The sequence below is a fragment of the Streptomyces sp. WAC 01529 genome (genome assembly GCF_003945545.1).
Taxonomy (GTDB): domain Bacteria; phylum Actinomycetota; class Actinomycetes; order Streptomycetales; family Streptomycetaceae; genus Streptomyces; species Streptomyces anatolicus.
Window position 1 is genome coordinate 1495003 of the sequence record NZ_CP029617.1, and the last position, 112759, is coordinate 1607761.

Below are 112759 nucleotides of genomic sequence, written 5' to 3' on the forward strand. Positions count from 1 at the left end.
CGGGGACCTCAGAAGCGGGCCAGGCATGCATGCCCTGAGCCTAACCGGACGGGGCGTCCGCATACGAGTGGGGATCATCAAATGCGCGTGCGGATCATCGCGGATCATCGAATGACGACAAAAAGGCGCCTGGGACCTGGCTCTACACGGGCGGCCAGGGGATCGCGGGCCACTCGCCGGACGGCTCCGGATGGCGCCCGGATTCCAGCAGGGACCCCACCCGCGCGCGCAGCGCCTCGATCTCCGCGGCCGTGAGGAGCGCCGCGAGCCGCTCGGCGAGGGCGGCGCCCTCCTTGAGCGCGTCCCGCAGGCCCCGGAGGACCTCGACGGCCTCCCCGGTCAGCGGCTCCCCCGCCCACCCCCACAGCAGCGTCCGCAGCTTGTCCTCGGCGTTGAAGGTGACGCCGTGGTCGATGCCGTAGAGGCGGCCGTCGGCGGCCAGCAGATGGCCGCCCTTGCGGTCGCCGTTGTTGATCACCGCGTCGAGCACGGCGAGCCGCCGCAGCCGGGCGTCGTCCGCGTGGACGAGCAGCGCGGTGCGCTCCTCGTCGACCTGGGCCCGGCCGACCGCCTTCCAGCCGTCATCGGGCTCGTCGGCGTCGACCAGGGCGAGCAGCGCCTCGTCCCCGGAGGGCTCGATCCACAGCTGGCACATGCCCTGGCCGTAGGGCCCGTCCCGCAGCACGGTGGGCGGTACGAGGTCCCAGCCCGTGGCCCGCGACACCTCGTACGCGGCGACCTCGCGCTGTGCGAGCGTGCCGTCGGGGAAGTCCCACAGGGGCCGCTCCCCGGCGACCGGTTTGTAGACGCAGGCGGCTTCCTCGCCCTCGTACGCGACCGTGCAGTAGAGCACGGCGTTCGAGGCCTCACGGATCTGCCCGCGCACGGTGAGTTCCCCGTGGGTGAGGAGCGTGACGGGGTCGGCGCTCACGCTCCCCGCCGGTATCCGTTCTGGCGCGGGCATACGTGTCCTTCCGGGTCGAGCGGGAGGCTGCACAGCGGGCACGGCGGGCGGCCCGCGTTCACGACGTCGAGGGCGCGCTTGGCGAAGGCGCGGGCCTGGGCCCCGGTGAGCCGCACGCGCAGCATCGGCGGGCCGTTCTCCTCGTCCTGGAGGAGCTTCTCCTCGGCTTCGGCGAGGTCGTCGTCGGAGTCGGCGTCCAGCTCGACGAGGGCCTGCGCCTCGACGATCATCCGCTCCTCCTCGCCGTCCCAGGCGAGCGCCATCGTGCCGACGCGGAACTCCTCCTCCACCGGGGAGTCGAGCGGCGCGCTGTCGGTGATCTCGGCGGGCGCCACGGCCGGTACGGCGGCGTTGCCCCCGCTGCGGCGGACGACCTCGTCGAGCAGTTCCTCCATGCGTTCGGCGAGGGCGGCCACCTGGGTCTTCTCCAGGGCGACGCTGGTCACCCGGACGCCGGCCGAGGCCTGCAGGAAGAACGTACGCCGTCCGGGCAGCCCGACCGTTCCCGCGACGAAACGCTCCGGGGGGTCATAGAGGAACACCTGACGGGACACGTCCTGTCTCCATTGGATCGACTGCGAGGGGGCTGTTTCCACTACCGGGGCCTGCTTCAGCCCGCTTCACCCTACTGCGGGGGACGATCACGGTGCGCCCGCACCGCCCCCCACGGTGGCGTCGCCGCCCGGCGGTTCCTCCCGGGGGGCGAGCGAGGCGAAGTCGCCGGTGTCCCCGAGACGCACGAGGAAGGGGCGCAGCCGGGTGTAGCGGATGGCGGTGACGGAGCAGGGCTCCACGGAGATGCGCTGGAACAGGTCGAGGTGCAGCCCGAGGGCCTCCGCGACGAGGGACTTGATGATGTCGCCGTGCGAGCACATCAGGTACACGGCGTCCTCGCCGTGCTCGCGCTCCACGCGCGCGTTCCACTCGCGCACCGCTTCGGCGGCCCGCGTCTGCATGGCCCGCATGGACTCGCCGCCGGGGAACGCGGCGGCGGACGGATGCTGCTGTACGACCTGCATCAGCGGCTCGTCGGCCAGCTCGGCGAGCTTGCGGCCCGACCAGTCGCCGTAGTCGCACTCCCCGATCCGGTCCTCGGTGTGCGCGTGGAGCCCGGGGCGGGCGGCGAGCAGCGGCGCGACGGTCTCGCGGCAGCGCTGGAGGGGGCTGGTGACGACCTCGGCGAGGGGCACGGCGGCCAGCCGGGCGGGCAGCGCGGCGGCCTGCGCGGCACCACGCTCGTCGAGGGCCACGCCGGGGGTCCACCCGGCGAGCAGACCCGCGGTATTGGCGGTGGAGCGTCCGTGCCGGACGAGGAGCAGCGTGGGCATGCGGTCCAGCCTAAGCGCCGAGGAAGTGATACCTCTGGGGTGACCGGGAACAATGCGCAGTGTGATTGTCGACTGTGCCATTTACCGCGAGGGGCACCGCAGCGAGGGCCCCCTCGACTTCTCCGATGCCCTCGACGAGGCGCGGACCTCCGACGAGGCGTTCGTCTGGATCGGTCTGCATGAGCCGACGGAGGCGGAGTTCGACAAGGTCAGCGAGGAGTTCGGTCTGCATCCGCTGGCCGTGGAGGACGCCCTCAAGGCTCATCAGCGGCCCAAGCTGGAGGTCTACGACGACTCGCTCTTCGTGGTCCTCAAGCCGGTCGTGTACGAGCCGGACAGCGACGCCGTCTCCTCCGGCGAGGTCATGATCTTCATGGGCGACTCGTTCGTGGTGACCGTCCGCCACGGCGAGGGCGCCCCGCTCGGCGTCGTACGCCACCGTCTGGAAGCCGATCCGGACGTGCTCAAACACGGTCCGACGGCGGTCCTGTACTCGATCGCCGACGCCTCCGTGGACCACTATCTGGAGGTCGCCGACGAGTTGCAGGCCGACCTGGAGGTCCTGGAGACGGAGGTCTTCTCCCCGGACGGCGGCGGCTCGCGCCACACGGCGTCCCGGATCTACAACTTCAAGCGGCAGATCCTCGAATTCCGCCGGGCCACCGGCCCCCTGTCGCTGCCGCTGGCACGCCTCTCCGGAGCGGGCCCCTTCGGGCCGGCCGTGCCCTTCGTGGACGAGACGGCGCAGCCCTTCTTCCGGGACGTCAACGACCACCTGACGCGCGTCAACGAATCGGTGGAGGGCCTGGACCGCCTGGTCTCGGACATCCTGTCCGCGCATCTGGCGCAGATGAGCGTGCGGCAGAACGACGACATGCGGAAGATCTCGGCCTGGGCGGCGATGGCGGCGGTCCCCACGATGATCGCGGGGGTCTACGGCATGAACTTCGACCACATGCCGGAGCTGCACTGGACTTGGACCTACCCGGCCGTGATCGTCCTGATGGCCGTCCTCGAAGTGGTCCTGTACCGCATGTTCAAACACCGGGGCTGGATGTAGCCCACGCCCGGACAGGCCCTAGGCGAATTCGGGCGCCGGGGCCGCGGGTCCGCCCAGGGCGTCGCGCCGCTCGGGCAGTCTCAGGGAGACCATGCGCCGCCAGCCGCCCATGCGTTCGTACGCGTACACCGCGTGGATGCCCGCGGCGAGCACCCTGCGCTTGGCGTGGGGCCAGGCCAGGATGTGCCCCATGCGCTCCATCACGGCGAGGCTCACGTCGCGGTGGATACGGATCTCGGCGAGCGCGCACTCGCGCAGGGTGCGCTGGATGGTGTCGCCGTGCCCGGCGGCGGCGAGGCGCAGCAACTCCTCGTGGCAGTACGCCAGGTGGTTGTCCTCGTCGTTCGAGATCATCCGCACCGCGCGGCCGATGTCCGGGTGGTCGGCGAAGTGCTTGAGCAGCAGCCGCATCTGCTCGGCGGCGCGCTGCTCGGTGACCCTGCTGTGCGCGAGGTACGTGACGATGTCCCGCACGGTCAGCGGCAGGTCGGACTTGAGCTGTTCGTGCGCGAGGCCGATGCCGTGCTTCTCCAGGAGCATCGTGTAGTCGGTCTCGTGCGGCACCTCGACGGGCCGCAGGCCGCGCTTCTTCATGAGCGCGTGGAAGATCCGGCCGTGCTTGTCCTCGTCCGCGCCATGCCGGGCGATCTTGGGCACGAGCGCGTGCTCGTCGTCCGGGACGAGCACGGCGATGCGGCCGTTCTCCCAGCCGCCCTGGGCCTCACCGCTGGCGGCGATGGAGCAGAAGAGCCGGAACGACTCGTCGTTGGCGAGGATCTCCTCGAAGACACCTCTGGCCGACAGCATCACTGGCACCTCCATGCCCCGGTACGTCCCTGTGCGCAAACGTTCGCGAAGAACGAGTCAAGTGCGAGGTTCGTCCCGGAGCAACAGATGTACCGGCCGCCTCCGCCGAACGAACGACGGCGACTGCGGCCATCAGGCCGTAACCGAGGGGCCGCGTGAGGCGTTGTGCCCCGTGACGGCCGTGGCGGGGAAGACCCCCCGAGCCCCCACCACGGCCGCGGAAACCTCCCTCTCGCGTTACGCGAGACCGGCGCGCTCCAGCGCCTCGGTGCCGGCCCGCAGCGCGGCGATCCGCTCCTCCAGCGTGAAGCCGGCGGGCGACAGCGTGAGCGTGGTGACACCGGCCGCCGCGTACGCCTGCATCCGGTCGGCGATCCGCTCCACGGAGCCGAGCAGCGCCGTCGAGTCGATCAGCTGCCGCGGGATGGCGGCTGCCGCGCCCTCCTTGTCGCCCGCCAGGTACTTGTCCTGGATCTCGGCGGCCTCCTTCTCGTACCCCATGCGCCGCGCGAGCTGGTTGTAGAAGTTCTGCTTGGGGCTGCCCATGCCGCCGACGTACAGCGCGGTGTAGGGCCGGAACATGTCCGCGAGGGTGTCGAGCCGGCTGTCCTCGCCGAGCGCGATCGGCAGCGTCGGGACGACGTCGAAGCCGTCCATGGTCTTGCCGGCCTTCTCGCGCCCGGCGCGCAGGTGGCGCAGCGCGGTCTCCTCCAGGTGCTCGGCGGCCGGGAAAATCAGCAGGGCGCCGTCGGCGATCTCGCCGGTCTGCTCCAGGTTCTTCGGGCCGATCGCGGCGATGTACAGCGGGATGTGCTCGCGCTGGGGGTGGACGGTCAGCTTGAGGGGCTTGCCGGGGCCGCCGGGCAGCGGCAGCGTCCAGTGCTCGCCCTCGTGGGTGAGGCGTTCGCGGGCCATCGCCTTGCGGACGATGTCGACGTACTCGCGCGTGCGGGCCAGCGGCTTGTCGAACTTCACGCCGTACCAGCCCTCGGAGACCTGCGGGCCCGAGACACCGAGACCGAGGCGGAACCGGCCGCCGGAGAGCGAGTCGAGGGTGGCGGCCGTCATCGCGGTCATCGCGGGCTGCCGGGCCGGGATCTGGAAGATCGCGGATCCGATGTCGATGCGTTCGGTCTGCGCGGCCACCCAGGAGAGCACCGTCGCGGCGTCCGAGCCGTAAGCCTCCGCCGCCCAGCAGACCGCGTAACCGAGCTTGTCCGCCTCCTTGGCGACCGCGAGGTTGTCCGCGTCCATCCCGGCGCCCCAGTAGCCGAGGTTGATCCCGAGCTGCATGGCCGATCCCCTAACCGCTGTACTCATGAGTAACGTCCCTGTGCGGGGACTGTAGCGCGCGCCCACCCGATCCGTCAGGGGCCGCTCGGTTCCCCTCACGAGTGGCCGGGTTCTCCACAGTCGCCGGTTTGTCCACAGGCCCGCCCGCCGCCGGGGCCCGGCCAGTAATCTCAGCGCCCATGGAGCAGAGGCATCTCGGCCGGACCGGCCTGCGTGTGTCCCGGATCGGACTCGGCACCCTCACCTGGGGCCACACGGAGGAGAGCGACGCCGCCGATCTGTTGAAGGTGTTCTGGGAGGCGGGCGGCACCCTCGTCGACACCGCCGATGTGTACGGCGACGGGGAGAGCGAGTATCTGCTCGGGCGCCTGGTCGAGCGGCTCGTGCCCCGGCGCGATCTGATCATCGCCACCAAGGCGGGCAGCGTGCCCGACCCCGTGCGGCGCTTCGACGGCTCGCGGGGCCATCTGCTCTCCGCCCTCGACGCCTCCCTCGCCCGCCTCGGCACGGACTACGTGGACCTGTGGCAGGTGCACGCCTTCGATCCGGCCACGCCCCTGGACGAGACCTTGCAGGCCCTCGACATCGCGGTCAGCAGCGGCCGCGCCCGCTATGCCGGGGTCTCCAACTTCTGCGGCTGGCAGCTTGCCAAGGCCGCGACCTGGCAGCTGGCCATGCCTGGCACGCGCACCCGCATCGCCAGTACGCAGATGGAGTACTCCCTGCTCCAGCGCGGCGTCGAGCGCGAGGTGCTGCCCGCCGCCGTCGACCTGGGCATCGGCCTGCTGCCCTCCTCCCCGCTGGGCCGGGGAGTGCTCACCGGCAAGTACCGCCACGCCACTCCCGCCGACTCGCGCGGCGGCTCCGACCACATGGCGCCCTTCGTCGCGCCCTACCTGGACGATGCGGCGGGCCACATCGTCGAGGCCCTCGCGACGGCCGCCGACGGGCTCGCGGCGACCCCGCTCCAGGTCGCCCTCGCGTGGGTGCGGGACCGCCCGGGAGTGACGGCCCCGATCGTCGGCGCGCGCAACGCGCAGCAGCTCACGGCCGCGTTGTCAGTGGAGACCCTTAGTCTTCCTGACGAGATCTGCCAGGCGCTCGACGATGTGTCGGCGCCCGTGCACCGCTATCCCGATCACGACTGGAGCACGCTGTGAGTACGGAACCCGCCGCCGCGGAGGAGCCCGAGGCCGAGGTCGAGACCGACGCCGAGGTCGGGGCCGAGCGGGACTCCGGGGCCGAACCGGAGGGCGAGACCGCCACCGCGGAGCCCACCGAGACCGCCGAGGTTACTGAGACCGCCGAGGGTACGGCCGAGAGCCCCGCCGAGGGTAAGGCCGAGCTGTCCGAGGCCGAGGCGGAGATCGCCGCGCAGCGGGAGTTGCGGGAGCGCATCGAGCAGCGCAAGGCCTCGAAGGAGGGGCCGATCGAGGCCGGGACGAAGCTCAGCGGCACGGCTGCCGATCTGCTGGCCGCCGTGCGCGCCGTGGAGAGCGGCGAGAAGCCCGTCGCCAGCGCCTTCCGGGAGCCGGAGCCCGCGCGCCGCAGGCCCGCGCCGTCGCCCGCCCAGGAGCCCGTGCGCCCGCGGCAGCCGAGGGTGGCGGAGCCCGCGCGGGAGGCCGTCGAGGCGGTCGCCGCCGTGCTCGCCGAGGGAGGCGCCCCTGCCGCGCTCGCCGCGCCGACGGTGGCCGCGCTCGGCGAGGGCGCCGATGAGCAGTTGCGTGCGGACCCCTGGCAGTTGCTGCGGGTCGCCGGGGTCCGCCCGGAGCAGGCCGACGGGTTCGCCAGGGCGCTGCTCGGCTCCGCGTGCGGGCCCGACGACGAGCGCAGGGGCAGGGCGATCACCGTCTGGCTCCTCGAACAGGCGGCCCTCGCGGGGCATACGGCGCTGGACGTGCCGGCGCTGACCGCGGCGCTGGGGCAGCGCGCGGTGCCGGATCCGGACGCCGCGGTCCAGAGCGCCCTGGCCGAGGGCGACGCCCTGGTCTTCCAGGACGCCCTCGAAGGGGCCGAGGTGCCGGTCCAGCGCTCGGACGACGCGAGCGCGCGGGACGGGGAGGAAGGCGAGGAGGGCGGTGAGGGCGCTGACGGCGAGCAGGAGCGCCCGGTCCGCGTCCTGATCGGTCTCGAGCGGTACGCCATGGCGGAGGAGAGCCTCGCCGACGGTCTCGCCCGGGTCATCAACTCGCTGCCCAAGGAAGGCGGCCCGGGCCCCGAGGCCGCCGAGTGGGAGGCCGCGGCGGCGCGGGCGTCCGGCTCCACCGCCGAGCTGATCCGCGCCGCCGCCGGGCACGGCCTCGTGCTGCACTCCGGGGGCGAGGCGGCGCGCGCCGAGCCCGCCGCGCTGGTGACGGCGGCCGCGGCGCTCGGCCTGCGGGTGTGCGCCGCCGCCCACAGCACCGACGGGCGGCGCCGCCTGGCGCAGGCGACCGGTCTGGACGAGGCGGCCGTGACGGTGGCGGGGCTGCTCTCCGGGGAGCAGGGCCCGGGGCGTGACGCCGACGGCGCCCTCGCGCTCGACCTCCTGGTGGTCCTGGACGCCCCGCAGCTGGACGTGGAGACCGCCGCGATGCTGGTGGAGTCCCTGCCGGACGGCGCCCGTCTGGTCCTCAGCGGCGACCCGGGCGTGCTGTGGTCGGCGGGCCCCGGGCGGGTCTTCGCGGACCTCGTGGCCGCCCGCTGCTGCCCGCAGATCGTCTCCCGCACCCCGGACCCGGGCCCCCTCGGGGAGCTGACGTCCGGCATCGGCATCGGCGAGCTGAACCAGGTCGAGGCGCCGGGCAAGGAGGTCGTGCTCGTCCCGGTGCGCGACGCCGCCGAGGCGATCCACCGCACCGTGCAGCTCGTCGCCGACTCGGTGCCGCGGGCGATCGGCGTGCCCGCGGAGCAGACGCAGGTCATCACGCCCGGGCACGGCGGCGCCGCGGGCACCCGTGCACTCAACGCCGCGCTGAAGGAACGGCTGAATCCGGGCCCCGGCCGGTTCGGCGGCTTCGACCCCGGCGACCGGGTCGCCCACGTCCCGGCGGCGGGCCGCACGACGCTCGGCCGTGTGGTGCGGGCCGACGCGGAGGGGCTGCACCTGGCGTGCGGCGGCGCCCCCGTCCTCGTACGCAAGGAGCGGGTGGAACAGGAGGTGCGGCACGCCTGGGCGCTCACGGCGCACCAGGCGACGGGGCTGCGCTGGCCCGCGGTGGTCGTGGTGCTGCCCGGCGACGCGGCACAGTCGCTGACCAGGCCATGGGTCTACACGGCGTTCAGCCGCGGCGAGCGGCACCTGTCGGTCGTACAGGGCGTCGAGCAGGCCCTGCCGCGGGCGGTGGCGGAACGCCCGTGGAAGGACCGCACGACCCGCCTCCGGCCCCTGCTGCGCCCACAGGTGCCGTCGACGACGTGAGCGGGGCCGGCGCCCTCGGGCGGGCGCCCTGTGCGGAACCCGTCCCGTGGCCGGACGGGCTGAGCAGGGCCTGCCCGACAGGCGGACGGCCTTCGCGGGGCTCGCGCCCTGGGGCGGGCGGCCTGAACGGGACCCGTCCCGTGGCCGGACGGCCTGAGCGGGGCCTGCCCGTCAGGCGGACGACCTGAGCGGGACCCATCCCGTGGCCGGACGGCCTGAGCAGGGCCTCCCGTCGGGCGGACGACCTGAGCGGGGCCCGCGCCCTGGGGCGGGCGGCCTGAGCGGGATCCGTCCCTTGGCCGGACAGCCTGAGCAGGGCCTGCCGTCAGGCGGACGGCTTGAGCGGGACTCGCGCCCTGGCCGGACGGCCTGCGCAGGGCCCACCTCCTCGGCCGGACGACCTGGGCGGCGCCCGCGCCCTCGGCCGGACGGCCTGAGCGGGATCCTTCCCCTGGCCGGACGGCCTGAGCGGGCCCCCGCAGACGGACGACCCGAGCGGGGCCCGCGCCCTCGGCCGGACGACCCGAGCGGGACCCGCCCCCTGGCCGGACGGCCTTGGTGGGGCCCACCCCTCCGCCACGAAAGCAGGCGCGCCGCCCCGGTGAGGGCGGCGCGCCTGGAAGTGGGCTTGGGCGGTGGCCGTCAGCGGCCGGCGCCTCGGAGGCCCGGGCCCGTGCCGCCGACCTCGCCGGCTCCGCCTGCCCCGTCCGTGTCATCGGTCACGTCGGTCACGTCGATCTCCTCGATCTCGTCGAGGGGCACCGGCACGTCCGGGTCGATGTCGGGGTCCGCGTCGAGGCCGTCAAGCCCTTCGTCGTCCAGTTCGTCGTCGAAGACCGCGCTGACGTCGAAGCGGCACACCACGCGGTGCGGGTCGGCCTGGTCGAAGGGGGCGTCGAGCCACTCCCCCGGCTCCGCGGGGGTGTCCGCCGCGGTGACCCAGAGCGTGGAGTCGCCTTCCTCCAGACCGAACTCCTTGTGCCGTGAGGCGATTTCGTCCGGTTCGAACTCACCGAAGAGGACACCGAGCGCGCCATGCACCGTATCGGCCGGACCGGCACCGCCCTGCCCGCCCGTGTCGATGTCGGCGACCCGCTGGGCCTGGGCGAGGAGCCGCTGCGGCTCCGCCACGGCGTAGTCGCGGCGGATCAGCACGCTCAGGGCGTTGGCCTCGTCCGGGCCCTGGTACGGCGGCAGCGCGTCCTCGGTGCCGGGGATCTCGAAGGGGGTGACCTCGTCGTAGCGGTCGTAGAGGAGTTCGTCGTACTCCTCGGCGGCCGCGGCGAGTTCGTTGAACGCCTCGTACACGGCCGGATCGTCCTCGCCCGACCTGCGTTCGACCGCGGCCAGGTGGCGGTCGAGCGCGGTCTTGACCGCCTCGGCGGCGGCACGTACCTCGGCAGCGGTGGGCTGCGCAGCATCAGACATAGTGCAGACGCTATCCGTACCGGGCCCATGCCCGCACAATAGATGCGATGCCGGAATACGAATTTGTCGACGTGTACGTACCGCGCGGGGTCACCCGCAAGGAAGCCACACGTCTGCTGACGGACCACGCTGAGTACGGACACTGGGAGTTGGACCGCCTGAGTCTGCACCCCGACGGCAGCCGCAGAGTGCGGCTGAGGCGGCGGATCATCCGCCAGGTGCGGGCCACCTGGTGAGCCCGGAGAGGCCCGGCTGAGCCGCCGGGCCCGGACCGACGGAGAGAAGAACGGAGCGGGCCCCGAGACCACGGGGCCCGCTCCGTTCCGCCGCTGTCGGACACGGGGGGCTCAGGCGGACGCCCGCGCCCTCCGGTAGAGCACGGCGCCCGCGAGCAGGACGCCCGCGCCGGCCGGCAGCGCGATGCCGATGGGCAGCGAGCTGCCGGTCTCCGCGAGCTGCGGGGTCCCCTTGGGCTGGGTGACGGTCTGCGTGCCCGGATGGTTCGGCTTCGCGTGGTCGCCCGGCTCGTGCGGCTTGCCCGGCTTACCCGGCTTACCGGGGTTCTCCGGCTTACCGGGGTGTTCCGGCTTACCCGGCTTGCCCGGCTCCTCCGGCTTCCCCGGGTGCTCCGGGTCCGTCGGGGGCTTCTCGTGGCCCGGCGGAGTCGTCTTGCCGGATTCGTTGGCGCAGTTGTTGCCGGTGGCCGGGTTGGCGAGGCCGACGACGGTGACGCTGTTGCCACAGACGTTGACCGGGACGTCCACCGGGAGCTGGACGTTGTTGCCGGAGCCCACGCCGGGAGAGCCGCTGGTGTGGCCCTCGGCCTTGGCCCCGCCGCCGGGCTTGTGCGGACCGCCGCCGCCCTTGCCGGACGCGTTGACGCAGTTGTTGCCCGCCGCGGGGTTGAGGAGCCCGACGACGTTGACGGTGTTGCCGCACACGTTGACGGGGATGTCGACGGGAGCCTGGACGGAGTTGCCCGACAGCACGCCGGGCGAGTTCGAACTGCCTCCCTGGGCGGTCGAGTCCGCGTGTGCGTAGCCGCCGGTCGCGGCGAATACGCCGGTCGCGGCCGCCACGGTGATCAGGCCTTTGCGCGTGACCTGTCGCATAGCTGTTCCCTGCCTTTTACCTTCCGAAGTACGTACGGACGTGCTCGCCCGGACGTGGAATGCCCGTCGGCCCCGGAGCGCATGGCGTGCGCTCCGGGGCCGACGGACTCAGACCCTCAAGGGGTGAGGCACAACGTCACTTGTTGATGCAGGTGTTGCCGAAGGCGGGGTTCAGCAGCCCGATCACGTTGACCGTGTTGCCGCAGGCGTTCACCGGAATGTGCACGGGCACCTGGATAACGTTGCCCGACGCGACACCGGGAGAGTTCACGGCGGCACCCTGGGCACCGGCGTCGGCAGTGGCGATGCCCGCGCCGGCGAGCACCAGACCACCAGTGGCAGCCGCAGCAGCGACGACCTTCTTGATCATTATTCCTCCTAGTTGGCAATGCAGTCCCAGCCGCGGACTGCACCACCTGTAACGAGGAGGGGGGTGGAGGGCTACGACCCGAGGGCTCCTTTCACTCTTCTCAGGCACATACGTACGCGCTGACGATTATTGGAGAGTCGTTTTTTTCGGCACGCGAAGCGGGCGTTTTCCGCTCCGATCGCGGCCGATTGCCGTCAGGAAGCGTCGATGAAACGGTCGAGGACGCGGACCCCGAACTTGAGACCGTCCACCGGCACCCGCTCGTCGACGCCGTGGAACATGCCCGCGAAGTCCAGCTCCGGCGGCAGCTTCAGCGGTGCGAAGCCGAAGCCGCGGATGCCGAGGTCGTCGAAGGACTTGGCGTCCGTGCCGGCGGAGAGCATGTACGGAACGGCGCGGGCGATCGGGTCCTCGGCCCGCAGGGCGGTCTGCATGGCGTCGACGAGCGCGCCGTCGAAGGTCGTCTCCAGCGCCTTGTCGGCGTGCACGTCCTCGCGCTTGACGTTCGGGCCGAGGATGCGGTCCAGGTCGGCGAGGAACTCCTCCTCGTAACCCGGCAGGTAGCGGCCGTCGACGTGCGCGGTGGCCTGGCCGGGGATCACGTTCACCTTGTACCCGGCGCCGAGCTGCGTGGGGTTGGCGGTGTTCTGGAGGGAGGCGCCGATGAGCTTGGCGATGCCGCCGAGCTTGGCGAGCGTCTCGTCCATGTTCTCCGGGTCCAGCTCGGTGCCGAGCGCGTCGCCCAGCTCGTCGAGGAAGTGCCGGAGCGTCTTGGTGACCCGCACCGGGAACTTGTGCCGCCCGAGGCGTCCGACGGCCTCGCTCAGCTCGGTGATCGCGTTGTCCCTGTGGATCATCGATCCGTGGCCGGCGGTGCCGTCCACGGTCAGCTTCATCCAGTGCATGCCCTTCTGGGCCGTCTCGACGAGGTAGAGGCGCAGGTTCTCGTTGACGGTGAAGGAGAAGCCGCCGACCTCGCTGATCGCCTCCGTGCACCCCTCGAAGAGGTCGGGGTGGTTGTCGACGAGGTACCGCGCGCCGTACGTGCCGCCCGCCTCCTCGTCGGCGAGGAAGGCGAGGACGATGTCGCGCGGGGGCTTGCGGCCGCTGCGCATCCGCTCCCGGACGACCGCGAGGGTCATCGCGTCCATGTCCTTCATGTCGACGGCGCCCCGGCCCCAGACGCACCCGTCCGCGATCTCCCCGGAGAACGGGTGGTGCGTCCAGTCCATGGCGTTGGCCGGTACGACATCGGTGTGGCCGTGGATGAGCAGCGCGGGCCTCGACGGGTCCTCGCCCTCGATCCGCGCCACGGTGGAGGCCCTGCCGGGATGGGACTCGAAGATCTTCGGCTCCAGACCGACCTCGGCGAGCTTCTCGGCGACGTACTCGGCGGCCTTGCGCTCTCCCGGGCCCGAGTGGTCGCCGTAGTTGCTCGTATCGATCTGGATCAGTTCGCGGCAGAGGTCGACGACCTCGTCCTCACCGGTGACGGCCTTGCCCGTGCTGGACCCGCTCACGCTGGGCTCCTCCCGCATTCGCTGCTGGTGGTCCCCCTCATCCTCCCTCTCCCGGGCTCCGCGCCCAAGGCCGGGCGGGTGTCGTCATCCGCAGTTCACAGGCGTGCCGGGGGGTGATCGAGTGCCCCGGGAAGCCTGGTAATGTTCTCTGTGTCGCCGCGGGGAACACCCCGCGAGGACAGACACCTGGTCCGGGTGGCGGAATGGCAGACGCGCTAGCTTGAGGTGCTAGTGCCCTTTAACGGGCGTGGGGGTTCAAGTCCCCCCTCGGACACCAGCAAGACCCCAGTTCATCTGGGGTCTTTTGCTTTTCTCGGGGGCGGGGCAGCCAATTAGCTTCCCTCGGCTTCCTTGGCCGCTCGCCGGAACTCAGCCGCTACGTGAGACAGCGGCGGCCGGTCATGGGGCTCATAGCTCAGCATGGCGTCGATCACCGACCCGAACGGGGCAGGCAGATCGAACGGACGGCGCTTGTTGTCCACCACGGCCTGACGCTGCACCGGTCGTTCCGCGTCGTCCGGGTAGACCATCGCTCTCTTGCCCGTGGCAGCGATGAGCAGCGACGCCCCGAGGGCGTACACGTCGGCACTGGGAGACGGGACGGCCGTACCGGTGGCTAGCACGTTTCGGGAAATCTCCGGTGCCTCGTAGTGGACCAGACACCCTGGATAGGGGAAGTCGTACGCACCTTTCACTTGGCCGCCCCGGGCGAAGGCCAGATCGATCAGCCGTACGCCGTCCTCCTCACCGGTCACGATCAGATGGGCGGGCTGGATGTCACCATGACACCAACCGTCGCTGTGGAGCCGGCCCACGGCTTCCGCGCATTCCGCGGCCGTCAGATAGTCGATGGGGGCGGACGCGTCGCTCCTGTGCCCGGACCACAGGGGCCACAGGCCATCGCCGTCGCACCAGGGCTGAACGCTCCATGTGCCTCGTTCCCATGTGCCGTAAGCGACATGCGGTCGTCCCAGCGCGTGCAGCACGGACGCTTCACGCGCAGGCGCCAGAGCGGTGTACCCCCGTTCCTCATCAATGGGGGCTCCGACCTTTACGGCGACGCGTCCATGTCCCCTCGACTCCGCTTCCCACACCGTCGATCCACGCCGCTCAGCAACCACCCGCGAAGCCACGGGCTGAACAACGCCGAGCACCTCGCTCGGCATCGTCGTCTCAGTCACGTTGGTCGTCCTCTCCGAAACGCGAAGGACCGGTCCCTGGGGCAGGGACCGGTCCACTTGCTGGTGCCGGATCCCTACGCGGTGACGTAGGGCCTCCCGTCGTCACTGTCGCACTGGGACACGCCACCTTCCACGACGGCCCAGAACTTGTCCTGCACGACGTACCCGGCATCACGGATCGCCGCCTTGGTCTCCGCCAATGAGGCTGCCGGACGTCCGCCACGCTCCGGGTGTGGGTTGTGGTGCAGGAAGCGGCCCGCGATGCGGTCGAAGAGGTCGTGCGACTCCCGCGTGTGAAGCAGGATCGCGTGTACGCCACGGTCCACCGCTTCGGACGGCATGAGCGGGTCGCCCGCGTGAACGGCCACCGCGCCGTAGTAGGCCAACGCCTGATCGAGGATGCCGGGGGCGTGCTTCGGGTCCGCCTTGAACTGCGGGTCGTTCACCATGAACAGGACGATGCGTGCGAAGGTCTCTCCGTCGACCAGGGATGCCCCGGTCCTGTACTCCACTGCTGTGGCCATGCTGGAACCTCCGTCTAGGGAAGAACGGTCGGTGGTCTCCGGGTGCGGCTCGTGCTTCGACGTCACGTTGTGATGATTGCCGAGCACCACAGGTCATCGCGACGTCGAACAAAGCGTCGGAGCGATGTCCGTTGGGGCGTCAATTAGGTGTCATTCCATCGGTGTTGGGGCTAGCGTGGTCTTATGACAGCCACGGTGTTGGCCCCGAACGACACGCTGCGAGCGGTACGGCTCTCCATGCGCATGAGCCAGGAAGAGTTCGCCAAAGCCCTGCGCAAAGCGGGTGATGATCTCGGAGAGCCCAACGACGCCAGCAAGCGACTCGTGCAGCGCTGGGAAGGGGGCCAGAGCAAGTCCCCCCGCGCGGCGTACGTTCGCGCTCTGGAGCATGTCACGAAGCGCCGTATCGAAGACCTCGGGTTCACACTGTCTGTCATGGCACGAGTGCACGACGATGGAGCAGGGGGCCACGACATGGACCCGGCACCCGAAGGTGTGGCAGCCGCATCCGGCGACCTGGATACGGCGACGGAACCCGCAGGGCAGTACAGCGGCGTATGGCTCTCCCGCTACGAGTACTACTCGTCCGGCCGAGACAGCACGCACGAGGGCAAGCACTACGTAGTGATCGTTCAGACGGGAACCCGGCTGACAGCCCGGAGCCTGCCGGGAGCGAGCAGTAACCCGGACAGCCCCATCTCCATCGACCTCACCCTTGACCAATCCGTGGTGACTGGTACGTGGACGGAACAGACGGCCTCGGATGGCTACTACCAAGGGGCTCGCTATCACGGAGCGATTCAGATGTTGGTGGAGCCGACCGGGCGCCGCATGGCCGGGAAATGGATTGGGTTCGGGAAGGACTTCGATGTGAACACCGGCCCCTGGGAGCTGCGGCTCATGGACCCGTCCACCGGTAAGGCCACGCTGGAGCGGTACAACCGCCCTCCTGAGTAGGGTTGGGCACGTGACCAGCGCAGGACCAAAGACAAGGCCCCAGTTCGATGAACTGGGGCCTTCTTCGTGGTCAGGAGCCGTCGCCGTCCCGCGTGGTCAGTTCCCTGAGGGCGATGTTCAGGCGCAGGACGTTCACCCGCGGCTCCCCCATGAAGCCGAGGCTCCGTCCGTCGGTGTTCTCGTCGACCAGCTTCTGGACCCGGGCCACGCTCACGTGGTTCCTCTCCGCCACGCGGTGCACCTGGAGGTCCGCGTAGGCCGGGGAGATGTGGGGGTCCAGGCCCGAGCCCGAGGAGGTGACCGCGTCGGCGGGGACGTCGGAGGGGGTGAGGCGGTGGGTCGCGGTGGAGTTGTCCTTGATGATCGCCGCCTTGGCGTCCCTCACCTGCTTGATGAGGTCCTTGTTGGCGCCCGACAGGTTCGTCGCGCCGGACAGGAGCAGCTTGTACTGGGTGTTGACGCTGTTCTCGCCCAGGCCGTTGGAGGGGCGCGGCTGGAACCACCTCAGGTCGGGGGTGGGGGTGGTCTGGCCCTTCTCGAGGGGGAGGTCGTAGCGCTGGGCGATGAGTTCGGAGCCTACGACCTTGCCGTCGGACGTGATCTCGGAGCCGTTCGCCTTGGCGTGGAAGAGGGTCTGGGCCACGCCGGTGACCGTGAGCGGGTAGAGGACGCCGCAGATGACGGTGAGGACCAGCAGGGCGCGCAGGCCCGCGCCGAGCAGGCGGGCGGTGTTTCCTACGGAGTTGTTCATGGTCGCGTCAGCCGATTCCGGGGATGAGGGAGAGGAGTACGTCGATGACCTTGATGCCGATGAACGGGGCGACGAGTCCGCCGAGGCCGTAGACGCCGAGGTTGCGCCGGAGCATCCGGTCGGCGCTCATCGGGCGGTAGCGCACGCCCTTCAGGGCCAGCGGCACGAGCGCGACGATGATCAGGGCGTTGAAGATCACCGCCGAGAGGATCGCGGACTCGGGTGACGACAGGGCCATGATGTTGAGCTTGTCCAGCGACGGGTACGCCACCGCGAACATCGCCGGGATGATCGCGAAGTACTTCGCGACGTCGTTGGCGATCGAGAAAGTCGTCAGCGCGCCCCGCGTGATGAGGAGTTGCTTGCCGATCTCGACGATCTCGATGAGCTTGGTCGGGTTCGAGTCGAGGTCGACCATGTTGCCGGCCTCCTTGGCGGCCGACGTACCCGTGTTCATCGCCACGCCCACATCCGCCTGGGCGAGCGCGGGCGCGTCGTTCGTGCCGTCGCCCGTCATCGCCACCAGCTTGCCGCCGGCCTGCTCGCGCTTGATCAGTGCCATCTTGTCCTCGGGCGTGGCCTCGGCGAGGAAGTCGTCCACGCCCGCCTCGTCCGCGATCGCCTTGGCGGTCAGCGGGTTGTCGCCGGTGATCATGACGGTCTTGATGCCCATGCGGCGCAGTTCGTCGAAGCGTTCGCGCATGCCCTCCTTGACGACGTCCTTGAGGTGGATCACCCCGAGGACCCGGGCGCCGTCAGCGTCCTCCAGAGCCACAAGCAGCGGCGTGCCACCAGCCTGGGAAATGGCGTCGGTGAGTTCCCGGGCATCCTTCGCGACCTCTCCCCCGCGCTCCTCGACCCAGGCGATGACCGAACCGGTCGCGCCCTTGCGGACCTTGCGGCCGTCCACGTCCACGCCCGACATGCGGGTCTGTGCCGTGAACTCCACCCACTCGGCGCCGGTCAGCTCGCCCTGGTGGCGCTCGCGCAGGCCGTACCTCTCCTTGGCGAGCACGACGATGGAGCGGCCCTCGGGTGTCTCGTCGGCCAGCGAGGAGAGCTGGGCGGCGTCGGCGACCTCGGCCTCGGTGGTGCCGCGTACCGGGACGAACTCGGCGGCCTGGCGGTTGCCGAGCGTGATCGTGCCGGTCTTGTCCAGGAGCAGGGTGGAGACGTCGCCGGCTGCCTCGACGGCCCGGCCCGACATGGCGAGGACGTTGCGCTGGACCAGGCGGTCCATGCCCGCGATGCCGATCGCGGAGAGCAGCGCGCCGATGGTGGTCGGGATGAGGCAGACGAGCAGCGCCGCCAGGACGATCAGCGAGGTCTGGTCGTCGGCCCCGGCGTAGATCGCGAAGGGCTTCAGGGTCACCACCGCGAGCAGGAAGACGAGGGTGAGGGAGGCCAGGAGGATGTTCAGGGCGATCTCGTTGGGCGTCTTCTGGCGGGCCGCGCCCTCGACGAGGTTGATCATGCGGTCGATGAACGTCTCGCCGGGCTTCGTCGTGATCTTGATGACGATGCGGTCGGAGAGGACCTTCGTGCCGCCCGTGACGGCCGAGCGGTCGCCGCCGGACTCGCGGATGACGGGGGCCGACTCGCCGGTGATGGCGGACTCGTCGACGGAGGCGACGCCCTCGACCACGTCACCGTCGCCGGGGATGATGTCGCCCGCCTCGCAGACCACGAGGTCGCCGACGCGCAGCTCGGTGCCGGGGACGTTCTCCTCGGCGCCGCCGGTCAGGCGGCGTGCGACGGTGTCCGTCTTGGCCTTGCGCAGGGTGTCGGCCTGCGCCTTGCCGCGGCCCTCGGCGACGGCCTCCGCGAGGTTGGCGAAGAGGGTGGTCAGCCAGAGCCAGACGGTGATCGCCCAGCCGAACCAGTCCCCCGGGTCCTTGACGGCGAGCACGGTGGTGACCACCGAGCCGATCAGGACCACGAACATGACCGGCGACTTGACCATGACGCGCGGATCCAGCTTGCGGAAGGCGTCGGGCAGGGACTTCAGCAGCTGGGCGGGGTCGAAGAGGCCCGCGCCGACCTTGCCCTCGTCGCCCTGCCGGTGGCCGCCGGGCAGGTCCTGGTGGGGTGCGCGGGTCGCGGTGGCGGTCCTTCCCGCGCCCGGTCGGTCCGCGTCCGGTCGGTCCATCTCTTGCCTCTTGGTGTGTGTGCTCATGACGCCAGCCCCTCGGCGAGCGGTCCCAGCGCGAGCGCGGGGAAGTAGGTCAGACCGGTGATGATCATGATGGTGCCGGCCAGCAACCCGGTGAAGAGCGGCTTTTCGGTGCGCAGGGTGCCCGCGGTCTTCGGGACCGGCGTCTGCTCGGCCAGCGAACCGGCGAGCGCGAGGACGAAGACCATCGGCAGGAAGCGGCCGAGCAGCATGGCGAGGCCGATCGTGGTGTTGAACCAGTCCGTGTCCGCGCTCAGGCCGCCGAAGGCCGAGCCGTTGTTGTTGGCCCCGGACGTGTAGGCGTACAGGATCTCGGAGAAGCCGTGCGCCCCGGAGTTGAGCATCGAGTCCTTGGGCGTGGACAGTGCCATCGACACGGCGGTGAAGCCGAGGACGAGCGCCGGGGTGACGAGGATGTAGCAGGCCGCCAGCTTGATCTCGCGGGTGCCGATCTTCTTGCCCAGGTACTCCGGTGTGCGGCCGACCATCAGGCCCGCGATGAACACCGCGATGATCGCCATGACGAGCATGCCGTAGAGGCCGGAGCCCACGCCGCCGGGTGCTATCTCGCCGAGCTGCATGCCGAGCATCTGGATGCCGCCGCCGAAGCCGGTGTAGGAGGAGTGGAAGGAGTTGACGGCGCCGGTGGAGGTGAGGGTGGTGGCCACCGCGAAGATCGACGAGCCGCCGATCCCGAACCGGGTCTCCTTGCCCTCCATCGCCCCGCCGGCCAGGTCGAACGCCGGGCCGCCGTGGTGGAACTCGGTCCACATCATCAGCGCGGTGAAGCCGAGCCAGATCGTCGCCATCGTGGCGAGGATCGCGTAGCCCTGCCGGATCGAGCCGACCATCCTGCCGAAGGTGCGGGTCAGCGCGAAGGGGATGACGAGGATCAGGAAGATCTCGAAGAGGTTCGAGAAGGGGGTCGGGTTCTCGAAGGGGTGGGCCGAGTTGGCGTTGAAGTAGCCGCCGCCGTTGGTGCCGAGGAGTTTGATGACCTCCTGCGTGGCGATCGCACCGCCGTTCCACTGCTGGGTGCCGCCCAGGAACTGGCCGACCTCGTGGATGCCGGAGAAGTTCTGGAGCACGCCGCAGGCGACCAGGACGAGCGCGCCGAGCACGGAGATCGGCAGCAGGACGCGGACGACGCCGCGCACCAGGTCGGCCCAGAAGTTGCCCAGCTCACCGGTGCGGGACGGGGCGAAGCCGCGTACGAGGGCCACCGCCACGGCGATCCCCACCGCCGCCGAGACGAAGTTCTGCACGGCGAGCCCGGCGGTCTGCACGACGTGGCCCATGGCCTGTTCGCCGGAGTACGACTGCCAGTTGGTGTTCGCCACGAACGAGGCCGCGGTGTTGAAGGCCTGGTCCGGGTCGATGGACTTGAAGCCGAGCGAGCCGGGCAGTGCGCCCTGGAGCCGCTGGAGCAGGTAGAGGAAGAGGACGCCGGCCGCGGAGAAGGCGAGGAGGCCGCGCAGGTACGCGGTCCAGCGCATCTCCGAGTCGGGGTCGGCGCCGATGGCCTTGTAGATCCACTTTTCGGCGCGCAGGTGTTTCTTCGAGCTGTAGACGCGGGCCATGTAGTCACCGAGAGGGCGGTACGCCAGGGCGAGGGCCGCGATCAGGGCGAGCAGTTGGAGCACGCCGGCAAGGACGGGGCTCATATCCGTACTCAGAACCTCTCCGGAAAGACGAGGGCGAGGACGAGATAGCCCAGGAGGGCGACGGCCACGATCAGGCCGACGACGTTCTCGGCGGTCACAGCTTCGTCACCCCCTTGGCGACAAGTGCCACCAGCGCGAAGACCGCGATCGTGGTGGCGACGAAGGCCAGGTCGGCCATCGTGAGCTCCTGAGGAAGTGGATGGATGAACTACTTGGTCGGACCGTTCGAGGAAACCCCTGTTCAGGGCGGTTTCGGTCGCCGTTGACGCCGTCCATACGGCGTCAACGGGCGTCTTGACGGGTCTCTTACGAACGCCACGCGAGGGTGAGGGCAAGGCGAGCTACGCGATGCGGAAGGGCAGGCGGCAGATGGCCGCGCCGGTGTCCTTGCGCACCGCGTGGGCCACCACCGCGCCGCGCTGGTTGCGCAGGACGCGCTGCCAGGCGCGGGCCGGCTCGGCCTCGGGGATCAGGACGGTGACGCGGGTGTGGGGCTCGGCGGCCTCGATGGCGCGTACGTAGGCGGCGATGGGGCGGCCCAGGGTGCGCCGGCCGGAGGGCAGGCGGATCAGGTCCACGCCCGGGTCCCACAGCGCCCAGTCCCGCTCCAGGGCCTCGGCCTGGGCGCGGTCCTCCGGGTCGGCGTGGCAGACGGTCACCGCGCGCACCTCGTCGCCCAGCGAGACGGCGGCGGTCAGTGCCTCGCTGGTGAGGCGGGAGAGGGAGGAGACGGGGACGACGACCAGGGAGCGCGCGCGGTGCGGGCACTCGGGGACGCGGCCGAGGCCCAGGCTCTCGCCGATGTCGGCGTAGGCGCGGTGGATCTTCTCGAAGGCGGCGACGAGCAGCGGCAGGGCGACGACGATCAGCCAGGCGCCGTCGTGGAACTTGGTGGCGGTGACGACGACCGCGCAGACGCCGGTGAGGAGCGCGCCCATGCCGTTGAGCACGGCCTTGCCGCGCCACCCGGGACCGCGCTCGCGGCGCCAGTGCACGACCATGCCGGTCTGGGCGAGGGTGAAGCCGACGAAGACGCCGATCGCGAAGAGCGGGACGAGGGCGTTGGTGTCGCCCCCGGAGAGGACGAGGAGGGCGGCGGAGACCCCGGCGAGAGTGAGGACGCCGTGCCGGTGGACCTGGCGGTCGGCCTTGAGGGCGAAGACGTGCGGCAGGAAGTTGTCGCGGGCGAGGAGTTTCAGGAGTACGGGAAGACCGCCGAAGGACGTGTTCGCGGAGAGGGCGAGCAGGGTCATCGTCGCGAACTGGACGACGTAGAAGGCGGCGTTGTGGCCGAGTGAGGCGTCCGCGAGCTGGGCGAGGACGGTGACGCCCGCCACCGGCTGGAGGTGGAAGCGGGAGATCAGCACCGCAAGGCCGATCAGCATGACGCCGAGCACGGCCCCGAGCGCGATCTCCGCGTGCTGGGCGCGCTTGGCGCGCGGGGTGCGGAAGGACGGCACGGCGTTGGCGATGGCTTCGACGCCGGTGAGCGCGGAGCAGCCGGAGGCGAAGGCCTTGAGGAGGAGCAGGGCGCCGACGGTGGTGGCGTTGTCGGCGACGACGGAGGCGTGGCCCTGCGCGGCCTCGGTGCTGACGGGCGCCGAGCGGAAGAGGCCGACGGCGATGAGGGTGAGTATCGCGAGGACGAAGACCGCGGTGGGCGCGAGGAAGATTTTCGCGGAGTCGGCGATGCCGCGCAGATTGACCGCGGTCAGCAGGGCGAGGACGGCGAGGCAGATCCAGAGCCGGTCGCCGTAGAGGGCGGGGAAGGCCGAGGTGAGGGCGGCGACGCCCGCGGTGACGGCGACGGCGACGTTCAGGACGTAGTCCAGTACCAGGGAGGCGGCGGCCACCAGGCTCGCCCGGCGGCCGAGGTGGGTCTTGGCCACGGCGTAGGAGCCGCCGCCGTCGGGGAAGGCAGCGATCACCTGGCGGTAGGAGGCGACGAGGACCGCGAGCAGGGCGGCGATGGCGAGGGCCACCGGCAGGGTGAAGCCGAGGCCGTGGCCTCCGGCGGCGGCGAGCACCAGGACGATGGCCTCGGGGCCGTAGGCGACGGAGGCCATCGCGTCCAGGGAGAGCGCGGCGAGCCCGGTGAGCGCCGTGAGCCGGTGGCGCTCGCCGGTGTCCGGCGGGTCCTCGTCGCGAGGGGCGACTGGCGGCCGGCCGCCGCTAGGGGCGCTCGGCTCATGGTGGCCAGGGGTGGCCGTCGACTCGCTGGTCAGGGCGGACATGCGTACTCCTTCTGGAGCCCGGACAGGTCCGCTCAGGTTCTGTCCGGATCCAGCCGGTGAAGCGCTTCCCTTGCGGGATCTTCGCGCGTGAGGGCCCGGTCTTCACGCGCTCTTGACGGCTAGGGGGAGGCGCGCGCCGCGTCGGCGTCAGGCCGTCAGCTCGGCCAGGCGCGTCAGGGCGTCGTGCGCCGCCTTCCGTTCCTCGTCGGTGAGCCGGAGCTGCGCGGCGCGGGTCAGGAGGCGGTCGGCCAGGGCGTCGTCGCCGAGGCGCTGGGCGATGTCGCCGCGCAGGATGAGCAAGCGCAGCTCCTGTTCGGGGGTGGGCTTCTCGTCCGTCAGGCCGAGGACCCGGTCGATGATCTTGGCGGCGCCGGGCAGGTCCTCCTTGGAGTCGGCGAACAGGTCGGCCATGTGCAGCGCCCGCGCGAAGGTCCCCTTGGGGGCGGGGCGGTGCGTCTGGTCCTCGCTGATCGGCTGCCCGACGCGAATGCCGTTGCCGCCGGGGTCGGTCATCAGGAACTGCCGCATGCCGTACGACATGTCCTTGAGCGGCCCGATGCGGGGCAGGCCGCGGCTGGGGATCTTTCCGTACGCGGCCTTGAGACCGGCGCGGAAGGCGGTGTGCAGTCGCTCGACGTCGTCGGTGACGACGTAGCAGCCGGAGTAGGACTCTTTGGGGTCGTACTCCTTCATGCCGAAGAACTGCAGCTCGATGGCGCCGCGTTCGACGACCGCGTACGGATAGGGGCTCTTCTGGAAGAAGGTCGTCTCGAAGCCCAGCGCGGTGTAGAAGTCGACGACGGGCTGGACCGTCCGGCACGGGAGGAGCGGGATCGTTTTCTCGGCCATCCCGGCAGCCTAGTCAAATTTGAGTAGGAGGATGGACCGGTGACTGTTATTCGGACAGGGCGTGGCCCGTCGTCGCGTCCACGTGGTCGGGGATCTCGTCGTGGCGGTCGCCGACGGTCGGGGTGCCGGTGGGCTCGAAGAGCAGGAGCCGGGCGCCCGTCGGGGCGGACGGCTTGTGTTCGATGCCGCGCGGGACCGTGAAGACCGAGCCCTGCGGGAGGGTGACCCTGCGCTCGCCCGCGGGCTCGCGCAGGTCGATGTGGAGTTCGCCGCCGAGGACGAGGAAGAACTCGTCGGTGTGGTCGTGGACGTGCCAGAGGTGTTCGCCCTGGACCTTGGTCAGGCGTACGTCGTAGTCGTTGACGGAGGTGGCGATGCGGGGGCTCCACAGGGCGTCGAAGGAGGCGAAGGCCTGGTCGAGGGCGATGGGTTCGCCCGGGGTGAAGATGCCGCCCGGGGCCTTGGGGGTGGACGGCTGGGCGAGGGTGGACGGCTGGGCGGCGGGGTGCGTTTCGGTGCTCATGCAGTGATCCTCCGCCGTGACGGGCGGCCCCCGCGAGTGCTAGAAATCGCATATGGCGCAAGAATCCTCTCAGGCGGCGGACCTCCGGCCGGGGTCGCCGGGGTCGGCCGCGGGCCGGCTCCACCGCGTCGTCGTCATCGTCGACGAGAACTCCAACCCCTTCGAACTCGGCTGCGCGACCGAGGTGTTCGGCCTGCGCAGGCCGGAACTGGGGCGCGAGCTGTACGAGTTCGCGCTCTGCTCCCCCGAGCCCGCCACCCTGATGCGGGACGGGTTCTTCACGCTCACCGGAGTCGCCGGGCTCGACGCGGCCGACGGGGCGGACACGGTGATCGTGCCCAACAGGCCCGACACCGACGTGCCCCGGCGGCCCGCCGTCCTGGACGCCGTCCGGCGGGCGCACGCGCGCGGCGCCCGTCTCGTGGGGTTCTGCAGCGGGGCCTTCACGCTCGCCGAGGCGGGGGGGCTCGACGGGCGCAGGGCGACCGCGCACTGGCAGTGGGCCGACACCTTCCGGGAGCGGTTTCCGGCCGTACGGCTCGAATCGGACGTGCTCTTCGTGGACGACGGCGACATCCTCACCGCGGCGGGCAGCTCGGCCGCGCTGGATCTCGGGCTGCACCTGGTGCGCCGCGATCACGGAGCGGAGATCGCCAACTCCGTGAGCAGGCGGCTCGTCTTCGCCGCCCATCGGGACGGCGGTCAGCGGCAGTTCGTGGAGCGCCCGGTGCCCGACGTGCCGGACGTCTCGCTGGCGCCCCTCCTGGCGTGGGCGCAGGAGCGCCTCGGCGAATCGTCGACGCCGGGGCCGGGCGGTACCGGTCCGGGCGGTACGGGACCGGGCGGGCCGGGACCAAGCGGCACCGGCCCGCTCACCGTGGCGGCGCTCGCCGCCCGCGCCGGGGTCAGCCCGGCGACCCTGCACCGCCGCTTCCGCGCCCAGCTCGGCACCACCCCGCTGGCCTGGCTCACCGGTGAGCGCGTGGCCCTGGCCTGCCGGCTCATCGAGCGCGGCGAGGAACGCCTCGACGTGGTCGCCCGGCGCAGCGGCCTCGGCACCGCCGCCAATCTCCGGGCCAGGCTGCGCCGGGAGACGGGGCTCAGTCCGTCCGACTACCGGCGCAGGTTCGGTCCCGGCGGGGAGCCACCGGCGGCTGGCCGGATCCCGGCTGCCACCGCGGCCCGCACCCCGTGAAGACTGGCCTCTCCCACGCACCGGGCGCCGGCGCCCCCCGCGCGCCCTCGCCACCGAGCAGAGGCGGAACGCCATGCCGAACGGAGCGCAGTCCCTGATCAACGGCCTCGTGGACGGCGGCGTCCGCGCGTGCTTCGCCAATCCCGGCACCTCCGAGCTGCACTTCGTGGCCGCGCTGGAGGAGGCCCCCGAACTGCGCCCGGTGCTCTGCCTCTTCGAGGGCGTGGCGACGGGCGCCGCCGACGGGTACGGGCGGATGGCCGGGCGCCCCGCGTGCACCCTGCTGCACCTGGGTCCCGGCCTCGCGGGCGGCCTGCCCAATCTGCACAACGCGCGCCGGGCCGGGACACCCCTGCTCAACGTCGTCGGCGACCACGCCCTCGGCCACAAGCGGCTGGACGCGCCCCTGGAGTCCGACATCGGGGCGCTCGCGGGCACGGTGTCGGCCTGGACGCGGCGCACGTATCACGCCACCGAACTCGCCGACGACGTCGCGCAGGCCCTCGCCGCGGCGACCGGGCCGCCCGGCGCGATCGCGACACTGATCGTGCCGGCCGACGTGTCCTGGTCCGACGCGGGGTCCGGGGCAGGGCCCGACGCAGGGCCCGGGGCGAGGTCCGAGGCAGCCGCACCCCCCGCGTCCCCCGCACCCGCCGCCCCGCGGCGCGGTCTCGTGTCGGTGGACGCGGTGACGGGCGCCGCCGACGCCCTGCGCTCGGGCGGCGGCGTCGCCCTGCTGATCGGCGGGGCGGCCGCGCGCGGGGCCGGGCTCGTGGCCGCGGGGCGGGTGGCGGCGGCCACGGGCGCGAAGCTGCTGTGCGAGACGTTCCCGGCCCGCCTGGAGCGCGGCGCGGGACGGCCCGTCGTGGAGCGGCTCGCCTACCTCGCGTCCGGCGCGCGGCGGCAACTGGCGGGCGTACGACACCTGGTGCTCGCCGGGGCCTCCTCGCCGGTCGCCTTCTTCGCCCACCCCGGGCAGGGCGGCGCGCTGGTCCCCGAGGGGTGCGCGGTGCATACGCTCGCGGCGGGCGCGGAGGACGTGACGGCGGCGCTCGAAGGGTTCGCCGAGGTGGTGGGGCCCGGCGCCTGCCCCGTACGGGAAGAGGCGGGGAGACCCGCGCCGCCCTCCGGGGAGCTGACCGCCGAGTCGGCCGCGGCCGTGCTCGGGGCGCTGCTCCCGGAGGGTGCCATCGTGGTGGACGAGGCCAACACCTCGGGCATCTGGCTGCCGGGGGCCACGGCCGGGTCGCCGCCGCACGACTGGCTGACGCTGACCGGCGGTTCGATGGGGCAGGGTCTTCCGCTCGCGGTGGGCGCGGCGGTGGCGTGTCCTGACCGGCCGGTGCTCGCGCTGGTGGGTGACGGTGCCGCGATGTACACGCCGCAGGCGCTGTGGACGCAGGCCAGGGAGGGCCTGGACGTCACGACGGTCGTCTTCGACAACCGCTCGTACGCGATTCTGGGCCTGGAGCTGGGTGCGGCGGGCGGGGCCGGGGCCCGTCGGCTCCTCGATCTTTCCGCCCCCGCCCTGGACTTCGTCTCACTGGCACGCGGCATGGGCGTCCCCGCGGAACGGGCCACCACTGCGCAGGAGTTCGCGGCGTCGCTGAAGCGGGGTCTGGCGGAGCCGGGGCCTTGGCTCATCGACTGTGTCGTGCCTCCGCTCGGCTGAGAGCCCTCGGTGGACGCGCGCTGTAGCGGCGCCCCGGGTGGGCGCGCGTCCTGGCCGCGCGCCCGAGGGGCTGCCTCACGGACTCACCCGGTCCTGTACGTGCCGCCACGGCGCGAACGCGCTCGCGCCGCGCGGCAGCAGGCCCGCGAGATCGGGGCAGTGGCGCAGCAGGACGGACTTCATGCCGCCCTTCTGGACCCAGTCGATGCCGAGCGGGGTGTAGATCTCGGGGCGGAAGTCGACGGTGAGGAAGCGGTCGCTCTGGAGGCGCCGGGTGGCCATCAGGACGAAGACGCGGAAGGCGGTGTCGCTGAAGCCGAAGCCGTGCGGCGGGTTCTCGGCGAACAGGCCCACGACGGTGTCGATCTCGTCGACCGAGCGGTAGACGTCCTTGAGGCGGGCGACGGTCTCGGGGTCCTGCGAGAGGTCTTCGAAGCGGCGGAGGCGCTGCTTGTGCAGGCCCTCGCGGAAGTCGTTGTAGCGGGGCACGCCGCGCCTGCGGGTGCGGACCAGGTCGACGACGGAGAGGTCGATGATCTCGCCGTCGCGCTCGAACTGCTGGAGCGCGCGCGGGAAGTTGTGGAGCGTGATCGCGCCGGGGTGGGCGATGCCGAAGGAGTAGAGCGTGTCGGCGAGGCCCGTCTTGCGGAGGGCGGCCTCGGCGGCGACGCCTTGGATGTCGCGGAAGCCGAGTGTCTCCAGGCGCTGTCCGAAGTGGTGCTCGCGCAGCTCGAAGTCGTCGGGGATCAGCGGGTGCATGCGGTAGACGGTGACGAACTCCTCCGTCAGGGAGTACGGCGCCGTGTGGTGGTCGGGCAGGGTGTGGGGGATGCCCGTCAGCGAGTGGGATTCCAGCAGCCACAGTCCGAGCTTCTGGAGCCAACTGCCGGGCGGGCCGTCCCAGTTGGTGTGCAAGCCGAGGTCGATGGCCTCGGTGGCGAGGACCGCCGGTGTCCACTCCACGGTGTGGATCTTGGCGATGAGGGCGGAGACGACGAGGCGGGCCGTGTGGTAGACGCTCTCCTGGCTCATCGAGGGGTAGGCGTGCCGCAGCGCGTCGCAGACCGCGTTGTGCTCGCGGGCGAAGAGGGTGTGCATGGCGCTGAGGCCCATCCACCAGCTCTCGGCGAAGCCGGTCAGCGGGACGCCGCCCGGGCCGAGCGGCAAGTGGCCTTCGTCCAGGCGGAGTTTGGCGCCGCCGTCCGGCTCGCGCAGGTACTTGGCGGTCTGCTCGTTCTCGCCGTACACCTCGGAGCCGTCCCACCAGTGGGAGGCGGCGTTGGCGAAGAGGATCGGCGGCCGCTCGCCGGGGAGTTCGATGCCTTCGTTCTCGGCGAAGCGCATCACGCGCTCCGGGGGCCCGCCGGGGGTGTTCTGCCAGGTGCCGCCGGGCGGCAGCGGCACCTCGACGCACTTGCCGCCCGGCTTGTGGCGGCGGTGGTTGACCCAGTCGTGGACCTGGAACTGGATCCAGGCGGCGGCGAGGACGTTCAGCGAGGTCGCGGGCAGGAACGTGTCGCGGTGGAGGAGTTGGCGGCTGACCGTGACCGGGTTCGGTACGTCGAAGAGGTCGGGCCGGTAGACCGGTTCGAGGTTGCGTCCGAAGGGCGTACCGACGGCCCCCATGGCGGGGCGGGAGAGGTCGTTGTACGACCCGTCGTACGAACGGGCGGTGCGCAGCCGCTCGTCGGGCGGGGCGGGCACGGGCATGGTTTTGGGCGGCGCCTCGTGCGTGTCGGTGTCGATGAGGTTGAGGCGGCGCAGCGCCTTGCGCAGGAAGACGAGGTTGAGCAGGCTCGCCGCCAACGGCAGCCTGTGCCAGGGCACATAGCGGTTCAGGAGCCGGAACGCGGCCTCGGCCGGGACGCCGAGCACCCTGTTGCGCAGCGGTTCCGCGGTGACGAAGCGCAGTCCGTGGCGGTGGGCCGCGCTCGCTTCGTACGCGGCCTTGCGGGCCCGGTTGAGATTGCCGAGGGGGCGGAACTCCTCGGTGGTGAACCACGGGTTGAAGCCGATGGTCTCGACGCGCCTGCCCGCGGCGCGCGCGCCGGCGGTGTCGAGGTCCTGGCTCGGCACGGTGAGCGTGGCGACGGGCAGCGCGGGCGCGACGGACTCCCGCCACTCGACGGAGCCGTCCTCGACGGGGGTGCGCCGCTCGTCGACGTACCGCTGGACGCACAGGTCGAAGGCGATGTCCTGGCGGGCGAGGCGGGTCTCCAGATCGCGGCGCAGGTACTGCGGGTCGTGGCGTCCCCGGGTGGCCTTGGCGGTGGGGCCGTGGCCGTGGGGGCGCAGCAGATAGCGGACCGGCCCGGCCTCGCACCAGAGGATGGCGCTGCGGCTCCAGTACGTCTCGGCCGCGAGGCTGGTGACCTCGCGGCGGGCGGCGGACCGGACGTTGCGGCGCATCCGGGCGGCCGTGGACGGTCCGACGGCGAGCGGGAGCTTGACGAAGAGCGCGACGGCCTTCCGTACGCGGGTCGTGGCGCCCGCCATCGCCTTGGCGAAGGCCACGAACTCGCGGGCGTCACGGGCGTGGGAGACCGGGTGGTTGGTGGCGAGCAGATCGTGGCTCTCCTCGGCGGAGACGGCCACGCGTACGGCGATGCCCCGCAGGTCGGGGGCCCCGTCGGCCTGTCGTATGCCGCTCGCGTGGGAGAACCGCACGGTCGCCGGATAGGAGGCGCCGGGCTGTGCGAAGCCGCCGCGTAACGCGTCGGGAAGGTCGTCGTGGAAGCGGAGCCGGGCGTTCTCCACGCCGAGGGCGGCCTTGGCGTGCAGGGCGCGTTCGAGGTCGGCGGCGCGGCTCGCCCGGCGGTTCTTCTCCTGGACCCGCATCAGCCCGGCGGCCAGGCGTTCGCAGATCCGGCGTTCCGCTTCGGGGCTGCCGCCCATATAGCGCTCGTAACTCTGCTGCGGCTGCTGGTGCTGTCCGGTGTCGGCCATCGGGCGCCTCTTCCATCGCACGGCGTACGGGACTGCGTGAGGGACAGGGAGCAGGCAGACGCTACTGGCGGCACCGGTCGGCCGCAGCGAGGGTTCCCGCCTATGTGCGCGGCCGCCCCTGGGGCTCGAACAGGCGGTCGGGGCTGGGCGTTTGGGCCCGTCGTGGCCTTCCGGCGCGGGTCGGCGGGCGGCCGCGGCCCGCCCGAACACACCCCGTGTGAACCTCCGCTTCCCAGCAGTCCCACGCGCACGGGCGCGCGGGTGGCCGGGTCCCGACGGGCGTACGCACACGGGGTGCGCGCCGGGTGTCGGGGCGCGGGCGGGGGTTCAAAGGCAGGCTCGGCAGGCTCTCAGTCGATGAACGTGCCGTCGACGTAGACCCACGCCCCGTCCAGCCGTTCGAAGCGGCTCCGCTCGTGCAGCGACTCGGGGCGGCCCCCGTCGGTGTACCGGGCCCGGAAGGTCACCGTGCCCGTGGTGTGGAAGGCGGTGCCCTCGGTGGTCTCCTCGATCTCCAGGCCCACCCAGCGCAGCGCCGGGTCGAACTCCACGCGGGGCGGCCGGGTCCCGGGGTGCCAGGTGCGCAGCAGATACGGCTCGTCCCGCACCGCGAAGGCGCTGTAGCGCGAGCGCATCAGCTCCTCGGGGGTGGTGGCGGTCGCCTCGCCCCTGTGCAGTCGGCCGCAGCACTTCTCGTACGGCTCGGGGTGGCCGCAGGGGCAGGTCGTGGGGCGTGGTGCGGGGCGTGGCGTGGCGCGTCGGGACATGGCGTCCATTGTCGCCGACCCCGCCGGGCGCCCGGTGTCAGGGCGCCAGGATGTCCAGCTCCTCCAGGGCGCCCAGGGCGATCTGCCGCGTCAGCGCCTCCGCGCGGGCCGCGTCGCCCTCCCGGACGGCCTCGGCGACCTGGACGTGCAGGGAGACGGCGGGCGGGTCGGGGTCCTCGAACATCACCTGGTGGGCGGTGCGCCCGGTCAGGACCTCGGCGACGACATCGCCGAGCCGGGCGAACATCTCGTTGCCGGAGGCGTTGAGGATGGCCCGGTGGAAGGCGACGTCGTACTTCAGATAGCCCTCCAGCTGGTGGCCGCGCGAGTGGGCGACCATGCCGAGCGCGCACTCGGTCAGCTCCGCGCACTGGGCGGCCGTGGCGTGCCGGGCGGCGAGGCCCGCGGCGACCGGCTCGACCGCGGAGCGCAGCACGGTGAGGGAGCGCAGCTGGCGCGCCCGGTCGGCGCCGGCGAGACGCCACCGGATGACCTGCGGGTCGTAGACGTTCCACTCCTCGGTGGGCAGTACGGTCACGCCCACCCGGCGCCGGGAGGAGACGAGGTGCATGGACTCCAGGACCCGGACCGCTTCCCGCATCACCGAGCGGGACACCTCGAAGCGCTTGGCCAGCTCGTCCGTGCGCAGAACGCTGCCCGGCGGGTACTCGCCCGCCGTGATGGCGGGCCCGAGGCTTTCCAGTACGCGGGAGTGGAGCCCTCGGGTCTGTGCGGTCATGACGGAAGCCTACGAGGAGAGGGCCGTGAACAATAAGTCAGACTTTTATGTCACAGGGTCTTGAATTCGTCATACCTAATGGGTTTCAGTGACGTGAACGAAAACCGGCCACCACCCGGCCGACCGATGTCGGTGGTGCCGGTGATGTCGAGAATGTCGATGAAGACAGCGAGGCACGCAGCGATGAACACCCCCCACGTCGTCGTGATCATGGGTGTGGCAGGGACCGGCAAGACCACGATCGGGCCCCTGCTCGCGGACCGGCTCGGCGTCCCGTACGCCGAGGGCGACGACTTCCACCCGCCGGAGAACGTCCGGAAGATGTCCTCCGGCACGCCGCTCACCGACGACGACCGCTGGCCCTGGCTCGATGCCATCGGGGCCTGGGCGCACGGGCGTGCGGGGCGCGGCGGGGTGGTCAGCAGTTCGGCGCTCAAGCGTGCCTACCGGGACCGGCTGCGTTCGGTGGCCCCCGAGGTCGTCTTCGTCCACCTCACCGGCGACCGGAAGCTCATCGAGGACCGGATGAGGCAGCGCAAGGGGCACTTCATGCCTACGGCGCTGTTGGATTCGCAGTTCGCCACGCTTCAGCCTCTTGGGGTGGATGAGGCGGGCGTTTGTGTTGATGTTGCCGGGTCTCCCGAGGAGATCGCTGCCAGGGCTGTGGATGCCCTGGGGCGGCTCGGCTGAGCTTTCTCTGCGGACCGCATGTGGCTGGTCGCGCCCACGCGGCGGAGCCGCATATGTCACTGCCCCGCGCCCCTTTGGGGCGCGTCTCGCACCCTCGTACAAGGAAACCCACCGTGACTCATCTCAGCGTCGAGATGCTGGCAGCGGGGTCCGTCGAACCGATCACCTCGGCGGGCCATGCCCAGCTGGGGATCGCCGTCCTCGCGGGCATCGCCGTCATCGTCCTGCTCATCACCAAGTTCAAGCTGCACGCCTTTCTCGCGCTGACCATCGGGTCGCTCGCGCTCGGCGCCTTCTCGGGCGCCCCGCTCGACAAGGCCATCGCCAGCTTCACGACCGGCCTCGGCTCGACCGTCGCGGGCGTGGGCGTGCTCATCGCGCTCGGCGCGATCCTCGGGAAGCTGCTCGCCGACTCCGGTGGCGCCGACCAGATCGTCGACACGATCCTCGCCAAGGCGGGCGGGCGCGCGATGCCGTGGGCGATGGTCCTCATCGCCTCCGTGATCGGTCTGCCGCTCTTCTTCGAGGTCGGCATCGTGCTGCTGATCCCGGTGGTCCTGATGGTCGCCAAGCGCGGCAACTACTCGCTGATGCGCATCGGCATCCCGGCCCTGGCCGGTCTCTCCGTGATGCACGGGCTCATCCCGCCGCACCCCGGCCCGCTCGTCGCCATCGACGCGGTGAAGGCCAACCTCGGTGTCACGCTGGCCCTCGGCGTACTCGTCGCCATCCCGACGGTGATCATCGCGGGGCCGCTCTTCTCGAAGGTCGCGGCGCGCTGGGTGGACGTACCGGCCCCCGAGAAGATGATTCCGCAGCGCCCCTCGGAGGAGCTGGAGAAGCGTCCCGGCTTCGGCGCCACGGTGGCGACCGTGCTGCTGCCCGTCGTGCTGATGCTGGCCAAGGCGCTGGTGGACATCGTGGTCGACGACCCCGAGGCCACCGTGCAGCGGGTCTTCGACGTCATCGGGTCGCCGCTGGTGGCGCTGCTCGCCGCGGTGATCGTGGGCATGTTCACGCTGGGCCGGGCGGCCGGCTTCACCAAGGACCGCCTCTCCGTGACCGTCGAGAAGTCGCTCGCCCCGATCGCGGGCGTGCTGATGATCGTGGGCGCGGGCGGCGGCTTCAAGCAGACGCTCATCGATGTCGGCGTGGGCCAGATGATCCTGGACTTCTCCAAGGACTGGTCGATCCCGGCGTTGCTGCTGGCCTGGCTGATCGCGGTGGCCATCCGGCTCGCGACGGGCTCGGCGACGGTCGCGACGATCTCGGCGGCGGGGCTCGTGGCGCCGCTGGCGGCGGACATGTCGACCTCGCACACCGCGCTGCTCGTGTTGGCCATCGGTGCGGGCTCGCTGTTCTTCTCGCATGTCAATGATGCGGGGTTCTGGCTGGTCAAGGAGTACTTCGGACTGGACGTCGGGCAGACGATCAAGACGTGGTCCGTTATGGAGACGATCATCTCCGTGGTGGCGGGGGCGCTTGTTCTGCTGCTGTCCTTGGTTATCTAGCGCGCCGTCTCGCGGGGCTCCGCCCCGGACCCCGCTCCTCAAACGCCGGAGGGGCTGAATTTCAGCCCGTCCGGCGTTTGAGGACGAACTCGGCGAAGCCGGTGATCAGACCGAGCTGAAAATGACGTTACGCCCCCGGCGATGCTGACGCCTTCTCCAGTTGGAACGCCTCGTTGCCGAGGCCGATACGCGCGTGCGCCTCGGGGTTCCTCGCGCGCAGGATCGCCCCGTGGACCACTCCGATGACCGCCGCCAGGAAGATGATTCCGGGCAGCGCCCAGCTCAGCGCCGAGTCGGGGCCCGCGCCGACCAGGACGTCGAAGTCCTTCACGGTGTAGCCCGCGATGACGAGGAGCCCCACCGCGGCGAGCGCGGACGCGGTGATCCGCCAGGCCTGGGCGCGCGCCGCGCCGCGGCGGGCGAAGAAGACGATGACGGCGATGGACGCGGTGGCCATCAGCAGGATCACGCCGAGCGCGCCGATGTTGCCGCCCCAGGTGAACAGGTGCAGCACGGGAGCGGTCGGGTCGCCCGCCTTTCCGTCGTCGGCGGCGGCGAAGCCCACGACGACCACGACCGAGACGACGGTCTGGAGCAGCGAGCCGGTGCCGGGCGCGCCGGTCGAGGTGTTGGTGCGGCCGAACGCGGCGGGCAGCAGCCTCTCGCGGCCCATCGCGAAGGCGTACCGCGCGACCACGTTGTGGAAGCTGAGGATCGCCGCGAACATGCCGGTCACGAAGAGGACGTGGAGTACGTCGGTGAACGTGCCGCCGAGCCGGGACTCGGTGAGGCCGAAGAGCAGGCCCGCGCTCTGCTCCCGCGCGGCGGGGACGATTGCCGAGGGCCCCGCCGCGACCGTCAGCGCCCAGGAGCTGAGCGCGAAGAAGACGGCGACGAAGCCGACGGCGAAGAACATCACGCGGGCCACGACGACCTGCGGACGGCTGGTCTCCTCGGCGTAGACGGGGGCCTGCTCGAAGCCGGTGAAGGCCGCGATGCAGAAGCACAGGGAGGTGGCGACGCCCGCGCCGGAGAGCGTGTCGAGGTGGAACGCCTCCAGGGACAGGCCCTCCTTCGCCGGGTCGGCGATGGCCGCGATGTCGAAGATGACGACGAGCGCCACCTCGATGAGGAGCAGCACGCCGAGGACGCGCGCGTTCAGGTCGATCTTCAGCCAGGCGAGGACGGCGACGAGGGCGACGGTGGCCAGCGCCGGGATCCACCAGGCGACCTCGACGTCGGCGTACGTGCGGAGCAGCCCGGACACCTCGAAGCCGAGCAGGCCGTACAGGCCCGCCTGGAGGGCGCTGTAGGCGACGAGCGCGACCACCGAGGCGCCGGCGCCCGCGGTGCCGCCGAGGCCGCGGGATATGTACGCGTAGAACGCCCCGGCGTTGTGCACGTGCCGGCTCATCTCCGCGTACCCGAGGCTGAAGAGCGCGAGGACGACGCCGAGGATGAGGAAGAGCAGGGGCTGGCCGACGATGCCCATCACGCCGTAGGTGGTGGGCATGACACCGGCGACGACCATCAGCGGGCCGGTCGCCGCGAGCACGGAGAGCAGCAGGCCCGCCGTCCCGAGCCGGCCCGCGCGCAGCGCGCGTTCCTGCCCCTTGTACGTGCTGATCCCGCTGTCACCCGTCGGTTCGCTGAGGGATCTGGTGCCGCTCGTGCTCGAACTGCCCGTCGCCATGGCGCGGTTGTCCTTTCGGGGGTAACGGATCTCAAGGGATAGGGGTACGCGGGGCGGGTCCTCGCATGCTCAGGCCGAGCCGAGCGCGGTGGCGCGCGCGGCGGTGAACGCCCGGTAAGGGTCCCGGTCCGGGTACGACCAGGGGGCCGGGGTGGCGTGGCGGCCGATGCGGTGGAAGAGCACGGCGGCCTCCGCCGCCCTGCCCTCGCAGCACTTGGCGTGGGCGAGGAAGTTGAGGTCGACGTGGCAGCGCGGGTGGGACGGCCCGTCGGGCGTCTCCCACTCCAGCCACCAGTCGAAGGCGGCCTTCATGACACCGCGGGCCCTGCGCCCGGTCCAGTGCCCGGAGGCCATCGGGTCGGGCGGCTCCATGCCCGCGGTGGCGAGGACGCGGTAGCGCTCGGCGTGCGCGACGACGGGCAGCACCGCCAACGGCGAGTCGGCGGGGGCCTGTTCGGCCGCCCAGGCGGCGAAGTCGTACACCTCGTGCAGGGGGTCCTGGCCCGCGCCGGGGCGGCGCTCGGCGAGCCTCGCGACCATCAGGTGGTGGGCGTGGTGGTGCTCGGGGTGGCGGTGGCGGACCTCGTCGAAGAGGCGTACGACGTCCTCCTCGCGGCCCAGCGACCGTTCAAGCAGGAGCAGGGCGAGCCAGGGCGTCGGGTCGGCGGGGACGCGGGTGGCCGCCTCGCGGCACAGGGCGCGCACCGTGTCCGAACGCTCCTTGCCGCGCAGCGCCTTGTGGACGGCGGTGAAGGCGAGCAGCACCTCGGCGTCGTAGCTCTCGGGCTCCACGAGCCGCCAGTCGCGGGCCCACGCGGCGGCGGTGGGCTCCTGTCCGAGGACGTCGAAGCGGTGCCCCCTGCGGTCCCAGTCGTCGCCGGTGGCGGCGAGCAGCGCGCGGACCTCGATCCAGCGCCCCTGCGCCAACGCGGCCCGGGCTGCGACGAGTTCGGCGTCGTCGAGCGCGGGGTCGAAAGCGTGCGCCGCGGCCCTCTTGCGGGAACGGCCCAGTGGGGGTGGGGGTGGTGACACCGCGGGACTTCCTCCCCGGCGCGGCTTGCGTACGGATGATCACGCACAGCAAACCGGTAGGCACCAGTCCACGTCAAGGGCAGCCTAACCTTCTCCCTTCACCAACTCGTTTCAAGATCTGCTGACTTCGCCCTTCACCTGGGAGAACCCCGCTTGGCAAAGAGCTGCTCAACTCGCCGTGCGGCCGCTCAACCCGCCGTGCGGCCCCTCAACTCACCTCGCGGGCCGCCGCCCGGCCCGCGGCCCGCCCGGAGAAGAGGCAGCCGCCGAGGAAGGTGCCTTCGAGCGAGCGGTAGCCGTGCACTCCCCCGCCGCCGAAACCGGCGGCCTCCCCGGCCGCGTACACACCGGCGAGAGGTTCGCCGCCCTCGGTCAGGACGCGCGAGGAGAGGTCGGTCTCCAGGCCGCCGAGTGTCTTGCGGGTGAGGATGTTGAGGCGCACGGCGATCAGCGGGCCCGCCTTGGGGTCGAGGACGCGGTGCGGGGCGGCGGCCCTGATGAGACGGTCGCCGACGAACTTGCGGGCGCCGCGGATGGCGGTGACCTGGAGGTCCTTGGTGAAGGGGTTGGTGATCTCGCGGTCGCGCGCCACGAGGGTGCGGCGCAGCGCGGCCTCGTCGATCAGGGGCTCCTTGGTGAGCGCGTTCATGCCGCGCACCAGCGCGCCGAGGTCCCTCTCCACCACGAAGTCGACGCCGTGGTCCATGAACGCCTTGACCGGGCCCGGCACTTCGGAGCGCGCCCGGTCGATGACGCCGCGCACCGACTTGCCGGTCAGGTCGGGGTTCTGCTCGGAGCCGCTGAGCGTGAACTCCTTGCCGATGATGCGCTGGTTGAGCACGAACCAGGTGTGGTCGTAGCCGGTGCCCATGATGTGGTGCAGCGTGCCGAGGGTGTCGAAGCCGGGGAAGAGCGGCACGGGCAGGCGTTCGCCGCGCGCGTCCAGCCACAGGGACGAGGGGCCCGGCAAGATACGGATGCCGTGCCGCTCCCAGATGGGGTTCCAGTTCTGGATGCCCTCGGTGTAGTGCCACATGCGGTCGCGGTTGATGAGACGCGCCCCGGCACTCTCGGCGATGCCGAGCATCTTGCCGTCCACATGCGCGGGCACCCCGGAGATCATCTTCTCGGGCGGGGTGCCGAGCCGCTCCGGCCAGTTGGCGCGGACCAGGTCGTGGTTGCCGCCGATGCCGCCCGAGGTCACGATCACGGCCTGGGCCCGGAACTCGAAGGTCCCCGCCACCTCGCGGCTGCTGGCCTTGCCGCGCTCGACGCCGGAGGGTTCGAGGACCTCGCCGCTGACGGTGTCGACGGCGCCCGCGCTGCGCGTGAGCCCGGTGACGCGGTGGCGGAACCTGAGCTGGACGAGGCCGCGCGCGACCCCGGCCCGCACCCGGCGCACGAACGGCGCGAGCAGCCCCGGGCCCGTCCCCCAGGTGATGTGGAAGCGCGGCACCGAGTTGCCGTGGCCCTGCGCGTCGTAGCCGCCGCGCTCCGCCCAGCCGACGACCGGGAAGAAGCGCACGCCCTGCCCGTGCAGCCAGGACCGCTTCTCACCGGCCGCGAAGTCGACGTACGCCTCTGCCCACTTGCGCGGCCAGTGGTCCTCGGGGCGGTCGAACGCGGCGGTGCCCATCCAGTCCTGGAGGGCCAGCGCGTGGGAGTCCTTGATGCGCAGGCGCCGTTGCTCGGGCGAGTCCACGAAGAAGAGGCCGCCGAAGGACCAGTGCGCCTGACCGCCGATGGACTGCTCGGGCTCCTGGTCGACGAGGATGACCCGGCGGCCCGCGTCGACGAGTTCCGCGGTCGCCGCGAGTCCGGCGAGCCCCGCCCCGATCACGATCACATCTGCGTCGTACGCCATAGGGTCGTCCTCCTCGACAGGGGCCCGTGAAGTTACCGGTGGGTCAGATCCTGGGCAGCGGAATGCCCCACGTCAACCGGTGGAGGGGCGGAGATTGCCCCGGGAGCACCCACCCCGCGCCCGCCCAGCACCCACCCTGGCAGGACGCGCGGGAGGCCGTGCGGTTGGATGGCCGGCATGACGGCACACACCCGCCCCCTGCCCGACCCCCGCGAAGAGATCCTGACCATCGTCGACGAGCACGACGAGGTGATCGGCGAGGCCCCGCGCGGTGAGGCGTACGCGCGCGGTCTGCGCCACCGCTGTGTGTTCATCCAGGCGCGGGACGCCGAGGGCCGCGTCTTCGTGCACCGCCGCACCGCGACCAAGCTGGTCTTCCCCTCGCTGTACGACATGTTCGTCGGCGGTGTGGTCGGGGCGGGCGAGGCCTGCGACGACGCGGCGTTGCGCGAGGCGTGCGAGGAGCTGGGGGTCGACGAGCTCCCCCGTCCGACCCCGCTGTTCAAGTTCCTCTACGACGACGGCGCGGGGCGCACCTGGTGGGCGTACCTCTACGAAGTCCGCTGCGAGCTGCCGGTGAACCCGCAGGTCGAGGAGGTCGCCTGGCACACCTTCCTCACCGACGAGGAGCTGGAGCGGCGGCTCGACGAGTGGGAGTGGGTGCCGGACGGGCTCGACGCCTACCACCGCCTGAAGGCCTTCCGCACCAGCTGATCGGCACGGCTTATGGTGCGGCCGTGAGCAATTTCGTACAGAGCCTGAGGCTGTGGTTCGCGCCCGAACGCATCCGCGAGGAGGGCGACACCCCCGACTACCGCTTCTCGCTCGCCAACGAACGCACCTTCCTGGCCTGGCTGCGCACCGCGCTCGCGCTGATCGGCGGCGGCTTCGCCGTGGACCAGTTCCTGCCGGACCTGCGCTGGGGCTGGCGGATCGGGCTCGCGCTCGCGCTGCTCGCCGCGGGTGTGCTGTGCTCGCTGCGGGCGGTCAACCACTGGGTGCGCTGCGAGCGGGCCATGCGGCGCGGCGAGGACCTGCCGGTGGGCCGCTTCCCGACGGTGCTGAGCCTGGTGGTCGCCGTGGTGGCGCTCGCCATGGTGGTGGTCGTGCTCTTCGGGTGGGAGGGGTGACGGACCGGGCGGCGGAGCAGCTCCGCGACCCCGGACTCCAGCCGGAGCGGACACGGCTCGCGTGGCGGCGTACGACGCTGTCCTGCACGGTCGCCGCCCTCCTCGCCGCCCGCGCGGTGCTGCACGAGGGGGCCACCGCGTCCGGCGTGCTGGTCTGCGCCCTGTGTCTGCTGCTCTGGCTCGGCTTCCTGGTGGTCGCGCACCGCAGGATGGCCGCGCTGACCGCCCGCAGGCCCCGGACGCTCACCGTGCGGGGCGCGTGGACGGCGGCCGTGTGCACGCTGGCGCTGGCCGTGTGCGCGGCGGCGATGGTGGTCTGAGGGGTGCGGCGAGGGCGAGGGCGCCGGGTCAGTCCGGCCAGTCCACCGTGACGACGACCTTGCCGCGCGTACGCCCCTCCGCGCTCTTCCGGTGCGCGTCGGCGGCCCGCTCCAGCGGGAACGTCTCCTCGACGTGGATCGTCACCACGTCCTGCTCCACCAGCTCGGTCAGCCGCCCCAGATCGGCGGCGTCGGGCCGTACGAAGCAGTAGTGGCCGCCCATGCCGGTCACCCCGCTGTCCGCGATGGACGCCAGCCGGCCGCCCTGCGCGAGGAGTTCGACGGACGCCTTGAGCGCGTCGCCGCCGACGGTGTCGAAGGCCGCGTCGACGCCCTCGGGGGCGAGGCCGCGGACCCGGTCGACGAGGCCCTCCCCATACGTCACCGGCTCGGCGCCCAGCTCCCGCAGGAAGTCGTGGTTGCGCTCGCTGGCCGTGCCGATGACGCGGGCGCCCGCGTGCCGGGCGAGCTGCACGGCGAGGGAGCCCACCCCGCCGGCCGCCGCGTGCACGAGGACCACGTCGCCGTCCTTGACCTCCAGCGCCTTGGTGAGCACCTGGTAGGCGGTGAGCCCGGCGAGGGGCAGGCCCGCGGCCTCCTCGAAGGTGAGGTTGCGCGGCTTGCGGGTGAGGGTGCGCACCGGCGCGGCGACGTACTCGGCGAAGGTGCCGCGCGAGAGGAAGTCCTCGCGTACGTATCCGATGACCTCGTCGCCGACGGAGAACTCCGTGACGGAGGGGCCCGGCTGGACCACCACTCCGGCGACGTCCCAGCCCGGGATCACCGGGAAGACCGCGTCGAGGGCGCCGTCGAGATAGCCCTCGCGGCACTTCCAGTCGACGGGGTTGACGGCGGCGGCCCGCACCTTCACCAGGACGGAGTCGGGGCCGACCTTGGGGTCGCGCACCTCGCCGTATTCGAGGACCTCGGGTCCGCCGTAGCGGCGGTAGCTGATCGCCTTCACACCGACCAGGCTCACATAGCGGAATAAATGGGGCATCGGGGGCTAGCCTGAGAGGGTCAACGCATTCCCGGACGTCACAGAAGGTGCGCGCCATGACCACGCTCCACCACGAACACCCGGTGCACGACCACATCCATGGGCCGGCCTGCGGGCATCCCGAGGTGCCGCACGGTGACCATGTCGACTACGCGCACGACGGGCACATGCACCGGCGCCACTCGGACCACTACGACGAGTGCGAGCCGGCCGGCCACGTGGCCCATCAGGATCATGAGCATCGGCACGGGGACGGGTGCGGGCACGAGTCCGTTCTCCACGGTGATCATGTGGACTATGTGCATGATGGGCACCGGCACGCCGCCCACGACGGGCACTGGGACGATCACTGAGCGATCCGCCTTGCATGGGGGGTAGCTGCGGGCCGCATGGGGCTGAGCGCGCAGTTCCCCGCGCCCCTTACGGGGCGCTCTTCGGGGTGCTTTGCGGTCTGGACTACATACCGACTGGTCGGCATCATGGTGGACGTCACCACCCATGCCGATCAGGAGCGATAGATGAGCGCAGAGCAGCCGCCGGGTCTCGACCTCGACCAGTTGCGCGGCCACCTCGACCGCGAGCGGCCAGGCCTGGTCGGCGGGCCGCTCGCCGCCCGGCTGATCGAGGGCGGCCGGTCCAACCTCACGTACGCCGTGACGGACGGCACCACGCGCTGGGTCGTCCGGCGGCCCCCGCTGGGCCACGTGCTGGCCACCGCGCACGACATGAAGCGCGAGCACCGGGTGATCGAGGCCCTGTACCCCACGGACGTACCCGTGCCCGCGCCCGTGCTGCTCTGCGAGGACGACACGGTCATCGGGGCGCCCTTCTACGTCATGGAGTTCGTGGACGGCACCCCGTACCGCACCGCCGAGGAGCTGACCCCGCTCGGGCCGGAGCGGACCCGCGCCGCCGTGCTCGGCCTCGTCGACACGCTCGTCGACCTGCACGCCGTGGACCCCGAGGCGGTCGGGCTCGGTGACTTCGGGCGGCCCGACGGCTTCCTCGACCGGCAGCTGCGCCGCTGGGGCAAGCAGCTGGACGCCTCCCGCAACCGCGCCCTCGCCGGCGTCGACGAACTGCACGCGGCGCTCGGGCGCTCGCTGCCCTCCTCCCCGGCGCCGACCGTCATCCACGGCGACTACCGCCTGGACAACGTCCTCATCGGCGAGGACGACCGGATCAGGGCCATCCTCGACTGGGAGATGTCCACGCTCGGAGATCCCCTCACCGACCTCGGGCTGCTCGTCATGTACAGCGCCAAGCTGGAGGTGCCGGACTCCCCCGTCAGTACGACGGCGGGCGCGCCGGGCCACCCGGACCCGGCCGAGCTGATCGAGCGGTACGCCACGCGCTCCGGGCGCGATGTGTCGGCCGTCTCCTGGTACACCGCCTTCGCGTGGTTCAAGCTCGCCGTGATCCTGGAGGGCATCCACTACCGGTACACGCTCGGCCAGACCGTCGGCGCGGGCTTCGACCGGATCGGCGAACTGGTGCCCGTGTTCATCGAGCACGGCCTGACCACTCTTCAGGAAGGCTGACCCGACCATGGATTTCGCATTCGACGCACGCACCGAGGAACTGCGGGCCAAGCTCCTCGCCTTCATGGACGAGCACGTCTATCCGGCGGAGCCCGTCGCCGAGGAACAGCGCGCCGCGCTGGCCTCGCCGTGGGACACCCCCGCCGTGGTCGGGGAGTTGAAGGCCGAGGCCCGCCGCCAGGGCCTGTGGAACCTCTTCCTGCCCGACCCCGCGTACGGTGCCGGGCTGACGAACCTCCAGTACGCGCCGCTCGCCGAGATCACCGGCCGCTCCCCGCACCTGGCGCCCACCGCGCTGAACTGCGCCGCCCCGGACACCGGCAACATGGAGGTCCTCGCCCAGTTCGGCAGCGAGGAGCAGCGCAAGCGCTGGCTCCAGCCGCTGCTCGCCGGGGAGATCCGTTCCGCGTTCGCGATGACCGAGCCGGAGGTGGCCTCCTCCGACGCCACGAACATCACCACGCTGATAGAGCGCTCCCCGGACGGCTCCGAGTACGTCGTCACCGGGCGCAAGTGGTACATCTCCGGGGCGATGAACCCCGACTGCGAGATCTTCATCGTGATGGGCAAGACGGACCCGGAGGGCTCCGACATCCGCCGCCAGCAGTCGATGGTCCTTGTGCCTCGCGACACCCCGGGTGTCGAGGTGAGGCGCGCGATGCGGGTGTACGGCTACGAGGACCACTCCCACGGCGGGCACGCCGAGGTCGTCTTCCACGGTGCGCGCGTCCCGGCCGCGAACCTCGTCGGCGAGGAGGGCGGCGGCTTCGCCATCGCGCAGGCGCGGCTCGGGCCCGGCCGTATCCACCACTGCATGCGGCTGATCGGGATGGCCGAGCGGGCCATCGAGCTGATGTGCCGGCGCGCGGTGGCGCGTACGGCGTTCGGGAAGCCGCTGGCCCAGCAGGGCGTCGTCCAGGAGTGGATCGCGGACGCGCGGGTCGCGGTCGAGCAGGTGCGGCTGCTCGTCCTGAAGACGGCCTGGCTGATGGACACCGTCGGCAACCGGGGTGCCCATACCGAGATCCAGGCCATCAAGATCGCGACGCCGCGTACGGTCGTCGACATCCTCGACCGGGCCGTGCAGTTGCACGGGGCGGGCGGGGTCAGTCAGGACTTTCCGCTGGCGGAGCTTTGGGCGGCAGCGAGGACGCTGCGCTTGGCTGACGGACCGGATGAGGTGCACCAGCGCTCGCTGGCGCGGCGGGAGCTCAAGCGGTATCTGTGACCCGGGGCCGTGGGCGCCGCTGATCACCGGCTTCGCCGAGTTCGTCCTCAAACGCCGGACAGGCTGAATCTCACGGCCGCAGCGCCCGCAGGAGCAAGTCCGCCAAGTGGTCCGCCACCTGTTGGGGGGTCAGGGGGCCCTCGGGGCTGTACCACGTGGACAGGTGGTGGACCGAGCCGAAGTGGTAGTCCACCACCAGGTCCGCCGGGGTCGCCGTGGAGAAGACGCCGGAGTCCTGGCCCTCCTCGATCAGGGCCCGGAAGCGCTCGTGGTAGCGGCGGCGTTCGGCGCGCACCTGCTTGTTCTTCTCGGGGCTCAGGTGGTGCATGGAGCGGAAGAAGATCGAGGCGTCGTCGAGGTTGTCGATGGTGGTGACCACGACGTCCGCGGCGGCGTCCCGGACCCGCTGCTCGACCGGGGCGTCCGCGTCCGCGATGGCGTCCAGACGCTCCTGCTGGACGCGGAGCATCCGGGCGTACACCTCGTGCAGGAGGTCGTCCTTGGAGCCGAAGTAGTGGTAGAGCGCGCCCTTGGTGACGCCGGCCGCCTCCACGATCTCCTGCACCGACGTGCGGTCGTAGCCGTGGTCGGCGAAGAGCCGGGTGGCGGCGGCCAGCAGCCGCTGCGGGACGGGCGTGCCGTCACCGTCCGTCGTCCTGGCCACTTCCGCCACCTGCCTTTCGTGTCACTGACTGTCCTGTGAACGGGAACGCAACTCCCGCCGGAGGATCTTCCCACTTGTCGTCTTCGGCAGCTCCGTCAGGATCTCGACCTCACGCGGGTATTTGTACGCGGCGAGCCGCTCCTTGCAGTACGCGGTCAGTTCGGCGGCGCCCGTGTCGCCGCCGGGACGCAGGCTGACGTACGCCTTGACGCTCTCCCCGCGGTAGCTGTCGGGCACGCCGACGACGGCCGCCTCGCGCACGGCCGGGTGGGAGTAGAGGACGTCCTCGACCTCGCGCGGCCAGACCTTGAAGCCGGACGCGTTGATCATGTCCTTCTTGCGGTCGACGACGTAGAGCCAGCCGGCCGGATCCATGAAGCCGATGTCCCCGGTGCGCAGTTCACCGCCGGGGAAGGCCTCGGCGGTGGCGTCGGGGCGGTTCCAGTAGCCGGGGACCACCTGCGGCCCGGCGACGACGATCTCGCCGTGCTCACCGAACGGGACCTCCTGGCCGCGTTCGTCCAGGATGCGTACGACCGTCTCGGGTCCCGGGACACCGACGGCGAGGGTGCCGGAGACGGGGTCGACCGGGGCCTCCTGGCCCGGCGGCACGGAGGCGCAGGGGGCGGTGCATTCGGTGAGGCCGTACCCGTTGTGGAGGTAGGGGCCGAAGGCGGCGCGGAACTTCACGACGAGCGCCGGGGGCAGCGGCGCGCCGCCCGAGGAGATCAGCCGGAAGGAGTCGAAGTGGGCGCGGGTCACCGAGGGGTGGGCGGCGAGCGCCATGAACGCCGTGGAGGGGCCGACCGTGTACGCGGGGCGGTGTTCGGCGAAGGCGTCGAGGACCACGCCGGCCTCGAAGCGGTAGGCGAGCGCGAGGGTGCCCGCGTTGGCGAGGCACGCCGCGATCTGGGCGACCATGCCGGTGATGTGGAAGAGCGGCGCCATCGCGAAGTAGCAGGCGCCTTCGGGGATTCCGGCGCCGGTGCGCTGGCGTTCCGCGTTGTAGGTGATGTTGCCGTGGGTGTTCATGGCGCCCTTGGGGGTGCCGCTCGTGCCGGACGTGTAGCTGATGAGGGCGACGTCGGTGGGGCCGAGTCCGCGGTCGGCCGGGGCGGGGAGGCCTTGGCGTGCGACCGCCACCAGGTCGTCGGCGTCGGCGGGGACCGGCAGGCGTGCGAAGTCCAGGACCCGGGGGTCGTTCCTGCTCTGGAGGTCGAGCTGGCAGGCGGTGAGCACGATCCGCACCGGCGAGCCCGCCGCCGTGTCGCGCAGATACGTCTCCCAGGAGCGGTCCGCGCAGATCAGCGCCGTCACATCGGCGTCCGCGAGGACGTGGCGGACCTCCGCGGACTTGTACATGGGGTTGACGGGCACCACCGTCGCGCCCGCCTTCCAGGCGCCGAGGAGCGCGATCACGAAGTGCGGGGTGTTCTGGAGGAGGATCGCGACGCGCTCGCCCCGTGCGAGGCCGCGCGCGGCGAGGTGTCCGGCGACGGAGTCGCTGAGGGCGTCGGTCTCGCGGTAGCTGAGGCGGCCGTCGAAGTAGGCGAGGGCGGGGTGTTCGGGGGCCCTGGCGACGGCGGCGCGGAAGGAGTGGACCAGGGTGGGGGCGGGGTTCACGGGGCCGCGCTGGGCTTCGTTGAGGCGGGCGAGCCAGGGCTTGGCGGCGTAGACCGAGCCGTTCGCGTCCGCTGAGGATTCGGTCACCGCTGCGCCTCCTCCCACTTCTGCTGGAGGTGGTTCATGCCGGTCAGCCACTTGTCGGGGGTGGCGGCGCGGGCCTGGTAGTAGGCGGCGACCTCGGGGTGCGGAAGGATCAGGAAGCGGTCCTCGGCCATGCCCGCGAAGAGCGCGGCGGCGACGGCCTCCGGTTCGATCGCGGTGGGGGCGAGCACGAGGTCGCCCGCGGTCCCGGTGGCGGCGAGCATGTCGGTGCGCACGCCCTGCGGGCAGATCGCGTGGACCTTCAGGCCGCGGTGGCGGTAGGTGAGCGAGAGCCATTCGGCGAAGGCGTACGCCCCGTGCTTGGAAACGCTGTAGGGGGCGGCGCCGATCATGGTGAGCAGGCCGGCCGCGGAGACGGTGGAGACGAAGCGGCCGCCGCCGCGCTCCAGCCAGCCGGGCAGCAGGGCCTGCGCCGCGCGCACGTGCGCCATGACGTTGACGTCCCAGGCCGCGGCCCAGACCTCCTCGGGCGCGGCCTCGGTGCCGCCGGAGCCGAGCCCGGCGTTGGCGCAGTACACGTCGACCGTGCCGCCGAGCGCCTCGGTGGCCCGCGGCACGATCCCCGAGGCGTCTCCGGGGACCGCGATGCCGCCCACCTCGTCGGCGACGGCCGCGGCCTTGGCGCCGTCCAGGTCGTTGACGACGACGCGGGCCCCCTCGGCGGCGAAGCGGCGGGCGAGCGCGGCTCCGATCCCGCCCCCGGCACCGGTGACGACGACTCCCTTGTCCCGCAGGCTCTCCACGACCGGTCTCCTTCGACATCGGGCTCGACCACGGCTCTCGCGGCCCGTCCGTCCCGGCAGACTAACCAGTCGGTATGTCGTGGCGGAAGGGGGCGAGTGGCGCCGCCGCTCAGCTCCGGCAGCTCGCGTGCAGGATCCGTGCCAGCTCGCGGGGCTGGGAGAACATCGGCCAGTGCCCGGTGTCCATCTCCACCAGGCGCCAGCGGTCGCTCTTCAGCAGTTCGGCCGCGTCGTCCATCGGCTCGGCGCCGTCGAGCAGGCACTTGACGTATGTCGCGGGCAGCTCGCCGGGCGAGCGCTCCAGCACGGCGGGCCCGGTCAGCGTGGCGCCCGGGTGCGCTGTCGCGCCGCTCGCGAACCGGGCGACCTGCTCGCTCCCGAGGTCCTGCCCGTCGAGGTCGGTCCAGGCCGGGGGTGCCCAGAAGCCGTCGTTCTCGGCGAGCGTCTCCTCGAACACCGCCTGGCCCTGCCACCACGAGGAGGCGAACGACTCCCCGTCGACCGGGACGTTGGCGTCGACGAACACGACGCGGGCGAGCCGGTCGCCGATCCGCTCGGCGGCCTGGCCGACCGGGATGCCCGCGTAGCTGTGCCCGACCAGGACGACATCGCGCGGGCCGAGCCGCTCGACCTCGTCGACGATGTCCCGCACATGGGTCTGCTGATCGGCCGGTATCGCCTGTTTGTCGGCGAGGCCGGAGAGTGTCAGCGGATGGGCGCCGTGCCCGGCCGCCCGCAGCTCCCGTGCCACGTCGTCCCAGGCCCACGCGCCGAGCCAGGCACCCGCCACCAGTACGAAATCGCTCATGGCGCGAACGTACACGCCCCGCGCGGGGTGGGGCAGGCCCCACCCGGGACCTGGGTGCCTGCCGGATGGCGGCGGTGGCCCGGCGTACGGAATCGTGATCTTCGGTCGGCCCAAGTGGGCCGGGTCAAGCGGATCGAGGAGACACGACATGCCCCGCACGGCACCGCGAAGGGTCCCGCTCCTGCTGGTCACGGCGGCGGGCACGGCGGCCCTCCTGGCACCCGCGGCCGCGCAGGCGGCGCCCCGGCCCGCCGGCCCGGTCGCGGCGATCGAGCGCGCCGCCCACCCCTTGCGCTCGACCGGCCCCGGCGGCGGCACGGAGGATCTGCGGCCCCTGGGCAGGATGGTGGGCGACGCCTCTGTGGTGGGTCTGGGCGAGGCCACACACGGTTCCCACGAGTTCTTCACGATGAAGGAGCGCGTGTTCCGCTACCTCGTGGAGGAGAAGGGCTTCACCTCCTTCTCGCAGGAGGTCAGCTGGACGACCGGCCTGCGTTTCGACGCGTATGTGCGGGGCGGCGGTGGCGATGTCCGAAAGCTTGTCCACCGCGAGCTGGCGAAGACGCCCTGGGACACCGAGGAGTACGTCCACCTGCTGCGCTGGATGCGCGCGTACAACGCCGGGCACCCGCACCGCCAGGTGCGCTTCATGGGCAACGACCTCAACTACCCCGAACTCGGCCGCGAAGTGTTCGACGGGGTGGAGGAGTACGTCCGCGCGCACGAGCCCGATCTGCTGCCAGAGATCACCAGCCGCTACGCGCCGATGCGGCGCCTCGCGGACGGAGACACCTACATGGGGCGGCCCCTCAAGGAGCGCCGGGAGCTGGCGGAGAAGGCACGCGAAGCCCTTGACCTGCTGGAGAAGCGCCGACCCGGCTCCGCCGACCGGAAGTTCACCTGGGCGCTCCAGCACGCCCGGTCCCTGTCGCAGACCGCCGCCATCTACGCCTTCCCCCTGGACACGCCCGAGGGCCAGAAGGACGCCATGCTGTACCGCGACCGCCTCATGGCGGCGAACACCGCGTGGTGGCAGCGGCACACCGGCGACAAGGTGCTCCTCTCGGCCCACAACGCCCATGTCGCGTACGAGAGTCATGACCCGCGCTACCCGAAGATGCAGGGCGCCTTCCTGCGGGACAGGCTCGGCGAGCGGTACGTGAGCCTCGGGTTCACCTTCGACCAGGGGTCGTTCCTGGCCCAGGGCCCCGACAACGGCGCGTGGAAGTCCTTCACGGTGGGCCCCGCGACGCGCGGCATGAACGAGCACACCCTCGACAAGGTGCGCCACGACGACTACTTCGTGGACATGCGCTCCCTGCCGAAGCCGACGCGCGCCTGGCTGAGCGAGGCACGGGTGACCCGCAGCATCGGCTCCGGCTGGCCGGACGGACCGTACAAGATCCGCCTCGCGCCCTCGCACGACATCCTCATCCATCTGCACCGCGTCACCGCGGCTCACCGCCAGCCTCAATGAGCGGGATGAGCCGGGGCGCCGGGGCGCTCCCCGAGACGGGCGAGCGCGGGGGATGGCCAGGCGGCCCGCGCGGCAGGACCATACGGGCGTGGAGCCCTACTGGGAACTGACCTTCGACGCCGACGGCGACGTCGACACCGCGCAGCGCGCGGCGCTGCTGTCCGGCACGGAGCGCGAGAGCGTCACCGACCTGCTGGTCTTCGCGCACGGCTGGAACAACGACAAGAAGGACGCCCGCAAGCTGTACCGGCGCTTCTTCGCCCCCTTCGCGCACCTGGCCGCGCCCGAGGCACGCCTCGGCTACGTCGGCGTGCTGTGGCCCGCCATCCGCTTCCCCGACGAGCCGATCCCCGACTTCGACCCCTCGGCCGCCACCGTCGCGGCCACCGCCGCCGCGCCCGTGCTCGACGCGGCCACCCGGCAGGCGCTGGACCGCGCCTTCCCCGACCACGGCGCGACGCTCGACCGAATCGCCGAACTGCTCGCGGAGCGCTCCGATGTCCCCTCCCGGGTCTACGAGTTCGGGCGGCACGTCCGTGAGCTGGTCTCCCTGCGCGAGACGAGCCCTGCCCGCAACCTCGGCGAGGACCTGGGCGCGGGCGAGCCCGCCATGCTCACCGACGACGCGGTCCAGGTCTGCGAGGTGCTGGCCGCCGCGGCCCGCGCGGAGACCGGGCGGCCCGAGCTGCTCGGGGACCTGCGCAAGCGGGTGTGGGACGGCGCGCACGAGCTGCTGCGGCAGGGCACCTACTTCGCGATGAAGCGCCGGGCGGGCGCCGTCGGCCAGCTGGGCCTCGGCCCCGCGATCGGCCTGCTCAGCGCCGACGTGCCCGGCGTCAGGGTGCATCTGATCGGGCACAGCTTCGGCGCCAGGCTCGTGTCGTACGCGCTGCGCGGCATGCCCGCGGACGTGCGCGCGGTGAAGTCGGTGACGCTGCTCCAAGGGGCCTTCTCGCACTACGCGTTCGCCGAGCGGCTGCCGCACGACCGCTCGCGCGGCGGCGCCCTGCGCGGTGTGCAGCGCCGCGTCGACGGCCCCCTCGTGTGCTGCTACTCGCGCCACGACGACGCCCTGGGGCGGCTCTACCCCCTGGCGTCGAAGCTGACCGGCGACTCCACCAGCTTCCTGCACCTGTGGGAGCGGTGGGGCGCCATCGGGTACGGCGGCATCCGGGCCGTGGACGGCACGACACGCATCAGGCTCGGCGAGGCCATGCCCGCCGAGGGGTGCGTCAGCGTGGACGCGGCGTCGGTGGTGCGGCGCGGCGGCCCGCCCGCCGGCGCGCACAGCGATGTGTGCCATGAGGAGCTGGCACGTGCCGTGTTCGCCGCCGGGCGGATCCCTCTCGCCTGAGGGCGCCCCGGCCTACTGGCGGTGCCGGGGGAACTCGACGACCTGCTGGTAGGTGGGGCGGTTCTGCCACTGGACCGGCTTGTGCGTGATGCCGCCGAGCGCCCGGTGGACGATCGCGTCCGCGCACCACTGGTCGCCCGCCTTGCACGCGTCGTCGCCGGGGTAGACCTCGGTGGCGGGCTTGGCGACGGCCTGCGCGAGGGTGGTGAGCAGGGCGTCGCGGCAGGCGTCGAGCTTGCCGTCACCGCAGTAGGTGTGGGCCAGTTCGCCCTTCACCGGCTGCCCGAGGACCTTGCGCAGATCCTTGTCGGCATAGCCCCACCAGCCGTACTGGAAGGCCGATCCGGCGTGCGCCCCGGTGGGGCCGTGGCCCGCGGAGGGCGCCTCGTCGGTGCTCAGCTGCGCGGTCAGCGCGTCGTACAGCTCCTTGCCCATGCCCGGCTTGAACTCGGCCTCGATGAGCAGCGGCCACCAGGCGTCCATGACGCGTACGGCGTCCGGGTGGGCGTACGCCTTGAAGCCCGCGGACGTCTGGTTGCGCTGGGCGCCCGCCTTGCGCCACGCCTCCAACTGCTGCACGGCCTCGGCGAGTCGCGGGTCGGTGACGGCCTTGCTCCGCACCACCTTCAGCAGCTCGGGCAGCACCTGCTCGCCGCGCAGGTCGGTGACGGCCGCCTCGGCCATGGCCCGGGTCAGCGAGGCGCGGGTGACACCGCCCTCCTCCGTGAGCTTCCTGACCCGCCCGTCGAGCAGGTCGCCGCGGTGCACGGCGCTGACGCCGAAGCCCGCCGCGCTGAAGTCCTTGGCCTGTTTGTTGTTCCAGGAGATGTAGTAGTCCTGGTTGACGGACTGGGGGTGCTCGGCGGGCGGGGTCTGTGCCGAGGTGTTGTCCTCCGGGTCGAAGTCCCGCCATTCGTAGGCCTGTTCCGCCTTGACCGGCAGCGCGGGGTCGACGCTCTCGGCGCGCTCGGGGTTGGCGCCGCTGTTGTAGTACGCGATGTCGCGCGAGTCGGCGTAGAACCAGTTGAAGGCGTAGCTGATGTGCTGCGCCGCCTTCTTGAAGGTCGCCGCGTCCGTGACGTACGAGGGGTCGTTCAGCATCTGGAAGCCGATGATCGAGTCGGCCTCGTGGCGGTAGGTGGAGCGCAGCGAGACGTAGGCGACGGGCTTGGCGTCGACGGTCGCGCGGTGGGTGACGATGCCGTACTTGGTGCGCAGGACCTGCATGCGGTAGGAACCGGCGGCCGTGGAGTCGGCGAGGGTCGGCTTCCAGGCGTTCTTGCGCTCCAGCTTCTCCATGGGCGTGCACGTGCCCCGGTACAGATAGCCGGTGGACTGCTTGGTGGGCGTGCCGCCGCCCGGCTCGCACAGCTCGACGGCGTACGTGTCCGTGATGTCCTGCCCGGCGGAGGTCGCCGACCAGGCGTAGTCCTGGCCGCGCCCCAGCTGGACGTACATCCCCACACCCGCGAAGGAGACACCGCGCGCGCTGATGCCGGGCCCCTGGAGCTCCTGCTGCATGAGGAGCTGGGGCGCGAAGTACCCGGTCTGGGGGCCGAAGACGGCGACGGGGTTCCCGCTCGCGGTGTGCTTGCCGGAGACGAGCAGGGCGTTCGACATGCCCTTCTTGTGGCCGCCCGGCCTGAAGAGGTCCGAGGGCAGGACGCCCTTGTCGTACATGCCCTGGAGCGGCTTGAGCTTCTTGGGGGCCCGCACCGGGTCCTTGGCGCCGCTCTTCGCGCCGCCCTCCCGGTCGTACACCAGTTGCTCGCGCTCGACCGAGCCCGGGTCGGGCATGGCCGTGCCGCGCGCCTTCTCGGGCTTGCCCGCGTACGGGAAGCTCGTGCCGTCGTGGACGGTCTGCACGGCCTCGGGGTCGTTGCGGGCGCGGAAGGACTCCCAGACCTCCGTGCCCTTCTCCACGCCGTACTTCTCCTGGGCCTTCAGGAGGGAGAGGGCGGACTCGACCTCTCCGCCGCCGCCGTTGCCGAAGAGCCCGCCGACGACCGAGGCGAGCGCGATCATGTCGGTGACCTTGAAGGGCTCTATCTCGCCGATGTTGGTGATCGCGTCGATCTTGCCGGTGAGGACGTACTCGCCGGGGAAGTAGCGGCCGTTCTTCGCCTTCACGCGGTAGGCGTTGAGCCCGTCGACGTAGGCCTGCGCGTCCTCCATCGCCCGCTCGCCGCGCTCGCCCCGCGTCGCCTTGATGTACTCGACCTGCTTCTCCAGGTCCTTCTCCGTGTACGGGGCCTGCGGCCAGAACTGCTGCTCAAGGCCCTGATTGGCGAGTGCCCCGCCCGCGAACGAGGTCAGTTGGCCACGGCCGATGTGCCGGAAGAGGTCGATGAGCCAGAGCCGGTCCTGCCCGGCCGCGAAGCCCGCGCCGAACTCGGTTCCGTAGCGCGTGGTGCCTTTGATGTGCGGGATGCCGTACTTCTTGTCGCGCGTGATCGTCACGTCGTCGCGCGGCTTGGTGACCGAGGCGATCTGGCCGTCGCGCACCCCGAAGGAGGCGTCGTCGAAGAAGTCTGTGAGACGGTCGTCGGTAAGTGAGGGGTAGCCGGACGACAGTGCGTCGTAGGGGCCCAACTGGTCGTTCGCGTGGGCGGGTTGGGTGCCGAGGAGGCGGTGTGCGAGGATCTCGGCGAGTGTCGCGTTGCCGTTGGCGCCGGGTGGCAGGATGTCCGCGCACTGCCCCTCGCAGTAGTCGGCGCTCTCCTCGGCGGCGGGCTCGCGCGGCGCCGCCCCCGCCCCCGGCAGGGGCGCCACCAGGCAGGCGCCGAGCGCGAGCGCCACTCCCGCCGTGAGCGTTCCGAGTCTGACGATGCGTCGTCGCATGGCTGCTCCTCCGGGTTCTGCGGAAGGCCGATGCGGCGGAGGTTACTGGCGAGTTGATGAACTCGAAAGATGAACAACCTTCGCCTTTTCGGAATCACCACAACGCGCCCCCTTCCCGGGCGCATCAGACCAGCTCGGGCGGGCAGGCGAAGAACGGTCGCCTCGAAAGGGAGCCGATTCGCGTGTCGATACGTCTACTCGGCGACGTCGTTTCGACTTCGACTCGACTGCGACGCCGGCAGATACGGAACACGGGGTACCAGTTCGGAAGTACGTGTGACGGAGGTGCAGGGCGATGGCCGGATTCCGGAGTCTCGCGAGACAGGTGCGTGATCCGCAGAGCGATCTGGCGCTGCGGCGCTACTCGCTGCGCAAGTGCCTGGAGAGGTTCGCCCCCTATGGGCACCGGGCGACCTGGGACCATCTGTGTTCCCGGGCGGGCTTCGGGCCCGAGGACAGGTCACCGGATCCGGCGCGGCTGGTGGCCGCGCTGGAGGAGCTGGAGGCGGCACGGGCGGTCTGGCTCGCCTATGAGGCGGAGTTCGCGGAGCGCCGCCGCAGGGAGAAGCACGACGGGCTCAGGCGCCCCGGCAGCGAGGACGACTGGCACCGCCGCACCTGGGGCGGCTGCGGGGTCGCCTGGTGCGACGATCCGGGGGTCCACCCCCGGGCGCCTCTCGCCGAAGTGCTGCGCCGGCTGATCGCGGCGCTGGAGAGGGAGCCGGGCGCCTCGTGCCCCGTCTGCGGGGACACCTACCTGGTGTGGAAGCGCGGCCTCGCGCACAAGCCGTCATCCGGTGCGGTCTGCACGGGCTGCGGCATCGTCGTGCCGGCCCCCGTGCTCACACCGGACGCGGTGGCGCGTGCGCGGGCGCGGATCCTGCGGCCGCTGGTCACGGCGTGAGGGAGGGAGCGGTCAGGGTGTGGCCACGCCGGTGTGTATGGCGAGTTTGAACTGGGCGTGGGTCAGCGGCGTGGCGAGCTTCACGTCTCCCACGCCGCGTGCCGAGATCTTCAGCCCGACCGGCGTGCCCGGGTGGACGAACATCTGCCAGACGTACGACCGGTACTGACCGCCCCTGGTGGGCGCGGAGTCGGTCGTGGCGGTCGAGTCGTAGCCGGTCGTCAGGTTCAGCGGGTCGCGGACGAAACGGCTGCGGTACTCGATGGGCCCGCCGGCGGGCTGCCAGAAGACCAGCGCGGAGAGCACGCCCCACCCGTCGTGGCTCGGCCAGATCAGTCCCGAGCGGGCGTGCGGGAAGTCGGCGGGACCGGTGCCGCCCTTGCCCGGGTCGTGCATGCGCCACGGGTCGTACGACTCCGCCGCCTCCCCGTACGGAAAGCGCACGAGGTGGTAGCCGTCGCTGTCGTATCTGATGGCCTGCGGCCCGTGCTGTGCGGCGTCCCACTTCAACGAGCAGATGGCGACGGACATCGGCCCTCCCCCTGAGTGATGTCGTGTGGTGCCTCTGTTCTCTCTTGTACTACGCGTGGGCCCGGCGCACTACGTGTTGGCCCGGGGCACTACGCGCGGGCCCGGCGCACTACGCCTTGGGGCGGCGCTCCACCATCAGGCGGGAGCCGGTGAGGCGTTCGCCGAAGACGTCGTCGGGGTTGGAGAGCACGCACGTCTCCAGGGAGAGGCAGCCGCAGCCGATGCAGTCGGTGAGGTGGTCCCGCAGCCGGCCCAACTGCTTGATGCGCTCGTCCAGTTCCGCGCGCCAGTGCTCCGAGAGGTGCGCCCAGTCCTCGTGGTTGGGCGTGCGCTCCTCGGGCAGCGAGTCGAGGGCCTCGCGGATCGTGGCGAGCGGGATGCCGACGCGCTGGGAGGCACGGATGAAGGCGACGCGGCGCAGCGTGTCCCGGTGGTAGCGGCGCTGGTTGCCCGAGGTGCGGCGGCTGGAGATGAGGCCCTTGGACTCGTAGAAGTGCAGGGCGGAGACGGCGGCGCCACTACGGGCCGACAGCTGGCCGACCGTGAGTTCGTGGACCTTCTCTGGGATCTGGGGCACGTGGCGAACCCTAATGGCTGGTCCGTTGACACGCGTCGGCGCACACCGCATGCTGAGCAAGCGCTTAGTCCGCGCATGACGCACACGTCTAGGAGGCCAGGGACATGGCGGAGCCGAGGATCTTCACATCGGCCGGGGAGCTGCGCGCCGGGGTCGGCGAGCGGCTGGGGTACAGCGACTGGCTGGAGATCGACCAGAAGCGGATCGACCTCTTCGCCGAGGCCACGGGCGACCACCAGTGGATCCACGTGGACGCGGAGAAGGCGGCGGCCGGCCCCTTCGGGACGACCATCGCGCACGGCTATCTGACCCTGTCGCTGCTGCCGAGCCTGGTGCCGCAGATCATGCGCGTCGAGGGCATGAAGATGGGCATCAACTACGGCACCGACAAGGTCCGCTTCCCCTCCCCCGTGCCGGTCGGCTCCCGGCTGCGGGCGAGTGCCGAACTCACGGACGTGACGCCCACGAAGGACGGCGGCGTGCAGGTGACGGCGCGGGTGACCGTGGAGCGCGAGGGGGCCGACAAGCCCGCGTGCGTGGCGGAGTCGGTGTCGCGCTACTACTTCTGAGGGCACTCCCGCATACGGGCGCTCCGGCGCCACCTCAGTACGGGCGCCCCGGCGCCCCCTAAGTACGGGCGCCCACCATCCGCAGCACAAGGTCGGCGTAGAGCGCGCCGACCTCGTCGGGTGTGCGGCGCCCGGCCACGTTGAACCAGCGGGCCACGTCGATGCAGAGCGAGAGCACGGCGAGCGTGGTACCCGGCACGTCCGGGACGTCGAACTCCCCCGCCCGCACACCGTCGTTGATGATGCCGCGGACCGCCGCGTCCGACTCGCGGCGCAGCGCGACGATCTCCGTGCGGTGCTCCTCGCCGAGCGCGTCCAGCTCGTACTGCACCACGCGCGCGGTCGTGTGGTGGGCGGCGTGCCAGCCGACGAAGGAGCGCACGGCCGCCGCGAGCCGGTCGGCCGCGGTGCCCTCGCCGTCCGCCGCGGTGCGCAGGATGGTGAGGGCCTTGTCGTGGCCGATCCTGCTGATGCGGTGGAGCAGCTCTTCCTTGGTCTTGTAGTGGATGTAGAGCGCGGCGGGGCTCATGCCCGCGCGGCCGGCGATGTCACGGGTCGTCGTCGCGTGGTAGCCGCGCTCGGCGAAGGCCTCGACGGCGGCGATCAGCAGCCGCCTGGCCGCGTCGGGGCTGACCTGGCCCCACGGCTGCTCCTCGACGCCGGTCTCCTCCGCCGCACCCATGCCCACTCCTTCACACCTGACCCGGTCTGCCGGGAGGGACACCATACCCCTGATGGTGAGCAAGCGCTTAGGGAGCGGGCCGGAGGGTCAGGCGACGGGCTTGAACGGGTCGTGTTCGGCGAGGATCTTCTCCAGCCGGGCCTGGTCGACGCGGCTGACGATCTGGTCGGCCTCCTGCCGGTCCCTGACCACCTTGGCCAGGGTGAACGCGGACGTCGTCAGATACAGGACGGAGACGGCGAGGAAGGCGCGGATCCAGCCGCTGACATCGAGGCTGTAGATGCCGACCGATGTCGCGCCGAGGGCGATGGCGAACGACGCGACGGCCTGGCCGTAGTAGGCGGTGGTGCTCTGCTGCTTGACCGGAGTCTCACTCATGGCCCCAGCCTGGGCCGGGAGGGGGCCCGCCACATCCGCTCCCGTACTCAACTCACGTACTCAGAAGGCTGGTCCGCAGCCGCTCTCAGAACGCGGACACGCCCGTCAGCGCGCGGCCGATGACCAGTTTCTGGATCTGGCTCGTGCCCTCGTAGAGGGTCATCACGCGGGCGTCGCGCAGCAGCTTGCCCGCCGGGTACTCGTCTATGTAGCCGTAGCCGCCGAAGACCTGGAGGGCGTTGTTGGCGGCGCGCACGGCGGCCTCCGAGGCGAACAGTTTGGCCTTGGAGGACTCCGTGGCGAAGGGCTGCCCCCGGTCGATGAGGTCGGCGACCCGCCAGGTGAGCAGGCGCGCCGCGTCCACGTCCACCGCGATGTCGCTGATCAGCTCCTGGATCAGCTGGTGGTGGGCGATGGCCTTGCCGAACTGTTCGCGCTCTCCGGCGTACGTCACCGCCGCGTCCAGCGCGGCCTGCGCGATGCCCACACAGCCCGCGGCCACCGACATGCGGCCCTTGGCCAGCGCCGACATGGCGACGGAGAAGCCCTTGCCCTCGGGCGCCAGCATGGCCGACGCGGGGACGCGGACGTCCTCAAGGACCAGCTCGGCGGTGGCCTGGCCGCGCAGGCCGAGCTTGCCGTGGACGGTGCGGCGGCCCAGGCCCGGGGTGTCGGTGGGCACGAGGAAGGCGGAGACGCCCTTGTGTCCGGGGGTGTCGTTCGTCCGGGCGAAGAGCAGCACGACATCGGCCCAGGTGCCGTTCGTGATGAACATCTTGGAGCCGTTGATGACGTAGTCGCCGCCGTCGCGCACGGCCTTCGTCGAGAGGTTGCCCGCGTCGGAGCCGGTGCCGGGCTCGGTGAGGCCGAAGCAGCCGACGTACTCACCGGAGGTGAGCCCCGGCAGCCACTGCCGCTTCTGCGCCTCGCTGCCCCAGGCGGCGATGGTCTTGGCCACGAGGCCCAGCGAGACCGAGACGATGCCGCGCACGGAGGAGTCACCGCGGCCCAGCTCCTCGGTGACCAGGCAGTAGGCGAGGTGGTCGCCGCCGGAGCCGCCGTACTCCTCGTCGATGGTGAGCCCGAGGAAGCCGACGTCGCCGAGCTTCTTGACCAGGGCCCGGTCGACGCTCTCGGCGCGGTCCCACGCGATGACGTGCGGGGTGATCTCGCGTGCGACGAAGTCCTCGGCCAGCTGCCGGACGGCGGTCTGCTCCTCGCTCAGCTCCAGGTTCATCGTGGGCACCTCTTCGCGTCGGGTTACGTCGAGTTACGTCAGCTTTAAATTAGCACTGCTAGTTTCCTGCGGCAGCCCTACTATGTGCCGCATGGCCCGACCGCGCAAGCCCCTCCTCAGCCGAGAACGCATCGTCGAGACGGCGCGCGCCCTCGTGGACGCGGAGGGCCTCGCGGCCGTCTCCACCCGCCGCCTCGCCGCCGAGCTGGGGGTGAGCGGGCCGTCCCTCTACAACCACTTCCGCACCAAGGACCAGATCCTGGAGGCGGTCGCCGACTCGGTGAGCGCGCAGGTCGACCTGTCGATGTTCGACGCCGCCGACGGCCGCGACTGGCGCACGGCGCTGCACGACTGGGCGGTCTCCTACCGGGCCGCGCTCACCCGGCACCCGAACATCGTTCCGGTCCTCGCCCGGGGTCCCGGCCGCCGCCCGGCAGGACTGCGGCTCGCGGACACGATGTTCGGGGCGATGGTCGACGCGGGCTGGCCCGCCGCGCAGGCCACGTCGATCGGCGCGCTGATGCGGTACTTCATCATGGGCTCCGCGCTCGGCTCCTTCGCCGGCGGTTTCGTGGACGACGAGACGGCGTACGACCCGTCGGACTACCCCCACCTCGGCCAGGCCCACCTCCTGGCCGACCGCCAGCACCTCATCGACGCCCGCGCCTTCGAAACGGGCCTCAAGGCACTGCTGGACGGGCTGGCGCTCCAGTTCGAGCAGATGTCGGCCGCGTCGGACGTTTGACCCTGACGCAGGGGCAGCCTCTCAGCATGGCCGGCATGACGACGAACAGAGGCGGCACGGCGGTGCGGCACTTCACGGTCCACCACGACGGCGTCACGGTCCCGGTCTCCCGTGGCGGCAGAGGGCGGCCGCTGGTCCTCTGCCCCGGGCTGAACTCGACCCAGGCCGACCTGCACGAGCTGACCGGGCTGCTGCGCCGCGACCACGACGTGGTGACCTTCGACCTCAGGGGCCACGGCCTCGCCCCTGCCGCCGACCGCTGCTCCTTCGACGTGTTCCTCGGCGACCTCGTCGCGGTGCTGGCGGAGCCGGGGCGTCTCGGCCTGGCCGGGCCACCCGTGCTCGTGGGCTACTCACTGGGCGCGGACCTGGCCGTGCACTACGCCTCCGAGCACCCTGACGCCGTCGCCGGGCTCGTCCTCATCGACGGGGCGAACCCGCTGCCCGAACCGTTCATCACCGGCGGCGACCTGGCGGCATTCCGGGCGATGGCGGAGGAGCTGGCGACGCGGCAGGAGGCCGAGCGGGCCAGGGGCTCCGCGCGTCAGGTGTCGCTCACCGCACAGGACATCCACGAGCTGAACCTGGAGATCGACGTGGTGCGCTCCGAAATCCTCACCCGGTACCGGAAGATCGACCGCCCCATCAGCATGATCATGTCGACCTCGATCGCCGGAGACAGCGGCGAAGGGCGCGCGCCACGGCACAACCGGCTCTGGCGGACCGGCGTCGAGCGGCTCGTCCGCGAACTGCCGCGGGTCTCCGCGTCCTGGCTCGACGCCGATCACCGGCTGGTCTTCACCCATGCCCCGGAGATCGCCCGGATCATCGGGAGACTGGTCCGATGCTGACCATCGGCGAGCTGGCGTCGTATGCCGGGGTGACGGTGCGCGCGGTGCGGCACTACCACGCCAAGGGGCTGCTGCCGGAGCCCGAACGGGACCACTCCGGCTATCGCAGGTACGGCGCCGACGCGGTGATCGAGCTGATCAGGATCCGGACCCTCGCCGGAGCCGGGGTCCCCCTGGCGCGCGTGAGGAAGCTGCTCCAGGCCGACGGGGCGCAGTTCGCCGCGGCGGTCGCGGACATCGACGAGCGGCTGCGGGCGGAGATCCGGGAGCGGCAGCGGCACCGCGAGCGGATCGCCCTGCTCGCGGCCGGGGAGAGCCTGGTACTGCCCCCGGAAGTGGTCGAGTTCCTCGATCACCTCCGGGCGCTCGGGGTCGACGAGCGGATCGTACGGGTCGAACGCGACGGCTGGATCCCGCTGGCGGCGCACTCACCCGAGCGGGTCGCGGAGTGGACGGCACGCAAGCGGAAGCAGATCGCCGACCCGCGGCTCATCGCCTTCTACCTCACCCTGGGCCAGGCTCTCGACCACTCCGACGACGACCCGCGCCTGGTCGAGCTGGCCGACCACATGGCCGTGTACCTGGGGCAGTTGGCCGATGAGCAGGGCGAGGAGTACGTCGACGACGCCGACATCGAGCCCCCGCTCGTCCAGCTGATGGACGCCCTGGCCTTCGGCGCCGCGCCGCCGGCCCGTCGGCTGATCGAGCTGCTGAGGGAGCGGGGCTGGACGGGCTGGACCAAGCTCGAACGCGCCCCGGTCAGCCGTTCACGATGCGCTCCACCGCCGCCGTGATCAGCTCCTCCCGTTCGGTCTCCGAGAGGACGTCCGGCAGCGTCAGCTGTTCCACGATGAGCCAGTTGAAGGTCAGGTAGAGCAGGCGCACGGCGGTCGCGTCGCCGGGGAGGCCGGAACTCTCGTGGTAGGCGACGTTGGCGTCGAGGTCGGCGCGGACGCGGGCGGTGAGGACGGCGCGCAGCTCCGGTCGCCTGGTCGCCTCCAGGCGCAGTTCGAGCAGGGCGAGGTAACCGGTGCGGAAGCCGCCGACCCGGCCGACGACGTCCCGCATCAGCGAAGCGTACGTCTCCTTGTCCGGCTTGGCGGTGCGCTGGCGCTCGATCTCCTCGGCGCTGGGCTGGAGACGCTCATAGACCCGGGCGGCGGCCTGGGTCAGCAGGTCGTCGCGGTTGCCGAAGTAGTTGGAGGCCGTGCCGGTGGGCACACCGGCCCGCGTGTCGACCGCCCGGAAGGTCAGCCCTCTGGCGCCTTCGCCCGCCAGCACCTCGATGGCGGCATCGACCAGGGCCGCACGCCGTTCGTCGTTCCTTCGCACCATTGACGCCACTCCATCCGTAGCACTATATATCAACCACTACGAGCAGAGTACTACAGAGGGGTGGCCGTGGGGCATGTGACGGATGCGTGGGACAGCGGGCCCCACAGCGAGCCCCGCGTCCGGGAGTTCGCCGCACAGGTGCTGCGCGGCCACGCCCAGGTCACCTTCCTGCCGAGCGTGGCGGCGGGCGCGCTCTTCTGCGTCGCGCTCTCCACCGCGGGCTTGGCGTACGCCCTCTACGCGCTGGCCGGTACCGCCGTGGGCACCGCCACCGCACAGCTCCTCGGCGCGGACCGCGTGCGCGTCCGGACGGGTCTCGAAGGGTTCAACGCCTGCCTGACGGCGCTCTGCTTCGCGGTCTTCCTCGGCGCGTGGCACCTCTCGACCGCCCTGCTCGCGCTCGCGGGCTGCGTGGTCGTCACGGTCGTGACCGCGGCCGTGGCCAATCTCCTCGGCGCCTGGGGGCTGCCCTCGCTCACCCTGCCGTTCTGCCTGGTCGCGAGCGTGACGACCGTCGCCGCGCCCGGCTTCCCGCGGATCTGGCACCACGGCGAGGGGCTCGCGGCCCTTCCCCTCGCGGCGGCGGGCCCGACGGCGCCCGACCCCGCCGAGCTGGCGCGCGGGTTCTTCGCCGGGTTCGCCGAGATCTTCTTCATGCCGCAGTGGTACGTGGGTGCCCTCCTGCTCGCCGGTCTCCTCGTCGCGAGCCGTCGCGCGGCGGGCGTGGCATGCCTCGGCAGCGCGGTCGGGATCGCCACGGCGTGGGCACTGGGCACCCCCGCCGCGCGGATCGCCGACGGCACGACGGGGTACAACTCCGTGCTCGTCGCCCTCGCCCTGTGCGGCGTCTTCCTGCCCGTGCGGGCGGCGACGCTCGCGTACGCGCTCGTGGGCGCCGCCGCCGCGACGGTGGCCGGGGCGGCGGTGGCGGCCCTGGCCGCACCCGTGGGCGGGCACGCCTTCACATGGCCGTTCGTGCTGACGACGCTGGTGTTCCTGGCGGGGGCCAAGTCCTTTCCGCGGCTGGGCGGTTCGGTCTCCTGAGAGTGCGACTCAGGCCCCCGGGCGCCCGCCCGCGCGTCAGAAGACGATCAGCGCCCGGCCGCCCTTGCCCGCGACCATGTGCGCGAAGGCCGCCGGGATGCCGTCGAGGCCGATCCGGTCGGTCACCAGGACGCCCAGGTCCAGGCGGCCCGCCCGGATGTGCCCGGCCAGGACCGGCAGGTCGAACGCCGGGTCGCAGTTGCCGTACACACAGCCCGACAGGGTCCTGCCCCAGTGGAAGAGTTCCAGGGCGTTGAAGGTGACCTGCTGGTCCTTGCCGCCGATGCCCACCACCGTGGTGCGCCCGCCGCGCCGCGTGGACTCCCAGGCCGTGCGGATCGTCACCGCGCGGCCCACGCACTCCACGGCCACGTCGACGCCCTGGCCGCCGGTGAGCGCCCGGATCTCGCGGGCCGTCTTCTCCGAGGCGACCACGTAGTCGGTGGCGCCCGCCGAGCGCGCGAGCCCCTCCTTCTCCGGGGAGACGTCGACCGCGATGATCCGCGAGGCACCGGCGATCCTGGCCGCCTGCAAGGTGGCGAGGCCGACCCCGCCGACCCCGTACACCGCGACGGTCTCGCCCTCGCGGACCTTCGCCGAGTGGTGCACGGCGCCGTACCCGGTCAGGACGGCGCAGCCGAGGAGGGCCGCGTCGGTGAGCGGGACGCCGTCGGGCACCGGCAGGACGCAGTCGGCCGCGACGACGGTCTCCTCGGCGAACGCGGCGACGTTCAGCCCGGGGTGCAGATCCGTGCCGTCCGGCCGCTTGGCGTAGACGTCGGCGGCGCCCGCGAGGGCGTTCGCGCAGAGCCACACCTCGCCGATCGAGCAGGCGTGACAACCGCCGCAGGACGGCGCCCAGTTCAGGACGACACCGTCACCGGGGGCGACCGCCGTGACGCCCTCGCCCACGGAGACGACGGTCCCCGCGCCCTCATGGCCGAGGACGGCGGGCACCGGGACCCGCATCGTGCCGTTGGACAGGGACAGGTCGGAGTGGCAGACCCCGGCGGCCGCGAGGCGCACGCGGACTTGGCCGGGCCCCGGCTCCGGCAGGTCGATGTCGGCGATCTCCAGCGGGGAGCCGACGGCGGGGAGGATGGCGGCGCGGACCACGTTCACGTACTCCTTGGGGGAATCTCTGGGCGGCGGACGGAGGCGGGGCTGGGCGGAGCGGCCGGAGACGGGGCCGGCCGGGCTGTGCGGAGCGGGCTGACGCGGGGCGAGCGGGGGCTCAGAACTGCAGGGACTTCGTCTGCAAGTACTCCGCGAGGCCGTGCGCGCCCAGTTCGCGGCCGACGCCCGACTGCTTGTAACCGCCGAAGGGGGCGAGGGGGTTGAAGCCGCCGCCGTTGATGTCGACCTGGCCGGTGTCCATGCGCCGGGCGAAGGCGACCGCCTCGGCGTCGTCGGCCGCCCACACCGCGCCCGCCAGGCCGTACACCGTGCCGTTGGCGATGCGCAGGGCGTCGTCCTCGTCCTCGTACCGGATGAGGGAGAGGACCGGGCCGAAGATCTCCTCCTGGGCGATGGTCATCTCCGGGGTGACATCGGCGAAGACGGTCGGCTGGACGTAGTAGCCCTGCTCCTTGGGTGACTCGGGGCCGCCCGCCACGATCCTGGCGCCCTCCTGGACGCCCTTCTCGATGTAACCCCGCACCCGCTCCTGCTGCTTGGCGTTGACGAGCGGGCCGATGCGGGGGCCGTACTTGGCCGCGGCGGCGGACGCCAGCTCCACCGCCTCGTCGTAGCGCGCGGAGTCCACCAGCATGCGGGTCCAGGCGCTGCACGTCTGGCCGGAGTTGGACATGACGTTCGCGACGCCCACGTTGACGGCCTTGGCGAGGTCGGCGCCGGGCAGGATGACGTTGGCGGACTTGCCGCCCAGCTCCAGGGCGACGCGCTTGACGGCCGCGCCCGCCGTGGCGCCGATCCGCCGGCCGACGGCCGTGGAGCCGGTGAACGAGACCAGGTCGACGCCCTCGTGCTCGGCGAGCGCCTGCCCCGCGACCGGGCCGAGCCCGGTGACCAGGTTGAACACGCCGGCCGGGATGCCCGCCTCGTGCACCGCCTCGGCGAAGAGCTGGGCGGTGAGCGGGGTGTCCTCGGCGGGCTTGAGCACGACCGTGCAGCCCGCGGCGAGCGCGGGGGCCACCTTGTTGACGATCTGGTGGAGGGGGTAGTTCCAGGGCGTGATCGCGCCGACCACGCCGACCGGCTCCAGGTAGACGGTGGAGTTGCCCACCTTCTCCTCGAAGGGGTGCGTCGCGGCCAGCTCGGCGTACGAACCGCAGACGAGGATCGGCACGCCCGCGTGCACCGCCTGCGAGAACGGCAGCGGGGCGCCCAGCTCGGCGGTGACGACCTCGGCGATCTCGTCCTTGCGGGCGACCAGCTGATCGCGGAGCGCGCCGAGCAGGGCCGCGCGCTCGACGGGCGGCGTGGCGGCCCAGCCCGGCAGGGCGGCGCGGGCGGCGCGTACCGCGGCGTCGACGTCCTCCACCGTCCCGGCCGGGACCTGGCCGATGGGCTGCTCGTCGGCCGGGTTGACGACCGTGATCGCGTCGGCGCCCGCAGCCGCGCGCCAGGCACCGTCGATGTACATGCCGTCGTGGGCCTTCATCGCACTCCTCCAGATAGACGTCCGCATAACAAACTAGCGCTGATAGTTTTCGGGCACCAGGGGCAGGTTGCCGGGACCCGAAGCCCCGGAAGGCTTTCCTGGCCCGCTCCCCTCCCCCACCACCCTGCCCGCCCTGAGCTCCCCCTCATGCTGCCGCTGCGCCGGAAGTTGCGGAGGGCTATGGTCCGACTTCCAGGTCCGCACCACGACCGGGCCCGACGGCCGGGTCTGGACCGGCCGCTATCTGCTGGGTCGGGAGACCTAACTGGAGGTCTTCGGGGTGGGCGACGTGCCCGACAGCCCGCTCGGCAGCGCCGGTTCTCGACATCGCGGGCGAAGTTTTTCTCGTGCCTCGAAGCGGCACCCCTCCTTTCGTCGGCCGGCTCCGCGAAGCGCCGCCAAAGATGACATTCACCGCGACTTGGTCCGGAATTTGATTTCCGTTGCGTGACATACGCATGACAAGCCGTCCAGCCTCTTGATCTACCCCCGCCGAGCGGCCACGCTTCTGCTCGCGACGGGAGCGGCACGCACCGCTCCCTTCTGTGTGTGCGATCACGCGCACACCCCCCACAGTCGCGTCGCCCCACCCCGGGCGCGCCGCCTATGAGGAGGACTCCCTCGTAATGGCAATGCCGCGTAGCAAGAAGACTGTGATCGCCGCCGCGATCTCGACCGCCGCCGCCGCTGTGCTCGGTACGGTCACCGCTCTGCCCGCCCAGGCCGCCCCCACCGAGGGCACCGTGATCGCGGCGGGCTCCGCCCACGCGGTCAAGGGCAGCTACATCGTCACGCTGAAGAAGAGCTCGGGCCTCAAGGCCGCCACGAGCCGGGGCAAGGGCCTCATATCCGAGTACGGCGGCTCGGTGACGAAGACCTACAAGTCCGCGCTCAACGGCTACGCCGCGAAGCTGAGCGCGGCGGAGGCGAGACGTCTCGCCGCCGACCCCGCGGTCGCCTCCGTCGAGCAGAACCAGCGGGTCCGGACCACCGCGACGCAGACCAACGCCCCCTGGGGCCTGGACCGCATCGACCAGGCCAGGCTGCCGCTGAACGGCAGCTTCACCTACCCGGACACGGCGGGCTCCGGCGTCACCGCGTACGTCATCGACACCGGCGTACGCATCTCGCACTCGGAGATCAGCGGCCGCGCGGTCAACGGCTACGACGCCGTGGACGGTGACTCCACCGCCCAGGACGGCAACGGCCATGGCACGCACGTCGCCACGACCATCGCGGGCAAGACGTACGGCGTCGCCAAGAAGACCAAGATCGTGGCCGTCCGCGTGCTGGACAACAACGGCTCCGGTACGACCGCCGGGGTCATCGCGGGCATCGACTGGGTGACCGGCAACCACGCCGCCGGTGCCCCGGCCGTCGCCAACATGTCGCTCGGCGGCGGCGCCTCCACCTCGCTGGACAACGCGGTGAAGAACTCCATCGCCGACGGGGTCACCTACGCGGTCGCCGCGGGCAACGAGGGCGTCAACGCCTCCAGTTCCTCCCCGGCCCGGGTGCCCGCCGCCATCACGGTGGGCGCGACCGGCAGCAACGACGCCAAGGCCAGCTGGTCCAACTACGGCTCGGTCCTCGACATCTTCGCGCCGGGCGTCTCCATCAAGGCGGGCTGGCACACCGGCGACACGGCGACCAACACGATCTCCGGTACGTCGATGGCCACGCCGCACGTCGCGGGGGCGGCGGCGATCTATCTGGCGGGGCGCCCTGCCGCTACCCCCGCGCAGGTTTCCTCTGCGCTGGTGACGGGGGCCACGCCCAGTGTGGTGACCAGCCCCGGCTCCGGTTCTCCTAACCGGCTGCTCAAGATTGTTCAGTAGTTTTTCCGGCCCGCAGGGGTAGTTGACCGGCTGTCCCTGCGGGTTGTTCTTGGCTGGTCGCGCAGTTCCCCGCGCCCCTTTGGGGCGCTTCCTCAGGGGCGCTTCCCTCGGGAGTGCTTTCCTCAGGGGCGTGGGGAGCGTGTGGCCAGTGTCGCGGCCAGGAGGAGCAGGCCGCCCAGCATCACGAAAGGTGCTGCCACACCCGCGACTCCCGCGACCAGGCCCGCCGACGCGGGAGCCGCTACCTGGCCCAGGCGGTTGCCGGTGAGGCGCAGTGCCAGGGCCGTCGAGCGCGCACCGTCGGGGGCCGCCTGGACGACGGTCGTCATGGAGAGCGGCTGGCCGACGCCGAGGCAGAAGCCGAGCGCGGCGAGCATCAGGGCGAGCCCCCACACCGGTACGGGCAGCGCCATGCCCGCGCAGAGCAGCCCGCCCAGCAGACAGGTGCCGGTGAGCAGGGCGGTCCTGCCGAGCAGGCGGATCATCGGGGTCATCACCAGGCGGCAGGCGATGGTCGAAGCCGCCCGCAGGCTCAGGAGCAGCCCGACCGTCGCGGGGGCGATGCCGCGGTGCTCGCCGACCACCGGCAGGTAGGCGGTGAGGATGTCCGTCGCCGAGAGCACGGCGAGGCTGACGAAGATGCCCCCGGGCACGCCACGGGCGCGCAGGATGCCCAGCACCGGCACCCGCTCGGCACGCTCCGCGGAACGCGCCGGCCGGACGTGCTCGATGCGCCACAGCGAGGCGAGGGAGACCGCGCCGACCGCCGCCGAGACGAGCAGGGCCAGCGCGCTGGTGCGCCCCATGTCCGCGCCGATCAGGGCGCCCGCGGCGATCGGCCCGATCAGCTGGCCGAGCGAGGCCCCGATGGTGAAGTGCCCGAAGTTGCGGTCCTGTTCGTCGGGTGCCGACTGCCGGGCCACGATCGACTGGGCGCCGATCACGAAGCAGAGGTGGCCGAGCCCCATCACCCCGCTCCACGCGGCCATCGCGGCGAGCGAGGCCGCCGTCCCGCTCAGCGCGCAGCCGCCGGAGATCAGCACGACGCCGAAGGGCAGCAGCGGCGCGCACCGACCGTGGTCCGTCCTGCGTCCCAGCGGTACGGCGGCGAAGAGCGGGAGCAGCGCGTAGACGCCCGCGATGACCCCGACGGCCCGCTCGTCGGCGCCGAGCGAGAGGGCCCGGTAGGAGACGGCGGGCCGCGCCATCGACACCGCCCCCTGCGCGAAGCCGAAGGCGATGACGAGGCGCAGCAACCAGGCCCGGCCCGCGGGCCCGGCCGACGCGCGTGGCATCAGATGATGCCGAAGAGGATCCCGGAGCCGAGCACCACGAGCGAGGTGAGCACGGCCCATTTGACGGTGAACCTGGTGTGGTCGCCGAACTCCACCTTGGCCATGCCGACGAGCACGTACACGGCGGGCACCAGCGGGCTCGACATGTGCAGCGCCTGGCCCGCGATGGAGGCGCGGGCGATCTCCAGGGTGCCCACCCCGTGGGCCTGCCCCGCCTCGGCGAGGACGGGCAGGACACCGAAGTAGAAGCCGTCGTTGGACATGAAGTAGGTGAGCGGGATGGAGAGCAGCCCTGTCACCAGGCCCATGTGCGGGCCCATGCCCTCGGGGATGGCGTCGACCAGCCAGTCGGCCATGTGGTCGACCATGCCGGTGCCGGTGAGCACGCCGGTGAAGACGGCGGCGGCGAAGACCATGCCGGTGACGTTGAGGACGTTCTCCGCGTGGGCGGCGATACGGGCCTTCTGGTCGGGCATGTGCGGGAAGTTGACGGTGAGGGCGAGCGCCGCGCCGAGCAGGAAGAGGACCGGGATCGGCAGCCACTCCATGATCATGGCGGTGAGCAGCAGGACGGTGAGGCCCGCGTTGAACCAGTAGAGCTTGGGGCGCAGGGTGGCGCGCTCCGGGTCGAGTCCCTGGAACCCGTCGTCCTCGTCGTCCTCGCCGTCCGCGTCGGCCTCACCGGTCCCGCCGGAAGCGGCGTCCGTGTCCGTACCCGAACCCGCTCCCCCGGTGGTCGTCTTGACGAGCGACGTACGCCCCTCGGTGCCGCCGCCCGCGCCCACCAGGACCGTCTCTCCCGCCGCCTCCTTCTCCAGGACCTCGTCCAGCGACAGCACGCCGAGCCGCTTGCGCTCCCGCAGGCCCAGTGCGTACGAGAGGAGGAAGACGGCGACGAGGCCCATGGCGAGGGCCGGGATCATCGGGACGAAGATGTCGGCGGCGTCGACCTTCAGCGCGGTCGCGGCGCGTGCCGTCGGGCCGCCCCAGGGCAGGGTGTTCATGACGCCGTTGGCGGTGGCGGCGACGCCCGTCATCACGACGAGGCTCATCTTGAGGCGCTTGTACAGCGGGTACATCGCCGAGACCGTGATCATGAAGGTGGTCGAGCCGTCGCCGTCGAGGGAGACGATCGCGGCGAGCACGGCGGTGCCGACCACGATGCGCATCGGGTCCGCCTTGCAGAAGCGCAGGATGCCCCGGACGATCGGGTCGAAGAGGCCGACGTCGATCATGACGCCGAAGTACACGATGGCGAACATGAGCATGGCCGCCGTGGGCGCCAGATTGCCGACGCCGTCGAGGACGTACTCCCCGAGATGGGCTCCCTTTCCCACGAACACGCAGAAGAGGGCGGGGATCAGCACCAGCGCCGCGATCGGCGACATCTTCTTCATCATGATCAGCACCAGGAAGGTGGCGATCATGACGAATCCGAGGATTGTCAGCATGGGGGCTACCTAACGTTCACCATCGAACTCCCACCAGGTCTGGCGGTCCGGTCGACGTTAGGACTGGCCGTGAAGCGTTAACAAGATGTTGACGCGCGAGCAATAAGCGCAAAACTCCAGGTCAACGCGGCGGCTCCGGGGGCGCGGCGGTGAGCTGCACGGCGAAGCCGTTGAGTACGGCGTTCCCGGAGAGCGGGTCGAGGAGGGTGCCGTCCAGGAGCTGGTTGACGTTGGCGCCGGGCTGTCCGGCGGCGACGCCGAGCCGTGTGCCCGGGCGGTCGTGGCCCCAGCCGTGCGGCAGGCTCACCACGCCAGGGCGCACGGCGTCGGTCACCTCCACGGGTACGTCGAGCTGCCCTCCGGCGGCTGCCACGCGCGCGTGGCCGCCGTCCGCGAGTCCGAGGCGGGCCGCGTCGTCGGGGTGGACGTGCAGGGTGCAGCGGTTGGAGCCGCCGACGAGGGCGGGGACGTTGTGCATCCAGCTGTTGTTGGAGCGCAGATGGCGCCGGCCGACCAGGACGAGGTCGTGCGGCGCGGCGTCCAGGGCGCGGGCGAGGCGCGGCAGATCGGCGGCGATCGGGGCGGGCAGGAGTTCGACGCGGCCGCTGACGGTCCTGAGGACCTCGCCGATGCGGGGGCGGAGCGGGCCGAGGTCGATGCCGTGCGGATGGGCGAGGAGCCGCTCCAGGGTGAGGCCGTCGGGGCGGGCGCCGAAGCCGTCGCCGTAGGGGCCGAGGCGCAGCATCATGTCGAGCCGCCGCTCGGGGCCCCTCTCGCCGGTGAGCTGCCCGGCGAGGTCCTGCGGGTCGCGGCCGTGGACCGGGGAGAGCGGGTCGGCGACGGCCTTGCCGAGGACGGTGTCGACGACCATGGTGTCGACGGCGTCCGGATCGGCGCCGTGCATGCCGCCGGCGGCGAGCACGAGCCGGGCGAGGATCTCGGTCTCCGCCATCCGCCCCTCCTCCAGGGGGGCGGGGGCGCGGGTGTAGCGGACCTGGTTGCGTACGGCGAGCGCGTTGAAGGCGAAGTCGAAGTGGGCGCTCTGGGCGGGCGGGGGCGGCGGCAGGACGACGTGGGCGTGGCGCGAGGTCTCGTTCAGGTACGGGTCGACGCTGACCATGAAGTCGAGGGAGCCGAGGGCCTTGTCGAGCCGGTCGCCGTCGGGCGCGGACAGGACGGGGTTGGTGGCGATGGCGATGAGGGCGCGGATCGCCCCGTCCCCGAGGGTGTCGATCTCCTCGGCGAGCGCGGCAAGGGGCAGCTCTCCCTTGGCCTCGGGGTGTCCGCTGACGCGGCTGTGCCGGCGGCCGAGCGTGAAGCCCTTGCCGGGGCCCGCGGGGCGCGGGGCGCGGGCGGTGGCGGCGAGCGGGAAGAGGGCGCCGCCGGGCCGGTCGAGATTGCCGGTCAGGATGTTCAGTACGTCGACGAGCCAGTTGGTGAGGGTGCCGAAGGCGACGGTGCTCGCGCCCATGCGGCCGTAGACGGCGGCGGTGGGCGCGGCGGCCAGGTCGCGGGCGAGCGTACGGATGGTGTCGGCGGGCACATCGCAGGCCGCGGCGACCGCCTCGGGGGCGAACTCCCGTACGGCTCCGCGGAGTTCGTCGACGCCTTCGACCTGCCCTTCGAGCGCGCCGAGGTCCGTCAGCTTCTCGTCGAAGAGGACCTGGACGAGCGCGGCGAGCAGCAGGGCGTCCGTGCCGGGCCGGATCGCGAGGTGCCGGTCGGCGGTCTTCGCGGTGCGGGTGCGGCGCGGGTCGACGACGGTGAGCGTGCCGCCTCGCGCGCGCAGCGCCCTGAGCTTGCCGGGGAAGTCGGGGGCGGTGCACAGACTCCCGTTGGACTCCAGGGGGTTGGCGCCCAGGAGCAGCAGGTGGTCGGTGCGGTCGAGGTCGGGTACGGCGATCGCGTACGGGTCGCCGAAGAGGAGGCCGCTCGACACGTGCTTGGGCATCTGGTCGACGGTGGTGGCGGTGAAGAGGTTGCGGGTGCGCAGGGTGCGGAGCAGGAGGGGCGGGTAGAGGCCGCCGGCCATCGTATGGACGTTCGGATTGCCGAGGACGACGCCGACGGCGTCCGGCCCGTGCCGCTCGATCAGCGGCCGCAGTCCGGCGGCGACGGCGTCGAACGCCTCTTCCCAGCTTGCCTCTTGGAGCTCTCCGTCCCTGCGCACGAGCGGTCGTCGCAGCCGGTCGGGGTCGGCGTCGGCCTCTCCGAAGGCGGCCCCCTTGGGGCAGATGAACCCCTTGCTGAACACGTCCTCCCGGTCCCCGCGCGCTCCGGTCACCCGGGCGCCTTCGACGGTGAGCGTGAGCCCGCAGGTGGCTTCGCAGAGGGGGCAGATACGCAGGGCGGTGCGGGGCATGGGCCCTCCCGGGCGGGGACGGGGGTGCGTACGGGCCAAGCATACCGACCGGTATGCATCTGACTAGCCCCGCCGGACGACTGCCGCGGGCCTCGGTCTGGTTGCCCGCGGGTGCGTCGTGGTTGCTCGCGCCGTTCCCCGCGCCCCTGGGGTGCTGACCCCGGCCCCAGCCCAGAGGCGTGCGTCAGTCCAGCGACAGCGCTAGGTACGCGTGCAGCAAGGTCCGCGCCTCCTCGATGAGGGCCGGCTCGCCCGCTGGGCAAGAACGGAAGGCGAGCTGCAGCACCGCGTCCACCGCCTCGACCCCGACCAGCACGGTCCGGCGCAGCCGGTCATCCAGGGGGCGGTCGATGTGGTGGGCGAGGAGGGCCGCCACCCGCTCGGCCACCCGCACGTTCGCGTCCGGCATCGCGTCCGGGGCCGAGGGGATGCCGAAGTCGACCAGGCCGAAGCCGGGGACGGTCCGCTTCATCGACAGGTACTCGTCGAAGGCGGCGTCGACCGCCCCGCGCCAGTCCCCGCGCCCGACGCCGCGCACGCGCGCGGTCACCCGCTCGGCGTACGCGTCGAGATTGCGGTGGGCCAGCGCGTCCGCGAGCGCCCGCTTGTTGCCGAAGAAGCGGTAGACCGAGCCGATCGGCACGCCCGCGCGGTGGGCGACGGCGCGGGTCGTCAGGCCTTCGTAGCCGACCTCGTCCAGGACTCCGGCGCAGGCGTCGAGGATCCGGGTCAGCCGCTCCGCGCTGCGCTCCTGCACGGGCACGCGGCGCAGGGAGGCCGGGGGCCGCGGTTCCTCGGGCGGGTTCCGGTGGGGCGTCCCGGGAGAGTGGGGCATCCCGGGAGAGTAGAGCATCGCCCGGACGCGGAAGGAGAGCGCTCCCTCTTGCGGAAGGAAAACCCGAATCCTACGGTGTTCCATAGGAATCAGGTGCGAGGGAGCGACGATGAGCGGGGACCACGTGAGCGAGACGAGCCGTGCGGGCCGAGGCGACGCGCGCAAGACGGCCGAGAGCCTGAGCTACCTCTCCGGCTTCGGCAATGAACACAGCTCCGAGGCGGTGCCCGGCGCGCTGCCGCACGGCCGCAATTCACCCCAGCGCGCCCCCCTCGGCCTCTACGCCGAGCAGCTCAGCGGCTCGGCCTTCACCGAGCCCCGCGCGCACAACCGCCGCTCGTGGCTGTACCGCATCCGCCCCTCGGCCGCGCACCCCCGCTTCACGCGCGTCGACAACGGCACCCTGCGTACGGCCCCCTTCACCGAGTCGGTGCCCGACCCCAACCGGCTGCGCTGGAACCCCCTCCCGGAGCCCGCGCCCGGCACGGACTTCCTGGCGGGCCTGTGGACGCTGGGCGGCAACGGCGACGCGACGCAGCGCACCGGCATGGGCATTCACCTCTACCACGCCAACTCCCCGATGACGGACCGGGTGTTCAGCGACGCGGACGGGGAGCTGCTCATCGCCCCCGAGCACGGCGGCCTGCTCCTGCGCACCGAGTTCGGACTGCTGCGCGCCGAGCCCGGCGAGGTCGCGCTGATCCCGCGCGGCGTCCGCTTCCGGGTGGAGCTGCTCGACGCGAGCGCGCGCGGATACGTCTGCGAGAACTACGGCGCGCCCTTCCAGCTCCCCGACCTCGGCCCGATCGGCGCCAACGGCCTGGCGAACCCCCGGGACTTCCGGGCGCCCGTGGCGGCGTACGAGGACGCCGAGGGCCCGGTGGAGGTGGTGAACAAGTTCTGCGGCAACCTCTGGCGCGCCACCTACGACCACTCCCCCCTGGACGTCGTCGCCTGGCACGGCAACCACGTCCCGTACGTCTACGACCTGCACCGCTTCAACGTCATCGGCTCGATCAGCTACGACCACCCGGACCCCTCGATCTTCACCGTGCTTACCTCGCCGTCCGACACCCCGGGCCTGGCGGGCGTCGACTTCGTGGTCTTCGCGCCGCGCTGGCTGGTGGGTGAGGACACCTTCCGGCCGCCGTACTTCCACCGGAACGTGATGAGCGAGTACATGGGCCTGATCGAAGGCGCGTACGACGCCAAAGCCGAGGGCTTCGTGCCGGGCGGCGGCTCGCTGCACAACATGATGTCCGCGCACGGCCCCGACCGGGAGACGTTCGACAAGGCGTCGGCCGCCGAGCTGAGGCCGCAGAAGATCGACGACGGCCTCGCCTTCATGTTCGAGACGCGGTGGCCGGTGACGGCGACGGAGCAGGCGGCGCAGGCGTCCCACCTGCAGCGCGGCTACGACGACGTATGGCAGGGTCTGGAGCGCCACTTCCGCAACTGATGTAGCGCGACTGATTCGGAGAGACCGTGACCGCCTTCGCCCCGGACTCGATCGTCCTGAATCGGAAGCTGCCACTCTGGTATCAGGTGTCGCAGTCCCTGCGCGCCTCGATACTCGGCCGTACCCCCGAGGCCCCGCTCCGGCTGCCCACCGAGGAGCAGTTGGCGGGGCACTACGGAGTGAGCGTGCTGACCATGCGGCAGGCGCTCAAGGAGCTGGAGGACGAGGGGCTGATCACCCGCCACCGCAGGCGCGGCACCTTCATCGAGCCGACCGCCCGGCGCGGCTCCCCCGTCCGCCTGCTCGGCTCGGTCGACGCGATCGTGGCCCAGCAGTCGGGCATGATCACGGAACTGCTCGACCACGGCACGGCTCCCCCGCCCGCCGAACTCGCCCCGTACTTCCCGGACTCGGTGGAGGTGGCGACGTACCACCGGCTGCGCAGCGACGAGAAGACGGGCGAACCGACCAACCACGCCCGCAACTTCGTCCGCCCCGAGCTTGCCGCCCGCATCGACCTGGACGACCTGGTGCGCTGGCCGATGACGAAGGTGCTGCGCGATGTGGTGGGGGCGCGCATCAGCCGCATCACGGACACCGTCGAGGCCACGCTCGCCGACCCGGAGACCGCCCGCCTCCTCCAGGTGCCGCTGCTCAGCCCGATCCTGCACTACACCGGCGTCACCTACGACGAGGACGGCCGCGCCCTCGACGTGGCCCGCATCCACTACCGCGGGGACCGCTTCTCCTTCTCGGTCACGCTCGAAGCGACCTGACGGGCCCGGGCGGACACGTCGTACGATGCCGGGCGTGACGCACGACGAAGCGCCGCTGCTCGCGGACCTCATGCCGTGGTCCGTCGCACCGCTCCGGCCCGGCCGCGGGTGGCCGATGGGACCGGACGCCGCATCCCTGAAGGCCCGCTGGGCGGCCTTCCTCCGCGCGGACGAGGCGGCCCGCGAGACCCTCTTCCGCCCGACCCGCTCCCGCACGCTGCACACCGCGGTCGCCCAACTCCCGGGCCACCACGGCGGTACGGGCCGGCTGGCCAGGGAGTCCGGCCCCTGCCCCGAGCCCGTCCGCGTCGCCCACGGCCCCTTCGACGTGCAGTGGCTGATCCCCGACCACCGCCTCCTCGACGTGGCCCGCCCCGAGCTGTGGCGGGTCGCGGGCGAGGGCCAGCTCTTCGTGGTCGAACAGGGTTACGTTCCCGGGGCCGCGGGGCCCGCGGTGCTCGCGTCGGCCGTACTGCCGGACGGGCGCTCACCGGCCGGGCGACCCGGCCGCGTACGGCCCCTGTTCCGCCGCCCCGGGGGCCTGGAGCCCAACGTGGCGCCCGGGTTGCTCGGGTATCTGGCGGGGCTGCTCGGCCAGGAGGTCACGGCTCGGACGCTGCTCGCCTGGGTGCTCGCCGTGGGGTCGGGCTCGGCGGCGGGCTGCCGCGTGCCGCTCACGGCCGACGGCGGCCTCTGGGCGCGCGGCGTGGACATCGGGGAGCGGCTGCTGCGGCTCCATCTGCGCGGCGAAGGGGAGCGTCCGAAGCTCCCCGGGGGGCGCAGGCCTTATGTCCGGGCGCCGCTGCCCGCGCGCCCCCGCTCATTGGCGTACGACGCCGCGGAACAACTCCTTCGAGTGGGCGAGGAAGGTGTCATCTCGCCGGTGCCGAAGGAGGCGTGGGAGTTCGAGGTGAGCGGGGTGCGGGTGCTGGAGCGGTGGTTCGGGCAGCGCGCGGGCGGCGCGGAGGCGGAGCCGGGGACGCTGGAGGCGATCGCGCCCGCGGCGTGGCCGCAGGCCTGGACCTCCGAACTGCTCGAACTGATCACGATCCTCGCGCTGGTCGCGGAAGTGGCGCCGCGCCAGCGGGAGTTGCGGGACGCGCTCGACGAGTCGGTCACCGGGGAGGATCTGCGGCGGGCGGGCGTCCTGCCCGTGCCCGACGGCGCACGGCGGCCGGCGTCCGTCCTCGATCACCACGAGGAGGGACCGGAGGGGCAGTTCGCGCTGCTCTAGCGCCGACGCTCTAGTGCCGACCCATGCGGGTCGGCACCGGTCATGCGGGTGGGTGTGGGCGTGCATGACAAGGTTGTCATCGGGGGTGACGCGGGGAGGGGTTGCACGGGTGGGTGGGAAAGACCCGCCGCGGAGCGGCGGCTCAGTCCCGGGGACCACCCGTGGTCAGCGACCGCCGAAAAGCGACCGCCGCAGCCTGCGCAGCGGCGCGAAGAGCGAGACATGCCTCACTCGGGCACCCCTGCTGCTGCGGGCGCGCGTGGTGTCACGTGAGGTGAGCTCACGCATCAGCAGCGTCGCCTCGTGCGACTCGCGCTGCGGGACGGCGGGGCCGCCCAGCACCGAGAGATGACGATCGAGACGTGAGCTGCTCGCGCTGCTCCCACAAGTGATCGCAGGGACACGCGCCCTGCTGCGCACCGTTATCTGTTCCATGTCACTCCCCACCCGTACGAGGGCACCCGGCCCAGGGCAGGTTAACCCTATCGCCCCGTCGTGACACACGTGTATCCCGGGCGCAGGATTCACCTCCCCCGCAAGGGGGTTGACGACTGCTCTCCGAATACGACTGATTACAGGGCGAGTTGGACATACAGCTCAAGACCCCTCCGGTCCAGGCGGCTCCCACGTGGGCTATCTCACCTGTCGTCATACCCACGGGGAGTTGCTACTTTTGTGGAGAATCGCACCGCTGCGAATGGGGGACACCCGTGAGCCGGCCAGAGCGTGTGATCGCCGGGCGGTACCGCCTCCTGGCGCCGCTGGGCGAGGGCGGGATGGGCACCGTGTGGCGGGCCCGGGACGACGTGCTCGGGCGCGAGGTCGCCGTCAAGGAGGTGCGCGCGCCCGCCGGGCTCCCCGCGGGCGAGGTGGACCGGCTCTACGCCCGCCTGGAGCGGGAGGCCTGGGCCGCCGCCCGCATCCCGCACCGCAATGTCGTCACCGTCTATGACGTGGCGACGGAGGAGGACCGCCCCTGGATCGTCATGGAGCTGGTGCGGGGGCTCTCGCTGGCCGACGTGCTCGACGCGGAGGGGGCCTTGCCCCCGCAGCGCGTCGCCCGGATCGGCGCCGAGGTGCTCGCCGCCCTGCGCGCCGCCCATGACGCCGGGGTCCTGCACCGCGACGTCAAGCCCGGCAACGTACTGATCGCCAACGACGGCCGGGTGGTCCTCACCGACTTCGGTATCGCGATGGTCGAGGGCAGCTCCGCGCTGACGATGACCGGGGAGGTCGTGGGCTCGCCCGAATTCCTCGCGCCGGAGCGCGCGTTGGGCCGGCGGCCGGGCCCCGCCTCCGATCTGTGGTCGCTCGGCGTCCTGCTCTACGCGGCCGTCGAGGGCACTTCGCCCTTCCGCCAGAACACCCCGCTGAGCACGCTGCGCGCGGTCGTCGACGAGGAGCTGCCGCCCGCCCGCCACGCGGGCCCGCTCACCTCGGTCATCGAGGGACTGGTGCGCAAGGACCCGGACGAGCGGATGCCCGCCGCGGACGCCGAGCGCGATCTGCGGCTCATCGTCTCGGGCGGCAGGCCGCTCGCCGGGGCCCCGCTCCCCCACCTGCCGACCGTCACGGCCGAACGCACACCTGCCGGGCCCACTCCGCCCACGCCGCTCCCCGTGCCCTCCCCCCAGCCCGCCCCGGCCCCCGCGGACACCACGACGACCGAGCCGGTACGCCGCCGCCGCACGGCGATCGCCCTGATCGCGGGGCTCATCGTGCTGGCGCTGGCCGTGGCCGGACTCACGTATGCCCTGGTCAACCGCGACAACGGCGGTGGCGCCAGTAGCGGTTCGGAGAGCGGCGGCCAGGCGGAGGGCGACGGGTCCTCGGGCGGCAAGGACCAGGGCGGCAACACCTCGGGGGGCTCGGACGCGGGCGGCTCGGACGGGGGCGGCTCGGACGGGGGCGACGGCGGCGGGGACTCCTCGGACGGCTCCCCGGGCGAGGGCGGCGGCGACGGCGGCTCCACCCAAGGGGGTGACGGAGGCGACGAGGGGGGCGGGGGCGGTGGCGGTACGACCGCTCCGCCCGCCCAGACCGTGAAGGTGCACCTCTCCGGAGCCCACACGCAGTACGAGGGCCCCTGTCCGCCGACGGCGGGGCAAGCGCCGTCGTTCACCGCCACGTTCACGGTGGGACGCCTCCCGGCCGCCGTCGAGTACCGCTGGGTCACCGAATCCGGCGAACCGGGCGACCCGGGATGGAAGACGCTGACGTTCGCCTCCGGAGGCAACAGGACGCGGCAGGTGAGTCATGTCGAGACGGCGTACGAACCGGGGGGCGGGACGCACACCAACTCGATGAGCGTGCAGGTGCGCGAGCCGGTGGAGGCGGCCTCCAACGCGGTGGCGTACGCGGTCACGTGCGAGGAGGAGACCCCGACCGGCGGGACCTCCTCCACGCCGCACGCGAACTTCCAGCAGGCGGTGGTCAGGCCGCCGAGGTGAAGACGGGGAGGTAGCCACCGGACTGTCCGGCGGCCGTGGGGTGGTAGGACTCGCCGATGTTGAGCCAGTTCACGCTGTGCAGCCACGAGCTGCCGGAGCAGATCTCGTGCCCGGTGAAGGTGCCGGTGACGTCACCGAAGGTGAAGCCGTGGTCGGCGGCGCGCTTGGCGGTCGCCGTGTTGAGGTAGTCGGCGGCGTCGTTGATGGCGGCCCGCTCACGCTCGGAGAGACCGGCCGTGCAGGAGCCGCCCAGCTTGTAGAAGCGGGGGTAGCCGAGGACCACCACGCGGGCGGCGGGGGCCTTCGCCTTGATCGCGGAGTAGACCTTGTCGAGGTTGCCGGGGAGGGTCGAGTCGACGTACGCGCGCGCCTGGGCGATGCGGGAGAGGCAGCTGCTCTCGGACTGGAGTACGCAGGTCGTCATGACGTCCGCGAAGCCCGCGTCGTTGCCGCCGACGGAGACGGAGACGAGGCCGGTGCCGGAGCCGAGCGGGCCCAGCTGGTTCGCCACGACATCACCCGTACGAGCGCCCGAGCAAGCGGTGAAGTGGAAGCTGGAGGGTGAGTGGGCGGCCGCCCAGAGAGCGGGGTAGGCGCGAGTGCTGCGCTTGCAGGAGCCGCTTCCGCTGTCGTAACTGCCCGCGCCGACACCCGACGAATAGGAGTCACCGAGCGCCACATAGCCGGTGGGGGCCGCCGACTGGTCCGCTTGTGCCGCCGTGGCCCCGGTGAGGGCGAAGGCGATGGAGAGGAGGAGCGAGGACAGGTATGCCGTGGTTCGGGACAATCTCATGGAACCTCCCTTAGCAGGGTTTCCGCCACGTCCGTGGTAGCACGCACCCCCGCCCGCCGATAGTGTCCATGTCAACAAATTCCTCAACCAATTGCCCGCCGCACACGGTGAGTTCACCTGCGCCACGGAAGTCTGGCGGGGAACATCTGCACGGTTCCATTGCGTCTTGACGGCTCGCCGGGGACTGCGCGACATTGAAGCCCGGCATCCGGCGCGTCGGGGGGCAAAGTCGCCAATGCAGACCACCAGGTTCAAGCCGTCGTCATCAGGCACGGGGCAGGACATCGAGCAACACACTGAGATAGACACCGCGATAGACACCGGGCAAGACGCCGGGGACATCACCGGGAGCGAGGGCGGGCAGGACCGCCGCAGGGATCTGCTGCCGCTGCTCGCGGGCGTGGCCGTCGCCGTGGGGGCCGTCGGCGCGACGCTCGCGCTCGCCGACCTCGCATCGCCGCTGCGCGGGCCCTTCACCCTCTTCTTCCTCCTCGCCGCGCCCGGCGCGGCGATCGCCGCCGCGCTGGGGACGCTCGCGCCGTGGGGGCGCGTCGTGGCCTCCGTGGCCGGTGCCGTCGCGGTCAACCTCCTCGTGGCGCAGGGGATGCTGGCGCTGCACATGTGGTCGGTGCGCGGCGGGGTTGTCACCGTCACCGCGCTGAGCGCGCTCCCTCTTCTGCTGGTAGTGGCGGTGCGCCTGCACCGCCGTACGGCGAGAAGGCGGACCACCTGACGTGAACATCACCGTGCACCGCCCCGGCGAGCTGACCGCCGCCGACCGGGCGGCGTGGACCGCGATGCAGTCCAAGGCCCATCTCCACGGCTCACCCGAGCTGGCCAATCCGTTCCTCGCCCCGGAGTTCGCGCTCGCCACCGGGCACGAGCGGCACGGGGTGCGGATCGCCGTCGTACGCGAAGGCGGCGAACCGGCGGCGTTCTTCCCCTTCCACAGATCCGTCACCGGGGTGGGCCGGGCCATCGGGCTCGGCGTCTCGGACTGCCAGGGTCTGGTGCACCGCCCGGGGTTCCGCTGGGACGCCCGGGAGCTGCTGCGGGCCTGCGGGCTCGCGGTGTGGGAGTTCGACCATCTGGTCGGCGGGCAAGGGCCTTTCGAGGCAGGGGCCCGCGGCTCCTTCCCCTCCCCCGTCATGGACATCGACGAGGGGTACGAGTCCTATCTCGGCCAACTCCGTGAGCGCTCACCCAAGTTCACCCGCACGACCCTTGCCAAGGACCGCAAGCTCGGCCGCGACCACGGAGCGGTGCGCTATGTCCATGACGAGCGCGACCCCCGGGCCCTGGCCACCCTGATGGCCTGGAAGTCCGCGCAGTACCGCAGGACAGGCCGCAGCGACCGGTTCGCGCACCCCTGGATCAGGGAGCTGGTGCGCCGGCTCTTCCACACCAGGACCGAGTCGTTCGCCGGGATCCTGTCGGTGCTGTACGCGGCCGACGTGCCGGTCGCCGCGCACTTCGGGCTGCGCAGCGAGCGGGTGCTCGCCTGCTGGTTCCCCGCGTACGACCCGGCGTTCTCGAAGTACTCGCCCGGCCTGGCGCTGCATCTGCGCATGGCCGAGGCGGCCGCCGCCGACGGCATCGGATACCTGGATCTCGGCCGTGGCCAGAAGGAATACAAGGACTCCCTGAAGACACGCGAACTCACCGTGTCCGAGGGGTGGGTGGCACTGCGCCATCCGGTGGCTCTCGGACACAGGGCGCACCGCGCTCCGGTCCGGGCGCTGCGGAACACCGTGCTGTCCAGGCCGGAATTGTTCGCACCGGCCGACAAACTGCTCAAGCGGATGGGCAAAATCCGATCGTTGAGCAGGGAATAGAGCAGTCCGAATGTGACCGCATAGATTGCTCGAATCATGCAGAACGTGAGGCCATATTCCCGGTCTTGCCATACAGTCTCCATCATCAATACCGTCGTACATCCACCCGCAACGGCCCATCACGCAATGCGATCAGGGGAGGGCTCAAGATCGCGATGCGCCTGTTGCGGGGCGCGGTAGGGGGGTGCCGTGCCCGGTGATCGCTCTTCAGCCGGGTTACGTGCCGCGCAATGCCAGCTCACTCGGCATGCACGGAGATCCATTTCGGCATGCTCAAGTGAGTACCCCCCTTTCGAACCGGATCAATTACCGGACTGCCCGGGGGCGGGCGGTCCACCGGACGAGAGGGACCACCGACTCATGACTTCATTTGTTCGCCCGGCGGATGCCGGCCAGGACCCGTTAGACGAAATCTCCAGGAACTACCGCCCGATCTCCACACACTTGGCGATCACACCGCCGGTGAGTGTGGTGATTCCCGCCATGAATGAGGCGGAGAATCTTCCCTACGTCTTCAAGACACTTCCCGACTGGATCCACGAGGTCGTTCTCGTGGACGGGAACTCCACCGATGACACGGTGACCGTGGCCCGCGAGCTGTGGCCGGACGTGAAGGTGGTCCGCCAGCTCGGCAAGGGCAAGGGCGACGCCCTGATCACCGGCTTCGCCGCGTGCACGGGCGACATCATCGTGATGGTCGACGCCGACGGCTCGGCCGACGGCAACGAAATCGTCTCCTACGTCTCCGCCCTCGTCTCGGGCGCCGACTTCGCCAAGGGCTCCCGCTTCGCCAACGGCGGCGGCACGGACGACATGACGCCGATCCGCAAGCTCGGCAACCACGTCCTGTGCTCCGTCGTCAACGCCAAGTTCGGCGCCCGCTACACCGACCTCTGCTACGGCTACAACGCCTTCTGGCGGCACTGCCTCGACAAGATCGAACTCGACTGCACCGGCTTCGAGGTCGAGACCCTGATGAACATCCGGGTGGTCAAGGCCGGGCTGAAGGTGCAGGAGATCCCGAGCCACGAGTATCTGCGGATCCACGGCACCAGCAACCTCAGGGCCGTCCGGGACGGCCTCCGCGTACTGAAGGTGATCCTCGCCGAGCGCTCGAGCCGCGGCAGGCGCGGCGGGCGGCGCAAGGTGGCGCGAGGCCTACCCTTCCGCACGGGCCAGGGAGAGGTGTCTTGACCACAGACATTTCCGTTGTCATCTGCGTGTACACCGAGGACCGCTGGGAGGACATCCTCGCGGCGGTCGCCTCGGTGCGCGCGCAGTCGCTGCCGGCGCTGGAAACGCTGCTGGTGGTCGATCACAACGTCTCGCTCCTGGACCGGCTGGCCAGGGAGTACAAGGAGACCGAGGGGGTGCGGGTGCTCGCCAACGCGGGCCCCCGCGGCCTGTCGGCGGGACGGAACACCGGCATCGCGGCCTCGCGCGGTTCGGTCATCGCCTTCCTCGACGACGACGCCGTCGCCGAGCGGGACTGGCTACGCCACTTCGCCGAGGCGTACGAGGATCCCCGGGTGTTCGCCGTCGGCGGGCGCACCATGCCGCTGTGGGAGTCCGGACGGCGTCCCGGCTGGTTCCCCGAGGAGTTCGACTGGGTCGTCGGCTGTACGTACAAGGGGCATCCCGAGGGGCGCGCGCGGGTGCGCAACGTCCTCGGCGGCAACGCCTCCTTCCGGCGCTCCGCCTTCGACGTGGCGGGCGGCTTCGCGACCGGCATCGGCCGGGACGGCGACAAGCGGCCGCTCGGCTGCGAGGAGACGGAGTTCTGCATCCGGCTCTCCCGTGCCGAGCCGGACGCGGTCCTGCTGATCGACGACCGCTCGGTGATCCACCACCGGGTGCCGGCGGCCAGGGAGCGGTTCCGCTACTTCCGTTCGAGGACGTACGCGGAGGGCCTGTCGAAGGCGCTGGTCTCGCGGAGTGTCGGCGCCGGCAAGGGGCTTGAGTCCGAGCGGCGCTACACCACGCGCGTCCTGCCCGCCGGGGTGGGCCGCGGTCTGCGGGACGCCGTGCTCGGGCGGCCGGGCGGCGCGGGCCGCGCGGGCGCCATCGTGGCGGGGGTGGCCGCCGCGGCCGGAGGGTACTTACTCGGCAGTGTCCGCGCACGCAGGGGAGGTGCCACGTTCTCCGTCGTGGAGATCGCCGACAGGGCGGCGGACGTGGACCGCACGGGCGGTGAGGGGGCTGTCACATGAGCGACACGAGCGGCAGACCCGTGCCGATCCTGATGTACCACTCGATCGCGCGTCTGCCGAGTGCGGCGACGCACGACCTGTCGGTGTCGCCCGACGCCTTCGCTCACCAGATGGAGGTGCTCGGCGAGCGCGGCTTCACCCCGCTCACCACCGCCCAGCTCGCCGCCGCGTGGCGCGCGCGGGGCGCGGCACTGCCCGAGCGGCCCGTCCTGATCACCTTCGACGACGGCTATGAGGGCGTACACCGGCACGCGCTGCCCGTGCTCGCCGAGCACGGCTTCGCCTCCACCCTGTTCGTCACGACGGGCTGGCTCCGCGGGGAGCACTACACCGGCGGCAGCCTCGACGTCATGCTCGACTGGGACCAGGTGCGCGAGCTTGCCGCCACGGGGATGGAGGTCGGCGCGCACAGCCACACCCACCCCGAGCTGGACCAACTGCGCGACGCCGAGCTGCGGTCTGAGCTGCGCCGCTGCCATGACATCGTGGCCGACGAGCTGGGCACCCGGCCCGCCTCCTTCGCGTACCCGTACGGCTACTCCAGCCGCCGGGTGCGCGGACGGGTGCGGGAGGCGGGCTTCGTCCAGTCGGTCGTCGTCGGCAACACCCTGGCCCGCCGCACCCAGGGCCCGTACGCGCTGCGGCGGGTCACCGTGCGACGATCCACCGGAGCCGAGGAGTTCGAGCGGCTCGTGGAGGGCCGCGCCCTCTCCCGCATGTTCGCCAGGGACCATGCCCTGACCAAGGGGTACGCCATGGTCCGCCGAGCCCGACAGGTCCGCCGGAAGGCCATCAGTTCCCGTGTCTGACACGACCACCGCCCAGGCCGACTTCTCCGCCACACACACGGGGGGTCGGCCACCGTCCGGCAAGTCCGGCAGGCCGCGCAGAATGCGGCTGCCCGGCGGGGGCGGCGGCAGCCCGTTGTTCCGCAACGCCTATGCGCTGATGCTCAACACGGGCATCTCCGGCGTGCTCGGTGTCGGCTTCTGGCTGGCCGCCGCGCGGTACTACTCGGAGTCGGCGGTCGGCCAGGGCTCGGCGGCGATCGCGGCGATGAAGCTCCTCGCGGGGCTTGCCGCCCTGACGCTCACCGGCGCCCTGGCGCGGTTCATCCCCATCGCGGGCCGCGCCACGGGCAAGCTCATCTTCCGTACGTACGCGGGCAGTTCGGTGGCCGTGGCGCTCGCCGCGGTGGTCTTCCTGCTCACGCTCAACTTATGGGGGCCCTCGTACCGCTTCCTGCACGGTCCCGTGCACGGCGTCGGATTCGTCCTCGCCGTCGTGGCCTGGTCGGTCCTGACCTTGCAGGACGGCGTCCTGACCGGGTTGCGCAACGCGCTCTGGGTGCCCGTGGGCAACACCGCCTTCTCGGTCGCCAAGCTCGTGCTGCTCATCGCGATGGCCGCGGCGATCCCCACCGCGGGCGTCTTCGTCTCCTGGGTCGCCTCCATCCTCATATCGGTGATCCCGCTCGGCTGGCTGGTCTTCCGGCGCCTGGTGCCCCGCCATGTGAAGGCGACCGCCGGCCGGACGAAACCGCCGACGCTGCGCGAGATCGGCCGCTTCCTCGCGGGTGACTACACCGGCTCGCTCTTCTCGCTCGCCGTGGTCTACCTCGTCCCGGTGATCGTCGCCTCGCAGGTCAGCTCGGTCGACAACGCGTACTTCTACATCACCACCACCATCGGCGGGACCGTCAACCTCCTCGCCATCAACATGGGCGCCTCGCTGACCGTCGAGGGCGCGCACGACCCGGCGCTGCTCGCCGCCAACACCCGTGCCGCGCTGCGGCGGATGGCGCTGATCATGCTGCCGGTGTGCACCGTGCTCTTCCTGGCCGCGCCGCTCGTCCTGCGCATGTTCGGCCAGGGGTACGCGGACGCCGCGACGCCGCTGCTGCGCTGGTTCGTGGTGGGGGCGCTGCTTCGGGTCGTCATGGAGACGTACTTCGCGGTGCGGCGGGCGCAGAGCAAGACGTCCGGGATCGCCTGGCTCCAGGGCCTGCTGTGCGTGCTGGTCCTCTCCCTCACGCTGATCCTGCTGCCGCGGATGGGGCTGGCCGGCGCGGGTATCGCGGAGATCTCCAGCCTGGCGGTGATCGTGGCGATCGCGGCGCCCAAGCTGTACCGCGTGATGCGGGCGGCTCCCGCCGACGGGCCCGGCCGCGGCGCGGCCCCCGACGGGGACCTCGCCGACCTCGGGACGCCGGACGTGCCCGCGGGGCGGGCCGAGGGCGCCGGGCGCAAGGAGCATCACGGGCCCGCGTGGGCGCTGCGGGAGTCACTGGACTCGGACACCCTCCAGCTGGCCGTGCAGCTCGACTTCGAACACCAGGAGCGCAGGCCGGACGTGCGGCCCGGCCCCAAGAGCGAGGCGGACGACATGGAGCACCGGCCCACCTGGGCGCTGAGAACCCCGGCCGCCGGGCCGTCGGCCTCCGAGGCGTCCGTGACCGGGAAACCATCGGCCTCCGAGGCGTCCGTGGCCGAGAAGCCGTCCGCCTCCGAGGCGTCCCTCGCCGAGACGCCCCATGCCGAGGAGAGCGTGGCGAAGCGGGAGGGGCCGGGGCAGGCGCCGCCCTCGGAACCGCCGCCCGCGGAGCCGCCGTCCGCCGAGCCGCCGCCCGCCGAGGAGGCATCGGCCTACCCGCACCCCTCCCGCCTGCGCGTCCTCGTCATGGCGCTGCTGCTCGCCGCCGCGCTCGCCCTGTACTGGGTGCCCGTCCTCGGCCTCGGCGAGCGGGACCTGGACGACATGGGCGGGCTCGGCCTGATCTCCGTACTGCCCGCGCCGACGCTGCTCGGCGCCGCGCTGCTGGTCGTCGTGTTCGCCGTACTGCTCTGGATGGACCGGCCGATCAAGGGCCTGCTCCTGGTGACACTCCTCGCCACGGTCGTGTCGCTGCACGCGCTGCCCGCGGTCATCGAGACCGAGCCGCGGTTCGCCACGGCCTGGCAGCACCTGGGCTTCATGGAGTACATCGACCGGACCGGCACCGCGGTGCCCGATCTGGACGCGCGCTGGAGCTGGCCCGGCTTCTTCGCCGCGGCCACGTTCGTCGCGAAGGCGTGCGGCGTCTCTGACATGACCGAGGTCATCCGCTGGTGGCCGACGGCCATGCAACTGCTCTATCTGGCGCCGATGTTCCTGCTCGTGCGCTCGATGCGGGCGGCCTGGCGCGCCAAGTGGGCGGGGCTGTGGATCTTCGTGCTGAGCGGCTGGGTCGGCCAGGACTACTTCTCCCCGCAGGGCTTCACGTATCTGCTCTACATCGCCTTCGTCGCCGTACTCCTGGTGTGGTTCCGCGCCCCACGCGTGCTGTGGGCCAAGCGGCGGCCCGGCGAGAGCGAGGTCGAGCCGACGGGCCGCGGGGAGCGCGCGGTGCTGCTCCTCGTCCTGGTGGGCCTCTTCTCGGCGACCGTGCCCGCGCACCAGCTGACGCCGTTCGTGATGCTCGGCGTGCTCGCGGTGCTCGTCCTGATCGGGCGCTCGGAGCTGCGCGGCCTGCCGATGCTCTTCGGGGTGATGGTCGTCGTATGGCTCGGCTTCCTCGCCGAGCCGTACTGGTCGGGGCATTTCAACGAACTGTTCGGCGGGGTCGGCGGCGTCGGCGGCAATGTGTCGTCCTCGGTCTCCGGGCGCATCGAGGGCGGCAGCTCGACACACCAGCTCGTGCTGTACGTGCGCGTGGCGATGGCCGGCGGTGTGATGGCGTTCGCCTGCTGGGGCTGGTGGCGGCGGCGCTTCTACAGGTGCAGCGAGCGCTCGCTGCTCGTCCTGACCTTCGTGCCGTTCCTCGGCTTCGGCATGCAGTCGTACGGCGGTGAGATGGCCCTGCGCGTCTTCATGTTCGCGCTGCCCGGCGCGGCCCTGCTCGCCGGGCTCGCGCTGTTCCCGCGCGCGGGCGTCACCGCGAAGGAGCGGGACCGCGACCGGGTGAGCCTCGCGCCGCTTGCCGCGCTGATGGCCGGGCTCGTCCTGATGGGCGGCTTCCTGGTGGCGCGCTGGGGCAACGAGTCCTTCGAGCGCATCCGGCCCGGCGAGGTCACGGCCATGGAGTACGTGTACGCGCACGCCGATCCGACCGTGCGGCTGCTGTGGATGAGCAACGACACGGTCAACAACGTGACGCCCGCGATGCCGTGGGGCACCCGCGACATGGAGAAGGTCGAGTACGTCCCCACGCTCGCGCCCGCCGACCCGGTCCTGGTCTCCGGCCTGGTGAAGGCGCTCAAGGACGCGGGGCCCAACTCGTATCTGATGATCAACCGCGGTCAGTCGACCTATCTGGAGCTGGACGCGGGCTACGCGAAGACGTGGGAGCCGCGGCTCATCCGCCATCTCGACGACCGGCGGGAGCTGAAGAAGGTCCTCACCAACGACGACGCGACCCTCTACAGCCTGCGTGAGCGGCCGGACGGCGCGGCGCCGAAGGCGGATCCGGGGGCGGTCGGGCCGAAGGTGACGTGGACGCCGTGGACGGTGGTGGGCGCGCTCTCCGCCGTCGCGCTCGTGCTGCTGCTCACCACGCGCGAGGTGGTGCGGGTCGCGGCGGCGCCGAGCGTGCGCCAGCAGCGGTGGCTGCAGAGCAGTTTCTGGTTCTCGCTGCCGTTGCTCGCGGTGCTTTTCGCGTCCCTGATACAGCGGTTCGTGACCATGGCGTGAGCGGCGGATGGTGTGAGGGGCGGATGGTGCGCGTGCGGCGGGTGGTGCGCGTGGCTCAGCGCTTGAGCCACTTCACCTCGTACCCCTTCAGGGTCAGCCGCCGCCCGTCGACCTTGGTGCTGATCTGCCGGTCGAGGGTGTTGACCACGAGGACCGCCTCGTCGTCGGCGAGGACGCGGACGTTCGCGCGGTCGTCGGCGGCGACCGTCACCGTCTCGTACCGGGTGCCGGGGCCGAACTCCGTGCCGAACCGCTCGATGAGTTCCAGCATCGGCAACTTGACCCCGCCGTCGGCCTGTTGGGTGGCCGTCCACAGGCAGCCCGCGCACTTTTCACCCCGCTTCTGCGGGTTCCAGTAGAAGCCGCTGGTGGCGCCGCCGCGGGCGATCGCCATCAGGCCCGACGCGTGGACGGCCACGCGGTGCGCCTCGGACCAGTCGTCGCGGTTGTCCTGGCTGTCGCCGGGCTCCACGTAGTACTCGGCCCACCACAGGGGCAGGTCGCCGGTCCGCTCGCGCACCCACTCGCCGACGGCCGTGAACTTGTCGGTGGCCTTGAACTCGTCGGGCAGCAGCTCGTCGTCCGCGGTGTAGCTGGCGCCGTCGACGACGATGAAGTCCGCGCCCTTCTTGTTCTCGTTCCAGTACGTGAAGGCGTCCAGGGGCCGCTGGTCTAGCCGGCCCCAGGGGCCCTCCACCTGCGAGGCGTTCTCGGTCTGGCGGGGGTCGATGCTGTCCATGACCAGGTAGGGACCGCCGACCATGATGTCCTTGTTGACCTTCTTCAGCTCTTCGTAGACGAGGTTGTACAGCTCGGTGTATCCCTCGTAGTCCCAGCGGGCCTTCTCGTCGTTCCAGAAGCCCTTGAACTCGTTCCAGACGATGAAGTGGCGTACGTCGGGGTAGCGCTTGGCGATCGTCGCGGCGAGCCGCGCGAAGTCGTCGTAGTGCGCGGGCTCCGGGGCGGTCTCCAGGGCCTCCTGGCTCCAGTCGGTGTTGTCCGCGCCGGGCTCGCCGCCCTTCATCCAGTCCGGGGCGCAGCACAGCGTGACCACGGGCGTGCCCTTGCTCGCCCGGACGAAGTCGATCCTGCGGTCCATGTCGGAGAAGTCGTAGCGGCCGTCGACCGGTTCCGGATTGCCCGCGCCCCAGCCCATGATGTGCTGGATCTGCGGGATGGGCCGCCCCTGGGAGGCCAGTTCGGCGCGGACGCGCTCGACCGCGTCCTGCTCGCCCTCGTCCGCGCTGTACTGGGTGTGGGTGAAGCCCCAGCCGGCCTCCGGTTCCGGTTCGCCGGACGGGACCGCGGGGGTGCCGTGCACCTTGTCGCCGTCCGGGGTGGTGCCGGCGGTGCTGCCGCCGTCCCCGGGCAGTGTGTTGAGCAACGTGATCACCAGGGCCAGTACGGCCAGACCGACTCCGAGCAGTGCGGTGAGGCGCCACCGCCGTGCCCCCGAAAACCACCCATGACGTCCCATCAGCGACAAGCGTATCGGTGGTGGTAGGTGGTAGGACAGGTTCCGCACCACTGCTCTTCGCGGCGTCCAGGGCGCCCGGGAGTGCGGACGGCGTACGGGGATCATCCTGCGGAAACCGGGTGCGCGGGAGCGCGTGCGTGGCGGATCATGTCGGCATGTCTGCCAACCCTCACGACGCCCTGCCGATCCGGCTCAACGTCGACGACAGCGACTCCCCGTCGGATGTCGTGGACGCGCTGTTCCTCGGCCGCTTCGCGACGGGCGAGCAGCCCTTCTCGCACAGCGCGAACATCGAACGCGTCAAGAAGGGCTCCACGCTGCTGCCGCCCGGGGCGAGGGTGCTGCGGGCGGCGCGGGACGACGACCGCAGCGCGACGCTCGCCGAGGGCGAGGGGTGGACACTGCTGGTCTCCCGCTGGAACCGCGGCGCGGACGTCACGGTCACGGCGACCGGCGCCGACCTCGCGGAGAAGGTCCTGAAGCAGGCCACGGACGGCGCGCAGGACGAGCCGGAGCCCCAGCCGGAGAACGTGACCATGGGGTTCTGGTACGTCTCGCCGCGGCGCGGCCCGCACCGCACCACACGGCAGATCTCGGCCGGTACGTGGGAAGAGGTGAGGCCCAACTACACGGCGCCGGTCGCCGACGCCATGGACAAGCTGATGAAAACGACCCCCGAGGACATCTCGGGGCGCCTGCTGCTCCTGCACGGCCCGCCGGGCACGGGCAAGACGTCGGCGCTGCGGACGCTCGCGCGGTCGTGGCGGGACTGGTGCCAGGTGGACTGCGTCCTCGACCCGGAGCGGTTGTTCAGTGACGTCGGCTATCTCATGGACATCGCGATCGGCGAGGACGACGGGACGGCGAAGGGGCGCTGGCGGCTGCTGCTCCTGGAGGACTGCGACGAGCTGATCCGCGGCGAGGCGAAGCACACGGCGGGGCAGGCGCTCTCGCGGCTGCTCAACCTCACGGACGGCCTCCTCGGCCAGGGGCGCAACGTCCTGGTCGGCGTCACCACCAACGAGGACCTGGAGCGGCTGCATCCCGCGGTCGTCCGGCCCGGCCGGTGTCTGGCCCGCATCGAGGTCGGCGCGCTGACCCGGCCCGAGGCGGTGGAGTGGCTCGGCACGGAGGAGGGCGTCTCCCGCGAGGGCGCCACCCTCGCCGAACTCTTCGCGCTGCGCCGGGGTACGTCGCCTACCTCGGTCCCCGACCAGCGGGAGGGTGCGGACGCGGGGCTCTACCTGTAACCCCCGCCGCAGGCCCGCAGGCCCGCTTCGAGCTGGCGGTGGAGGGCGCCGAGCCGGGTGCGGCCCGGTCTGCCGGCCGGCATCCGTGCGACCACCACGCGGACCTCCGGCGGCACTCGCTCCAGCGCCCAGCGGACCTCGTCGTCACCGACGCCGGGGTCGTCGCCCTCGGCGCACTCGCGGGCCCGCGCCAGGTACATCGCGGGCCCGAGGACGTGTTTCAGCTGGTGCGGGGTGGCCAGCGGGTGGAGGTAGGGGGCGCCCGCCGCGCCACCGGCGGCGCGTGCGGCGGCCGCGGCGGCCGGATCGCCGACCTCGCGCGCGGCCGCGTACGCGCCCCAGGCGGCGGTGCGCAGCCGCACGGTCCGCCGGTCGCCGAGTGCGAAGGCCCTCGCGGCCTCGACCGCCTCGCGCGGACGGGTGTCGGAAGGGGCCTTCGCCTCGAAGAGCGGCAGCGCCCTGGCGGCGCATGTGACGGCCCAGAGAGTGACGGAACGGCGGTCTTCCTCGCTCAGCGCGAATTCCTGAACGCCCTTGCTTTCCCGGGTTTTCTCGCTGCTCATGGATCTCGATCGTATCTTTGAAATACCGGTTGAGACTTTGAGCGATGCTCCCCCTGTGCTCCTGCACTCTCGGGCCGGGAAGCCTCAACCCGGGTCTCTACCCGGACGCCCCGTACGCCGCGCGCAGCGCGTCCCGCGCCGCGGCCAGCGCGTCCTCCTCGGAGAGGCCGAGCCGCCTGGCCCGCTCGGCGTACGACTGCGCGGCGGTGGAGGCCTCCTTCGCCGCGGCGTCCCCGGCGGCGGCGACGAAGGTGCCGTTGCGGCCCCGGGTCTCGATGACGCCGTCGGCCTCAAGTGCCCGGTACGCCTTGGCCACCGTGTTCGCCGCGAGGCCCAGGGTCTGGGCGAGCCCCCGTACCGTGGGCAGTTTGTAGCCGACGGGCAGCGCGCCCGACCGCGCCTGCCCGGCGATCTGGGCCCGCACCTGCTCGTACGGCGCGTCGCCCGCGCCCTCATCGATGTCGATCTTCAAAGTCACGGGGCGATTCTCCCGTACGGGCCGGAAAATGGGAGGCACCCCGGCGCGCGCCCCGCGTACCGTGCGGCCCCATGACTGTGATCGTCCGAGCCCTCAGCTCCGATGCCCCGGCCGCCGCCGCGGACGACGCGGGCTTCGCCTCCGTACGCCGTGCGTGCGTACCCGCCATGCTCGCCACCCCCGAGTCGGTCGCGTTCGACCGCGCGCACGCCCATCCGGACTCCCGCTACCGGCAGTTGGTCGCCGAGGCCGACGGCGAGATCATCGGCACGGCGCAGGTGGGCGTCGCCCACGACAGCCCCGAGCCCGGCCAGGGCTTCGCCAACGTCTATGTGCATCCGCGGCGGCTCGGCGCCGGTGCGGGCACGCTCCTGCTGCGCACGGCGGAGGAGTACCTGGCGGGAGAGGGCGCCAACGCCGTCTACTCCTGGGTGCTCGACGATCCCGCGAACCTCGCCTTCGCCGCCCGCCGCGGCTATCGCGCCAGCCGCCGCGCGCACTTCCTCCGGCTCGACCTGGCGCACGGCACGCTGCCGCCCCGCCAGGCGCCGCCCGCGGGGGTGGAGCTGGTCAGCGGTTCGGTGTTCGCGCAGGACCCGCGGCCGCTCTTCGCGCTCGACGCGGAGACCGTGGCGGACGAACCGAGCGACGTGGCCGCGGAGTTCACGGACTACGAGCACTGGCTCGCCGAGACCTGGCGCCATCCGCTGGTCAGCCACGAGCTGACCTCGGTGGCCCTGGTGGACGGCCGCCCCGCCGCCTTCACCCTGCCCCGCACGGACGGCGCGGGCCGCTACGGCTCCGGGATGACGGGCACCGCGCGTGCCCACCGCGGCCGGGGCCTCGCCAAGCTCGTCAAGAACGACTCCCTGCACCGCGCCCGCGCGGCCGGCTGCACGGAGGCGTTCACGGGCAACGACGCGGGCAACGAACCGATGCTGGCGATCAACCGGTGGTTCGGTTACGAGATCTGCGGGACGGAGGTGCGCCATGTCCGGGACCTCACCTGACGGGCACCGCCCCACCACCGTGGAGATCGCCCTCGTCAAGGCGGGCCGCACCAAGATCCGCTACCCCGCGGAACTCCTCCACGACGACGGCACACGGATCACGGTCCGCGCCCCCTGGGCGGCCCCCGGCGTCCGTGACTTCGGCTTCGTCCGCTTCGAGCCGGGCGACGTCTTCACCGAGCACTACTGGCGCGACCGCTGGTACGCGATCAAGGAGGTGTACGCCGCCGACGGCACGCTCAAGGGCTGGTACTGCGACGTGACGCGCCCCGCGGTCCGCGACGGCGCGACCCTGACCGTGGAGGACCTGGACCTCGACCTGTGGTGCTCGGCCGACGCGAGCACCGTGCTGCGCCTGGACGAGGACGAGTTCGAGGCGAGCGGCCTCCCCACCACGGACCCGCCGGCGGCCACCGCGGCCCGCCACGCCCTCACGGAACTGGAGTCGCTGGCCCGCGAGAGGCTTCTGGGCACGCTCTGACGGCCCAACCGGTCGGCGTGCCGGCTCATTGCGGGCCCAGGGGGATGGCGGCGGTGCGCTGCTCGGGGTCGTACGCGATGGGGGTGTCGTCCGGCTGCCAGTGCAGTGTGAAGCGGTCGCCTCTGTGCCAGGCGGTCAGGCCCTCGCGGCAGTACGCCACCATGTCGTGCGGCAAGGCCGTGAGGGTGTGCCAGGCCAGCTCCGCGCACTTGTGCGGTTCGGCGTTGAAGGGCTCGCCGCCCGCGCCGTACTCCGCGGTGAAGAACCAGCCCATGCGCGGCGCTTCGCCGGGTCCCCGGTGCTGGACGACCGCTTCCGCGCGCAGGTCCGCCGGGGTGAGGTCGAGGCCGATCTCCTCGCGCGCCTCACGGATCATCGCCGCGCGGACGTCCTCGTCGTCCTCCACGTGTCCCGAGGGGAGGTTCCACAGCCCGTCGCCGTACCCGGTGTTGGCGCGGCGGGCCAGCAGCACCTCCTCACCCCGGCGCAGGATGAGGTGGACGTCGACGATCTCCGCGTGCCGGTGCGGGGCGGCGGGTGTCACTGGCCGCGCTCCGACCCGGTCGGTCCCCGCGGCGGGCTCGTTCGGCGTCATGTCCCGATCGTGGCACGCACCACTGACAACGGGTCCGGTACCGCCGCGAACGGTGTTCGATCAAAAAGGCGGCCCGCGGAGGTCTAGCACGGGGCTTCGATGGACATCGGTAAGGCAGGGAGGCAGCCATGCGCCGAGTCACCACGCACAAGCCCGCGGTCAAGCCCGTCAGCCGCCGGGTGCGGGAACGCCAAGAGGCCGAGGTCCAGCCACGGGAGAGGCCGGAGGTCCGCAAGGACATCCAGCGGACCTGGTGGCCCGACGGGTGAGCCCGGTCAGGCGCCGCCGTCACGTCTCCGCGCCCGCGCCAGCGCCTTCGTCAGCAACGGCCACGCCACGATCACGACGATGAGGCCGTACACCGTCACGGAGAAGGGCGTGTCGACGAGCCCGCCGACGCCGCCGTCGCTGATCTGCAGGGCGCGGCGCAGCTGTTGCTCGGCGTTGGGGCCGAGGATGACGCCGATGACGGCGGGCAGGACGGGCAGTCCGTAGCGCCGCATGCCGAAGCCGATGAGGCCGATGACGAGCAGGATGACGAGGTCGGCCGGTTCGCCGCCGACCGCGTAGGCGCCGACGGCCGCGAAGAACAGGATGCCCGCGTAGAGGTAGGGCCGCGGGACGCGCAGCAGCTTCGCCCAGAGGGGGGCGAGGGGGAGGTTCAGGGCGAGCAGGAGCACCATCCCCACGAACAGGGACGCGATCAGGCCCCACACCAGGTCGGGTTCGCGTTCGAAGAGCAGCGGGCCGGGCTGGATCCCGTACTGCTGGAAGGCGGCGAGCATCACGGCGGCGACGGCGGTGGTGGGCAGGCCGAGCGTCAGCATGGAGACGAGGGTGCCGGCCGCCGACGCGGACGCCGCAGACTCGGGGCCCGCGACTCCCTCGATGGCGCCCTTGCCCCACTCCTCCTTGTGCTTCGAGAGCCGCTTCTCGGTGACGTAGGAGAGGAAGGTCGGGATCTCCGCGCCGCCCGCGGGGATCGCGCCGAACGGGAAGCCGATGAGCGGGCCGCGCAGCCATGACTTCCAGGTGCGGCGTACGTCGTTCCTGCCGAGCCAGGGCCGGCCGACGGGGATCGCCTCGGCGCCGGTGCGGCGCAGGTGCGCGGCGACCCACAGGGCCTCGCCGATCGCGAAGAGGCCGACCGCGACGATCACCACGTCGATGCCGTCGGCGAGTTGGAGCGAGCCGAAGGTGAGCCGCTGCTGGCCCGTCATCTGGTCCAGGCCGACCAGGCCGATCGTCAGACCGATCAGGAGCGAGGCGAGGCCGCGGATGCGGGAGGAGCCGAGGACCGAGGTGACGGCGACGAACGCGAGCACCATGATCGCGAAGTAGTCGGGGGCGCCGATGCCGACGGCGAGGTCGGCGACGGTCGGCGCGAGCGCGACCAGCAGGAGCGTGCCGATCATGCCGCCCGCGAAGTGGCCGATGGCGGCGGCCGCGAGGGCCTGCGCGCCCCGCCCCGCCCTCGCCATCGGGTGACCTTCCATGGCGGCGACGACGGCGGCGCTCTCGCCGGGGGTGTTGAGCAGGATCGAGGTCGTCGAGCCGCCGAACATCGCCCCGTAGTAGATGCCCGCGAACATGATGAAGGCGCCGGTCGGTTCGAGTCCGTACGTCACGGGGAGCAGCAGGGCGACGGCCATGGCGGGGCCGATGCCGGGGAGGACGCCGATGGCGGTGCCCAGGAGTACGCCGACCGCAGCCCACAGGAGGTTCAGCGGGGTGAGGGCCGTTCCGAAGCCGTCGATGAGGGAGTTGAAGGCGTTCATGTCACAGCACTCCCATCAGGGGGCCGCCCGGCAGGGGCACACCGAGCAGGTTGTTGAAGACCACGTACGTGAGGACGGAGAGGACGGCGGCGATGAGCGGGTCGCGGTCGGGGTGGCGGCTGCCGAGCGCGTACGCGGAGCCCCAGAAGAGCAGTGCGCCCGCGATGGGGAAGCCGAGGGGTTCGATGAGGACGGCGGTGGCGAGGAAGACGCCCGCGAGGAGGAGCACGGTGCGCCAGTCGGCGGGTTCGGACAGGTCGATGTCCTCGCCGCCCTCGGCCTCGCCGCGGCCGCCGCGCAGTACGTCGATGGCGAGCAGCAGGGCGACGACGAGGAGGCCGGTGCCGACGGCGACCGGCACGGTCTTCGGGCCGATGGGGCCGCGCTGGGTGATCTCCACGTCCATGGTGAGCGCGTCGGTGAGGACGAGCGCGCCGAGGAGCAGCAGGAGTACGCAGACGCCGAGTTCGGAGTGTTCGCGCAGCCAGGCGCGGCGGCCGCGCTCGGCGGGGGGCACGTCGGTCGCGGTCACAGTCCCAGCTCCTTCAGCACGGATACGACGCGCTTGTCCTGGGCGTCCAGGAAGTCGCCGAACTCGTCGCCGGTCAGGAAGGCGTCGTCCCAGCCGTTCGTCTTGAGGGACTTCTTCCACTCGGGTGAGGCGTGCAGCTCGCGGAAGAGTCCGGTGAGCTTCTCGCGTTCGGCGTCGCTGAGGCCGGGCGGGGCGACGATGCCGCGCCAGTTGGTGAAGGCCACGTCGTAGCCGGACTCCTTGAGGGTGGGTCCGTCCAGGCCGCGCACCCGCTTCGGGCCGGTCACGGCGAGCAGGCGCAGCTCCCCCGACTTGATCTGGTCCAGGTATTCGCCGACTCCGGAGACGCCGAAGGAGACCTTGCTGCCGAGGATCGAGGCGAGCAGTTCGCCGCCGCCGTCGAAGGGGACGTAGTTGACCTTCTTCGGGTCGATTCCGGCGGCGCGCGCCATCAGCATCGGGGCGAGGTGGTCGGGTCCGCCGGGTGCGGAGCCGCCTCCGACGGGCAGTTTGCCGGGGTTCTTCTTCCAGGCCGCGACGAGCTGCTCGATGGTCTTGTACGGGGAGTTCTTGGCGACCACGACGACGTCCTGCTCCTCGGTGAGCCGGGCGATCGGGGTGGTGTCGGCGAGGGTTTTCGGGGAGTGGTTGGAGCGGGCGGCGCCGACGACGCCGAGGCCCATGGACATGGCGAGCTTGCCGTTGCCGTGCTCGCCGACGAGCCGGGTCAGGCCGACGGTGCCGCCGGCGCCGGGGAGGTTGAACACCTCGATGTTGTGGGTGAGTTCCGCGTCCTCGGCGTTCTTCGCGGCGGTGCGGGCGGTGATGTCGTAGCCGCCGCCGGGGGTGTTGGGGACCATGAGGCGCAGGCCGGGGATCCGCGTGCCGGTCTCGGCGCCGCTGCCCGGGGTGAGCAGGGGCGGCGCCACGAGCACGAGCAGGGCGGCGCCGAGCAGGGCGAGGGGGGTGCGCGGGCGCACGTGTGCCACCACCTGTCGGTTACGTCGGAGTGGGCAGGGATGTGAGGTGGCCCACATGTTGCCCGGGCGTTAACAACCTGTCTCTCTTCCGGAATCAACGGACGTTGTGGTCGTTGTGGTCGCGCCCATAGCCTGCGGCGATGACAAGGGTCCTGGTGGTGGACGACGACTTCATGGTCGCCCGGCTGCACGGCCGGTACGTCGCCGCGGTGGACGGATTCACCGTGGCCGGCGTCGCCCACAGCGGCGCCGAGGCGCTGGGGGCGGCCGAGCGGCTCCGTCCCGACCTCGTGCTCCTCGACGTCTATCTGCCCGACATGGACGGGATCGCGGTGCTCCGGGAGCTGCGGGCGGCCGAGGAGCGTGATCCGGGGCGGGAGCCGGTGGACGCCCTGTTCATCACGGCCGCGCGGGACGCGGAGGTCGTGCGGGCGGCGCTGCGGGCGGGGGCCCTGCACTATCTGATCAAGCCGTTCAACCAGGCGGCCCTGCACGAGCAGTTGCGGCACGTCGCGGCGCTCCGGGCCCGCCTCGACGGACTGCGCGAGGCCCGCCAGGAGGACGTGGACCACCTCTTCGGCACGCGCCCGCCCGGCTCCCGAGACCTGCCGAAGGGTCTCGCGGCACACACCGCGGAGCTGGTGGAGCAGACCCTGCGGAACCACCCCGGGGGCCTGTCGGCCTCGGAGTGCGCGGGCGAGGGCTCCCTCTCCCGCGTGAGCGCCCGCCGCTACCTGGAGTTCTTCGCGGACACGGGCCGCGCCGAGGTGACGCTCCGCTATGGGGGGACGGGTCGGCCGGAGCGGCGGTACCGGTGGGTGGGGTGAGCCCGCCGCGTGCACCGGTTACTTAAGCCGGGTGCTTGCTTGTGCCGGGTGGTTACTCAAGCCGGGTGCTTGCTCAAGCCGGGTGCAGGAGCGGATGGATGGTGTGGTGGACGAGCAGGTGCCCCCACAGCTCCTGCTCGACACCGCCGGGCCAGCGTGACCGCAGGACCGGCAGGGTGTCCCGCCGCAGCGTACCGACGGCCTCCAGGGAGGCCCTGATCCCCCACCGCTCGCGGTACAGGGCTCTCAGAACGGGAGCTGGGTGCGCCTCGTGGTCCACGAGCGTCGTGATCAGGCGGTGCGGAGGGTCGTCGAGCACCCTGACTTCGGTACGCGGTCGCGCGGGACCGCAGCGCACGTCGCAGAGGGAGGAGCCGTCCGGCAGTGCGGTGTGCTCCGGCAGGACGGCGCTCTCCGGCGGGGCGGGCCGGGGTCCGGCCCGCCACAGTACGTCCGCTCCAGCGGCACGGATCGCGGGCAGCAGTTCCAGGTCGGCCGGGCCGCAGTCGGCGAGCAGCAGGTCTCCGCGGGTCAGGGCTGCCAGCAGATCGTTCGTGAGGGCGCGTCCCGTCCCGGCGGGCGGCCTCCCCAGCGCGGCGCGGGTGATGGCATGACTGCCGCACTCCGCCAGCGCCGCCAGGTGCGCCTGCGGCAGGGCCGCGGACCCCGCCCCGGTGATCGACGGACAGCCGTAACGGGCCCGGTTCTCCGGCGTGTCCGGGACGCCGAGCGCGGTCGCGTCGGCCGCCAGCACCCGCCACCCCGGATAGCGGGCGCACCTCTCCTCGGTGCGCCGGGCCCGCGCGTCACGGGCGGCTTGCGCGAACAGCGCGGCCAGCGGCTCGGGCCCCAAGCGCACGCGGGCCCGGGAGATGGCGGCGGACGTGGGCGCCGCGGGAGGGCAGCCGTCCTGCCGGGTCACCCAGGACATCGCCTCGGCCAGCCTTCTGGCCACCTGGTCGTAACTGTGCTGGGCGAACAGGCATATGGCGAGGATGAAGTACACCACTGTGCGGGCGGGCAGAAGCCGGCTGCGCCGCTCGGTCCTGCCGCATTCCGCGATCACGCGGTCCACCGCGTCAGGCGGAAATGTACGCATCAGCAGTGCGAGGGCAATGCGGTCGGACAATCCGTCGGTGGCCGCCGCCCTCAACTGCCCCGGCCGTGGCATCGGAGCACCTTCCGGTCGTATTGATGAATGGCGTGCTTTAAGTCAGCAGTACCAATCGGCACCGACTTGCCCGGCCCCTGGCAGGGGTAAACCATGAAAGCAAGCCGATACAGCCAAACCTTCCTTCTGCTGTCGGACGCGCATTTCTCGGCTCTGGTTGCATTGCACGTCGAAGAATCGATTCTGTGCAGCACGCGCGGCATGCGGAAGAAACACAGAAAGGGTTGGGCGATGACAGATCGCGCGTTGCTCATCGGCATCGACGAGTATCCGGATCCGCTGAACAACCTCAACAGTTGCGTCGCCGACACCGTGGCCTTCACCGACCTGCTCGGCGGGCTCGACTTCGACACCTCGGGAATCCGCGTGCTGCACAACGCGGACGCGACCCTGGCAGCGACCCGGGACGGTCTCGACTGGCTGCTGGAGGGGGCCGAGGAGGGGGACCGCCTGGTCTTCTTCCAGTCCTCCCACGGGTATCGCTACCTCAAGGGTGACGTCATGACGGAGGTGCTCTGCGCCTACGACGAGTTCCTGGAGGACACCGAACTCGCCGACCGCACCGCCCTCCTCCCCCAAGGCGTGCTCACCGTGGTGCTCGACTCCTGCCACTCCGGCGGCATGGAGAAGTCCCTCTTCCGCAGAGGACTCCAGGAGAGCGTGCGCACCAAGGTGTTCACGCCGCCCCGGGAGAAACTCCTGGAACGGGCCAAGTCGGTGTCACTGGCGCGCGCGTTGAAGCCCTTCGGCCGCACCACCTTGCGCAACGAGGCGTCCCTGACCCTGAACATGGCGCACGTCCCCAACAAGGCGCCCAGGACCAAGGGCGCCATCACCGGGGCGAACGAGCTGAACGCGGTGCTCCTCACCGCCTGTCAGGCGGACCAGACCGCGGCGGCCGGCAGCGCCGCGACCAACTGGCTCTCGGCGTTCACCTACGCCCTGGCCGCGGAGATGGACGCGGCGATTTCCGTCTCCGCGCTGCGCGACCGGACGGTGCAGCGCATCGAAGACCTCAATATGAGCCAGACGCCTTGCGCCTTCGCTCCCTCGGATCAACCGCATCTCCTCACCGAAACATTTGTCTCCCGGCAGCAGACAAAGAGCAAGGAGATGATCCGACAGGTCGAGGAGATGCTCAAAGAGGTGGCCTACGCAGGCGGTGGACACAAACCTTCCACCCCTGGAAAGGGAGAAGGAATCTCAGCGAAAATCCACACACCGGAGGTAAAGGGAATGAGCACGGTAGAGCTTGAGAAGTCGGTCGGCGCGGCCACCGAAAAGATACTCGCCGGCGTGAAGACGGCGGGTAAGGGCAAGTCGGTCTGGGGCACCTTCCCGACCGACCTGAGCTACCAGCTGGACACGCAGACGGTCGCCGCCGTTCTCGCCCCCGCCATGGCGGCCGCGATTCCGGTGGACGGAAAGGCCTTCACGGTGCAGACGTCCGTGGCGGACGCGGACAATCTCCTCGACAAGGGCTTCTGGGAATCCGCGGCCAGGCTCGCACGGGTCGTCGTGCCGGCCGTCCTCGACGAGCTGACCAAGAGCGGCGGTCCCGGGAAGGGCCACTCCAAGGCCGCCGACCCGGACGAGGTGCACCGTGAGATCGCGCGGGCGGTCCCACCGGCCCGGATGGGCGACCCGAAGTTCTTCGGGATCGTGGAGACGCTGATCGGCATCGCGGCGCCGATCGTCATCAACGCGATCACCAAGGACTTCAAGCCCAACGAGCGTCCCACCGGCGGCAAGATCCAGGTCGATCTGCCGGCCGGGCTGAGCGACAGCGAGAAGAAGAGTTTCTGGGACGACGCCCTCGACGTGGTCAGTACGGCGCTGCCGTACGTCATCCGCGCCATCGCCTGAGCGGTCGGCGCGAGGACGGCGGCCGTCGCGCACGGCCGCCGTCCCGTCGGCGTCCCACCCGGTGGAGGGAGTTGCCCGATGCTCACTTCCGACGACGAGGCGGTCTACCTCAAGGCGGCCACGGATCTGGCCCGTATGACACCACCCGACCTGTCCGGTTTCCCCACGCGCACGGTCGAGGTCGCCATGCTGAAGGTCTTCGGGAGGAACGGCCCCCAGGAGAACTGGCTGAACGAGTTCCGGGGCCGGATCAAGCAGGCGAGTGAGAACACGGTCCAGCTGGAACCGGCCGAGCGGGCCGAGTTCCCGCACCCCCGCGAGAAGAGCCCCGCGGCCTCGTACCAGCGGCTGGTCTCCACCGCGGAGCGGGCCGTCCACCTCTTGGTGATGGGTCCGTTCGACCCGCCCTTCCGCTTCGTCCTGGACGAGATGGCTGCTCGCTGGCAGGCCAGTGCCGACCAGATCGCCGATACGGCGACAGCACTGCGCGAGCGGGACCTGGCTCTCGCCAACGCCCCGGACGAGATCGAACGGCGTCAACGGCGGCTGGCCGGCCAGGGGCTCGGTCTGGAGGCGCTCGTCGGCGACGACGATTCGGTCGGGGCGAACTTCCTGAGCCGCGGGATCACCGCCGCCCGGTCGGTGAGTCGCGTGGTCAGCGTGGCGTCGCGCCGCGATCCGCCCGTCCCGCTCGCCACGGGAGTGCTGATCGCTCCGCGGCTGCTCCTGGCGAACAACCATGTGGTGCCCGGCGAGGTCGATGCCGCGGAGGCGGCCGCGCAGTTCGGCTTCGAGGTCGACGAGGCCGGCCGTGAGGGTGAGTACGTGACCTGTCCGCTCGCCCCGGAGGTGTGCTGGTTCACCGACGAGGAACTGGATTTCACCGTGGTGGCCGTCGCCGACTCGCACGGCGAGGCACCGGGAGAGGCGTACGGCTGGGTGCCGCTCATCGAGCAGACCGGCAAAGCGCTCAAGTGCGAGGTGCTGAACGTGATCCATCATCCCGGCGGCGAGAGGAAGCGGGTCAGCATCCGCGCGAACCGGATGGTGGCCCAGGACGAGATCTGGCTGCGGTACACCAGTGACACCCGGAAGGGCTCGTCGGGAGCGCCCGTCTTCAACGATCAGTGGGAGATGGTCGCGCTCCATCGCGGAGGCATCAAATTGCGGGACGCGCAGGGAGCGCCGCTCACGCGCGACGGGCGGCGCTGGACGCCCGAGATGGGTCGTGACGCCGCCGCGTACATGGGTAACGAGGGCGCCAGGGTGAGCAGAATCGTCAAGCGGCTGAGGGCGGCCCCTCTCGCCGCGCCGATGCGGGCCCTGGTCGATACGGCGATCGAGGCGGGTGCGGGCGTATGAACGCGACTCTGGTGTTGGTACACGGCCGCAAGCAGGAGTGGAAGGACTCCGCCGAGCTGCGGCGCAAGTGGCTGGCGGGGCTGGCGTCCGGGCTCGTCAAAGCCGGTCTGCCGCCTGTGGAGGGCCCCGTGGTCCTCCCCTATTTCGGGAACGTGCTGCGCAGGATCACCGACACCCTGGCCCAGAGCCATGCGGCCGTCGACCTCGAAACGCTGCCCTCGGACCCTGCCACGCCAGGACCGCTGCACCCCTGTCTGGGGTCGGACATCGGCGTGATGGAACGGAAGGTGCTGGAGGACATGGCCGTCGGGGCGGGCTGGGTTCCGGGGACCGCCGACGATGACCTGGAACGCCTCTCGGACGTACTGTCCTGGCCGGTCGCTCGGGACGCGCTCGACTGGCTCGCCCATAAAACCCGGTTCGACCAGAGGCTCATCGCCGCGTATCTGCGCGACGTGGCCGTCTACTTGACGCGCGCCAGGGCCCAGGTCCTCTCCCACGTGAGGGAGCAACTCCCTCCCGAAGGCCCCGTCGTCCTGGTCTCGCACAGCCTGGGGACTGTGGTGGCACGGGATCTGCTCGGCGATGCCGGCCTGCGCGCACGCACCCGACTGTGGGTGACGGCTGGCTCTCCGCTGGGCATCGACGCCGTCCGCAAGAACCTCGGCCACACGACGTACGCGGACAACCCAGGAGTGGAATGGCTGAGCGCCTACGACGTCAACGACATCGTCGCCCTCGGGCACCCGTTGCGGAGAAAGTGGGGCCCTCCGCTCAGGGACGTCGAAGTGGAGAACGGCGAAGAGCCACACTCGATCGAGCGCTATCTCGCCCACCCCGAGGTGGCCGGACCGATCGGCACGGCGTCCAAGGGGCCAGTCTGAGCCCCCGGTTAGCCCTTCCTTAACGCGACCATAAGGATCTCCGTCCCCGGCCTCCAGCCGGGGATCTCGCGGTTTTCAGGGGCTAGCTTTCTGGTCGCCGGGGCGGTGACGAACCGTCGGTGCCGCTGGGATCGGGGGGCGGCGCCGGCCGTTCGCCATCGCCCCGGGTCCCCCCTGAACCGCGTATGAGGAGAACCCCCATGACCGCTCGTCGCAAGGCCGCCGCGATCGCCGCCGCCGGTGTCGCCCCGCTCGCGCTGACCGCCCTGACCGTGACGCCCGCCGCCGCGCACGGCTCGATGACGGACCCGGTCAGCCGGGTCTCCGCCTGCTTCCAGGAGGGCCCGGAGTCCCCGAAGTCGGCCGCCTGCAAGGCCGCCGTCGCCGCCAGTGGCGCCCAGGCCTTCTACGACTGGAACGGCGTGAACATCGCCAACGCCGCGGGCAAGTCGAAGCAGATCATCCCCGACGGCAAGCTCTGCGGCGCGGGCAACGACAAGTACAAGGGGCTCGACCTGCCGCGCGCCGACTGGCCCGCCAGCAAGCTCGCCGCCGGGAACCACACCTTCCGCTACAAGGGCACCGCCCCGCACAAGGGCTCCTTCGAGCTGTACGTCACCAAGGACTCGTACGACCCGGCGAAGCCCCTGAAGTGGTCGGATCTGGAGGCGAAGCCCTTCGTCAAGGTCACCGACCCGAAGATGGAGAACGGCGACTACGTCTTCGACGGCAAGATCCCCGCCAAGTCGGGCCGCCACCTCATCTACTCGATCTGGCAGCGCTCGGACTCCCCCGAGGCCTTCTACACCTGCTCCGACGTCGTCTTCGGCAAGGACACCGGCGGTTCCGGCTCCGGTTCCGGCTCCGCGCCCGCGCCGGCCCCGACCGCCTCCGCGCCCTCCGACGAGGAGATCGAGGCGGGTGCGGAGAAGTCCACGGTCGAGCACCACGGCCACGGGGACGCCGACGCCAGGACGGGCGCGGAGGCCACCGGCGCCGCTCCGGCCGCCGACAGTGACGCGGCGCAGGCCGGCAACGAGCCCGAGGTGAACGGCGGCGCCGAGAAGCCGGTGACCGCCGCTGACGACAACCTCGCCGAGACCGGCGGCGACAGCACCACCCCGTACATCGCGATCGGCGGCGCCGCCGCCCTCGCCGTCGGCGCCGCGGCGATGTTCGCCACGACCCGCCGCCGCGCGGCCGGACGTCACGGCCGCTGAGGCGGCTGGAGGGTCGCTGTTACGACAGGCAGGTGGTCGGCGTCGCGTGCTCCGGATCCAGCGCGTTCGCCACCTCGTGGTGGGCGACGCGGTCCGCGACGCCGACCGCCACATGCTCCGAGGCGTCGATGCCGCAGAGGTCCTGGACGGTCACGTTGCGCACGTCGGGGCCGTCCAGGAACTGGCTGCGGTACGGGGTGACCACCTGGTCGTACTTGGTGGCGATGACGGTGTAGCGCACCCCGGGCACGGTGTCCCCGCCCGCGTTGAGCCTGGTCAGGAAGGGCGATCCGGCCACCTGGTCGGCGAGGCTCGGCGTCTTGGTGGTGAGCAGGTGTTCGATGCCGGGGAAGTACGGCAGCAGCTTGGTGAGGCCGAGCAGCGTGGTGCCGTGGTTGTCCGGCGCGAGGCCGATGAGGGCGTTCACCTTGTCGGCGCCGCCGAGGAACTTGAGGTAGTGCCGGGGCATCATGCCGCCCTGCGAGTGGCCGACGAGGTCCGCCTCCTTCGCGTCGGTCGCGGCGAGCACCTTGTCGACGAAGGCGTCGAGCTGCTCGGCCGACTTGTCGATGGGGCCGAGTCCGTGGAAGAAGGGCACGTCCTTCAACTGCCCGTAGTCCAGGGAGTAGACGCAGTAGCCGCGCCTGACCAGGTAGGGCGCGAGGACGAGCCAGTTGTCGACGGAGTTCCCGAACGTGCCGTGCACGAGGACGACCGGCCGGGGGTGTGCGGCGGAGGGCTTGCAGCTGTAGTCGTTCCAGCCGCGGGACGTGGTGGTCTCCGCGGCGGTGGCGGTGGCGGTGGCGGAGGCGGCGGATGCGGTGGCGGTGGGGGTGAGGGTGGCCGCGCCCGTGACGAGGAGGGCGGCGGCGAACGCGCGGAGCGCGCGTCTCCAGGGCAGCATCGTGTGATCTCCTTGCGGCTCAAGGGAGTTGCGATGGCTGTACGCCCTGTGATCCGGATCGACAGGATGCCGTGCTCACGTCAAATTACGCGCCAGTAGATGAAGAGTGAAGCTGCGCGGCGCGACAACTTCCAGTGATTACTGGCAAGGTCGCTTGATCACTGGCAGGGCCGCGGCCCCGAGGCCCCCCTCACCGCTGCGGCGCCACTAGCCCCATCTCGTACGCGAGGATGACCAGTTGGACCCGGTCCCTGGCGTCGAGCTTGGTGAACAGCCGCGCCACATGCGCCTTGACCGTGGCCACGGTGATGAACAGCTCGGCGGCGATCTCCCCGTTGGACAGGCCGCGCCCGACGAGGACGAGGACCTCGCGCTCTCGGTCGGTGACACCGGCCACCGGGCGGGCCCGCGACGGCGCGGCGGGCTCGGGGCGGGCGGCGAACTCCGCGATCAGGCGGCGCGTCACGCTCGGCGCGATCAGCCCGTCCCCGGCGGCGACCACGTGGATCGCCGCGAGGATGTCCTCCAGGGCCATGTCCTTGACGAGGAACCCGCTCGCACCCGCCCGCAGCGCGCCGTAGACGTACTCGTCGTCGTCGAAGGTGGTCAGGACGAGGACGCGCGGGCACGGGACATCGGCGTCCCGCACGATCAGACGGGTGGCCTCGATGCCGTCCATGCCCGGCATGCGGATGTCCATGACGACGACGTCGGGGCGTACGTCCCTGGCCAGCCGGACCGCTTCGGTGCCCGTGCCCGCCTCCCCCACGACCTCGATGTCCGCGGTGTCGGCCATCAGTACGCGCAGGCCCGCGCGGACCAGGGGCTGGTCGTCGGCGAGGACCACGCGGACGGCTCTCCCGCTCATCGGGCGTCCCCCGCGGGGGTGGGCAGCCGGGCCGCGACCCGGAAACCGCCCTCGGGGAGCGGGCCCGCGGTGAAGTCGCCGTGCAGCAGGGCCACGCGTTCGCGCATGCCGACGAGGCCGTAGCCGCCGCCCGCGGGCAGCTTGCCGACGCCGTCGTCGACGACCTCGACCGTAACTTCGCCGTCGCCGCCGTCACCACCGCCGTAGTCGATGGTCACCCGGCACACGTCGGTGCCCGCGTGGCGTACGACGTTGGTGAGCGCTTCCTGGAGGATGCGGAACGCGGCCAGGTCGATGTCGGCGGGCAAAGGCCGCGGCTCCCCGCGGCGGTGGAGCCGGGCGCGGACCCCCGCGTCCCGCGTCGACGCGACGAGGCGTTCCACGTCGGCGAGGCCTGGCGCGGGCTCCAGCGGCGCGGGCCCGTCCTCCCCGTCGCGTCCGTGCCCGGTGGGTTTCCGCAGCGCGACCAGTGTTCCGCGCAGCCCGGCAAGGGTCTCCCTGCTGGTGGCCTCGATGGTGCTGAGCGCGTTGCGGGCCTCGGCGGGCTGGGTGTCGATGACTCGGCTGCCGACGCCCGCCTGGATGGCGATGACGCCGATGCTGTGCGCGATCATGTCGTGCAACTCCCTTGCGATACGCAGCCGTTCGGCGGTCACCGCCTGCTCGGCGGCCCGCGCGCCCAGCACCTCCGCGTGGGTACGGCGTTCGCGGACGGAGTCGCCCGCGAGCCAGGCGGCGAGCGTCGCGAGGGCGAGGAACGCGGTGAGCTGGGCGGCCCGGCCCGGGGTCTGCCCGAAGGAGGACAGATGGGTCCCGAGCTGCCCGGCGAACGCGAGGGCCGCCGCCGGCACGGAGGTGCGGCGGGGGTGGACGGCGGCGATGCAGCCGACGGCGAGGTCGCCGAGCAGCACCTGGAGGTAGGCGACCTCCGGGTTCTGCATCTGCGTGCGCGCGGCGGCCCACCCGACGAGCAGCAGGGCGAGCGCGGGCAACGGCCTGCTCCGCAGCAGCACGCCGAGCAGCGCGGTGAGGATGATCAGTGGGGCGACGGTGAGCACGCTGAAGCCGCCGCGGCCGTCGAGCATGGCGAAGTACAGGGCGAAGGGGTACGCGATCGCGGCCCCCCAGGCCACGGGCGTGAGCCAGGCACCGACGACCCGTCGCCGCCAGGCGGGGGCCAGTACCGGCGGGGTGGAGGCCGGTACCGGCGGGGTGGGGGTATCCGGTGTCGCGTACATGCCCTGATCGTAGGCGTGCGTCCCGGGCGGGGCATGGGCCCGTGGACGTACGCCCATGGGCCAACCGCCCGCCGCGGGATGTGGCCGTCGGCCCGATGCCGCCGCCACCCCGCGCACGACACCGTGTCCCCCGTGATCGAAGTCAACGAACTGACCAAGCGCTACGGCGACACCACCGCCGTGAACGCCCTGAGTTTCACCGTGCGTCCGGGCCGGATAACCGGGTTCCTCGGGCCGAACGGCGCGGGCAAGACCACCACGCTGCGGATGCTCCTCGGCCTCGTCGAGCCCACCGGCGGGAGCGCCACCATCGACGGGCAGCCGTTCCGTGACCGGCCGCGCGGGCTGCGCCACGTCGGCGCGCTGCTCGACGCGGGCGATGTGCACGGCGGGCGCACCGGCCGGGCCCAGCTGGCCGCGCTCGCCCGCGGCAACGGGATCGGGCGCCGCCGGACCGACGAGGTCCTTGGCGAGGTGGGCCTCGCGGAGGCGGCGGGGCGGCGCGTGGGCGGCTACTCGCTCGGCATGAGGCAGCGGCTCGGCATCGCCGCCGCACTGCTCGGTGATCCGCCGGTGCTCCTCTTCGACGAACCGCTCAACGGCCTCGATCCGGAAGGGGTGTTGTGGGTGCGGGGCCTCTTCCGGCGCCTCGCCGGAGAGGGACGTACGGTCTTCGTCTCCAGCCACCAGATGAGCGAGATGGAGCACACCGCCGAGCAACTGGTCGTCATCGGCCGGGGCGAGCTGATCGCCGCGCAGAGCGTCACGGAGTTCGCGGCCCGCTCCACCCGGCCGGGCGTGAGCGTGCGGACGCCGCGCGCCGCTGAACTGGCCGCCGTCCTGACCGCCGAGGGCGCCGCCGTCCGGCCTGGCGGCGAGGAACTGCTCACGGTCACCGGCCTGCCCGCCTCCCGCGTCGGCGAACTGGCCTGCGCCCACCGGCTGCCCCTGCACGAACTGACCTCCGGCGACGCGTCCTTGGAGAAGGCCTTCATGGAACTCACCGCCGACCGCCTCGACCACCGCGCGGGAGAGACCCGATGAGCACAGCCGCCGAGCGCACCCGCTTCACCGACCTCCTGGCCGCCGAGTGGATCAAACTCCGGTCGCTGCGCTCGACGTACTGGGTGCTCGGCGGCGGCGCCCTCCTCGTCATCGGCATCAACGCCAACTCCGCCTGGACCAACGCCCGTCGGCTCGCCGACATGCCGCCGCCCCCGGCCGGGACCGCCCCGCACTTCGGGTTCGACCCGCTGCACACCGCCTTCGTCGAACCGGCCTGGCAGCTCTTCATGGTCCTCGCGGCCACGGTGGGCGCGCTCTCCGTCTTCGGCGAGTACACCAGCGGCCTGATCCGTACGACGTTCACGGCCGTGCCGGACCGGCGCGCGGTGATCGCGGCGAAGACGGTCGTGGTCGCGGCGGTGCTGTGCGGGCTCGGAGCGGTCGTCGCGGGGGTGTCGTTCGGTGTGACGCAGGCGCTGCTGCGGGACGAGGGCGGGCTCTCGATCGGCGATCCGGGGGCGCTGCGGGCGGTCGTGGCCTCGGCGCTGCTCGCGCCGGTGTGCGCGCTGGTCGGCATGGCGCTCGGCGCGGTCGTCCGGCACGCCGCCGGAACCGTCGTCGCGGTGGTGGGCACGCTGCTGCTGCTCCCGGCGCTCTTCCAGGGCGACACCTACCGGTGGGTCAAGGAGATCGGCAACGCGATGCCGCTCACCGCGTGGGGCCGTCTCGTGGAGAACCCCGGGGCCGCCGCCCTCCCGGAGAAGTACCCGGTGACGCTCACCGAGGCGTGGGCGGTCTTCGCCGCGTGGCCCCTGGTGGCGGTGGTGGTGACGGTGACCGTGGTGTGCCGCAGGGACGTGTGAGTACGGAGAGGTGCGAGTACAGAGGCGGGGAGTACGGAGCCGTACGGGGTCACGCCGCCAGCGTCCCCGGCACGATCGCGCCCGGCCCGAACTTCTCCCTCGCCCGGTCCGCCACCTCCTCGATCCGGCGGGCCTTCTCGTCCGCCGGGTCGAACGTCAGCTGGTGGGAGGCGTGTTCGGCCGGTCCGAGCCCCTCGGCGCGCAGGGCGACGGCGCGCACCCGGGCCCGCTGAAGGCCGAGCGCCTCGTACATGCGGTACGCCGCCGTGGTCAGCGCGGTGGAGTGCGCGGTCGGCTCCGGCAGGGTCCGGGTCCGCACGGTCGTGGAGCGGTCCGCGTACCGCACGGTGAGGGTCAGCGCGCGGCACACCTGCTCCTCGCCGCGCATCCTGACGCCCAGCTCCTCGGCGCCGGACAGGAGGGCGCGGCGGTGCCGGAAGGGGTCCAGCTCGTCGCGGGGGAAGGGCCGTTCGACGGCGAGCGAGCGCGCGGCGGAGTTCGGTACGACCCGGGTGCGGTCGATGCCCCGCGCCTTCTCGCGCAGCTCGCGGCCCGCGCGGGCGCCGACCAGCCGCTGGAGGGTGGACAGGGGTGCGGCGGCGACCTTCCCGAGGGAGTCGAGGCCGTACTCGCACAGGGTGCGGGCGGTGGCGCGGCCGATGCCGGGCAGCTCGCCGACCGGCCGATCGGCGAGGAACTCCCGTACGCCGTCCGGGCCCTCGGGCACCGCTCGGGTCACGCCCGGCGCGGCTCCGCGCAGGGCCATCCGCGCCAGCATCGGGCCGGGCCCGGCGCCGATCGCGCACTCCACGCCGTACAGCGCGAGGGTTCGTACGCGGATCAGCGCGGCCAGCTCGACGGCGCTCCGTCCGAAGTAGCGCCGCGCGCCGCTCACGTCCATGAGCGCGCCATCCGGCAGAAGCGCCTCGACCTGCGGAGTGAACTCGCCGAGCAGGGCGAGCAGTTGGGGCAGGACGGCCTCGTACATGGGCGTCAGCAGGAAGCGTACGCACAGGATGTTCACCTCGCCGGTCACCTCGCGGGTCACCTCGCCGGCCCCTCCGGCCATCTCGCCGTTCACCCCGTTCACCCCTTTCACCTCCTCGCCCATCTCCCCGCTCATCCCGCACTCCCCGGACTCTGATGCCACAGCTTCCTGTGCGCGCCCGCGGCGCCCTCGCCCGCCGGACGGAGATCCGCCCAGGGGTGCATCTCGTACCCCGTGGCCATCCGGATGCGCCGTCCGCCCGCCACGGCATCCGGGACCTCCGGCTCCCGCTCCCGCTCCGGCTCCGGCTCCGGCTCCGCCAGCCGCAGCGCCACCGCGTCGAGCCCGCCCTCCTTGCGCACCTCCACCAGCTCCGCGAGGTTCCACGCCGCCGCGCCGACCACGCTGAGGCTGCGCGGTCCGCGGCGCTGCACCACCCCGCGCACCAGCAGCAGCCAGGAGTGGAAGACGGTGTGCGCGCACCTCTCGTGCGCGTCGTCGAAGAAGGCCAGGTCGACCAGGCCCGTACCGTCGTCGAGGGTCGTGAAGATGACCCGCTTGCCGGAGCGGATCGGCGGGGTCTGCGTGGCCGCCTTGGCGCCCGCGACCAGGACGGTCGCCCCGTGCTCGGCCTCCCGCAGCCGCCGGGCGCTGAGCACGCCCAGCTCCGCGAGGAAGTCGCGGTGGTCGCCCATGAGGTGGCGCGAGGAGTCCATGCCGAGGACGCCCAGCTCGGCGCTGAGCCGCTCCGCGTCGTCGAGGTCGGGCAGCCCGGCGGGGGCCGTCTTCCGCCCGCCCGCCAGGGGGAGCTGGCCACCGGCCGCCCCTCGGCTGCCGCGCCGCAGCTCGGCCAGGTGCAGTTGCAGATCGCGCCGGTTGGCGCCGAACGCGTCGAGCGCGCCGACCTGCGCGAGCCGCTGGGCGACCGGCTTGGAGGGGCGGGCCCGCTCCCAGAAGTCGACGAGCGAGGCGTACGGCTGCCCGTCCGCGATCCGCGCGGCCTCGGCCTCGCTGATGCCGTGGACGTCGGAGAGGGCGAGCCGCAGGCCCCACATTTCCCGGGGTTCGGACACCAGTTCGATACGGTGAGCGACCGCGGACCGGTTCACGTCCAGCGGAAGGATCGGCACCCCCCGCCGCCGCGCGTCCGCGAGCAGCAGCCGCTTCGGGTACATCCCGGGGTCGTGCGTGAGCAACCCGGCGTAGAACGCGGCCGGGTGATGGGCCTTCAGCCACGCCGACTGGTACGTCGGCACGGCGAAGGCGACCGCGTGCGCCTTGCAGAAGCCGTACGACCCGAAGGCCTCGACGATCTCCCAGGTGCGGGCGATCGTCTCGGCGTCGTACCCCCTGGCCGCCGCGTGCTGCGCGAACCAGAACCGGATGCGCCCCTGCGACTCGGGGTCGGAGAGCCCGCGCCGCACCTGGTCCGCCTCGTCGCGCCCGCAGCCGGTCATGATGTCCACGATGTGGATGATCTGCTCATGGAAGACGACGACGCCGTACGTCTCCTTCAGCGGCTCCGCGAGGTCCGGGTGCGGGTAGCGCACGGGGGCGCGGCCGTGCCTGGCCTCGATGAAGGGCCGCACCATGTCGGCCGCGACCGGGCCCGGCCGGAACAGGGAGATGTCCACCACGAGGTCGTGGAAGGTCGAGGGCTGAAGCCGTCCGACCAGGTCGCGCTGGCCCGGCGACTCGATCTGGAAGCAGCCGAGCGTCTCGGTGGATTTGATGAGCTGATACGTCGCCGGGTCGCCCGGCGGCACCGCGTCCAGGTCGACCCGCTCCCCCGTGGCCCGCTCGGTCTCCGCCACGGCGTGCGCCATCGCCGACTGCATCCGCACACCGAGCACGTCCAGCTTGAGCAGGCCGAGTTCCTCGACGTCGTCCTTGTCGAACTGCGACATCGGCAGGCCCTCGCCGCTGGTGGGCACGACGGGCGTACGCGCGAGCAGCGAGGCGTCGGAGAGCAGCACCCCGCACGGGTGCATGGCGACGCCGCGCGGCAGCGCGTCCAGCGCCTCGACCAGCTCCCACAGCCGATCACGGCCGCCCAGCTCCTCGGCGACCGCCCGCAGTTCGGGCAGCTCCTCCAGGGCGGCGCGGGCGTCGCGGGCGCGGATGTGCGGGAAGGCCTTGGCGATCTTATCGATCTCGGCCGGGTCCATGGACAGGGCGGCACCCACATCGCGTACGGCGTGCCGCACGCGGTAGGTCTCGGGCATGGCGACCGTCGCGACCCGCTCGGTGCCGAAGCGGCCGATGATCGCGCGGTAGACCTCCAGGCGGCGGGCCGACTCGACGTCGATGTCGATGTCCGGCAGGACGTGCCGCCGCTTGGACAGGAACCGCTCCATGAGCAGCCCGTGTTCGACGGGGTCGGCGTGCGCGATGCCGATGAGGTGATTGACGAGCGACCCGGCGCCGGAGCCACGCGCGGCGACCCGTACGCCCAAGTCACGTACGTCGTCGACGACTTGGGCGACGGTGAGGAAGTAGGAGGCGAAGCCGTGGTGGGCGATGATGTCCAGCTCGTGGTGCATCCGCTCCCAGTACGCGCGCCGGGAGTCGTAGCCCCGCAGCACCATGCCCGCCGCCGCCCGGGAGGCGAGGACGCGCTGCGCGGTGCGGCGCCCGGCGCCGACCAGGCGCGGCT

General features: G+C 71.8%; 102 protein-coding genes, 1 tRNA gene and 1 pseudogene (2 of these 104 running past the window's edge). 46 read left to right on the forward strand and 58 right to left on the reverse strand.

The annotated features are described in order from the left end of the window. From mshC to DMA15_RS06745, 4 genes are all read right to left on the reverse strand, one after another. Positions 1-31 carry the 5' portion of a cysteine--1-D-myo-inosityl 2-amino-2-deoxy-alpha-D-glucopyranoside ligase gene (gene mshC, locus DMA15_RS06730; protein WP_125511739.1) on the reverse strand. Its footprint begins 1199 nt before the window's first position, so only the first 31 of its 1230 coding nucleotides appear in the window; the start codon lies at positions 29-31; its stop codon lies beyond the left edge, outside the window. 111 nt (positions 32-142) lie between these two features. Continuing rightward, the gene (locus tag DMA15_RS06735; RefSeq protein ID WP_125511740.1) at positions 143-964 is read right to left on the reverse strand and encodes an SCO1664 family protein; all 822 of its coding nucleotides are present in this window, start codon (positions 962-964) and stop codon (positions 143-145) included. Beyond that, on the reverse strand, positions 928-1518 hold the full coding sequence (locus DMA15_RS06740; RefSeq protein ID WP_125511741.1) for a DUF3090 domain-containing protein: 591 nt from the start codon (positions 1516-1518) through the stop codon (positions 928-930). The genes DMA15_RS06735 and DMA15_RS06740 overlap by 37 nt, the downstream gene beginning before the upstream one ends. Before the next feature lie 87 nt (positions 1519-1605). Beyond that, positions 1606-2292, reverse strand: coding sequence for a histidine phosphatase family protein (locus DMA15_RS06745; protein WP_125511742.1), 687 nt, complete (start codon positions 2290-2292; stop codon positions 1606-1608). A 61-nt stretch (positions 2293-2353) separates the two neighbouring features. Between DMA15_RS06745 and corA the strand changes: the two genes are divergently transcribed. Further along, the gene (gene corA / locus DMA15_RS06750) at positions 2354-3352 is read left to right on the forward strand and encodes a magnesium/cobalt transporter CorA (RefSeq protein ID WP_164551923.1); all 999 of its coding nucleotides are present in this window, start codon (positions 2354-2356) and stop codon (positions 3350-3352) included. An 18-nt stretch (positions 3353-3370) separates the two neighbouring features. Here the strand turns inward: corA and DMA15_RS06755 are convergent, their stop codons facing one another. Next, complete coding sequence (locus DMA15_RS06755; RefSeq protein WP_125511744.1) at positions 3371-4159, reverse strand: ferritin-like domain-containing protein; 789 nt, start codon at positions 4157-4159, stop codon at positions 3371-3373. Positions 4160-4396: 237 nt separating this feature from the next. Continuing rightward, positions 4397-5452, reverse strand: coding sequence for an LLM class F420-dependent oxidoreductase (locus tag DMA15_RS06760; RefSeq protein WP_125511745.1), 1056 nt, complete (start codon positions 5450-5452; stop codon positions 4397-4399). A 179-nt stretch (positions 5453-5631) separates the two neighbouring features. Here DMA15_RS06760 and DMA15_RS06765 point away from each other — a divergent pair, with 179 nt between their 5' ends. Further along, positions 5632-6612 carry an aldo/keto reductase gene (locus DMA15_RS06765; RefSeq protein ID WP_125511746.1) on the forward strand — a complete coding sequence of 327 codons (981 nt, stop codon included), beginning with the start codon at positions 5632-5634 and terminating at the stop codon, positions 6610-6612. Continuing rightward, on the forward strand, positions 6609-8852 hold the full coding sequence (locus DMA15_RS06770) for a helix-hairpin-helix domain-containing protein (RefSeq protein WP_240659695.1): 2244 nt from the start codon (positions 6609-6611) through the stop codon (positions 8850-8852). Before DMA15_RS06765 ends, DMA15_RS06770 begins: the two co-directional genes overlap by 4 nt. 642 nt (positions 8853-9494) lie before the next feature. Here the strand turns inward: DMA15_RS06770 and DMA15_RS06775 are convergent. Then, positions 9495-10280 carry a hypothetical protein gene (locus DMA15_RS06775; protein ID WP_125511748.1) on the reverse strand — a complete coding sequence of 262 codons (786 nt, stop codon included), beginning with the start codon at positions 10278-10280 and terminating at the stop codon, positions 9495-9497. Between the two features lie 47 nt (positions 10281-10327). Here DMA15_RS06775 and DMA15_RS06780 point away from each other — a divergent pair, with 47 nt between their 5' ends. Next, entirely contained in the window at positions 10328-10516 is a 189-nt protein-coding gene (locus DMA15_RS06780) for a DUF5703 family protein (RefSeq protein WP_030778823.1), read from the forward strand. Between the two features lie 111 nt (positions 10517-10627). On the opposite strand, the gene DMA15_RS06785 is transcribed toward DMA15_RS06780, so the two are convergent. The 3 genes from DMA15_RS06785 to DMA15_RS06795 form a co-directional block, all read right to left on the reverse strand. Then, complete coding sequence (locus DMA15_RS06785) at positions 10628-11392, reverse strand: chaplin (protein WP_125511749.1); 765 nt, start codon at positions 11390-11392, stop codon at positions 10628-10630. 136 nt (positions 11393-11528) lie between these two features. Next, on the reverse strand, positions 11529-11762 hold the full coding sequence (locus tag DMA15_RS06790) for a chaplin (protein WP_125511750.1): 234 nt from the start codon (positions 11760-11762) through the stop codon (positions 11529-11531). 194 nt (positions 11763-11956) lie between these two features. Further along, positions 11957-13300, reverse strand: coding sequence for a M20/M25/M40 family metallo-hydrolase (locus DMA15_RS06795; RefSeq protein WP_125511751.1), 1344 nt, complete (start codon positions 13298-13300; stop codon positions 11957-11959). A 171-nt stretch (positions 13301-13471) separates the two neighbouring features. On the opposite strand from DMA15_RS06795, the gene DMA15_RS06800 reads away from it, so the two are divergent. Then, positions 13472-13559, forward strand: a tRNA-Leu gene (locus tag DMA15_RS06800). A gap of 55 nt (positions 13560-13614) precedes the next feature. On the opposite strand, the gene DMA15_RS06805 is transcribed toward DMA15_RS06800, so the two are convergent. Then, positions 13615-14463 carry a protein kinase gene (locus DMA15_RS06805; RefSeq protein ID WP_240659696.1) on the reverse strand — a complete coding sequence of 283 codons (849 nt, stop codon included), beginning with the start codon at positions 14461-14463 and terminating at the stop codon, positions 13615-13617. Positions 14464-14537: 74 nt separating this feature from the next. Next, positions 14538-14987: a hypothetical protein gene (locus DMA15_RS06810; RefSeq protein WP_125511752.1), complete on the reverse strand. Its 450-nt coding sequence runs from the start codon at positions 14985-14987 to the stop codon at positions 14538-14540. Between the two features lie 183 nt (positions 14988-15170). Between DMA15_RS06810 and DMA15_RS06815 the strand changes: the two genes are divergently transcribed. Beyond that, complete coding sequence (locus DMA15_RS06815; RefSeq protein ID WP_125511753.1) at positions 15171-15944, forward strand: helix-turn-helix domain-containing protein; 774 nt, start codon at positions 15171-15173, stop codon at positions 15942-15944. Between the two features lie 70 nt (positions 15945-16014). On the opposite strand, the gene DMA15_RS06820 is transcribed toward DMA15_RS06815, so the two are convergent. From DMA15_RS06820 to DMA15_RS06850, 7 genes are all read right to left on the reverse strand, one after another. Next, positions 16015-16695 (reverse strand): potassium-transporting ATPase subunit C, encoded by a 681-nt coding sequence (locus DMA15_RS06820; protein WP_125511754.1) that lies wholly within the window; start codon positions 16693-16695, stop codon positions 16015-16017. A gap of 7 nt (positions 16696-16702) precedes the next feature. Then, the gene (gene kdpB, locus DMA15_RS06825) at positions 16703-18844 is read right to left on the reverse strand and encodes a potassium-transporting ATPase subunit KdpB (RefSeq protein ID WP_125517366.1); all 2142 of its coding nucleotides are present in this window, start codon (positions 18842-18844) and stop codon (positions 16703-16705) included. Positions 18845-18867: 23 nt separating this feature from the next. Then, positions 18868-20532: a potassium-transporting ATPase subunit KdpA gene (kdpA, locus tag DMA15_RS06830; RefSeq protein ID WP_125511755.1), complete on the reverse strand. Its 1665-nt coding sequence runs from the start codon at positions 20530-20532 to the stop codon at positions 18868-18870. An 8-nt stretch (positions 20533-20540) separates the two neighbouring features. Further along, positions 20541-20630, reverse strand: coding sequence for a K(+)-transporting ATPase subunit F (gene kdpF / locus DMA15_RS06835; RefSeq protein WP_037896654.1), 90 nt, complete (start codon positions 20628-20630; stop codon positions 20541-20543). A 243-nt stretch (positions 20631-20873) separates the two neighbouring features. Continuing rightward, the gene (locus DMA15_RS06840) at positions 20874-22766 is read right to left on the reverse strand and encodes an APC family permease (protein WP_125511756.1); all 1893 of its coding nucleotides are present in this window, start codon (positions 22764-22766) and stop codon (positions 20874-20876) included. A gap of 147 nt (positions 22767-22913) precedes the next feature. Further along, entirely contained in the window at positions 22914-23615 is a 702-nt protein-coding gene (locus DMA15_RS06845) for a VOC family protein (RefSeq protein ID WP_125511757.1), read from the reverse strand. Between the two features lie 46 nt (positions 23616-23661). Beyond that, the gene (locus DMA15_RS06850; RefSeq protein WP_125511758.1) at positions 23662-24138 is read right to left on the reverse strand and encodes a cupin domain-containing protein; all 477 of its coding nucleotides are present in this window, start codon (positions 24136-24138) and stop codon (positions 23662-23664) included. Positions 24139-24190: 52 nt separating this feature from the next. Here DMA15_RS06850 and DMA15_RS06855 point away from each other — a divergent pair, with 52 nt between their 5' ends. Together DMA15_RS06855 and DMA15_RS06860 are read left to right on the forward strand one after the other, a co-directional pair. Further along, complete coding sequence (locus tag DMA15_RS06855; RefSeq protein WP_125511759.1) at positions 24191-25333, forward strand: helix-turn-helix domain-containing protein; 1143 nt, start codon at positions 24191-24193, stop codon at positions 25331-25333. Between the two features lie 73 nt (positions 25334-25406). Then, a complete protein-coding gene (locus DMA15_RS06860; protein ID WP_125511760.1) occupies positions 25407-27005 on the forward strand; it encodes an acetolactate synthase large subunit in 1599 nt (532 codons plus the stop codon). Between the two features lie 75 nt (positions 27006-27080). On the opposite strand, the gene DMA15_RS06865 is transcribed toward DMA15_RS06860, so the two are convergent. From DMA15_RS06865 to DMA15_RS06875, 3 genes are all read right to left on the reverse strand, one after another. Next, positions 27081-29951, reverse strand: coding sequence for a peroxidase family protein (locus DMA15_RS06865; protein WP_125511761.1), 2871 nt, complete (start codon positions 29949-29951; stop codon positions 27081-27083). A gap of 350 nt (positions 29952-30301) precedes the next feature. Further along, positions 30302-30718 carry a YchJ family protein gene (locus DMA15_RS06870; RefSeq protein WP_125511762.1) on the reverse strand — a complete coding sequence of 139 codons (417 nt, stop codon included), beginning with the start codon at positions 30716-30718 and terminating at the stop codon, positions 30302-30304. Positions 30719-30755: 37 nt separating this feature from the next. Next, a complete protein-coding gene (locus DMA15_RS06875) occupies positions 30756-31457 on the reverse strand; it encodes a FadR/GntR family transcriptional regulator (RefSeq protein WP_125511763.1) in 702 nt (233 codons plus the stop codon). A gap of 183 nt (positions 31458-31640) precedes the next feature. On the opposite strand from DMA15_RS06875, the gene DMA15_RS06880 reads away from it, so the two are divergent. Both DMA15_RS06880 and DMA15_RS06885 read left to right on the forward strand, forming a co-directional pair. Then, entirely contained in the window at positions 31641-32147 is a 507-nt protein-coding gene (locus DMA15_RS06880) for a gluconokinase (protein WP_125511764.1), read from the forward strand. Positions 32148-32260: 113 nt separating this feature from the next. Continuing rightward, entirely contained in the window at positions 32261-33658 is a 1398-nt protein-coding gene (locus tag DMA15_RS06885) for a gluconate:H+ symporter (protein ID WP_125511765.1), read from the forward strand. Between the two features lie 127 nt (positions 33659-33785). Here DMA15_RS06885 and DMA15_RS06890 read toward each other — a convergent pair whose 3' ends face one another. From DMA15_RS06890 to DMA15_RS06900, 3 genes are all read right to left on the reverse strand, one after another. Next, positions 33786-35351 (reverse strand): APC family permease, encoded by a 1566-nt coding sequence (locus tag DMA15_RS06890; protein WP_125511766.1) that lies wholly within the window; start codon positions 35349-35351, stop codon positions 33786-33788. Positions 35352-35420: 69 nt separating this feature from the next. Further along, positions 35421-36383: a hypothetical protein gene (locus DMA15_RS06895; RefSeq protein ID WP_125511767.1), complete on the reverse strand. Its 963-nt coding sequence runs from the start codon at positions 36381-36383 to the stop codon at positions 35421-35423. Positions 36384-36591: 208 nt separating this feature from the next. After that, positions 36592-38247, reverse strand: coding sequence for an FAD-binding dehydrogenase (locus tag DMA15_RS06900; protein WP_125511768.1), 1656 nt, complete (start codon positions 38245-38247; stop codon positions 36592-36594). A 177-nt stretch (positions 38248-38424) separates the two neighbouring features. Here DMA15_RS06900 and DMA15_RS06905 point away from each other — a divergent pair, with 177 nt between their 5' ends. Genes DMA15_RS06905 through DMA15_RS06915 form a run of 3 tightly spaced genes read left to right on the forward strand, consistent with a single transcriptional unit; the run spans position 38425 to position 39697 of the window. Continuing rightward, positions 38425-38961, forward strand: coding sequence for an NUDIX domain-containing protein (locus DMA15_RS06905; protein WP_240659697.1), 537 nt, complete (start codon positions 38425-38427; stop codon positions 38959-38961). A 23-nt stretch (positions 38962-38984) separates the two neighbouring features. Further along, complete coding sequence (locus tag DMA15_RS06910; RefSeq protein ID WP_125511770.1) at positions 38985-39377, forward strand: DUF202 domain-containing protein; 393 nt, start codon at positions 38985-38987, stop codon at positions 39375-39377. Beyond that, the gene (locus tag DMA15_RS06915; protein ID WP_125511771.1) at positions 39365-39697 is read left to right on the forward strand and encodes a DUF202 domain-containing protein; all 333 of its coding nucleotides are present in this window, start codon (positions 39365-39367) and stop codon (positions 39695-39697) included. Before DMA15_RS06910 ends, DMA15_RS06915 begins: the two co-directional genes overlap by 13 nt. Before the next feature lie 28 nt (positions 39698-39725). Here the strand turns inward: DMA15_RS06915 and DMA15_RS06920 are convergent, their stop codons facing one another. Beyond that, a complete protein-coding gene (locus tag DMA15_RS06920) occupies positions 39726-40661 on the reverse strand; it encodes an NADP-dependent oxidoreductase (RefSeq protein WP_125517368.1) in 936 nt (311 codons plus the stop codon). Positions 40662-40753: 92 nt separating this feature from the next. On the opposite strand from DMA15_RS06920, the gene DMA15_RS37335 reads away from it, so the two are divergent. The 3 genes from DMA15_RS37335 (at position 40754) to DMA15_RS06935 (ending at position 43466) form a co-directional block, all read left to right on the forward strand. Further along, positions 40754-41050 carry a hypothetical protein gene (locus DMA15_RS37335; protein ID WP_125511772.1) on the forward strand — a complete coding sequence of 99 codons (297 nt, stop codon included), beginning with the start codon at positions 40754-40756 and terminating at the stop codon, positions 41048-41050. Between the two features lie 165 nt (positions 41051-41215). Beyond that, positions 41216-42238 carry a phosphotransferase family protein gene (locus DMA15_RS06930; protein WP_125511773.1) on the forward strand — a complete coding sequence of 341 codons (1023 nt, stop codon included), beginning with the start codon at positions 41216-41218 and terminating at the stop codon, positions 42236-42238. A 7-nt stretch (positions 42239-42245) separates the two neighbouring features. Beyond that, positions 42246-43466, forward strand: a complete 1221-nt coding sequence (locus DMA15_RS06935; protein ID WP_125511774.1) for an acyl-CoA dehydrogenase family protein — start codon at positions 42246-42248, stop codon at positions 43464-43466. Positions 43467-43536: 70 nt separating this feature from the next. On the opposite strand, the gene DMA15_RS06940 is transcribed toward DMA15_RS06935, so the two are convergent. From DMA15_RS06940 to DMA15_RS06955, 4 genes are all read right to left on the reverse strand, one after another. Further along, positions 43537-44130 (reverse strand): TetR/AcrR family transcriptional regulator, encoded by a 594-nt coding sequence (locus DMA15_RS06940; RefSeq protein ID WP_125511775.1) that lies wholly within the window; start codon positions 44128-44130, stop codon positions 43537-43539. 21 nt (positions 44131-44151) lie between these two features. Then, positions 44152-45840 carry an AMP-binding protein gene (locus DMA15_RS06945; RefSeq protein WP_125511776.1) on the reverse strand — a complete coding sequence of 563 codons (1689 nt, stop codon included), beginning with the start codon at positions 45838-45840 and terminating at the stop codon, positions 44152-44154. Then, on the reverse strand, positions 45837-46601 hold the full coding sequence (locus DMA15_RS06950; RefSeq protein ID WP_125511777.1) for an SDR family oxidoreductase: 765 nt from the start codon (positions 46599-46601) through the stop codon (positions 45837-45839). Before DMA15_RS06950 ends, DMA15_RS06945 begins: the two co-directional genes overlap by 4 nt. A 109-nt stretch (positions 46602-46710) precedes the next feature. Beyond that, complete coding sequence (locus DMA15_RS06955; RefSeq protein WP_125511778.1) at positions 46711-47409, reverse strand: alpha/beta hydrolase; 699 nt, start codon at positions 47407-47409, stop codon at positions 46711-46713. 148 nt (positions 47410-47557) lie between these two features. Between DMA15_RS06955 and DMA15_RS06960 the strand changes: the two genes are divergently transcribed. Beyond that, complete coding sequence (locus tag DMA15_RS06960; RefSeq protein WP_125511779.1) at positions 47558-48886, forward strand: erythromycin esterase family protein; 1329 nt, start codon at positions 47558-47560, stop codon at positions 48884-48886. Between the two features lie 88 nt (positions 48887-48974). Continuing rightward, a complete protein-coding gene (locus DMA15_RS06965) occupies positions 48975-50240 on the forward strand; it encodes a serine-threonine protein kinase (RefSeq protein WP_125511780.1) in 1266 nt (421 codons plus the stop codon). Positions 50241-50252: 12 nt separating this feature from the next. Here the strand turns inward: DMA15_RS06965 and DMA15_RS06970 are convergent, their stop codons facing one another. Continuing rightward, positions 50253-53081, reverse strand: coding sequence for a penicillin acylase family protein (locus DMA15_RS06970; protein ID WP_125511781.1), 2829 nt, complete (start codon positions 53079-53081; stop codon positions 50253-50255). A gap of 295 nt (positions 53082-53376) precedes the next feature. Between DMA15_RS06970 and DMA15_RS06975 the strand changes: the two genes are divergently transcribed. Beyond that, a complete protein-coding gene (locus DMA15_RS06975) occupies positions 53377-53985 on the forward strand; it encodes a hypothetical protein (protein ID WP_125511782.1) in 609 nt (202 codons plus the stop codon). A 12-nt stretch (positions 53986-53997) separates the two neighbouring features. Here the strand turns inward: DMA15_RS06975 and DMA15_RS06980 are convergent, their stop codons facing one another. Both DMA15_RS06980 and soxR read right to left on the reverse strand, forming a co-directional pair. Then, the gene (locus DMA15_RS06980; protein ID WP_125511783.1) at positions 53998-54516 is read right to left on the reverse strand and encodes a hypothetical protein; all 519 of its coding nucleotides are present in this window, start codon (positions 54514-54516) and stop codon (positions 53998-54000) included. Positions 54517-54625: 109 nt separating this feature from the next. Beyond that, entirely contained in the window at positions 54626-55093 is a 468-nt protein-coding gene (gene soxR / locus DMA15_RS06985) for a redox-sensitive transcriptional activator SoxR (RefSeq protein ID WP_125511784.1), read from the reverse strand. Positions 55094-55197: 104 nt separating this feature from the next. Between soxR and DMA15_RS06990 the strand changes: the two genes are divergently transcribed. Next, positions 55198-55662, forward strand: a complete 465-nt coding sequence (locus DMA15_RS06990; RefSeq protein ID WP_125511785.1) for a MaoC family dehydratase — start codon at positions 55198-55200, stop codon at positions 55660-55662. 58 nt (positions 55663-55720) lie between these two features. Here the strand turns inward: DMA15_RS06990 and DMA15_RS06995 are convergent, their stop codons facing one another. The 3 genes from DMA15_RS06995 to DMA15_RS07005 all read right to left on the reverse strand — a co-directional run bounded on the left by DMA15_RS06995 (position 55721) and on the right by DMA15_RS07005 (position 57959). Then, positions 55721-56344, reverse strand: coding sequence for a TetR/AcrR family transcriptional regulator (locus DMA15_RS06995; RefSeq protein ID WP_125511786.1), 624 nt, complete (start codon positions 56342-56344; stop codon positions 55721-55723). An 87-nt stretch (positions 56345-56431) separates the two neighbouring features. Next, on the reverse strand, positions 56432-56722 hold the full coding sequence (locus tag DMA15_RS07000) for a YiaA/YiaB family inner membrane protein (protein ID WP_125511787.1): 291 nt from the start codon (positions 56720-56722) through the stop codon (positions 56432-56434). A gap of 85 nt (positions 56723-56807) precedes the next feature. Then, positions 56808-57959 (reverse strand): acyl-CoA dehydrogenase family protein, encoded by a 1152-nt coding sequence (locus DMA15_RS07005; RefSeq protein ID WP_125511788.1) that lies wholly within the window; start codon positions 57957-57959, stop codon positions 56808-56810. A 91-nt stretch (positions 57960-58050) separates the two neighbouring features. On the opposite strand from DMA15_RS07005, the gene DMA15_RS07010 reads away from it, so the two are divergent. The 3 genes from DMA15_RS07010 to DMA15_RS07020 are packed head-to-tail and all read left to right on the forward strand — an operon-like array spanning position 58051 to position 60349. Then, positions 58051-58704, forward strand: a complete 654-nt coding sequence (locus tag DMA15_RS07010; protein ID WP_125511789.1) for a TetR/AcrR family transcriptional regulator C-terminal domain-containing protein — start codon at positions 58051-58053, stop codon at positions 58702-58704. 35 nt (positions 58705-58739) lie between these two features. After that, positions 58740-59555 carry an alpha/beta fold hydrolase gene (locus tag DMA15_RS37930; protein ID WP_206302669.1) on the forward strand — a complete coding sequence of 272 codons (816 nt, stop codon included), beginning with the start codon at positions 58740-58742 and terminating at the stop codon, positions 59553-59555. Continuing rightward, positions 59549-60349, forward strand: a complete 801-nt coding sequence (locus tag DMA15_RS07020) for a MerR family transcriptional regulator (protein ID WP_125511791.1) — start codon at positions 59549-59551, stop codon at positions 60347-60349. The genes DMA15_RS37930 and DMA15_RS07020 overlap by 7 nt, the downstream gene beginning before the upstream one ends. Here DMA15_RS07020 and DMA15_RS07025 read toward each other — a convergent pair. Next, positions 60315-60890, reverse strand: coding sequence for a TetR/AcrR family transcriptional regulator (locus DMA15_RS07025; RefSeq protein WP_125511792.1), 576 nt, complete (start codon positions 60888-60890; stop codon positions 60315-60317). The two genes, DMA15_RS07020 and DMA15_RS07025, sit on opposite strands and share 35 nt — an antisense overlap. Before the next feature lie 66 nt (positions 60891-60956). Between DMA15_RS07025 and DMA15_RS07030 the strand changes: the two genes are divergently transcribed. Continuing rightward, positions 60957-61934 carry an urea transporter gene (locus DMA15_RS07030; RefSeq protein WP_240659698.1) on the forward strand — a complete coding sequence of 326 codons (978 nt, stop codon included), beginning with the start codon at positions 60957-60959 and terminating at the stop codon, positions 61932-61934. A 36-nt stretch (positions 61935-61970) separates the two neighbouring features. Here DMA15_RS07030 and DMA15_RS07035 read toward each other — a convergent pair whose 3' ends face one another. Next, positions 61971-63050 carry a Zn-dependent alcohol dehydrogenase gene (locus DMA15_RS07035; protein ID WP_125517372.1) on the reverse strand — a complete coding sequence of 360 codons (1080 nt, stop codon included), beginning with the start codon at positions 63048-63050 and terminating at the stop codon, positions 61971-61973. A 118-nt stretch (positions 63051-63168) separates the two neighbouring features. After that, complete coding sequence (locus tag DMA15_RS07040) at positions 63169-64557, reverse strand: aldehyde dehydrogenase family protein (RefSeq protein ID WP_125511793.1); 1389 nt, start codon at positions 64555-64557, stop codon at positions 63169-63171. Positions 64558-65183: 626 nt separating this feature from the next. Between DMA15_RS07040 and DMA15_RS07050 the strand changes: the two genes are divergently transcribed. After that, entirely contained in the window at positions 65184-66395 is a 1212-nt protein-coding gene (locus DMA15_RS07050; protein ID WP_125511795.1) for a S8 family peptidase, read from the forward strand. 122 nt (positions 66396-66517) lie between these two features. On the opposite strand, the gene DMA15_RS07055 is transcribed toward DMA15_RS07050, so the two are convergent. The 4 genes from DMA15_RS07055 to DMA15_RS07070 form a co-directional block, all read right to left on the reverse strand. Further along, positions 66518-67690 (reverse strand): MFS transporter, encoded by a 1173-nt coding sequence (locus DMA15_RS07055; protein WP_125511796.1) that lies wholly within the window; start codon positions 67688-67690, stop codon positions 66518-66520. Further along, positions 67690-69141 (reverse strand): citrate:proton symporter, encoded by a 1452-nt coding sequence (locus DMA15_RS07060; RefSeq protein ID WP_125511797.1) that lies wholly within the window; start codon positions 69139-69141, stop codon positions 67690-67692. Before DMA15_RS07060 ends, DMA15_RS07055 begins: the two co-directional genes overlap by 1 nt. A gap of 121 nt (positions 69142-69262) precedes the next feature. Then, positions 69263-71503: a molybdopterin oxidoreductase family protein gene (locus tag DMA15_RS07065; RefSeq protein WP_125511798.1), complete on the reverse strand. Its 2241-nt coding sequence runs from the start codon at positions 71501-71503 to the stop codon at positions 69263-69265. A gap of 184 nt (positions 71504-71687) precedes the next feature. Continuing rightward, positions 71688-72338: a TetR/AcrR family transcriptional regulator gene (locus DMA15_RS07070; RefSeq protein WP_125511799.1), complete on the reverse strand. Its 651-nt coding sequence runs from the start codon at positions 72336-72338 to the stop codon at positions 71688-71690. Between the two features lie 109 nt (positions 72339-72447). On the opposite strand from DMA15_RS07070, the gene hmgA reads away from it, so the two are divergent. From hmgA to DMA15_RS07085, 3 genes are read left to right on the forward strand one after another with little or no spacing between them, the layout of a single operon-like run. After that, positions 72448-73797 (forward strand): homogentisate 1,2-dioxygenase, encoded by a 1350-nt coding sequence (gene hmgA / locus DMA15_RS07075; RefSeq protein WP_125511800.1) that lies wholly within the window; start codon positions 72448-72450, stop codon positions 73795-73797. A gap of 26 nt (positions 73798-73823) precedes the next feature. Continuing rightward, on the forward strand, positions 73824-74573 hold the full coding sequence (locus DMA15_RS07080) for a GntR family transcriptional regulator (protein WP_125511801.1): 750 nt from the start codon (positions 73824-73826) through the stop codon (positions 74571-74573). Between the two features lie 25 nt (positions 74574-74598). Next, entirely contained in the window at positions 74599-75807 is a 1209-nt protein-coding gene (locus DMA15_RS07085) for a type ISP restriction/modification enzyme (RefSeq protein WP_125511802.1), read from the forward strand. 165 nt (positions 75808-75972) lie between these two features. Here DMA15_RS07085 and DMA15_RS37345 read toward each other — a convergent pair whose 3' ends face one another. Further along, complete coding sequence (locus DMA15_RS37345) at positions 75973-76242, reverse strand: hypothetical protein (protein ID WP_078593835.1); 270 nt, start codon at positions 76240-76242, stop codon at positions 75973-75975. 275 nt (positions 76243-76517) lie between these two features. On the opposite strand from DMA15_RS37345, the gene DMA15_RS07095 reads away from it, so the two are divergent. Then, positions 76518-78257 carry a serine/threonine-protein kinase gene (locus DMA15_RS07095; protein ID WP_125511803.1) on the forward strand — a complete coding sequence of 580 codons (1740 nt, stop codon included), beginning with the start codon at positions 76518-76520 and terminating at the stop codon, positions 78255-78257. Here DMA15_RS07095 and DMA15_RS07100 read toward each other — a convergent pair. Further along, positions 78241-79050 carry an SGNH/GDSL hydrolase family protein gene (locus tag DMA15_RS07100; protein WP_125511804.1) on the reverse strand — a complete coding sequence of 270 codons (810 nt, stop codon included), beginning with the start codon at positions 79048-79050 and terminating at the stop codon, positions 78241-78243. The two genes, DMA15_RS07095 and DMA15_RS07100, sit on opposite strands and share 17 nt — an antisense overlap. A gap of 235 nt (positions 79051-79285) precedes the next feature. Here DMA15_RS07100 and DMA15_RS37350 point away from each other — a divergent pair, with 235 nt between their 5' ends. The 6 genes from DMA15_RS37350 (at position 79286) to DMA15_RS07130 (ending at position 87763) form a co-directional block, all read left to right on the forward strand. Further along, positions 79286-79783 carry a hypothetical protein gene (locus DMA15_RS37350; RefSeq protein WP_240659699.1) on the forward strand — a complete coding sequence of 166 codons (498 nt, stop codon included), beginning with the start codon at positions 79286-79288 and terminating at the stop codon, positions 79781-79783. A gap of 1 nt (position 79784) precedes the next feature. Next, positions 79785-80885: a GNAT family N-acetyltransferase gene (locus tag DMA15_RS07110; RefSeq protein ID WP_125511805.1), complete on the forward strand. Its 1101-nt coding sequence runs from the start codon at positions 79785-79787 to the stop codon at positions 80883-80885. A gap of 360 nt (positions 80886-81245) precedes the next feature. Further along, complete coding sequence (locus DMA15_RS07115; protein WP_125511806.1) at positions 81246-82079, forward strand: glycosyltransferase family 2 protein; 834 nt, start codon at positions 81246-81248, stop codon at positions 82077-82079. After that, entirely contained in the window at positions 82076-83095 is a 1020-nt protein-coding gene (locus tag DMA15_RS07120) for a glycosyltransferase family 2 protein (RefSeq protein WP_125511807.1), read from the forward strand. Before DMA15_RS07115 ends, DMA15_RS07120 begins: the two co-directional genes overlap by 4 nt. Beyond that, complete coding sequence (locus DMA15_RS07125; RefSeq protein ID WP_206302671.1) at positions 83092-83904, forward strand: polysaccharide deacetylase family protein; 813 nt, start codon at positions 83092-83094, stop codon at positions 83902-83904. The genes DMA15_RS07120 and DMA15_RS07125 overlap by 4 nt, the downstream gene beginning before the upstream one ends. Positions 83905-83986: 82 nt before the next feature. Beyond that, the gene (locus DMA15_RS07130) at positions 83987-87763 is read left to right on the forward strand and encodes a lipopolysaccharide biosynthesis protein (protein ID WP_240660168.1); all 3777 of its coding nucleotides are present in this window, start codon (positions 83987-83989) and stop codon (positions 87761-87763) included. Positions 87764-87818: 55 nt separating this feature from the next. Here the strand turns inward: DMA15_RS07130 and DMA15_RS07135 are convergent, their stop codons facing one another. Then, positions 87819-89240 (reverse strand): xylan 1,4-beta-xylosidase, encoded by a 1422-nt coding sequence (locus tag DMA15_RS07135; RefSeq protein WP_125511809.1) that lies wholly within the window; start codon positions 89238-89240, stop codon positions 87819-87821. A gap of 155 nt (positions 89241-89395) precedes the next feature. Between DMA15_RS07135 and DMA15_RS07140 the strand changes: the two genes are divergently transcribed. After that, a complete protein-coding gene (locus DMA15_RS07140) occupies positions 89396-90490 on the forward strand; it encodes a DUF5925 domain-containing protein (RefSeq protein WP_125511810.1) in 1095 nt (364 codons plus the stop codon). Here DMA15_RS07140 and DMA15_RS07145 read toward each other — a convergent pair. Continuing rightward, a complete protein-coding gene (locus tag DMA15_RS07145; protein ID WP_125511811.1) occupies positions 90481-91053 on the reverse strand; it encodes a putative immunity protein in 573 nt (190 codons plus the stop codon). The two genes, DMA15_RS07140 and DMA15_RS07145, sit on opposite strands and share 10 nt — an antisense overlap. A 97-nt stretch (positions 91054-91150) precedes the next feature. After that, positions 91151-91531, reverse strand: coding sequence for a GntR family transcriptional regulator (locus DMA15_RS07150; RefSeq protein WP_164551701.1), 381 nt, complete (start codon positions 91529-91531; stop codon positions 91151-91153). A 71-nt stretch (positions 91532-91602) separates the two neighbouring features. On the opposite strand from DMA15_RS07150, the gene DMA15_RS07155 reads away from it, so the two are divergent. Together DMA15_RS07155 and DMA15_RS07160 are read left to right on the forward strand one after the other, a co-directional pair. Next, on the forward strand, positions 91603-92541 hold the full coding sequence (locus DMA15_RS07155; protein ID WP_125511813.1) for a GNAT family N-acetyltransferase: 939 nt from the start codon (positions 91603-91605) through the stop codon (positions 92539-92541). After that, positions 92522-93022 (forward strand): DUF402 domain-containing protein, encoded by a 501-nt coding sequence (locus tag DMA15_RS07160; protein ID WP_125511814.1) that lies wholly within the window; start codon positions 92522-92524, stop codon positions 93020-93022. The genes DMA15_RS07155 and DMA15_RS07160 overlap by 20 nt, the downstream gene beginning before the upstream one ends. A gap of 25 nt (positions 93023-93047) precedes the next feature. Here the strand turns inward: DMA15_RS07160 and DMA15_RS07165 are convergent. Beyond that, positions 93048-93551 (reverse strand): annotated as a pseudogene (locus tag DMA15_RS07165) (NUDIX domain-containing protein); the annotation flags it as partial. A 194-nt stretch (positions 93552-93745) separates the two neighbouring features. On the opposite strand from DMA15_RS07165, the gene DMA15_RS36565 reads away from it, so the two are divergent. Continuing rightward, positions 93746-93886, forward strand: a complete 141-nt coding sequence (locus DMA15_RS36565; protein ID WP_164551702.1) for a hypothetical protein — start codon at positions 93746-93748, stop codon at positions 93884-93886. 6 nt (positions 93887-93892) lie between these two features. On the opposite strand, the gene DMA15_RS07170 is transcribed toward DMA15_RS36565, so the two are convergent. The 3 genes from DMA15_RS07170 to DMA15_RS07180 are packed head-to-tail and all read right to left on the reverse strand — an operon-like array spanning position 93893 to position 96907. Next, complete coding sequence (locus DMA15_RS07170) at positions 93893-95395, reverse strand: tripartite tricarboxylate transporter permease (protein WP_125511816.1); 1503 nt, start codon at positions 95393-95395, stop codon at positions 93893-93895. A 1-nt stretch (position 95396) separates the two neighbouring features. After that, on the reverse strand, positions 95397-95927 hold the full coding sequence (locus tag DMA15_RS07175; protein ID WP_125511817.1) for a tripartite tricarboxylate transporter TctB family protein: 531 nt from the start codon (positions 95925-95927) through the stop codon (positions 95397-95399). Further along, the gene (locus DMA15_RS07180) at positions 95924-96907 is read right to left on the reverse strand and encodes a tripartite tricarboxylate transporter substrate binding protein (protein WP_164551703.1); all 984 of its coding nucleotides are present in this window, start codon (positions 96905-96907) and stop codon (positions 95924-95926) included. The genes DMA15_RS07175 and DMA15_RS07180 overlap by 4 nt, the downstream gene beginning before the upstream one ends. 140 nt (positions 96908-97047) lie before the next feature. On the opposite strand from DMA15_RS07180, the gene DMA15_RS07185 reads away from it, so the two are divergent. After that, positions 97048-97734, forward strand: coding sequence for a response regulator (locus DMA15_RS07185; protein WP_125511819.1), 687 nt, complete (start codon positions 97048-97050; stop codon positions 97732-97734). Between the two features lie 73 nt (positions 97735-97807). Here the strand turns inward: DMA15_RS07185 and DMA15_RS07190 are convergent, their stop codons facing one another. Beyond that, positions 97808-98905: an IS4 family transposase gene (locus DMA15_RS07190; RefSeq protein ID WP_125511820.1), complete on the reverse strand. Its 1098-nt coding sequence runs from the start codon at positions 98903-98905 to the stop codon at positions 97808-97810. Between the two features lie 231 nt (positions 98906-99136). Here DMA15_RS07190 and DMA15_RS07195 point away from each other — a divergent pair, with 231 nt between their 5' ends. The 4 genes from DMA15_RS07195 (at position 99137) to DMA15_RS07210 (ending at position 104237) form a co-directional block, all read left to right on the forward strand. Continuing rightward, complete coding sequence (locus DMA15_RS07195; RefSeq protein ID WP_164551704.1) at positions 99137-100771, forward strand: caspase family protein; 1635 nt, start codon at positions 99137-99139, stop codon at positions 100769-100771. A 78-nt stretch (positions 100772-100849) separates the two neighbouring features. Further along, complete coding sequence (locus tag DMA15_RS07200) at positions 100850-102133, forward strand: serine protease (RefSeq protein ID WP_125511822.1); 1284 nt, start codon at positions 100850-100852, stop codon at positions 102131-102133. After that, positions 102130-103017 (forward strand): hypothetical protein, encoded by an 888-nt coding sequence (locus tag DMA15_RS07205; RefSeq protein WP_125511823.1) that lies wholly within the window; start codon positions 102130-102132, stop codon positions 103015-103017. Before DMA15_RS07200 ends, DMA15_RS07205 begins: the two co-directional genes overlap by 4 nt. 200 nt (positions 103018-103217) lie before the next feature. After that, positions 103218-104237, forward strand: a complete 1020-nt coding sequence (locus DMA15_RS07210; RefSeq protein WP_125511824.1) for a lytic polysaccharide monooxygenase — start codon at positions 103218-103220, stop codon at positions 104235-104237. 19 nt (positions 104238-104256) lie between these two features. On the opposite strand, the gene DMA15_RS07215 is transcribed toward DMA15_RS07210, so the two are convergent. The 3 genes from DMA15_RS07215 to DMA15_RS07225 all read right to left on the reverse strand — a co-directional run bounded on the left by DMA15_RS07215 (position 104257) and on the right by DMA15_RS07225 (position 107247). Beyond that, positions 104257-105141: an alpha/beta fold hydrolase gene (locus tag DMA15_RS07215; protein WP_125511825.1), complete on the reverse strand. Its 885-nt coding sequence runs from the start codon at positions 105139-105141 to the stop codon at positions 104257-104259. A 190-nt stretch (positions 105142-105331) separates the two neighbouring features. After that, the gene (locus tag DMA15_RS07220) at positions 105332-106009 is read right to left on the reverse strand and encodes a response regulator transcription factor (RefSeq protein ID WP_125511826.1); all 678 of its coding nucleotides are present in this window, start codon (positions 106007-106009) and stop codon (positions 105332-105334) included. Continuing rightward, positions 106006-107247: a sensor histidine kinase gene (locus DMA15_RS07225; protein ID WP_125511827.1), complete on the reverse strand. Its 1242-nt coding sequence runs from the start codon at positions 107245-107247 to the stop codon at positions 106006-106008. Before DMA15_RS07225 ends, DMA15_RS07220 begins: the two co-directional genes overlap by 4 nt. 132 nt (positions 107248-107379) lie before the next feature. Between DMA15_RS07225 and DMA15_RS07230 the strand changes: the two genes are divergently transcribed. Together DMA15_RS07230 and DMA15_RS07235 are read left to right on the forward strand one after the other, a co-directional pair. Next, complete coding sequence (locus DMA15_RS07230; protein WP_206302674.1) at positions 107380-108291, forward strand: ATP-binding cassette domain-containing protein; 912 nt, start codon at positions 107380-107382, stop codon at positions 108289-108291. Further along, positions 108288-109115 carry an ABC transporter permease subunit gene (locus DMA15_RS07235; protein ID WP_125511829.1) on the forward strand — a complete coding sequence of 276 codons (828 nt, stop codon included), beginning with the start codon at positions 108288-108290 and terminating at the stop codon, positions 109113-109115. The genes DMA15_RS07230 and DMA15_RS07235 overlap by 4 nt, the downstream gene beginning before the upstream one ends. 49 nt (positions 109116-109164) lie before the next feature. Here the strand turns inward: DMA15_RS07235 and DMA15_RS07240 are convergent, their stop codons facing one another. Then, on the reverse strand, positions 109165-110139 hold the full coding sequence (locus DMA15_RS07240; RefSeq protein ID WP_125517378.1) for a hypothetical protein: 975 nt from the start codon (positions 110137-110139) through the stop codon (positions 109165-109167). Between the two features lie 95 nt (positions 110140-110234). Further along, on the reverse strand, positions 110235-112759 hold the 3' portion of the coding sequence (locus DMA15_RS07245; protein ID WP_125511830.1) for a DNA polymerase III subunit alpha. The gene runs 931 nt beyond the window's last position; the window shows 2525 of its 3456 coding nt (coding positions 932-3456); its start codon lies off the right edge, out of view — the gene reads right to left on this strand; its stop codon occupies positions 110235-110237.

Bases quoted from the DNA above. Each gene is read 5' to 3' on its own strand.
- DMA15_RS06735 (WP_125511740.1), bottom strand. From the start codon at position 964: ATGCCCGCGCCAGAACGGATACCGGCGGGGAGCGTGAGCGCCGACCCC.
- DMA15_RS06745 (WP_125511742.1), bottom strand. From the start codon at position 2,292: ATGCCCACGCTGCTCCTCGTCCGGCACGGACGCTCCACCGCCAATACC.
- DMA15_RS06755 (WP_125511744.1), bottom strand. From the start codon at position 4,159: ATGCTGTCGGCCAGAGGTGTCTTCGAGGAGATCCTCGCCAACGACGAG.
- DMA15_RS06760 (WP_125511745.1), bottom strand. From the start codon at position 5,452: ATGCAGCTCGGGATCAACCTCGGCTACTGGGGCGCCGGGATGGACGCG.
- DMA15_RS06765 (WP_125511746.1), top strand. From the start codon at position 5,632: ATGGAGCAGAGGCATCTCGGCCGGACCGGCCTGCGTGTGTCCCGGATC.
- DMA15_RS06775 (WP_125511748.1), bottom strand. From the start codon at position 10,280: ATGTCTGATGCTGCGCAGCCCACCGCTGCCGAGGTACGTGCCGCCGCC.
- DMA15_RS06780 (WP_030778823.1), top strand. From the start codon at position 10,328: ATGCCGGAATACGAATTTGTCGACGTGTACGTACCGCGCGGGGTCACC.
- DMA15_RS06785 (WP_125511749.1), bottom strand. From the start codon at position 11,392: ATGCGACAGGTCACGCGCAAAGGCCTGATCACCGTGGCGGCCGCGACC.
- DMA15_RS06790 (WP_125511750.1), bottom strand. From the start codon at position 11,762: ATGATCAAGAAGGTCGTCGCTGCTGCGGCTGCCACTGGTGGTCTGGTG.
- DMA15_RS06795 (WP_125511751.1), bottom strand. From the start codon at position 13,300: ATGCGGGAGGAGCCCAGCGTGAGCGGGTCCAGCACGGGCAAGGCCGTC.
- DMA15_RS06810 (WP_125511752.1), bottom strand. From the start codon at position 14,987: ATGGCCACAGCAGTGGAGTACAGGACCGGGGCATCCCTGGTCGACGGA.
- DMA15_RS06815 (WP_125511753.1), top strand. From the start codon at position 15,171: ATGACAGCCACGGTGTTGGCCCCGAACGACACGCTGCGAGCGGTACGG.
- DMA15_RS06820 (WP_125511754.1), bottom strand. From the start codon at position 16,695: ATGAACAACTCCGTAGGAAACACCGCCCGCCTGCTCGGCGCGGGCCTG.
- kdpB (WP_125517366.1), bottom strand. From the start codon at position 18,844: ATGGACCGACCGGACGCGGACCGACCGGGCGCGGGAAGGACCGCCACC.
- kdpA (WP_125511755.1), bottom strand. From the start codon at position 20,532: ATGAGCCCCGTCCTTGCCGGCGTGCTCCAACTGCTCGCCCTGATCGCG.
- DMA15_RS06840 (WP_125511756.1), bottom strand. From the start codon at position 22,766: ATGTCCGCCCTGACCAGCGAGTCGACGGCCACCCCTGGCCACCATGAG.
- DMA15_RS06845 (WP_125511757.1), bottom strand. From the start codon at position 23,615: ATGGCCGAGAAAACGATCCCGCTCCTCCCGTGCCGGACGGTCCAGCCC.
- DMA15_RS06850 (WP_125511758.1), bottom strand. From the start codon at position 24,138: ATGAGCACCGAAACGCACCCCGCCGCCCAGCCGTCCACCCTCGCCCAG.
- DMA15_RS06855 (WP_125511759.1), top strand. From the start codon at position 24,191: ATGGCGCAAGAATCCTCTCAGGCGGCGGACCTCCGGCCGGGGTCGCCG.
- DMA15_RS06860 (WP_125511760.1), top strand. From the start codon at position 25,407: ATGCCGAACGGAGCGCAGTCCCTGATCAACGGCCTCGTGGACGGCGGC.
- DMA15_RS06865 (WP_125511761.1), bottom strand. From the start codon at position 29,951: ATGGCCGACACCGGACAGCACCAGCAGCCGCAGCAGAGTTACGAGCGC.
- DMA15_RS06870 (WP_125511762.1), bottom strand. From the start codon at position 30,718: ATGTCCCGACGCGCCACGCCACGCCCCGCACCACGCCCCACGACCTGC.
- DMA15_RS06875 (WP_125511763.1), bottom strand. From the start codon at position 31,457: ATGACCGCACAGACCCGAGGGCTCCACTCCCGCGTACTGGAAAGCCTC.
- DMA15_RS06880 (WP_125511764.1), top strand. From the start codon at position 31,641: ATGAACACCCCCCACGTCGTCGTGATCATGGGTGTGGCAGGGACCGGC.
- DMA15_RS06890 (WP_125511766.1), bottom strand. From the start codon at position 35,351: ATGGCGACGGGCAGTTCGAGCACGAGCGGCACCAGATCCCTCAGCGAA.
- DMA15_RS06900 (WP_125511768.1), bottom strand. From the start codon at position 38,247: ATGGCGTACGACGCAGATGTGATCGTGATCGGGGCGGGGCTCGCCGGA.
- DMA15_RS06905 (WP_240659697.1), top strand. From the start codon at position 38,425: ATGACGGCACACACCCGCCCCCTGCCCGACCCCCGCGAAGAGATCCTG.
- DMA15_RS37335 (WP_125511772.1), top strand. From the start codon at position 40,754: ATGACCACGCTCCACCACGAACACCCGGTGCACGACCACATCCATGGG.
- DMA15_RS06930 (WP_125511773.1), top strand. From the start codon at position 41,216: ATGAGCGCAGAGCAGCCGCCGGGTCTCGACCTCGACCAGTTGCGCGGC.
- DMA15_RS06935 (WP_125511774.1), top strand. From the start codon at position 42,246: ATGGATTTCGCATTCGACGCACGCACCGAGGAACTGCGGGCCAAGCTC.
- DMA15_RS06955 (WP_125511778.1), bottom strand. From the start codon at position 47,409: ATGAGCGATTTCGTACTGGTGGCGGGTGCCTGGCTCGGCGCGTGGGCC.
- DMA15_RS06960 (WP_125511779.1), top strand. From the start codon at position 47,558: ATGCCCCGCACGGCACCGCGAAGGGTCCCGCTCCTGCTGGTCACGGCG.
- DMA15_RS06970 (WP_125511781.1), bottom strand. From the start codon at position 53,081: ATGCGACGACGCATCGTCAGACTCGGAACGCTCACGGCGGGAGTGGCG.
- DMA15_RS06975 (WP_125511782.1), top strand. From the start codon at position 53,377: ATGGCCGGATTCCGGAGTCTCGCGAGACAGGTGCGTGATCCGCAGAGC.
- DMA15_RS06980 (WP_125511783.1), bottom strand. From the start codon at position 54,516: ATGTCCGTCGCCATCTGCTCGTTGAAGTGGGACGCCGCACAGCACGGG.
- DMA15_RS06990 (WP_125511785.1), top strand. From the start codon at position 55,198: ATGGCGGAGCCGAGGATCTTCACATCGGCCGGGGAGCTGCGCGCCGGG.
- DMA15_RS06995 (WP_125511786.1), bottom strand. From the start codon at position 56,344: ATGGGTGCGGCGGAGGAGACCGGCGTCGAGGAGCAGCCGTGGGGCCAG.
- DMA15_RS07000 (WP_125511787.1), bottom strand. From the start codon at position 56,722: ATGAGTGAGACTCCGGTCAAGCAGCAGAGCACCACCGCCTACTACGGC.
- DMA15_RS07005 (WP_125511788.1), bottom strand. From the start codon at position 57,959: ATGAACCTGGAGCTGAGCGAGGAGCAGACCGCCGTCCGGCAGCTGGCC.
- DMA15_RS07010 (WP_125511789.1), top strand. From the start codon at position 58,051: ATGGCCCGACCGCGCAAGCCCCTCCTCAGCCGAGAACGCATCGTCGAG.
- DMA15_RS37930 (WP_206302669.1), top strand. From the start codon at position 58,740: ATGACGACGAACAGAGGCGGCACGGCGGTGCGGCACTTCACGGTCCAC.
- DMA15_RS07020 (WP_125511791.1), top strand. From the start codon at position 59,549: ATGCTGACCATCGGCGAGCTGGCGTCGTATGCCGGGGTGACGGTGCGC.
- DMA15_RS07025 (WP_125511792.1), bottom strand. From the start codon at position 60,890: ATGGTGCGAAGGAACGACGAACGGCGTGCGGCCCTGGTCGATGCCGCC.
- DMA15_RS07040 (WP_125511793.1), bottom strand. From the start codon at position 64,557: ATGAAGGCCCACGACGGCATGTACATCGACGGTGCCTGGCGCGCGGCT.
- DMA15_RS07050 (WP_125511795.1), top strand. From the start codon at position 65,184: ATGGCAATGCCGCGTAGCAAGAAGACTGTGATCGCCGCCGCGATCTCG.
- DMA15_RS07055 (WP_125511796.1), bottom strand. From the start codon at position 67,690: ATGCCACGCGCGTCGGCCGGGCCCGCGGGCCGGGCCTGGTTGCTGCGC.
- DMA15_RS07060 (WP_125511797.1), bottom strand. From the start codon at position 69,141: ATGCTGACAATCCTCGGATTCGTCATGATCGCCACCTTCCTGGTGCTG.
- DMA15_RS07065 (WP_125511798.1), bottom strand. From the start codon at position 71,503: ATGCCCCGCACCGCCCTGCGTATCTGCCCCCTCTGCGAAGCCACCTGC.
- DMA15_RS07070 (WP_125511799.1), bottom strand. From the start codon at position 72,338: ATGCCCCACTCTCCCGGGACGCCCCACCGGAACCCGCCCGAGGAACCG.
- hmgA (WP_125511800.1), top strand. From the start codon at position 72,448: ATGAGCGGGGACCACGTGAGCGAGACGAGCCGTGCGGGCCGAGGCGAC.
- DMA15_RS07085 (WP_125511802.1), top strand. From the start codon at position 74,599: ATGCCGGGCGTGACGCACGACGAAGCGCCGCTGCTCGCGGACCTCATG.
- DMA15_RS37345 (WP_078593835.1), bottom strand. From the start codon at position 76,242: ATGGAACAGATAACGGTGCGCAGCAGGGCGCGTGTCCCTGCGATCACT.
- DMA15_RS07100 (WP_125511804.1), bottom strand. From the start codon at position 79,050: ATGAGATTGTCCCGAACCACGGCATACCTGTCCTCGCTCCTCCTCTCC.
- DMA15_RS37350 (WP_240659699.1), top strand. From the start codon at position 79,286: ATGCAGACCACCAGGTTCAAGCCGTCGTCATCAGGCACGGGGCAGGAC.
- DMA15_RS07115 (WP_125511806.1), top strand. From the start codon at position 81,246: ATGACTTCATTTGTTCGCCCGGCGGATGCCGGCCAGGACCCGTTAGAC.
- DMA15_RS07125 (WP_206302671.1), top strand. From the start codon at position 83,092: ATGAGCGACACGAGCGGCAGACCCGTGCCGATCCTGATGTACCACTCG.
- DMA15_RS07130 (WP_240660168.1), top strand. From the start codon at position 83,987: ATGCGGCTGCCCGGCGGGGGCGGCGGCAGCCCGTTGTTCCGCAACGCC.
- DMA15_RS07135 (WP_125511809.1), bottom strand. From the start codon at position 89,240: ATGGGACGTCATGGGTGGTTTTCGGGGGCACGGCGGTGGCGCCTCACC.
- DMA15_RS07140 (WP_125511810.1), top strand. From the start codon at position 89,396: ATGTCTGCCAACCCTCACGACGCCCTGCCGATCCGGCTCAACGTCGAC.
- DMA15_RS07145 (WP_125511811.1), bottom strand. From the start codon at position 91,053: ATGAGCAGCGAGAAAACCCGGGAAAGCAAGGGCGTTCAGGAATTCGCG.
- DMA15_RS07155 (WP_125511813.1), top strand. From the start codon at position 91,603: ATGACTGTGATCGTCCGAGCCCTCAGCTCCGATGCCCCGGCCGCCGCC.
- DMA15_RS07160 (WP_125511814.1), top strand. From the start codon at position 92,522: ATGTCCGGGACCTCACCTGACGGGCACCGCCCCACCACCGTGGAGATC.
- DMA15_RS36565 (WP_164551702.1), top strand. From the start codon at position 93,746: ATGCGCCGAGTCACCACGCACAAGCCCGCGGTCAAGCCCGTCAGCCGC.
- DMA15_RS07170 (WP_125511816.1), bottom strand. From the start codon at position 95,395: ATGAACGCCTTCAACTCCCTCATCGACGGCTTCGGAACGGCCCTCACC.
- DMA15_RS07185 (WP_125511819.1), top strand. From the start codon at position 97,048: ATGACAAGGGTCCTGGTGGTGGACGACGACTTCATGGTCGCCCGGCTG.
- DMA15_RS07190 (WP_125511820.1), bottom strand. From the start codon at position 98,905: ATGCCACGGCCGGGGCAGTTGAGGGCGGCGGCCACCGACGGATTGTCC.
- DMA15_RS07195 (WP_164551704.1), top strand. From the start codon at position 99,137: ATGACAGATCGCGCGTTGCTCATCGGCATCGACGAGTATCCGGATCCG.
- DMA15_RS07200 (WP_125511822.1), top strand. From the start codon at position 100,850: ATGCTCACTTCCGACGACGAGGCGGTCTACCTCAAGGCGGCCACGGAT.
- DMA15_RS07205 (WP_125511823.1), top strand. From the start codon at position 102,130: ATGAACGCGACTCTGGTGTTGGTACACGGCCGCAAGCAGGAGTGGAAG.
- DMA15_RS07210 (WP_125511824.1), top strand. From the start codon at position 103,218: ATGACCGCTCGTCGCAAGGCCGCCGCGATCGCCGCCGCCGGTGTCGCC.
- DMA15_RS07215 (WP_125511825.1), bottom strand. From the start codon at position 105,141: ATGCTGCCCTGGAGACGCGCGCTCCGCGCGTTCGCCGCCGCCCTCCTC.
- DMA15_RS07220 (WP_125511826.1), bottom strand. From the start codon at position 106,009: ATGAGCGGGAGAGCCGTCCGCGTGGTCCTCGCCGACGACCAGCCCCTG.
- DMA15_RS07225 (WP_125511827.1), bottom strand. From the start codon at position 107,247: ATGTACGCGACACCGGATACCCCCACCCCGCCGGTACCGGCCTCCACC.
- DMA15_RS07235 (WP_125511829.1), top strand. From the start codon at position 108,288: ATGAGCACAGCCGCCGAGCGCACCCGCTTCACCGACCTCCTGGCCGCC.